Here is a 111766-nt window from a genome sequence, read left to right as displayed (position 1 = left end):
TTCCGCGCGCTGTGGCTCGCCGAAGCCTTGTCGGTCTTCGGCGATCAGGTCGCGCGGGTGGCGCTCGCGCTGCTCGTCTACGCGCGCACGGACTCCGCGGCGCTGACGGCGCTCACCTACGCCCTGACCTTCGTGCCGGCGATCCTGGGCGGCTTCTTGCTCTCCGGCCTGGCGGATCGCTATCCGCGCCGGACGGTGATCGTCGTGACCGACGTCGTGCGTGCCGTGCTGGCGGCGGCGATAGCCGTGCCGGGGATGCCGCTCTGGATCCTTTGGGCGTTGATCGGCTGCCTGACGATGGCTGCGGCGCCGTTCAAGGCCGCGCAGCTCGCGCTCCTGCCGGACGTGCTTCCGAACGGGCTGTATCAGGCCGGTCTCGGCCTCCGGCAGATCAGCACACAAACGGCCCAGGTGGCCGGCTTCGGGCTCGGCGGCCTGCTCGTGACGAGCTTGAGCACCAGCGGCGCGCTGCTGGTGAACGCCGCGACGTTCCTGGTCAGCGCCGTTGTGGTCGCCGCGGTGGTCCGAACTCGTCCCGTCAGCCGAGCCGAGACCAAGACGACGCCGCGGTCAGCTTCGGCGGCCACCGACCCGCGCATGGTCGCCATCTACATGCTGGCCGCGATGATCGGATTTCTTGTCGTACCTGAAGGCTTGGCGGCGCCATACGCGAACGCGGTGGGCCTGACGTCGATCGGGGTCGGCGTCCTGATGGCGGCCGATCCTGTCGGCAGTGTGCTCGGCGGCTGGCTGGCCAGCCGGCTCCGGCCCGATACCGCGCTGACGGCGAAGCTGGTCGTCGTGCCGGCGGCTGCGTCCGGCTTGCCCCTGATCGCTTGCCTCGCGTTACCAGGCGCTTGGTGGGCCGCAGGCCTCTGGGCGGTCTCGGGTGCGCTGTCCACGATCTACTTGATCCGGCTGCAGGCGGTCGTCGTCGATCTGGTGCCGGACGCGCGTCGCGGCACCACGATGGGACGGTTGAGCACCTGCCTCTACAGCTCGCAGGGCATCGCGATCCTAGGCGCCGGCGTGGTCGCCGAGCGGCTCGATCCTGTCTTCGTCGTTGCCGCATCTGGCGCGGTGGCGTCACTCTCCGCGGTCGCGGCTGGGTTCGTCTGGTGGGCGGCTCGACCTCGGCAGGCGAGAACTGTCGAGGACGAGCCCGCACCGGTGGATTCAGCGCGCTCAGAAGTCCTTGTTACGCATAGTGACCCCCTCCCGGAGCGTCCGGCGGCGGGAGGTGCCGAGGTGCGGCGGCCGGAGCTCGAGGACCTCGGGTCCTCCCCTGGGAACGGAAGCGAGATCAGTATGCCGAACGAGGGGGTCGCTGAGCGCTCTGGTTGGTCACGATGGGCTATCTGGTTGCTACCGCGGCCCGCGGCGGTGTTTCTGCTGGTCATCGACGCCATCGCGGTAGCTGCCGTCATCGTCGACGCGGGGGCCCCGATGGCCTGGCGAGATGTCGTGTCCTGCGGGTTGATCGTCGGGCTCGGCATCCTGGCCGCGGAGATGACCCGCCGGGTCGAGCGGCGTCGACGGCGGTTTTCGGACACCCCGCACGTCAACTTCTCGTCCGTGTGGACCCTGGCCGCCGCGCTGACCCTCCCGACTGCTTTGGCCGCCCTCGTCGCCGTGCTGCTGTACGGGCACTTGTGGCTGCGCAGCTGGCGGGGCGTCGCCGGGATCCACGCGCACCGCGTCATCTTCAGCACGGCGAACGTGATCCTGTCCTGCCAGATCGCGGGGTGGGCAGCCCGGCAGCTGCACGTCGTGCCACCCGGTCAAGAACCCGGTGTCTGGACCGCGGTGGGTTTGGCCTCGGTGATCGCGATCTACTTCGCCGCGAACTCGACGATCGTCGGGGTGGCGATCGCCCTCGCCAGGCGGAGCCTTTCGTTCAAGCGGATGCTCGGCGCGCTCAACGAGAACATCCTCGAGCTGGCGACGTTGTGCATGGGCGCGCTGACGGCCGTCCTGCTGACTCTGCGCCCGTGGCTCGTGGTCGTGTTGTTCCTGCCGCTCTACGCGCTGCATCGCAGCGTCCTGATCCGCCAGTTCGAGCACGCCTCGACCACCGATTCGAAGACCGGACTGCTCAACGCCGCGAGCTGGCACGCCATCGCGGCGAAGGAGATCGACCGCGCTCGCCAGCACGGCTTCAGCGTCGGCGTCCTGATGATCGACATCGACCACTTCCGTGATGTGAACAACGTTCACGGACACCTGACCGGCGACAGGGCGCTCGTCCTCGTCGGCAACGCCATCCGGAGCGAAGTCCGGAGCGATGACCTCTGCGGGCGGTTCGGTGGCGAGGAGTTCGTCGTCCTGCTGCCGGGCAGCTCGCCGGACGCGATTCACGCCATCGCGGACCGCATCCGGGAGCACGTCGAACGCACCGTCATCGAGCCGGATGCCGGACCAGGCTTCCACGTCAGCGTGTCGATCGGCGCAGCTGCGTTCCCCGCGGCGGGCAGTTCGCTGGAAGAGGTCCTGATCTCCGCTGACAACGCGCTGTTCGCGGCCAAGGACGCCGGGCGCAATCAGGTCCGAGTCGTCAAGTCGACCGCCTAGCGATGACCGCGGCTGTCGGCTCGTGTCTGGTCGCGACGCTGCTGCGACCACGTGGCCAAGGGACGCAACGCGCGCAGAAGCGCACGGCCGTCGGGTGACAGCTTGTACCAGACATTGGAGAAGGCGCTGCCTTCCGCGCGTCGTTCGACGAGCCCGTCCTGCTCGAGCCGCCGGAGGGTGTCGGTCAGCGTGCGAGCCGTCAGTGGCTTCGAGTGCGCCGTCCAGCCGGAGCGCTCCTCGGCTTCGTTCACCTCGTTCCGCAGCTTGGTGAACTCCAGTTCGCCGAGAGCGAGGGTCGCGAGGACGGCGACGGTCCAGTCGCCCCGCAGCAGGGCAAGCACCTCGTACACGCTCTGCCGGTACGGCACGTCCCAGTCATCCACGCCTGCAGACCTATCACGAAGGGCCGCCCGGCTTGCCCCAGTCGAGCCCCTGACGTCCCGTCGGCAGGACACCTTCGTCCGAACGAGTGAAGATCCGTCGACTGAGTCCAGACTCACCCGTCGACTTACCTTGCACTCAGCCGAGGTCAGGCCGCTAAACCGGGAGTCACCCGGGCCCCGGCGCCTGGGAACGGAAGAGGAATCGAAGTGGACGGTGGCCGGCCGTGCCTAGCGAGAAGGCCGGCCGGTCACCGCGACCTACGGGGGAGGGAAGCTTTGATGACGTCTTGCTCGCTTGAGCCGATCAATCGGCTACCCGTTCGCGAGAAGCATGGCGGCCAGCGTGCCGGCGATCAGGAACGGTCCCATCGGGATCGCGGTCCGACGCCGACCGAGACGCATGATCGCCGCCGTGATCGCGGCGGCCAGCCAGGGCAGCAGACTGCCGAGAACGAGCGTTTGCCAGCCGGACCACGCAAGCGCCGCGCCGAGAGGAACGGCCAGCTTCACGTCCCCGCCACCGAGCTGGCCGGGCGCCATGAAGTACACGGCGAGGAAGAACGCGGCGGTCACGGCCGCGCCGGCGACGGCGCGAGCCAGCGAACCGGCCTCGCGGTTGAAGACGGCGGTCGTGACGACCGCGGCACCGACCGAACCGGCGAGTCCGAGAACAAGCAGGTTCGGCAGGCGACGGTGTCGCGCGTCGGCGAAGGCGAGTGGCACGCCGAACGCCGCCACGCTCGCGGAAATCGCGAACGGCGCCACGTCGTGAACGCGCCAGGCGAGCGCGCCGACGAGTGCGGCCGCGATCACCAGCTGCGCCGCTACCTGCCGGCGGGGAGAACGGACCACGAGCGCACCACCCATCACGACCGCGACGGCGGCCGTGATGCCGGTCAGGATGAACAGGGGTAGCGGAATGATGTCGACTCCGTCAGGTGCGGTTCGTCCATCATGGACGAAGGTGTCAACCCACGCGATCTTGCTGAGCTTCGCCGCGCTCACGCTCAGCGCGTGCTCCAGCGGTGGTTCTTCAGCACCGTCAGCCTCTACGTCGAACCCGCCGGCGACCAGCTCGACCTTGGTTCCACAGCCGACTCCAGCGCCCCAGCTGGCGACCGATGCCTACGTCGGCATGTGGCGAGCGATGGCAAAGGCCGGTGAGACGGCGGACTGGCAATCACCCGAAGTGGCGAAGTACGCGACCGGTGACGCGCTCGGCGTGATCAACCGCAGCCTCTACACCGACCACCTCAACGGCGTGGTGTCGAAGGGAGCGCCGGTGACGAGCCCGAAGGTCACCGAGGAGAAGCCGCCGAGCAAGCCCACGACGATCATGATCTCCGACTGCGGGGACAGCACGAACTGGCTGAAGTACAAGAAGGACGGTTCCCCTTTCACCGACTCGCCGGGCGGGCATCGCGCGATCACCGCGGAGGTCAAGAAGCAGGCGGACGGCTCGTGGAAGGTCACCAGGTTCGCGGTGGAGGGGGTGGGGACATGCTGAATCGAGCAGCGCCCGCGGCCATGCTGGCGGTGGCCATCGTCGTGATCGGGGCCGCGCCCGCGCTCGCGGACGGCTACGGCTACACCGACTGCAGCCAGTACCCGAATCCCGGCTGCGAACTCGGCGCGGGCAAGGGCGGGCAGCAGGGCGGCGACCACGGCAACCAGCCGAACAAGCCCGGAGGCCCAGGGCACCACAACTCCGGCGGCGGACCTTCGGATCCCGGCGGCGACACGATCATCGGCGGCGGCAACCTGGCCCAGTGCGGCTACGAGCGCAGCGGATACCAGGGACCGCCACCTGGAAGCGCTCAGCCGGCAGCGTTCCATGTCCCACCGGGGACTGGACCGGCCACGGCGGTGCCTGCTGTCTATCGGCGACTGGCGGGCGCGCAGCCACCGTCCGGTGCCTGGTACGTCTACAAGTGCACCGGGGCCGGCTTCCGGGACGCGCTGTACCGGCCACCTGTCTGGATCGCGGACGGTGAACCAGGTCCGGCGCCGCTGCCATCGCCCGCTGAGCTCGCCGCGCAGGCGCGGAACCAGCTGCGTCTGCCCGCGCCGAAGATCAAGGCAAATCCGGCCGGCGACCAGCTGGTCACCCTGCCGACCTGGCTGTGGCTGGACCGGAGCAGCTGGGGCGACGTCTCGGCCACCGCGTCGGTGCCGGGTGTCTCGGTGACAGCGGTCGCCAAACCGACCTCGGTGACCTGGTCGATGGGCGAAGGTGGCTCGGTGACCTGCACCGGCCCCGGTTCGCCGTTCCCTGGAGGCGGTGACCCGAAAAGCGCGTCGCCGGACTGCGGCTACACGTACAAGACGTCCTCGGCCGGCCAGCGCTCGGACGCGTTCCCGGTGACCGCCACGGTGAACTGGACCGTGACGTGGTCGGGCGCCGGCACGGGCGGCACGTTCCCGAACATGACGACCTCCGCCTCGGCGGCGTTCCGTGTGGCGGAGAGCCAGGGAATCGCGACCGGCTGAGGTCCGGCACGCACAACACAACCCTCGTTGAGAAAAGGCACGTCGAACACCCGAATCGACGCGTCGCGATGGCGTCATGCCTTGAGGAGGTCGGTGGTGACCACTACCGCAAGTTCATCCAGCCCGGACGCGAAACCCGCGTCGCTGAACTCGTGGGCGAGCCGTGATGGCAAGACGCCCGCACGCCTGAGTGGCGGGGGTCGGCGCCGCAGCGTGCCCCACCTGCTGCTCGGCGTCCTGCTGGTCGCCGTTTGCTCGGCCGGAGGCGTGTTCGCCGGGATGCAGCTCGGCGACCGCGAAAGCGTCGTCGCGCTGGCCCGTGCCGTTGCCGTGGGCCAGCTTCTCGAGGTTCAGGATCTCAAGCAGGTCAGCATGGCGGTGGACTCCGGAATGGACGTTCTGCCCGCGTCGGCAGCGTCCACTGTGGTCGGCCGGCCGGTGGCATTCAGCCTGCCCGTCGGTTCGTTGGTGACGCGCTCGGTCCTCGGCGTTCCTCAGATTCCTGCGCCTGGCAGGGGTGTCGCGGCGGTGGGGCTGAAGCCGGGACAGTTTCCGCCCGACCTGGCGCCCGGAACTACGGTGGCGGTCCTCGCGACGCCGGGGCAAAGCCCAGCTGTCGGAACGCCGGTCGGCCAGACGTCGTCATGGACCGCGGTGGTGTCCGCCGTCGCTGCCCGGGAGACCGAGCAGGTCACCGTGGTCTCCTTGCAGCTGGCCGAATCGGACGCTCGCGCATTGGCTTCGGCCCCTGCGGGCCAGCTCAGCCTCGTGGCGATTGCCGGGGGAGGACACTGATGCTGATCGCCGTCTGCTCACTCAAAGGCTCGCCCGGTGCGACCACCCTGGCGACCGCACTCGGGGCCTGCTGGCCGGCCCAGCGGAGTCCGATCGTCGTCGAAGCCGACCCGGCCGGCGGCGACCTGATGGCCCGGTTCCGGCTGCCCGACACTCCGGGCCTGGTCAGCTTGGCCGCAGCGGCCCGAGGCCGTGGAGGTGCCGACCCGAACCTGCTCGTCCAGCACTCCCAGCCTCTGCCGGGCGGCTTGCGGGTCGTGCCCGGACCGGTCGGCGCTGAACAAGCTCGTGCAGCGCTCGCGGTGCTGGCCTCCGGAGTCTCGTCGCCGCTGCGTCGCGCGGCCGACCAGCCGGACACCGTGGTCGTCGCCGACTGCGGCCGGGTCGATCCCGGTTCCCCCGCGCTGCCCATCTTCCGCGGCGCCGACGCGATGCTGCTGCTCTCCCGCCCGCACGACGACGAGCTCGCCCACGTCGCGCTCAAGCTTCAGGCCGCCCAGCAGTGGTCACGCCGACCGTGCCTCGTCCTGGTGGGCGACGGCTACCCGACTGCGGAGGTCTCGCAGACGCTGCAGATCCCGGTGATGGGCCGGGTGCCCGCCGACACCAAGGGCGCGGCGATGTTCAGCGGCCAGGGCACGAGCCGGCGAGGGGCGGACAAGTCCGCGCTTGGTCGGGCCGCGGCAGCGATCGCGCTGAACCTCCACTCGCACGGACGCCAGCCGATCCTCACCGAGGGAAGCCGGCCACCGCACCTGCGGCTGGCGGTTGTCAGCGAGTCGATCCCAGGCGTACCCCCGCAGCAGGTCGGCCCGCACATCCGGAACGGTGCGACGCCATGACGCGCCCCGACCTGGCCGTGCCGGTCAACGGCCGCCCGCACGTGCCTGGGCCGACAGACCTTCCGCACCGGCCCGCCGGTGAGACCGCGGCGGTGGAACGGCTGCGGCAGCACCTGCGCGACGAGCTGTCCAGCCAGCTCAGCGACCGCGTCCAGGCCGACGAGTCCGCCGGCCGGCCGCCGATGGACGCACCGGCACGCCGTCGCCTGGCCGAGGCCAGCCTGACCGATGCGGCCGAAGCGCACGCGCAGGCCGAGCTGCGCAACTCCGCGGCCGGCGGGATGCTCGTGGCCCCCGAGGTCGAGCAGCGCGTGATCCGCCAGGTCCTCGACGAGGTCTTCGGCCTGGCCGGCCTGGAACCGCTGCTCGCCGACACCGAAATCGAGAACATCAACATCAACGGCGACCGCGTCTTCGTCAAACGGGCCGACGGCGGTCGCAAGCGTTTGCCTCCGGTGGTCGGTTCCGACACCGAGCTGATCGAGCTCATCCGGGACCTGGCGACCCGTTCCGGTGTGGAGGAGCGAAGGTTCGACCGCGGCAGCCCGATCGTGAACTTCCAGCTGCCCGGCGGCGAGCGCGTCTCGGCGGTCATGGCGGTGACCGCGCGGCCGTCGGTGTCGATCCGCCGGCACCGGTTCACGAAGGTCACCCTCGCCGACCTGCGCAAGAACGGGACGATCGACCTCGCCCTCGAGAGCTTCCTGAAAGCCCTCGTGAAGGCGAAGCGCAACATCCTCGTCACCGGCGGCACGGCGATCGGCAAGACGACCATGCTGCGCGGCCTGGCCTCGGCGATCCCGCCGTGGGAGCGCCTAGTGACGATCGAGGACGTCTTCGAGCTCGGCCTCGGCGAGGACGCCGAGGTCCACCCGGATGTGGTGGCCCTGCAGGCCCGCGAACCGAACATCGAGGGCCAGGGCGAGATCTCGCTGTCGGACCTGGTGTGGCAGTCCCTGCGGATGAGCCCGGACCGGGTCATCGTCGGGGAAGTCCGCGGCCCAGAGGTCATCCCGCTGACCAACGCGATGTCCATGGGCAACGACGGCAGCATGGGCACCCTGCACTCCTCCAGTAGCCAGGGCGCGTTCACCAAGCTCGCCGCATACGCGGTGCAAGGCCCGGAGCGGCTGCCGATGGAGGCCACCAACCTCCTGGTCGCCGGCGCGCTGCACTTCGTGGTGCATCTGGAGAAGCCCCGAGACGCCCCCAGCAAGCGTGTCGTCTCCTCGATCCGCGAAGTCGTCGGTGCCGACGGCGCCCAAATCATCAGCAACGAGGTCTGGCGGCCCGGCCCGGACTTGCGCGCGGTGCCTGGCGCGCCGCTGCGCACCGACACCGTCGACCTGCTCGTCGAAGCGGGCTACGACCCGGACCTGTTCGAGCAGCGCGAAGGCTGGTGGACGGCATGACCATCGTCTTGCTGGGCGTGCTCGGAGGCGGTGTCGCCGTCGGGGCCCTGCTGATCGTCGCCGGTCTGCGCGGTCGACCCGCTCGTACGGTGACGTCGTCGCGGCTGAGCACATGGCTGGCCGCACGGCACGACCGCAAGCACGTCGGCCTGCTCGTCGTGGCCGTGCTCGTCGGCCTGGCGGTCGGCGTGGTCACCGGCTGGGTGGTCGGTGGCATCCTGACCGTGATCGCGGTGGTCGGCCTGCCGCGGATCCTCGGCTCGAACGTCGACCACCAGCGCCACCTCGAACGCATCGAGGCGATCGCCGGGTGGACGGAGATGCTGCGCGACACCCTCGTCGCCGCGGCCGGACTGGAACAGGCCATCCTCGCCACCGCCCCGGCTTGCCCGGAGGCGGTCCGCGAGGAGATCACCGAGCTGGCCGTCCGGCTGGAACGCGGCGACCGCCTCGCACCCTCCCTGCGCCACCTCGCCGACCAGCTCCGTGACCCGACCGCCGATCTAGTGATCTCCGCACTCGTGCTGGCGGCCGAGCACCAAGCCCGGCAGCTGGCCGACCTGCTCGGCGAACTCGCCGCCGAGGCCCGTGAACAGGCGTCGATGCGCATGCGGGTTGAGGCCGGCCGTGCTCGCACCCGGACCAGCGTGCGGGTCGTCGTGATCACCACGTTGGTCTTCGCGGTCGGGCTGGTGCTGCTCAACCGCGGTTACCTCGCTCCCTACGACTCCGCGTTCGGGCAGGTCATGCTGCTGCTCGTCGGCCTGCTGTTCACCGTCGCCTTCACCTGGCTCGGCCGGATCGTGCGCCAGCGTGACCCCGAGAGGTTCCTGACCGAACTGAGCGCGATCCGCCAGCACGACGCCGACGTCGATGACCTGCTCACCGGGAAGGGAGCGTCATCATGATCGAGGCGCTGCTGTGGGGAGCCGGGCTCGGCGTCGGCTTGTGGGCGCTCGTGGTTTTCGTGTTCCCGCCGCGGCCGCCGCTGCGGGCCCTGGTCGACCGGCTGCACGCGGCGCCAGCGCCACCGCCGATCCTCACCGCGGAATCCGACGGTTGGGCGCTGCGGGTGGGCCGCCCGTTCGTCAAGCCGTTGGCTGCTCTCAGGTTGCCCAACAGCAAGCTACGCAACGACCTCGCGGTCACCGGCAAGGGCATCGAGCACCACCTGGCCGAGAAGGCGGCGCTGGCGTTGGCCGGGTTGCTGCTGCCGACCGTGATGCAAGTGCTGCTCGTCGTGGCCGACGTCGGCCTCGCCTGGGAAGTTCCCGCGATCGCCGGTCTCCTCTTCGGACTCGGCGGATTCCTGCTCCCGGACATCCGCGTTCGAAAGGAAGCCGAACGCCGCCGCTCCACCTTCCGGCACGCGTTGTCGGCCTACCTGAACCTCATCCGGGTCCTGCTGGCCGGCGGCGCCGGTGTCGACGGCGCGCTGTCAGATGCGGTCGGAATCGGCAAAGGCTGGGCGTTCCAGCAGCTTCGTCGCGCGCTGGTCACCGCCAAGCTGACCCGCACCACGCCATGGGCCACTCTCGGTCAGCTCGGCGGCGAACTCGACGTGCACCAACTCGCCGAGCTCGCCGCGTCGGTCAGCCTCGCGGGCACCGAAGGCGCCCGGGTCCGCGCGAGCCTCGCGGCCAAGGCCGCAGCACTCCGTACTCGCGAACTCACCGATGTCGAAGGCGATGCCCAGGCAGCGACCGAACGGATGAGCCTGCCCGTGGTGATGCTGTTCATCGGCTTCCTCGTCTTCATCGGATATCCCGCCCTTGCCAGCGTGCTGGCCGGCTTATGAGTCCACTTCAGACCGTCGTACCTTCAAGGAGAAGCTGATGTTGAACGAAGTTCAGATCCTGATCGCTCGCGTCCGTGCGGAGCTGGAACAGCTCCGTCATGACGAAGGCGGCTACTCAACCGAAGCCGTCGTGGTGACCGCTGCCTTGGTCCTCCTGGCGATTGCCGTGGTCGCAATCATCGTCGCCAAGGTGACCGAGAAGGCCAATGGCATCACCCTCTAGGCCGGTGACCACGATGCCTCGAAACGTACTGCGCCGACTTCGCACGGACGAGCGCGGCGCCGGCACGGCCGAGCTCGTCATCGCGACCCCGCTGCTGTTGCTGCTGGTTCTGCTCATCGCTCAATTCGCGCTGTACATGCACGCCGTCCACATTGCTCAAGCCGCTGCGTCCCAGGCACTGTCTGCGGCACGAATATCCGGCGGCAGCTCGGCCACGGGTGACACTGAGGGACAACAAGTCCTCACACAACTGGGCAACGGACCGTTGCGGGAGACCTCGGTGAACGTCCAGCGTGGAGCTGCCCAGGTATCCGTGACGGTCACAGGAACCGTGACCAGCTTGATCCCGTTCACAACCCTCGCGGTCCACGCAGAAGCTGTTGGACCAGTGGAGAAATTCACCCCGCCGAGCGGAGCCGGGGCGGTGACACCATGACCGCGGCCCGCAGCCTCCTGGCGTTACGGCAGGACGACCGGGGATCCGCCGCGGCCGAGCTCACCCTCCTGACCCCGGTGCTGATCCTGCTCTTGCTGTTCGTCGTCTTCTGCGGCCGGCTGGCTGATACCAAGCTGCGGGTCAACGACGTCGCTCACCAGGCCGCCCGCGCCGCCACTCTGGCCCGCAGTCCATCGCAAGCCGCCGCCAACGCCCAGGCCACAGCCAGCGCGGCCTTGCGCTCGGCCGGGATCGCATGCCAATCGCTGTCGGTGTCCGCCGAAACCCAGGGGCTCAAACCTGCGGTCACGGTGACCGTCACCGTGACCTGCAGCGTCGGCCTCGGCGACCTGACCTCGCTCGGTGTGCCCGGCAGCCGGACGTTCGAGTCCACCTTCTCCTCGCCAGTCGACGTCTGGCGCGGCACCTCTGGAGGTACGACATGAGGTCGATCGCAGTGCTACGTCGGCTGCACGAGGATGAAGAAGGCCGGGTGACCGCCTTCGTCGTCACCATCGCGCTCTCGGCACTCCTCTTCGCCGGTCTCGTGCTCGATGGCGGGCTGGCGTTGGCCGCCAAGGTCCGCGCGATCGGCGAGGCGCAGGAGGCCGCACGGGCCGGCGCCCAGGAGATCGACCTCGCTGCGTACCGCGCCGACGGCTCGCTGCGCCTGGTCCCGCAGCGGGCGGGCGCCGCGGCCCGGAGTTACCTCGCTGCCGCGGGCCACACCGGCAGCGTGTCGGTCACCGGAAACAAAGTCGCCGTAACCGTCACCATCGACCAGCCCACCCAGCTCCTCGGGCTCGTCAGCATCGCCTCGATCACCGTAACCGGAGCCGGACAAGCTGAACCACAGCGCGGAATCTCCGGCGTACTTCCATGAGAGGACAAGAAAATGGCGACTACCGAAGAGATCGAACGCCGCGTCGAGGAAGCAGACGCAGCCCGCAGCGCGAAGAGGACCGAGGCCGCGCGTCGCGTCGGCGAGCTCGTGCAGCAGCGGACTGAAGTGGCCGACAAGCTCAACGAGATCGACCGGAAGCTCGGGGACGTCCTTGTCGGAGCGAGCGACGTCATCGGCGTTGACGAGCTGGCCAAGTTCACCGATGTCCCGGCTGTCGACCTCGCCCAGTGGCGCGACGGTCGCAAGTCGACCCGGGCCAGGCGCAAGCGGCAGACCGCGAACACGCCTACCCCGAAGATCAGTCCGAGCTCACCGCCGACGCTCGCCGGACCGCGGACGTCGGCCGCCGATGCGTCCACCCGGGCTCCCGTACCGGTGCCGTGACCTCGCAACCGCCCCTCCCGCGCCGGACGCGGGTGTTCGCCGCGGCACTCCGGTGTGTCCGCGGACTGCTAGCGTCCGGCGTCCTAATCGGCCTCGTGGCGGGCCTGCCCTGGGCGCTGGTGCACTTCGTAGGCTGGCCGCTACCGGACCAGCTGCCGACCTGGGACGAGATCCAGGCGACCCTGCTCAACCCGATGAGCATCCGCTTCCTGCTGAACACCTTGGCGGTGGTCTGCTGGATCGTCTGGTTCTTCTTCGCTCTGGACGTCCTTCGCTGCTCCGTCGACGCGGCGCGCGGAATGACGTGGCCGAGTCGCCGTCCCGGCCCACTGCGCGGGGTCGCCGCGGTCCTCGTCGGGACCATCGTGCTCACCCTGCTCGGCAGTCGAAGCTCGTACTCCGCGCCACTTGCGGGCACCTCGGCGCCCACCGTCGACCTCCGGCCGGTCGCCGTCGTCGCATCGCTGCCTCCAGGTCCGGCACCACAGGCGACCAGCGCGGTGATCGATCCCACCGCGCCGGCTCCGGCCGGCACGGTCCAGGTCACCGAGGAAGTCCGGCTCCCACACGACGGGATCTACGACAGCCTGTGGCGCGTCGCCGAGCGCCTCTACGGTCCTGGCGGCGGCAGCCGCTGGCCCGAGCTCTTTCAGCTGAACCGCGGCGTGGAGCAGCGCGACGGACGCGCGCTGACCAACCCCAATCTCGTGCGGCCCGGCTGGAAGATCACCGCGTACATCCCGGCGCCCAACCAGGAGCACCCGCCAGTGCCGCCCCGACAGCCACCACCTCCCACGACCACGGCGCCTACCCAGCCTGCTCCGGAACCAACCGCGGCAGGGGAGCACCGCGAAGGCCGTCCCGAGCCTGCCCTGGACCTGGTGACGGGCGTGTTCGTCAGCCTCGGCCTCGCCGGAGCGATCGCTGCGGCCGTGGTGTCGACCAGGATGTGGCGCCGGCGGCGCTATCGGATCGGAAGCGGCGACCGTGCTGACCTCCAGCGCCCGATCGCCCCCGTGGTCCGCGCCCTCTGCGCCGCGCACGACGACGGTGACCTGCAGCCTGCTGAAGTTGCCGAGCTCGTCGACCTGGCATCACCGGAGGAGTCGGAACTCAGCGGCGAGCTGGCCCAGGTGCCAGCGAAGATCGGCGTTCGAGAACGTCGCGAACTGGCCCTGAACCTCGCCAGCACCCGCGGGCTTGGCCTCGCCGGCGCAGGAGCGACCGCGGCCGCCCGCGCGCTGCTCCTGCACCTGCTTGCCGAGCAGCAGCCTGGCCACGGTGTCGGCGTGATCGTGCCCGTTGACGACTTACGTCTGGTTTTCGACGGCATCGCCGTTGAGGACCTGCCGACCAGCGTTCACGTCGTCGCGACGCTCGATGCCGCGCTCGACGAGATGGAGGCGGCACTGCTGACTCGTACTCGCCACGCGACCGAGGAGGCCGGAGCTCGGCCCGCTGTACCTTCGCTCGTACTGCTCGCCAGCCCGGCATCCCACGCTGATCGTCGGCTGCAAGCCGTCCTCGACAACGGCTCGACGCTCGGCCTGGCCGGCGTGCTCCTCGGCCAGTGGCGTCCCGGGGCGACTCTGCTCGTCCGCCAGGACGGCACCATCAGCGCGACCAGTCCAGGGATCGACGACGTCCTCACCGGCACGCGCCTGTTCAACGTTCCGGCTGCCGACGCCACCTCTCTCCTCGAAGTGCTCCGAGCTGCAGAGAGCGCCGCCGAACAGGCTCGGGAACCGGTTCCCGAGCAGCGATCGACGGAGGTCGAGGCGACAAGTTCGCTCGAGCAGGAGGAGCAGCACGTCGACGACAACCAGCCTGCGGCTCGCGAAAAACCGCCGGCCGGCACCAAGCAGCCCCGGCTGTTCCTGCGTGTGCTGGGCCGATTCCAGCTCGCCGTACGGGATAAAGCAGGCGATCGCGAGCTGAGCGGGGCGTTCACGCCGAAACAGCGCGAAGTCCTCGTCTTCCTCGCGCTGCATCCCCAAGGCGTCCGGCGCGAGGTCCTCAACGAGGCCGTCTGGCCCGACAGCCGTCCGCCGCGGCCGTACAACTCATTCCACAACACCCTCTCGACGTTGCGCCGCGCGCTCGCTGACGCCACCGACGGCCAGACGGGCAACCTCGTCCTCAACGAGGACGGTCGCTACCGGCTCAGCGACGAACTCCTCGACGTCGACTTCTGGCAGCTGCAGCGCTTTCTGCAGGCGCAGCGCCCACCGGACGAGCACGGCAGTGCTGGCCTCCGCGACGCGGTCGAGCTGTACCGCGGCGACCTCGCCGAGGATCTGCTCGCCCAATGGATCGAACCCTTCCGGGAATCCGTCCGCCGAGACGTCTTGGACGCGCTCGGCGCGCTTATCCGCGCCGACGGCGACATTTCCCCGGAGACCGCGCTGATTCTGCTCGAACGAGCTCGCAAGCTCGACCAGTACAACGAAGGCGTCTACCGCGATATCATTCGTATGCAGGCACGGTTGGGCCAGTACGCGGCTATTCCGCGGACCGTCGCGCTTCTGAGCACGACGCTCGACGAGATCGACCAGCAGGTGAGCGCCGAGACTCTCAATCTCGCGGATTTCCTCCAGCGTCGAGGCGGCGCGCGGTGGAAGGATGCCGGCGACAGTGGGGCAGCTAGTTGACCTCGCCGAGAACCCTCACATCCTCGACGTCACCTGGGCCAACTCCCGGCACGTCGCGTTCAGCCACGGCGGGCACCACTGCTTCGGAGCACCGTCGGCCACGATGGAGCAGCGCGCATCGCCTTCCCTGCCCGGCTATGCCGTTTCACCGTACTCACGCTCGCGGACTAGAAGGCCGGCCTTCGGGTGTTCAGCGTGGGTCTTCGGGACCGCACTCGCTGCGCGTGACTTAGTAACGCCTTGTGGCCAACCGGCGACTGCTAAATAGATCAGTCGTGCGACGAGGGTGACTTCACATGACGCCGACCAACTGGGTGTGGACCCTGCCGCTGGTGCTCGTCGCGATCGCGTGCGCGATCCTCCAGTTACCCCTCCGTGCCGCCCAAACCCGGCGGAATCCCGTCGCCCTGATGATCGTCGGGCTAGTGTTGTGGACGTTGATCGGCTGGGTGACGCACCGGCCCCTGGCGTGGGTCGCTGGGACGGGCTGGGGCGGGGTGCTGGCGCTGGTCGTGGTCGGAGTCCTGCTGGGCGGCGTCGGCCTGGCTCAGGCCGGTGCGGGGGCCGCCCTGGTCTACACCTTCTTGCAGCCCGACGAGATGTTGCTGCTGGGGTGGGTCGCCCCGATCGTCGTGGGATCCGCCGCACAGTCGTTGGTGGTGACGCTTCGCCGGCGGTCCGCGCCAGTGGACGTCCGCCGCGTTATCCGTGACACGCTCAGGTACGGCGACGTGATCCAGCCACCTGTTGTGGTGGACCGCGTCCTGCGCGTCCTGCTTCTCGCTATCGGTGCAGTGCCCGTGCTGCTGGCGGCGGTGCTGCCATTCCCGGGCGCCACCACCGTCGGCTGGTGGACGCGAGTCGGTGTGGCCGTGCTGATCGCGGTTCAGGTGTGGTGGTTCGACTCGAAGCTGCGCGGAATCACGCGCTACCTGAGGCGGGCCGCGCGTTCCGGCCTCGTTTGGGTGGTGGTCGCACTCGGTCTGGCCGCCACGCCGTTCGGCACGCTCGTCGTCGACCTGTTGCGGTTGTTGCCCGGTCCCGACGGCGTGGTCAGCGGGCTGGTCCTGGTCGGGCTGGACGTCCTGGTGGGGTTGTCGGCGTCGCTTGTGAACCGCACCCAGCACATCGGTTCGATCCATGCACGCCGCGCCCGGCTGCTGCTGGTCATGTTCGTCCGGGAGATCGCACTGCGGCGCGGTGTGCTGGTGTTCGCTGCCGTCGGGCTGTTCCACCCGGCGGACGACCTGCTCGTCGCCGCCGCGATGCTCGTGGTCTTCGAACTCGTCACGAGCCTGACCGGGTTCCTCAACAACCAGCTGACGGTCATGTCGATCTCCGAGGCGGAGCAGATCATCCACTACCAGCCGGGCTGGCGGCGGCACGTCTTCGGCTGCTGGTTGTACGACTCGTTCCTCGCGCGGCCCCACCGCCCGGACTACGGTTTCGTGGTCCGGCTCTCCTGGTCGGCCATGCAGTCGAGTCATCGACCGCCCGCGGCTGGAGGGACCGCCGCGCTACAGTGGCTCGAGATCGCCGAGGAGGCGATCGACCTCGTCGACGCGGAGGTCGTGCCGCGATTCCCGGACCGCCACGTCGAGAACCTGCGCCGCGAACAGCACCGGGCCCGGTGGATGTGCCATTTCGCCAGGGCGAGGGTCCACCAGTCCCTGAACTGGCGCGACGACGCCGTGGCATCGTGGCGGGCGGCGGCGGATCACGCCAGGTCCGCGCACGCACCGATCACTGCCGCACTCGCGCAGGCGTCCGCCGCCGCGGTGCTCACGGACCGGCTCGCCAGGCCCCGCGACGCGCTTCGAGAACTCGAGGAGCTGTTGCAGGACAACAACCTGGCTGCACCTGCGAAGCATTTCGCGCTGCTCATGGCCACGTCCGCCCATCTGGCGTTGGACGAGCTGGAGACGGCGCGCGGGCTGCTGGAGCATGCGCGCGCAACGACCCCTGACCGGCGCGGCTGGCGAGCGGCGGACGCGGAGGAAGCCGGTTCCGCCGTGCGGAGTTTCGGGCGCAGTGGTCGGAAGGGGCACATCCAGGAGTTCAGGTGGGTGTTGTCGATTCTGGCGTGGAGGCTCGAAGGTGGTGAGCTCACCGAGGCTCCGAAGGCGCTGAGTATTCCGGCAATGTCGCTGGCGTTGCAGGCCTTAGCCGCCGACCACAGGGGAGACCTGGAGCTGGAACGGCGGTTGCTGCTCGAAGCGGTGGAGGTCGGTACCCGCGACGGACACCTGACCTGGGTCCACAATGCGCACCTGCGGCTGGCCTGGATGACCGAGGACGTCTTGGAGAGCTACGGGTACGCGTGCGCGGCCATGGACGTGTTGGAGGAGATGCGTGGCCGCGTACTCGACGCCGACCTCCGCATCGGGGCGGGAGCGGTCTTCCCCGGCAATGCCTACGAGATCGGCGCCGAACTGCTCGTGACCCAGGGCGAGCTGGACGCACCGGGCTGGCCGCGCGACCCGTACGGCAAGGCCTTCGAACTCGTGGAATCGGCGCGGTCTCGCGTGTTCCTCGAGCAGTTGGGTGAGTCAACGGCATCGGCCGATCTCAGCGAAGACGAGAAAGCGGCCGTCGAAGAGCTCCAGCGCGCGATCCGGGAGCAGGCTGAGGCCTCCGACGCCGGGCGTCCCGCGCTGCTCCACCGCGTGCGTACGGCGCAGACACGGCTGGATCAGGTATGGAACGAGATCGCCGAATCCGGAGTGGACGGTGAGGAGCACGTCCGGTCACGACGGGGCGAACCGATGTCGATTGGTGAGGTCCGCGGGTATCTGGCAGACGGCACCGTGCTTGCCGAGTACTTTGTCACCGACGACCGGACCACGCTCTTCCTGGTGCGGGCTGAGCAGGCCGAGCCTGAGGTGGTCGTGATCGAGCTGTCCCGCGACGACCTCCGCGCGGCCGTCGCCGAGTCGCGCGCCGATCCGGTTCACGTTGTCACACAGGCGTTTCGTTCACTGGTCGAGCCGCTGCTGGAGCGGTGCGCCGAGGGCGAGCGGCTCTGCCTGGTACCGCACGACGCCTTGCATCTCGTGCCGTTGCACGCGGTCGAGGTCGCCGGCACGTCACTGGCTGAGCGGCACGCGGTCTCGTACCTGCCCGCGGCCGGGTTGTTGCGCTACACCAACACTGGCGCCGCCCGTACGACCGGAGCGACGATCATGGCCGACTCCCGTGCGGACCGGCCGTTGGCCCACGCACGGGTGCAGGCGGCGGAGGTCGCCCAGCTGTTGGCGGCACCGGTCGAGCTGCTGATAGGCGCCGAGGTCACCACCGACGCCGTGCGGTCCGTGACGGGTCGCGTGTGGCATGTCGCGTGTCATGGCGAGTTCGACGAGGGCGATCCGCAACGTTCCGGCATCCTTCTGGCGGACGGGCGGTGTACGGTGGCGGATCTGATGTCGTTGCGGCTGAACTGCGACCTCGTCACGTTCAGCGCGTGCGAGACCGGGCTCGCCGAGCAGGCGCCTGGTGATGAGCTGCTGGGCCTCACCCGTTCGTTGATCTACGCGGGCGCTCTTGCGGTGCTGGTGAGTCTGTGGCAAGTCGACGAGATCTCTACCAGCATTCTCATGCGCGCCTTCTACGAGGCGCTGGCGACGGGCGCGGCCAAGCCGGTGGCGTTGAGCGAAGCACAGCGACGGCTGCGCTCGATGACCGTCGCCGACGCGATCGCCTACTGCCAGAACGTGGCGCGGCACCTCGACACCCCGCTCGTGATCGAGCGCGACATCGCCGATCTGAGGTTCCGCGCCCGTGACTTCACCGCGGCCGCGGAGGCCTACGCCGACCTCGCGGACCAGGCGCCGGCCGACAGCCCGCTGCGCCGCGAGCTGCTCAGTGCGGCGGCACGATCGCGTCGCGCTGGACGAACTGCGGCCACGCCCAACTACGAACTCCGTCCCTACGAAGAGCCCTACCACTGGGCATCGTTCGTCCTGGTCGGTGATTGGAGATGACCGTGGAACCCGATACGTCGTTCGTCGTGCTGCGCGAGCCCGCTTCCCCGGCCGAAGCGCTCGGCCTGCTCGGCGACCGGACCTACGCGGTGCTCGTCGACGAGTCCGGGCACGTCCTCGCCCTGGGCACCGCCGCCGACCTGGCCGAAGGACGAGCCTTGCCACCGGGCGTGGAGATCCCGATCGGGATACCGCTCGACGACGTGGTCGGTGGTGAAGCGGTTACGTTGCTCGACCTCAACCCGCACGGAGCTGTGGTCGTGCGTGACTCCGAGGTACTCGGCGTGATCTCCACGGCGGCGATCGACGAGGCGGCGTCCGCCGGTCAGATCGCGAGCCGCACGATGGGAGAGGGAACGGACTCCGCGCTCCCTGGAGACATCCGCGTTCCGACGGCGCGGGTGAGCTGCGCCTGGCCGGGGTGCGGCCACGTCAACACGCTGACCTTCTACGATCCCGATCGGCCAGGCGGATGCGCCAACCCGGATCTGCCTGCCCACACCATCACACTGAGCGGGGGCTGACGCGTGCTCGGATCACTGCTGAAAGAGTCGGCCGGAATCGTCGGACGCCGGTTCTTCCTAGACGCGCTGGTGCCGAGCTTCGCGGCTGGTGCACTCGCCGTGGTGATCGTGGGCAGCCACCGGGCAGGCGGGCTCAGCAAGATGGTCACGACGTGGACCGCGCAGAGCGTCGAGCTGAAGACGGTGCAGGTGGTCCTGTTCTTCGCCGTGGTTGCGTTCCTCGCGATCCTCCTGAGCAGCACGTCGATCGCGCTGACACGGTTTTTCGAGGGCTACTGGCGGCGGCCGTTCTCCACGTTCGGGAAGTACTGGCACCGGTTGCGGCTGCGGCGTCTCGACGACGACCAGCAGCTTTACTTCCGTTACCCGCCCAAGTCCCGGCCGGAGGAGGTCATGCCGACCAGGCTTGGCAACATCTTCAAGAGCGCGGAGCTGTACCCCGCGCTGCGGTATGGGATGGACGGTGTGCTGTTCTGGCCGCGGCTGTACGCGGTGCTACCGGACCGCGTCGCGACCGGGCTCGGCGAGACGAGGAGCCTGCTCGAACGGCTGCTCGCGCTCAGCTCGCTCAGCGGCCTGTTCGCCATCGGCACGAGCGCGTATCTCTTGGTGGTGCGGGGGCCGGTGTTGATCTACCTCGGTTGCCTGCTTGGCGGTTCGCTCGTTGCGCACACCTGCTACCTGGTGTCCCTGCAGGCTGCGGAAAGCTATGCGGAACAGGTACGGGCAGCTTTCGACGTGTACCGGCGGGACCTCGCCGTGAAGCTGCACGGCGAGGCCGCGGTGCTCGACCGTCCGCAGTGGCTGGGAATCGGGCAGCTCTGGTTCCACGGCATTCCCGAGGGGACGCAGCTGGTACCCGACGAACCACCGCCGGCCGCCGAAGAGAGCAATGGCGCGCGATGGGCGCCCACGTCGGCCACGTGGTGGGCGGCGCTGACCGTCGTGGCCGCAGGTGCCGGTCTCCTGTGGTTGCGGTGAGACCTCGGGCGGTCACCTCCAGTCGCCGAGGAGCACGAACGGAGCCCAGTGGTAGGGCCGTTCGTACGGACGCAGGCCGTAGTCGGCCTCGCTCCCGGCCCGCTGGGCGCGCCGGGGTGCGGGCGATCGCCGCCACGAGGCTGCGGTACCGCGGGCTGTCCGGCGGTGTCTCTTCGGCGAGCGCGGTGTACTCGGTTTCGGCAGTGGTGAAGTCACGGGCCTGGAACCGTAGGTCGGCGATGTCGTGTTCGAAGACGAAGGGGTCGTCGACGTGCCGCGCCGCGTCCTGGCAGTACGTGATCGCACTGGCGATCGTCATCGTGCGGACCTGGTGCTGCGCCTCGTTCAACGCGGTCACTTTGTCCGCGCCGCGCGCGAGCGCTCGGTAGAACGCACTCATCAGGAGATCGGTAGCGGCCCCGAAGAAGCCCGACCAGGAGATCTGGCCTTTCATCAATATTCCGCTACTGTGATGCCATGGCAATGCATTATTATCGACGGTGCACCGCTGCCTGGCAACCTTTGCGGCGATGACCGAACACTGGATACTGACCGGGATTGTGTCAAGTTCAACGACAAATCGCCTGTGAGATTACGACATCGGACGTGAGAGAAACTACAGCTACTGCAGGGTCCTGGGGTCATACTCGGCGACGGTCTTCTCACGGTGCCTATTAGAGCGGTAGTCCCTGCCAGCATATGAAGAGCCAGGTCGGCGCGCCTATTGCCCCTGCCCATGTGGCGCCCGACTCGGACGCCGGCAGGCGTGTGAACAGTCGGGTGGGGCGGCGTGTCCGCAGGATCGTGCCAGGCAAGCAAATCGTTCGAACAATTCCGTGAGCTCGCCCTTCTGTTCTTATTTCCTAAATGCTATTACTCCATTCTTACCGGTTCCTCTATCTGCTCGATTTGGTGTTTATGTTGCACTGGTCTGCGCGTCCGCTCCCTTCTGTGAGGTTATTTCTCGGTCGTTGCGAGTCTCTGATGGATCCGTGGTGGTGCAAAATATAACTCATTAGAGTCTTGATTTTCTGCTACCGGGCCCTAAAATTGAATGTGGAGAGAGCGGGACGGCAACCCCAAACTCTCCGGTTCGCTAACCAACACCGCTCACCTGACTGAAGGCTCAGTGATGACCATGCTTGAGGCGTGCGTGTCCCAATTTTCTCTTACCGTCGACGCGGCGGATACCATCCAAGCCTTAGTGAGCAGCTCCGACCACCCTTGGGGCCGACGGCTCCACGATGCCCTGAAGTTCGCCACGTACGCGGAGTGCGTCTACGCCGTTGAGCCGTACGTGCGCGTCGAAGTTGCGGACTTCCTGCCGGACGCGCCCAAGTATCCCGACGTCGCCGACCGGTCCGTGTCCGGCGTGCTGGGTGAGCTGCAGGCTGCCGGGTACGTCGAGACGCGCGACGTGCTGCAGGAAGACGCGGGCCAGACCTACCTGTCCGAGGGACGCACGGTGACGTCCGTGCACGTCATCCGACCGTTCGCGCTGGTCGGCGTCGACTACCGTTTTTCGCGGGAAGCCGACAGCCGAGCGATCCGGTACGGACACGCGTACGCCGGCCGGTGGGAGATCACCGAGCGCGCCTACACCGTCCCGGCCGGGTGGTACCTGGTCGGCGAGACGGGCGACTTCACAGCGGCCCTGGTCGGCGTCGCCGGCATCTCAGGGGACAGCGACGACTTGCTGTGCTCCCTGTTCGAAATCGAAGGGTTCGGCGCGTCAACCTGTCTTGCCGGGTGCGGATCGTGCGGGACGCGCTGGTCGGCGGAGTCGGGGTCGTGGCACTTCCGGCCCGACGACTGCGACGCCGACGCCTGGGACTTCGATGACGCCGCCGAGATCGACGACGAATCCGGCACCGTCGCGTGCCCGGCATGCGCTACCGGTCGCGTCGGCTTCTCCATCTTCTGATCTTTCGCCGTTGCGCGGGCGGTCCCGCGTCTTCGTGAGCCGTGCGCTCACCTCTACTTCCTTGTGAGGCTGCCATGTTCGCTGTGCTCTCCGTGGACGGAACCCCGATGGGGCTGTCCGACGACGTCGCCGAATCGATCACCCTGCAGTTCGACACGGACTCGGCTCCGACGCATCGGTGCCGAGCGTGCGGGGAGGAACTGGCCGAGACTCCGGACGGCTACGAATCTACGTCCGGCGACACCGCGTGTGCCGACTTCGAGCCGACGGCCGACACCGACCCGGACTACGGCGAGGGCCCGCACGATCCCGAGCGGATCCCGCTGTCCTGGTGCAACAGCGCGGCCGTGCACACCGACGAATCCGAGGACTCGGTCACGGTGTCCATTTCGGTCGGCGACCCGCGCGGCGCCTTCACCTTCACCATCCGGCGCGTGCCGGACGACGCCGACGGCGATCTCGCCGGACGGCTGATCATGCACACCCCGTACGCCGGAGAACCGATGCCGCACGCCGCCCTGACGGTGCTGCACGAAGGAACTCACGTCGTCGGCACCTACGCGCCGACTCGGCGTCTGCACTCGGTTCCTCCCGCCGCCTGAACGCCTACGGAGGTTCCCGATGAACACCGCACCAGCAGGCGACCGCGCCCAGCCGGGCGAGGTCTACGTGACCGTGGCCGATTCCGGCACCGCCTTCCCGGCCGTGATCGAGGACAAGCGTTGGAACGGGTTCGCTCGGCCGCGCTTCAGCCGCGCGGCGGCTGAAGCCGTGGTGGCCTGGCTGAGCGACTGCCACGGTGCCATCGCCGCCGCATTCGACAGCGAGGCTGTCGCCATCACCGAAACCGCGGCCGATCGCGCGGAACGCATCGAACCGGGCGCCGATGGCCGCTACCCGATCGGCGCCGGTGCGTGGGAATGGGAGCTGACCACACCAGCCGCCGACGTCGTCGCCGAGCAAGCATTGCTCGCCGGTGCTTACCGGCTCGCGCCCGAGGCGGGCGAAGCCCTGGTCAAGATCAACGCCACCGGCAGCGATCCCGGCTTCCCGGCCCAGGTGGACCCCGTGTCCGGCTGGAGCCGGTCCGGGACCCCGCGCTTCCGCCCCGACGTCGCGGTCGTCGTAGTCGCCTGGCTCAACGCCTGCGGGCGGCAGTACCCGGGCGCCACGGTGGCGTACTGGGAGGACAACACGATCATGCTCCTTGACCCGCTCGCCGCGGTCCAGGACGGATACGTGCCGACGCAAGTCCTAGAGGCGGACGGCCGGTACGCGATCGGCGCCGACTTCGAGTGGGAACGTGCCAAAAGCTGACAGCTCGCGAACAACGAGGACCACGCACAACCGTGGTGTTCCGGGACGGCAACCCCGGCACGCCACCGAACCACCAACACCGCACCAAACCCATCCGAAGGGATCCGTCATGACCCGCACACCCCGTCGACCGTCCAGGGCCGCAACGAAGGCCCGGCGCACGGTTTCGCCCGAAGAACGCGCCGAGCGACTCGAAGCTGCCCGCGAGCAGCTGCTGGAGGGCGTGGACAAGCTGATGACCGCCGACGGCTGGCAGCAGCTGATCACCTCCCGCGCCTGGCTGCGCCGCTACAGCCTCAACAACCTGATCATGATCCTGCAGCAGTGCCCCGAAGCCACCGACGTTCGGCCGCTCTCGGAGTGGAAGCGCGAAGGCTACGGCTTCATGCGCAAGGGCACGCACAAGATCAAGATCTGGAAGCCGTGCTTCCGCGGGACGACCGAAGACGAGAACACCAAACCGACCGAAGGCGCCGAGACGGATCCGGACAAGGCGCCCGCGTTGTCGGGATTCATGCTCGTGCCGGTCGTCGACGTCTCCCAGCTGCAGGGGGATCCGCGGGCCGCGCAGCCGTCCCCGCCGGAACCGATCGCGCTGTGCGGCGACGCACCACGCGGCCTGTGGGACGGGGTCGCCGCCCAGATCGGCGCATGCGGCTTCACGGTCGAGCGTGGAGACTGCGGCGGCGCCTTCGGCCGAACCGTCTTCTCCGAGCGGCGCGTGACCGTGCGCGACGACGTCGAACCCGCGCAGGCCGCGAAGACGCTGACGCACGAGCTGGCGCACATCTTGTGCGACCACGAAACCCGTCTGGCCACCACGCCGCGGCATGTGCTGGAGGTCGAGGCCGAGTCGGTGGCGTGCATCGTCGCCGCGGTCTGCGGCATGGACACGCTGGCGTACTCCGTGCCTTACGTCGCCGGTTGGGCGGCCGATCGCGAGACTGCACGCACTTCGGCGGAGTGCGTGCTCCGCGTCGCAGATCGAATCCTGGACCGGCTTGGCCACGCGGCAGCTTCACCCGTGGCGACTCTCGAGGATCTGGCTGCTGCGCACGGCGTTCCCGCGGTCGCGTGAATCGGCCGGGGCGCGCTATGACTCCTTCAATCCTGGGCTGCGCCGAACTCTACGGCCGCCTTCGCTACGTCACCAACCACGCCGGGGCGCAACGGCGAACCCATCCGCCCGCTGGCACGTCAACCGCATCCGCCTTCGACGACCACGACCCGCTCGGCTTGCACGGCCATGTCCTGCAGGGCCTCGGGGCTACCTCTGAATACCTCGACGGCTTCACCGGAGCCTCGGCCGGCTATCCGGCGTTCGGCTTCCGGCTCACCGAGAAGGCAGCTCGCCTGGCGCAGCTCTCGGAGGAGTTCGAAGCGTCCTGGACGTGGGGTGACGCCATCCGAGCCGCGGCCATCCTGGCGCACCAGATCGACAACGCCGAGGAAGACCAGGCGCTCGGCGACGTGGCCTTGCTGGCCGTGGCCCGCCACATCTGGCGTCAGCACCCACCCGAGATGACGCCGTTGCCCGGCTGGTCGCCGCCCGACACACCGCTGTTCCTCGACGGATACCCGGCGACGCTGTTCGGTCACGTGGCCGCAGATCTGCGCGTGGACGCCGTCACCGCGACCTGCACGCGGGAAACCCGGGCGGTCACGCTGTTCCGGTCGCTCGGCTGGCGACTCACTCCGCGGGCCGAAGCCTTGGCCGACGCGGTACAGCATTACGAAGCAAACGGGCTTCGCTGGCCTGACGCTATCGCCGCGGCGTCAAAGACCGACGTGACACATCTCGAGCGGCACAACTGGGACCGCTGAAAACCGATTCCGAATTTGTTAGTAGCGCCCGGCGGGTGAACACCTCCGGAGAGGCGCGGCAACCACCCGCCGGGCTCCAACACCGCACACCCCAGAAGGGTGCGCGAGCCTGCAGTCTAACGCATGGCTCCGACCTGCGGTGTGACGCCGTGCCGTGCCTCTGATAGCTGGAGGGAACTCCCCGTGTCTTCATCCCGTCGCGCAATTTCCACTTCTGTCGATTCTGGGCAATTTGCGCATAAGATCGCCACGGCAGTCGAGTCCGCATGGCACCGAACCTACGGAACCGGTCGACTCGATATCCCGGTTTCAGTTGTTGCCACGCTCGCCGCCTTGCCAGAGAAAGATTCGTGCGGGCACAACGTTAGCGAATCGGTGCTCAGCTGGGACGCCGACACCTTCCACGACTTCGCCCGGCACACGTGGTCGTCGGTCATCCGGCACCGCACCGAAATCACGCACCTCCTCCATCCGATGATCGCGTGGATCTTCGATGATCCTGACCGGGACGTGCGTGGCCACGCACTGGCCGTCGCGCAGGCCGCGCTGCGAGCGGGGCAACCACACCTCACCGGCACGGAACGGCGGTTCGACGTCGACCTGCTCGGCACCGTGCTGACCGTTCTCCGGCCGAAGTCGGCACTGAAGGCTCGTGGTCAGTTCTACACGCCCGGGTCCGTCGCGAAGCTCCTTGCCGGCATGTCCGATATCCAGGAGCACAGCAACGTCACCGACCCGATGATGGGTACGGGCGGCATGTTCCGCGCGGCCGCGGAAGTCATGTGCGAGCAGGGTCGAGACCCGCGCACGATCCGCTGGATCGGGTGCGACGTCGACTCGCTCGCCGTAGCCTGTGCCACCGTGAACAGCATGATCTGGGACCTCGGAACCGACATCGTCTTCCACGCGGGAAATACGCTGGAACCTGGCTGGCGAGAGGTGGCGCTGGCGCAGCGAGAGGAACTCCGTCGACTTTCCGGTGACCTGAAGCGCGATCGGGCGATGCTCGAATTCCTGAAGCTGCTGTGATTCAGTCTGATTGTCAGTCCGGATGTATTTTGATGTCTTCGGATGCCCATGTCCACACGTCCTCAAGCACATCGGTTTCCCACTTCTTGAGGATTCGAGAATGCATTCTTATAAGTGCCAAAGTCAGCCTCTCTTGGGTCATGCATATTTCTGCTGCTTCAACGGTCATCCCTTCGGGATCTCGGGGAAGCTTGAATTCGACCCCCTTGTAGTCGTCCTTCATAAGGATCCTCATCGGGATCGACCAAGCGTTTTCGATCCTGATCCTGTTTTCTTTTCCGTTGAGTCCTGACTCTCGTTGCAGTGTTCGAATTGACATTTTTATTACGTCGTATGCGTCGGACATTGTGCCTGAGGCCATTGCGCCGAGGAGTATCTGAGTATGTGCTAACAGGCTCTTCCAGGGGTTGTTTGCCAGGCTTGCGAGCCACTTCTTGTCAAGCTTTTCCATCTCCTTTTTGTTGCATGTCAGGCGTGCCCATAGGCGACGATGGGCAAGCTGGGCCTGGTCGCTGGGAAGTGCCGTGTCCTCTGGGACAACTGAAAGTGGGGCGAGTAGTTTGCTGCCGACGTCGACACTGCCGAACTCCACTTCCACGAAGTCTCGTCGACCCCAGAGCAGCAGCTGTTGTGTAAGGTCGCTCCTTGACCACACGTGAATGCTTGAAATTTCGCTAGTGCGAGCGAGCTCGTCGGATATTTGCAGCAGTGACGGGTGTACGCCAGGGTAGTTGACAACGAATACCCATGTCTCAACCTGAGTGGGTATTTCCCAACATTCTTGTAGGCGTGCAAAGTCGGCTCGCATCTTCGTGCGTGCATCGCCGAGGCGGAAGTACGGGGCTGGACTGTAGACGGCAAAGGCGATTTTCCGAGATGTGAGGAACCCGTCGCAGCCCAAATCGCCTTCGTTGCCCATTGCTGCACTTTCAGAAAAATCTGACCCATGCATGGCGCGCATGATTCTATTGAAGAGCTGCTGAAACGAGTTTCCGTGGCATTTCCGGTACTCGATCTCAAGTCGAAGGCGATAGGCATTCTTTATCCAGTCTGGCGCATTCGTCATCCACACCTTACTGGTGCGCGGGATCTTACGGGTCAACGCCGCCCCTTCTCACGGTTGTCTCGCTGACAGGCAGTGTATGTGAAAACTGTTGTATGCGCAGGAGGTGTTGGTCAGTTGGTCACAAGCACCTTCATGTGGCCCGTAAAATGTTAATTGGCTGGGCGGGAGGCTTGCAGGTAGTCATCTCCGTTCCAGCGGTACGAGCTGACCTGAACTGGCTCGCCGAAGGTCGGGGCGTGCACCATCTTCCCCGCGCCGATGTACAGGCCGACGTGGTGGACGTTGCCGCGGGTGCCGTAGAAGACCAGGTCGCCGGGAAGCAACGGCTGGCCACCCTTCACCAGCGGGCCGGCGGCGTACTGGGTCCGGGCCGTCCGCGGCAGGGCGATGCCGGCAGCCGCGTAGGCCGCCTTCGTCAGGCCCGAGCAGTCGAAGCCGCTGTCGCCATTCAACGGTCCGTTCCCGCCCCACAGGTACGGCAGCCCGAGCTGGCCGCAGGCGAAGTTGATCGCCGTGGCGGTGGCGGCGTTCGGAGCCTGGATGTCGTCGCAACGGCCGGTGCCGACCGCGGCCTTGCTGTACCTCTCGGCCTGGTCGAGGACTTCGTCGACGTACCAGTCCGCGTGGTTGTAGGCGAACAGCGCCTTGCGCATGTCGCTGGGCGCGCCGGACTCGCACAGGTAATACGCCGCCGCGTAGATCGCGTCATGCTTGTCCCACGGCGACGGCGGGGTCTTGCCGCCCGGCGGTAGGGGGTGCCGGGCGACGACTTCGTCGAACGTGGGCTGGAGGAACTGCATCGGCCCGCGGGCGCCGAACGAGTTCTCGGTTCCCTCCGCGATGCCGATCAGTTTGCTGCGGCCGTGGTCGCTCTCGACCTTGCCGATCGCCGCGAGGATCGACCAGTCCAAGCCGGGACACGCGGAAGCTGCCGCCCGGTAGAGGGCGAGGTAGTCGCCGGGAATGTCGGCAATGGCCTCCTGGCTCGGCTCGGTGCCGCTGCTGTCGAACACGGCCTTCACGACGCCTTGCCCGATGCCGCCGATGAGGATGATGACGACCACGACCGCGATGTAGGCGAACTTCATGGGCGCCTCCGGAAGCGGCTGGCCGGCGAGGCGGGCGGGAACGGATCCGGAGCGGTCAGAGCCGCTGGACTCTGCTGGGCCGGGCCTGGCGGCGGCACGTCGCCGGGCAGATCCGGTTGGGGCCAGAGCTGGGCGAGCTCGACGAGCCGCAACCGGCCGGCGTGACGCGTTGCCGCCTCGGTGATCGGCAGCCACCGAGTGGCGGCGGGGTCGCCAGCTGCGTCCGCGGCGGTGGTGGCCAGCGGCACGAGCCTGGGCCGGTCGAGCTGTGACAGGCAGTCGGCGAGCGCTCGGCGGGCGGACGTCTCACGCCGATGAGTGGGTAGCCAGATGAGGACCGGGGTGGTGATGCCGGTCGCGGCGGCGAGCTTCTCGTAGCCGTAGAGCTTGCGGCTGAGCTTGCCGAGGTCTTCCGTGCCGAAGTCGAACTCGAAAAAGAACTCGAGCTGATGGTCGTCTTCGTGCCACCGGCCGTAGGCGTCGGGACGCACCATGTCGCCGAACAGGCGTCCGCACCGGAGCTCGGACCACCATGCCGTCAGCGACCTTCGAACACCGGGACGTCGGCCCAGCGCGACCAGCGCGGTGAAGAAGCCGTTGACGCCGACCGTGTGGGCCAGGCGCAGGGAGTGCGCGATCCCGATCGCGTCTTCGTGCCGGTAGCCGATCGACTTCGGATCGAGCCCGTCTTCGTAGGCGAGGGCGACCGCGCCGGCGATGTCGAGCACGTAGTGCATCGGGGCGGTGCCGGTCGTGACGAATGGCTGGAACCGGTCGACAACCCGCCACTTGAACAGGTCGAGCATCCGGTGGTTGGCCGCGCGCATGCTCGGGTAGCAGAGCTCGACGATCTGCTGGGTCGTGAAGACCTTGTGCTCGTAGAGCATCCGGGCCAGCCACCGGTCGCGGTGGGTCAGCCGCCCGGCGAGCTGGGCATGGTGCTCACCGGTGGTGGCCGCTCGCGGCGTGGGGCGCTGGGGCATGTGCCCGCGCAACGCCCGCTGAGGAGTGGGGTTCGAAATCATCGGGAGTACCTCCGGTTTCAGGCGGCGCGGCGTGGATCAGCGGTGGGCGCTGCGCCTCCTTGCGTGATGGGCTCGATCTCGGCGACTGGTGGCCGGGTGTTGATCCGGGCTGCTTTGCGGATCGCCCTGGCGCGGCCGGGGACCGCAGGCGGCAGCTTTTCGGTCACCGCGGTGAACGGCGGTGCTTCCTCGCCGCCGAGGACCAGGCGCGCGGCGACGTGGAAGGCGCCGAGGTTGGACAGGTCGTGCTCGTTCAGCCGCGGCATGGTGTGGCGTGCCAGCCGCTTCGCATCCTCAGGGGACGCGTTGAAGAAGATCTTCGACCGGGCGTTCGTGCTGATGCCCTCTTCCAGTTCCTTCGGGAGCTGGCCGAGGTACTGGTGGGCCAAGGTCATCGACAGGCGATATCCGCGAGCCTCGGCGAGCATGTCTTCCAGCGGGTACGCCAGGTTCAGGAAGTTGTGGCACTCGTCGACGTAGAGCCCGCAGTCGCGCCGCTGACGCTGCGGGACGCGGGCCCGGCGGGTGGCCGCTTGCCACGTGCGGGCGACGACGATCGAGCCGACCAGCCGCGCCGTTTCCATTCCCAGCGCGTCGCGGGCGATGCGCACCAGGCAGATGCCGCCGGTATTGAGCACCTCGTCCATGTCCACGGTGGACTTCCCGCCGGCGATCGCGGCGCGGACGAACGGGCGCAGCAGGAAGCCGCGGACCTTGTTCATCAACGGCGCGATGACCTGCGCTCGGCTCGCTTCGGACAGGGCGTCGTACCAGGACCAGAACCCGCGCAGCACGTCATCGTCGATCTGGTCGCAGGCCCGTTGCCGGAACGCCGGGACCGTGAGGAGCTTGGGCAGGTCGACCAGCGTCGGCGTTCCGAGCATCGCGGTCAGGGTGAGCAGGCCGGCGCGCAGGATGTCGTCGGTGCGCGGCCCCCACGAGGAGGCGTAGATCCGGGAGAAGATGCTGACGAGGTTGTCGACCGAGCGGGCCTTGTCCACGCCCTCCAGCGGGTTGAGCACTGGTGGCCGGCTGCGGGAGTCGGCGTCGAAGAGCACGACCTTCTCGCCGAGCTCCTCGGGGATGCGCATCAGCAGGTCCGACACGAGGTCGCCCTTCGGATCGACGACCACCACGCCGCGGCCGGCCTCGGCGTCGTCAAGGATCAGGCGGGCCATCAGCTCCGACTTGCCGGAGCCGGTCGCGCCGAGGATGTGCAGGTGATGGCGCGCGTCGGCGACGTGCAGGCCGACCGGCCGGGAGTGCCCCGAGTCCGACAAGCCGAGCGGCTTGATCAAGTCGCCAACCGTGGCGATGCCGGGCGGCGGCGGTACGGCCTTCGCGCCGGCGCGCTGGAGGCCGGGCGTGGCTTCGTCGATCGGCAGGTGCGCGAGAACGGCCAGCTCCGGGATCGACAGCAGGTCGCCCTTGCCGAACCGGCGTTCGGCCAGCACCTGGACGGGGGCCCGCCGGAGCCGGATCCGGCGGAAGTAGTTGTGCTCGGAGAAGGCGGCGAACGCCGAGGCGATCGCGTGGCCACGTCCCCGCAGCACCTCCCGGACCGCCTGGATCTCGGCGGTCGTCGCGTGCTCGGGGACCGTGGTGGCGACCGCGTATCGGATTCGGGTCTCGAACTGGTTCTGCCGCAGCTTCTCCACGACGGCGCGGTCCTGCGCGGCAAACTCCAGGCTGGTTTGCCGATCGAGCCCTGGTGTCCGCGCACTGGATGACGGCTTCGCGGTCTTGCCTGGCGTGACGATGTCCAGCAGCCGGCCGATCAGGCTGACCGAGCTGCCCGCGTGCACCCGCTTCGCCGCGCGCCGTGCCTTGGTCACGCGGTGCCCGGCGACGGGACGGGCGAGGATCTGCACGCAGGCCCGCTCGTGGGGGCCGAGCCCGACCGGGGCGCCGAGCAGGGCCCTGATCGGGTCGGCGGGGTGCTCGGTGCGGATCGGAAGTGCTTCCGAGCGAGCCAGCCGCAGCTCGCCGCCGACCGCTTCGATTCGCCGGCCGGCTGCGGAGGCGGTGGGGATTGGGGGCTTGGCCGGCGTCGTGCGGGTATGCGCGCCGGGCCAGGCCGCCTCGATGGCGCGCTCGACCATGCCCGGCGGCACCAGGCCAGGCACCCACAAGCGGATCTGCACGCCGTCGTCGGTGAACGTCAACTCGAAAGCCAGGTGAGGTTGCCCGCCGAAGCGCCGTCACCAGCCTGGCCGCAGCAGGCCGACCAGGTTGGACCACACGGTGATCGCGCCGGACGGGTCGACGGTCGGCGGCGCCAGCACGGTGACCAACCGGGCGTCGCTGACCAGGCTCTCGTGGAAGCGGCGGCGCCAGCGGCGTCGAGCGATCACCGCAGCGGTCGTCGCGACCGCCAGCGCCGGCCCGGCGATCGGGCCCCAGGTGAAGACGAAATCACGAAGGTGGGCCAGCACGGTCTGGAACGCACCGAGCGGGTCGCGCAGGTAGTCGCCGGCAGGTGAGGCGAGAGAGGTGGACAGGGCGAACGGCCAGGACATCAAGACCTCCGAACGTAAGTTGGAGCGCTGGATCAGGCAGCTCGCGGCTCGCCGCCTTGCTCAGGCCGGGTCTCCGCGGCGCGAGACTTGGGGCGCCGGAACGGGTGTTGTCGACGGCCAGCCGCAGGCGCGTGCGGCGAGCGGAACGTGTGCCGTCGACTTCGGCCTGCCATTCGGAGAACCGGCGGCCAGCCAGGCGCTTGAGGTAGCTCGTTATTGGAAGTTGCGTAGTGGGTCATGTTCGATGCGACTCTGCAAAGCAGCTAGCCGCGGTCTGCCAGGTCGGGTGAGCGCACCGACGGACTCACGGGCGTGGGCAGGGTCGGAGACGTGCTCAACGGAGTTCTCCTTTGTCGATCGTCTCGTGTGGACCAAGTCGTAACGACTTGTCGGTGTGGCGCGACTGGACACTCGAAGAGTGAACCTAGGAGGATCGGATGCAAGAGGCGCTCGTTCTTGCAGCTGACCAACCTCAGCCGGGATGGTTAACTGCGCTCATTGCTGCGGGTGGCGTTGTGGTGGGGGCGCTGCTGGCTGCGGCGGGTGCAATCTATACGGCAAAGAAAAAGGCGCAGGAGCTAGATATCACCTATTCTCAACGTCTTCGGGACTCGTACTTAGAGAACGCCAGGTCGTATCTTCATTCGGTGTACTTGCCAGTGCATCTTGCGCTCGCCCGATTGATGATGGAGTATCGTAAGTTTCGAGCTCACGTTGACCTTAAGTCGGGCGTAGCTGAAGAAGGTTATAAGGAAGCGTTTGAGGCTGAAATCGTAGTTTACGATGACGTCCTCAGGGGTCTCCTTGAGCGTGCGGCGGGAGCGTTCTTGACAACGGCGCTCGAAGAGCGTTTGGAATCGTTCAATGAGTTTCTCCGGCAATCGGCTCCTGCTGTAGAGCTACGTGTAGCAAATGTGGTAGAAATTAGTGTCGGTTTAGGGGCTTTTCGAGCATCAAGTATGCAATCGGGAACCTCTTCGCGAAGGCTACCGATTAGTTCGATTTCACTAAGCATCCTCGGGGCTCGTCTCACGGTTCGCGAAGTGGCAGTGCAGTATGCGCCATTAGGTACTCGGGAATTTGAGGAACGATTCGTGCAAGACACCGCGATCCTGCGGGCTCTCGTCAAGGAAGTAACCTTGGGTACGCACGTGCAAGGTTAGGCTTTCGTGTTCATCCAAACCCTCTCCATCGGCGCAGAGCCGGCGCAGCACGCTTGCGCACAGACCCCGGCGCTCGGACACGTGTTGTACGTGCGGCCGTCGGCCAGCCGCTCGGCCCAGGCCGGCAATGACCAGTTCCAGACGCCGATCTGGCGCATTTCCCTGTTCTGCGTCAGTAATCGAGCGGGCCGACCAACAGCGCGCGACGAAGACATGGTTATCCCCTGGTGTTTTCGAAGTTGCGGAAGATCAGGCAGCGTCGAGGTCGACGAAGGAGGTCTCAGTCTCCGGTGAGATGTCGGAGTACTCAGCCAGCTCAGCGGGGTTCGACGTGACGAGCTGGTGCTCGACCGGCGACGCGATGGACTGGAACGCCACTCGTTGCGTGCCGGTGCTGAGCAGTCCTTGGCCGCGGTCGGCGGTGAGGAGGAACTGCCGTTCGCCCTGCGAGAGGTCGAAGATCCGGCAGATTTCGTCGATTGCCTGCGGTGCCTGGCGCAGCAGGATTTGTGTCGCCGCGTTCGCGATGATCGCCTTGCCCAGGTCGGTGCTCGTCACGTCGGGGGCGTCCTGGGTCGCCACCGTGACGCCGCCCCACCACTTGCGGGAGCCCTTGGACATCCGGAGGAGGAACTCGCCGCCGGCCGGATCCTTCATCAGCAACCAGGCTTCGTCGACGACGACCTGCCGGGGTTTGCGGATGGCGGGATTGGACACTTGGCGCCACACCGCATCGAGCGCGAGAAGTGTTCCGATTGCCTTGAGCTCGCCAGGAAGATCGCGCAGCGAGAACACGACCAGGTGGCCCTCGGGCCGTGTCGTGGTCGGCCCCGAGAACAGCCCGGAGAACGCGCCCGTGGTGAACGGCTGTAACCGCGCCGCGAGGTCCGCCCCATCTTCCTCAGCCAAGACCTCCGCGAGGTCGGCCAGCAGCGGCGCCGGCCGGGTCCAGGTTCGCGGATCCGACGTGATGCCGGCGCGCTGGTAGGTCGCGGTGATCGCCCGGTCGAGCGCGGCCCGTTCAGTCGCGGCGAGCTCGCTGCCCAGCAGTACCGAGATGACGGTGTGCAGGAACAGGCTGCGCCGGATGAGCGCGTCGCGGGGAGCTGTCCGGCGTCCGTCCGGCCGGGTGTGGATCGGCAAGTCCATCGGGTTCAGCCGGACCTGCTCGGCGCCGAGGTGGACGTAGGTGCCGCCGACCGCGGCGGCCAGCCGGGCGTATTCGTCCTCCGGGTCGATGACGTGGATCTCGATGCCGCGGTACAGGCTGCGCAGGAGCTCGAGCTTCACCAAGTACGACTTGCCGGCGCCGGACCGGCCGAGGATCACGCTGTTGTGGTTGTCGAGGGCGAACCGGTCGTGGTGGACGAGCCCTTGGCTGCCGACGTTGAAGCCGTAAAGCACGCCGCGCGGGGCGCCGACCGAGGTCGGGTCCGGCGGCGGCAGGTCCGGTGACGTGAAGGGGAACGCCGCCGACAGCGCGCTGGTGTCGAAGGTGCGGCGCATCCCGACCAGGTCCACGCCCATCGGGAGGCTGGTGATCCAGCCCTGCAGGCTCCGGTAGGTGGTGGGCTTGCAGTCCAGCAGGAGCGATGCCGCGAGCGACCGGATTGCGGCGACCTCGTCGCCGAGCGCCTCCTCGGTCGCGGCGTGCACGGTGAGGTAGAGGCCGAGCCGGTAGAGCTTGCCCTCGCCGCGGGCGACTCGCGCGGACAGGTCGTAGGCGTCCTCGGTGGCTGCTTCGACCTGGGGGTCGATCAGCCGTCCCTTGTCGCTGGTGTGCCGGCGACCGGACTCCAGCTTCGACAGCTGCTTCTTCAGCCGGTTGGCCGCGGTGACGGGGTCGATCGGCTCGATGTGCAGCGAGACGTCGACTCGTCCGGGATAAGTCAGCAGGGGCTGCAGCCAGCCGGGATGAACCTCGCGCGGGTAGCCGGTGACGGCGAACGACGCGACCCATTCGCCTCCGACTTCGAGCGCTCGGGGACGCACGGAGATGGCGTCCGGGGTGAACGCGCCGGCCTGTCCGACGGGTGCCTGTCTGCTTGCGGCGTCGCGGTGCCTGGTCCTCTTCATCGGCGGTCCCTCCTTGCGACGTCGTCGTAGTCGTCGGGGTCTTCGTCGTCCTCCCACCCGGGCTCGGTAGCGCCGAACGCGTCTTCGGTGGCGAACGCGGTGCGGCCGAACGCGGTGTCGTTCCAGCTCTCGTCCGGTGCGGTGGTGATGACCTCGTCGGAGCCGGCGAGGTCGGAGTTCGGTGGGATCAAGCTGTCGGGGTTGCACGCCGCGGCGAGGACCGCGGTGGCCTGACCGGCATCCAGCGGGGTGACCACGATCCCGGACGGCGAGAGCAGTTCCACTGCCTCGCCCAGCCGGCGCACCAACCGTGCTTCGGCGGCGCGTCGGGCGGCGTCGTCGATCGACGCAGCCTGCCTCGTAGCCCTGCGTCGCGCCGACAACGCGGCCAGCGGCGAGGCACCACCCAGCCCGTCGGTCGGGCCGCTGGTTCGCAGCGGCTCTCGCAGAATCAGCAGAACCTGGCGCCGCAGCAGGTCGGTCGTGCGGCCGAGCTGGTCGAGGTACTCGGCATGCTCGCGTGCCGCCCGTTCCAGCGCGGGGTGCGGCAGCCCGCCGGCCTGTTCGCGAAGTTCTGCGATCTGCCCCGACACGTCCAGCCGTTCCGCCCGGACCAGCACCTGGACCGGCGCGGTCAGCGAGTGCAGATACCGGCCGAAGGAGGTGACGAGCGCCTCCTGCTCGACAGGCGTGCGCAGCCCGAAGTTGATCGTGGAGCAGACCGCGACCACGGCGGCGCCGTCCTTGCCGAGATCGATGACGCCGGCGTCGGTGATCCCTTCCGCGGGCAGCCGCAGCGCGGCCGGTGAGACCGTCGACGCCGAAGAACTGGTTGTGCTCGCCGTCTGCCCGATCCACTCGGGTGTGGGCCGGACGCCTTCCGGCGCGGCAACCTGGTGCTGCGGGCTCATCCGCTGGCGCAGCGCCGCCAGCACGAGCCGGTCGAGGGAGATGCCGTCGCGCTGACCTAGCGCGAGGAACGCGGCGGTCACGCCGATCGGGATGGCGATGACCAGGAACACCGCCAGCGGGACGAACGCGCGGGTGACCGTGTACGTCCCGTACAGCACGATCCCGGTGACGGTCAGGATGAGCAGCTGTCGCGCGGTGAGCGGACCGATCACCCGGTCTTCGCGGTCGACGTCGGCGGGAATCCGGACGGGTTGGCTCATTTCGCTTCACCTCTTGAAGTTGGCTTCGGCGCGCGGAACATCGGCGGCGGAACGGACTGGGTGCGCCGATGGGCATCACCGAGGCGCGCCTCCGGCGTCGCCTGCCGGAACGCCGGCGCGGCAGGTGCGGAGGTCGGTTTGGCTCGGAGCGGTTCTGGTGCAGGCGGCGTCGCCGGGCGGAACTGCAACTGCGGCGGCACCGATGCCGTGCGAATCGGGCGAGCCGATGGCGATGTGGCGCCGCGTCGACGCGGGCCGCCGGCAGCTTGAAAATGCGGGGTTGCCGACCGTGGTCTTCGTTGTGGCGTGGGCGAGACAGGCGTCGGCGCGGAACTGAATTCCGGCTTGGTCTGTCCCCGGTCCGCCGGGATCACGGCGGGGTCGTGGGTGCTGTCTTGGGGCGTGGGCTGCAGGAACTGCGGCGTTTGCGAGGGCAGCGACGGCCGCTGAGCTGCGCGGGCACTCTCGGCGTCGTGGGCCGCCTTGAGCCGCCGGTTGACCGCTTCGGGATTGGGCGCAAAACGCGGCTGTGCCGGCCACGGTGGATCGGCAGCCGCGCCGCCACCGCGACCGGCGTTCTTCGTCGCACCGGCGGCGCCGGCCTTCCCGAACGCACCGGTCTTGCCGGCGACCATGCCGAAGGTTTTCGCCGCGATGTACGCGCGAGCCAACCCGCCGAGGAAGGAGCGGCCGGAGCCGACCTTGACGGCCTTCAGCATCCAGAACGGAATCTTGAACAGGACGAAGAACAAGGCGATGGCGGCGATCAGCGTGCCGAGCGCGGACAGCGTCGAGCCGAACAGATGCACGCCGCCGGACAGGAACGTGCGTACCGCGGTGATCAGCACCAGCGCCTGGGCGAACTGAACACCCGTCGTCACAGTGATCGCCTTCCACCACCAGTGCGCCAGCGGCTCGGTGTGGGGCAGCCCGTGGCACATCAGGAAGAACGGCGCGCTGATGATCAGGACGAGGGTGATGACGATCCGGACCACGTAGACGACCAAGAGACCGAGGCCGAGGACCACCAGCACGAGCGCGACCAGGATGATGAACAGCCCGCCGGTCTGGATGCCTTGGACGGCCTCCTGCAAGGTGTTGCCCAGCGAGGGCGCGTTGACTCCGTCTCCGAGGACCCCCAGGGTCAGGCCGTTGGCCAGCCGGATGAGCTTGTCGGCGAAGAAGAGCGAGAGCGCCGAGGCGATGAACGCGATCGGGATGCGCGGCCCGATCTCCTTGATCGAGTAGCGCGTCTGGACGGTCTCGTGGCCCATCAACAGGATGCCGCCGAGCAGGATGAGCAGCCCGTAGGCGGCGACCACGATCTCCCAGGAGCTGTTCCAGAGCTCGCCGATGCCGGGCAGGTCGCTGATCGTCGGCGTGGACAGCGCGGTGTGGCCGATCAGCTCGAGGATCGGATCCAGCGCGTCGTCGACGACACTGCGGAACGCCGAGTTGATGGCCTCGGTGATGCACGCGCCGACGTCGGTGATGCCGCAGTCCGAGTCGCTGTCGCCGCTGCCGGTGCCCGGCTGTTGCGGATTCGTGCTCGGCGCCGGCGGAGTCGGCTGCGGAATGCAGTCCTCGCCCGTGCACGGCTTGCTCGGAGTCCTGGTCGGCGTGGAGGAGGTGCAACCGAGCTGGCCGGGGAAGCTGCACGTCGTAGGCGTGGGCAGCGCGGTCGGAGGAGGCAGCGGCGGGTCCGCCGCCGGCTGCCGTGGCGCGGTCGGCGAGGCCCACGCGTTGACGGCGAGGATGCCGGCCAGGAGCACTACGGTCAGCACCAGTAGCCAGCCCGCTCGCCGGCGCCGCCGTCGGATGGAGACCTGCTGGCCGGCGTCGCGGACGGGGGCGAGTATCGGTCGATCCGCCGCGGCAGCGGTCTCGGGCGGGTTGCCGGACCGGCGGTACGGGCGAACTGTGGGCGGGGTGCTGACGGCCATCGGTCAGGCCCCCACGATCCCTTTGAGGATCTCCACGACCAGCGGCGCGAGCGCGGCGAGGCCGTAGCCCCATCCCGCGGACTTGAAGGCCGTCTTCGCCTTCTCGATCTCGCCGGGGTCGCCGCTGCCCATCAGGTAGCGGACGCCGCCGATGGTCAGGAACACGGTGGCCAAGCCGGCGAGGATGCCCATGATCCAGTTGCGGACGTTGTTCAGGACGTCGGTCACCGAGCCGGCCAGCGCGACGACCATCGTGTCGGCCTGCGCCACCGGGGCCGATGCGAGCACCAGAAGCGTCAGCAGTTCTACGAGCAGCGCGAGCTGCCCTCGAGGCAAGAGTGTCATCGGAGCTTTCGGGCGCGTGCTGTCGACGTTCTCGCCCAGCGTCGGCGGCGCCGGATTGCTGCCGGCGCGGGCGTGCCTCAACCCGCTCGCGGTGGTCAAGCAGCGATCGATCAAGCGCATCGGTACACCTCCGGAGGAACTGGGCGCGGGTGTGTCCCGCAGCTCTGAACTCCGGTTTTCGGGTGTCCTTTGGACATGCGGCTCGGATTCGTTTCGGTGTCTTGGCCTGACACGGAGGGTGACGACTGCCGTTGGCGGTGGGCAGGTGTGGCGGGGCGTGCTAGTGCCAATGAGGTGGCGACCTGGTCGGTCAGCGGGTCGGTCGTGTCAGACTCGGCAGCCCCGTCGCGCAGGTACGCGGCGAGTCGGAGCTCGGCGCGTTTGCGTGCCTTGTAGACCGCCCATTCGCCGGTCTGGTGTTGCGCAGCCCAGTCCGCGACTGTGAGCTCTTCCAGTCGGGTTGCGCCGATCAATGTGGCTTCGGTCGGGGTCAGGATTCCGTCGGCGACGGCACGGGCGAGGACGAGATCCGGGTGCCCCGACGGCGCGTGCGGGGGTGTGGATCGGAAGCTCGGCGCGACCGGAGTCGGGCTTGCCAGAGCCTCGGTGAGCGTGTCGTAGCCGGACCGGTATGCGGCCCATCGCAGTCGCAGCATGATCCGTGGTGGGCGCAGATCGATCGTCGGCAATGCCGCGAGGAAGCCGCGCAAGACCTCGGCGTGAACGTCGGCCGGATCGCCGGCGAACCGAGCGGACAGAACGGCCGCGACGGAGGTCAGCGCGGGCAGGGCGACGCCGACCGCGGCGACGGTCCAGGTCGCCCCTTCGGTCCGGGAGCGCAGCACCAGGTGCGCCCAGACCGCATCCCGCGTCGTCTGCGGGCACCGGCGCGCCAGCAGCCGGTCGCGGACCTCGTCCAACGGAATCTGCTCGTCCGGGAGACCGGCGAACAAGCGGCAGTTCAGCGAGAGCGGATGCGGGCCTGTCACCAGCAAGGTGAACGTGTCGCGGGCGATATCCAAGGAGTTCGGTGCCGCCTCGCTGCGACGGCGGCGAAAGGCGGTTCGTGTGGCCATGTCGTGACTCCCACGGCGTCGATGTGAACAAGAACGACGTCATGAAGCCAGGCCTCGTACCACGGAAATACCAGTTCGCTGCTAAGGGTCTTTGACAAGTTTTTCGTCAGCTACTAGAGGCCTACTGTCCAGTCCTGACCAGCGCGAACGACGAGATCGACACCTCGCTTGGAGTTGAAGGATTCACGGCGTCGCGTTACGCGTCTGACGTGGCGTTATAGTCGCCCGATAGTACGGCGCTAGTAGCTCGTTGGGCGGCGTCCAGCGGCATCAATCGACATGCGTTCACATGCGAAAAGAAGCGCGCTTGCGCATGTCCAAAACGGGATCGAAATGCGGAGTTGAGGGGTGTCAGAACACTTGGCGGCACCGCTTGGAGGAGAACCCGCGATGACCCCGTCACACGACGATGAATTTAGCTCGAACAAGCACGGCGCGGCCGACCCGCCGACCATTCCGATCCCGCTTCCGCGGCGGCGGACCAAGCGCCGGGCCAACCTGGGCCACCGTCGCCCGCCACGGCCGAGCACCGTCTGGCCGTGCGCTCAAGACGACCTCCTCGCAGGCACCGGACTGCTCGCCGGCTGGCTGCTCACCGCGATCATCAAGCTCGTCACGACCTACACCCGGCCCGGCCAACGGGTGCTCCTCCTTGAACCCGCGCATTACTTGGCACCGTCGACCTCGCGGCCGACTCGAGGCGTCTCCGCCGGGCTTCTGCCCGGACCATATGCCGGGTTGCACGAGGCAGGGTGGACCGTGGTCCGGCTCGGCCGAGGCGTGCAGACGCAGACCGCTGTCGCGGGCCCCGGGCCGGTCGACGGACAGTTCGGCGACGTGTTGAACGAGTCCGAAGCCGACCCCGAAGCGTTCACCCTCAGTGCGGCCACCGACGAGCTCGCGGGGCTGCCGGTGCACCGCGGCGCCCGACCGGAGCCGACTTCGTCGCCCCCCGGTCCGGACCGCTACGACTTGGTCATCGCCGCGGTCGAACCACGCGCTCTGGACTGGTTCCGTCCGGCGGACTGGGCCGATCTGCTCACCTCCACCGGCACCCTCGCAGTGATTACACATGGCCACCGCGAGTCAGGCCGGCTGACGGATCCCGCCGGTGCGCTCTTGCGCGCCGCGCACCGCGTGGGACTGCGTTACCACGATCGCATCGCCTTGCTGCGCATCCCCGTGCGCGATGGCACGCTCGCCGTATCGACCGTGGTCGAACCGACCTCGGCGGCACCTGCTCGCCATCTCGCCGTACACGACGACCTCCTGGTGTTCACCCGCCAGCCCGAGCCGATGTCCGCGATCGCCGAGGGGGGAGACCTCCGATGAATGAGCGCCCCACGCCGCCCGGGGCGAGGCCGCGGATGATGCAGCTGTCGGTCTGGCCGACCGGCCAACGTGACCCGCTTGCGCAGCTTCGCGACGCCGGTTGCGTGCCGGGCACCGAGACCGACGCCGAGCGTATTCCGCCGGCAGTCGCCGCCCACGCGATCGCCGCGTACACAAGTCCCGGCGACCTTGTACTCGACCCCGACTGCGGCGCCGGGACCGTGCTCGCGGAAGCGCTGCGCGCCGGACGGCACGCACTTGGGCTGGCTCCTGCCGGCCGCTGGTGGAAGCTAGCTCGTGCCAACGTCACTGCCGCCAAAGCCGCGGGCGCCTGGCCAGATGGCTCGGTCCTCGATGCTCGCCCGAAGGTACTCGCGACCGTTCGGGCTGCTGGGCTCCTCGGACGTGTCGCACTCGTCTTGACGAGCCTGCGCACGATGCCGGATCTCACGACCACGCAGACCGTCGAAGCTGCCACTTCCGAGCTCGCCGTGACGCTGCTGCACTGTGAACCACTGCTGCGTTCCGGCGGATACGTCGCCGTTGTCGCGCACCCTCGCCGACGCGTCGACGGTTCCCTGCTCGACCTTATTACGCCGCTCATCGCGGCCGGCGCGTCGGCCGGTCTGGTGCCGGTCGAGCGGTGCATCGCTCTGACGGCCGAGTTGCGCGGCAGCCGTCTCGTCACGCGCGCCTCGCTCGCTGAACGCCGCGCCGCGGCCCGAGCCAACGTCACCGGCATCCCGAATGCGGTTGTCGCCCACCTCGAAGTGCTCGTCTTCCAGCTCGCCCACGACGCCGAACTGGCCGCCGCGGAGGCCCTCCGGCCATCCGTCCACGGCCTCGAGAACCTCGGCTGGAGGCGATCAGCATGACCACGCAACTGCGACGCACCAGGTCGTTCGCCGTGCTGGAGCAGCTCGCTGACGTCGTTCGAACACCGCCGAGCAGACGCGGCGTCGAACCCAAGACCGGCGATCCGTCCGAGGCACTGACGGCCGGACCGTCGCCGAGGTTGCCGGTTGCCGCACTCATCGACCGCGCACCCCGGACCACGGCGTACTGCGCCGTGACGACCGTCGACGGCCGCGGGCGTCTGGCCGATCGATCACCGTTGCGCGTTCTCGGGTGGCCGCCGCTGTCGCGAGTCTCCATCGATACGGTCAAAGGTGAGCTGATCATCATCCGGCGCTGCGACGGCGCGGATATCATCACCGGCCAGGGGCATGTTCGGCTCCCCGCACGGGTCCGGCACCTGTGTCGGCTTGAGCCCGGCGGCCGCGTCCTCGTCACCGCCTTTCCCACGCACGATGTGCTGGCGGTGTACACCGATTCTGCCCTCGATGCGATGTTGCACGTGTACCACGAAGTGCTGCGGGACGAGAGCCGGATCTCAGGATGAGCGCCGACGTCGAAGCTGCTCGGCTCGTCCTCGCGAGCCTGGGTGTCACCCCCGAGCAACTGCTTGCGGTCGGCCGCCGCAGCGGTCCTTTGCCGACCGTCCGCGACTACCTTTCGCAGGTTGCCCATGCCGTCCCAGCAGGTACCCGTCGGGCCTACGGCTCGTACTGGGAACGCGTCGTCGAGGTTTGGGGTGATCGGCGGATCGACGAGCCGACACCGCTGGAGATCCGGCAGCTTGCCGAGGAGGTCAAGGCTCGCGTTATCATCCGGAAGAACTCACGCGGCGGGCGAAGCGCGGCTGAGCATTTGATCGCCGCCCTACGGTGCATGTACCGGCATGCTGTCGCCGATCAGCTGATCGGCGAGTCGGACAACCCGGCGACACGCGTTCCCAAGCCTCGACGGCTGGCCAGCACCCGACGGGCATTACCGAACGAGCGACTCGCTGAGATCAACGACGTCGCCGCGGCGACCGGAAACGATCCGGAACTCGACTTGCTCATCCTGCGGCTGCACACCGAGACAGCGTGCCGCCGGGGTGGGGCACTCGCCCTGTGTCCCGACGACCTGGACGCCGAGCAGTGTCTCGTTCGGTTGCACGAGAAGGGTGAGACGGTGCGGTGGCAGCCGGTGACTCCCACCCTGATGCGTCATCTCCTCTTGCACGCTGAAGAGCGTGGCGCGACCTCGAGTGACCAGCTCTTGAGGTATCGCAGTGGCCAGCCGATCACCGCTCGGCGCTACGACTACTTGTGGACCCGCTTGGGCAAGCACCTGCCGTGGGTCGCAAGACAGGGAGTCACCACGCACTGGCTGCGGCACACGACCCTGACCTGGGTCGAGCGGAACTTCGGCTACGGGGTCGCGCGGGAGTACGCGGGACATACCGGCAAGAGCGACGCCGGCACCACGATCACCTACGTCCGGGCCGATCTCCACGAAGTCGCCGCTGCTCTGGCTGCCATGACGGGCGAGCCCCATCCGCTCGCAGAACGCCGCGAACGAGACCTGCCCAGCGGGCGGCATCGTGATCAGGCCGCATAGATCTGGCGAGTCGATCCGCCGCCGCGAGCCGGCGAAGGACCTGGAAGCTCGGATGGCCATTGGCCTCTGGATGCAGTGCGGGCCGGAGGTCACCGCGCACTGTCCGGCCGGCGAGCACACTCGGCGGCGAACGGCGCGAGCATCTCGTGCAGTTCGGCGGCCGACAACGCGCCGTGCGGCCGTCGTCTCGACGGCGCCGGGTCAGCCTGATCCAGGCCGAGCATCGCCTTCAGCTCGGCCTCGTCGCGGCTGCCGTGTGCGTAGCGCTGCACCACTCGGACGGCGCGGATCCGCTCTTCCGGAGTAGGTTCGGCGAGCACGGCACACCCGCTCAGTCGTCCGGTTCGGCGACGTCTAGCCGGTAACCGGGCACGAGTCTCGCGTGGCCGGGCCTGAACTCGACCCAGACCGAGCCGGGACGCAGGTCTGGTGCGCGGTCGACCACGATGCCGGTCCCGCCGGTGAACCGGCCGCCGTGTGCGCGCACCCGCAACCCGCTGGGGAATCCGCCCGATCGGGCGGGTCCGGGGTTCCGATCCTGGTGGGCGGAGCTCATGCCGGCCCCCTCTCCTGGGAGATGCCGGACGATCTGCCGGCACTCACGAGGGTTCCGCCTGGTGGGGGACCAGGGGTAGAGGCGGAAGCCCGGGCCGCGTGTGCCCTTCCTCCCGTCCGGCCGGGCACTTGTGCTCACGAACGTTCCCGGGTGGGACCGGAGCACGGGCCGGGCGGCGCCCCGGCACGCAGCATGTGAGCTAGTGCCCGGCGCCGCGCGGTGCCGGGGTGGCGCCGAACTGGCCTTGCCAGCTGGCCTGTGCGCCGGAGTCGCCGATGCGGTAGATGTCGTAGACGGCTGCGCCCGCGGCCACGATCGCCAGCGCCGAGAGCACGACGGTGACCGCTGTCGAGGCCGGCGCGAGGAACGTCCTGCGGCTCGTCCCGTCTCCTTGGATTCGCGAACCTTCCCGTTGACGCCACCAGACGAGGAGCGCGAGCACGGCCACCGGGAGCGCGACCCAGAGCGCGGTGTCGCCGAGTTCAGTGTGGGTGCGCACCAGCGGGGTCGAGGCGACGCGGCGCTCGAGCCATTCGCCGGCGTCGGTCGTGATCGGGACCAGGACCACGACGAGGACGGACAGGATCGCGTTCGGTCCGGCGAGCTTGCGTCGTGCGGCGGGCCACACCGCGCTGATCACGAGGAGCAGTGCGGCAAGGGGGAGGAGGACGACGATCGCGTGCACGAGCAGCACGTGGGCGGGAAGGCCGTTGAGGGTGGTCATGGTGTCCTTTGTGGAGGATGGATGGGCCGGGGGCGCGGAGTGCTCAAGGAGCGCGCGCGAGGGAGGCGATGCGATAACCCGGCGCGCGTGTCGAGACCCACTCCGCGACGTCTTCGCCGCCGCGGGCGAGGGCGGCCGTGGCGAAGACGTCGGCCCACAGCAGGGTCGGGCCGATGACCGTCACGGCGAGCAGCTCGCTCGGGCGGGCACCGGTGTGCGGGTCGACGATGTGCGCGCCGCGGGCGGCCGAGCCGGACGTCGCTACGCCGCCGGTGCGCAAGTCGAGGATCGCGAGGAACGCGGCCTTGTCGACTGGGTCTTCGACGGCGACCCGCCACGGCGGAGAACTGGTGACGCCGACCCGGCCGGTGATGTCGCCGCCGACGTTGAGGTAGTGGTCGAACCCGGGGATGCGGGCGAGGTGGGCGGCGGCCTTTTCGGCTGCCCAGCCCTTGACCAGACCGGACGGGTCGAAGCCACCGGGGAGCCAGGCGTCGAAGTAGCCGTCCGTACAATCCTTCGCGGCTTCGCACAGCGCCACAACTTCGGTGAGCCACGAATGCCACTGCTCGCGCGGCAGCTCACCACGACGGACCGCACTGACCTGGCTGCCGGGCCGGTAGGTGCTGAACAGCTCGTCGGCGGTCCGCAGGTGCCCGAACACCCTCGCCACTGCGGGTTCGACTGTGGGGTCGGAGTCGATGCGAGGACCGCGCAGGTGGAGGCTGGCCTGGGTCCCCATTACGGGCCGCGTCCAGGAGCGCCGGTGCGCGGTGGTCACCGGTGGGCCTGGTCGATCGCCGACTGCAGGGATTGCTGGTAGCCCTCGGAGGTGTAGGTGGCGCCACTGACGGTGTCGATCTGCGCGGTCTGAGTCTGCAACGTCTCCTGGTTCAGCTCCGGTACGGCCTCGGAGTTGATCCGGACGTCACGGCCGCTTTCCTGCGGGTACTCGATGGCCTGGGCGTCGGTGATCTTGCCGCCCGCGACCGTGATCCGGACTTGGACCGGCCCGTAACGGGTGTCGGCGGCGTCGCCGGTGAAGGTTCCGGCGCCCGCCGTGCCGGAAGCCGGGGGCGCCGCTGTGCCGGAAGCCGGTGGCGGTGCCGCGGGGTGGGACGGCTGGGTGCGTCCAAGCGGGCGGCCGGCGGCGACTGGGGTCGCGTCCGTGCTGGTGCGGTAGCTGAACAGCAGCACGACGACCGAGACCGTCGCCGCGAGGGCGATGGCGATCCTGCGCATCGGAGCTCCTTTCCTACCAGTCGAACCGTTCGGAGTGGACGCGGCCGGCGGGGACGCCGGCGCGGCGGGCGGTCTCGACCACCGCGTGGGACCAGGCGTCGGGGCCGCAGACGTAGACGTCGTGCTCGGCGATGCCGGGCACGAGGTGGCGCAGCACCTGCTCGTCGGGTACCGGCGCGTACCCGGCAGGCAGCCACGACGCGCGGTCGCGCGAGCGCCGGCCGAGCAGGTAGTGGATCCGGATCCCGCGGCGGGCGGCGAGGTCTTCGAGTTCCCGGCGGAACAGCAGGTCCGCCGCCGTGCCGGCGCGCTGGAAGAGCACGGCTTCCCCAGGCCGGTAGGGGAATTCGTCCAGGAGCGCGCGCAAGGGCGTGATCCCGATGCCGGAGGCGAACAGCGCGAGTTTCCGTCCTTTTCGGACAGTCGCGGTCAGGCGGCCGTACGGGCCTTCGAACAGCGCGGGGGTGCCGGGGCGCAGGGTGGCGAGCCGGCGGCTGCCCTCGCCGAGGTCCTTCGCCGTGATCCGCAGCCGGTGCCCGTCCGGGGCGGCCGACAGCGAGAACGGCTTGCCCCGCGTCCAGCCCGGCCCGGAGACGAACCGCCAGACGAAGAACTGGCCCGCCGCCACCGGAAGCCGGTCGAGGTCGCGGCCGCGCAGGTACACCGACACGACGCCGCGGCCTTCGGGCACGACCTGCTCGACGACCAGGCGGTGGCGGACGTTGAGCCACACCGGCAGGCCGACGCGGAACGCGAGCACGGCGCCGGCCGCCGACGCGTAGGCGGTCCACCAGAACGCGGTGGCGACCGGCGAGGCGGTGAAGTCGGCGCCGGTCCACAGCTGGTGCGGCAGGGCGAGCCCGACACCGAGGTAGGCGTAGAGGTGCAGCAGGTGCCAGGACTCGTAGCGCAGCCGCCGCCGGGCGGCCCGTACCGACGTCACGGCGACCATGGCGAGCGTGGCCGTGCCGGCGGTCGCCAGGAGCATGCCCGGGTAGGTCGTCACCAGCGCCCACGCTTCGGCCAGGACGCCGGAGCGGTCGGTCGCCGCGTAGCCGAGGGTGATCAGCACGAGGTGCGCGGTGAGCAGGGTGATCGAGGTGAACCCGACGAGCCGGTGCCGGCGGGCCAGCTCGTCCTGGCCGTAGCTGCGTTCCACCCACGGGATCCGCGCCATCGGCAGCACCTGCAGCAGCAGGAGGTCCGCCGACAGCAGCCCGGTCAGCCGCCCGGTGGAGTTGAAGAAGTCCGTGCTCAGGTCCTGCAGGCCGCGGCCGGAGACCCAGAGCGCGACCACGAACAGGACGCTCAGCCAGGCCGTCAGGCCCGCGGCGTCCCGCCACCACGCGCGCACCGCGGGTCGCGCCACGCGGCGGGCGGCGAGAGTGGTGGACATCGGGCTCCTCGGGTGATCGCTTCTGCGATCCACCCTGCCCGGGGCCGGTTAGCCGTCGACGTGACCGGGGTGAGAGTTCGGTAAGAGAAGATCGGCTCCGACGGTGAACCCGACCACGGCCCCACCGCCGGGGCGGGGTTCGGCGAACACCCGGCCGCCGTGGGCGAGGGCGATGTCCCGCACGATGGCCAGGCCGAGGCCGGAGCCGGGCAGGCCGCGGGCGCCGTCAGCGCGGTGGAAGCGGTCGAACACGCGGGCCGCGTCGTCGTCGGCGATGCCCGGTCCGCGGTCGAGCACCTGGACCCGGCCGTCGCGGACGACGACTTCGACCGGCTCGTCGGGCGCGAACTTGACGGCGTTTTCCAGGAGGTTCGAGACGGCGCGTTCGAGCGCTTTCGTCTGGCCGTTCACCGCTGAGATGTCGGCGGTGACGCTGATGGTGCGGCCCGACCGGCGCCGGACGCGCTCAGCGGCGCGCTGGGCCACGTCGCCCAGCTCGAGCGGCGCAGGCTCTTCGGCTTCGTAACGGCGGGTGGCGAGTTCGACCAGCTCGTCGACGAGGTGGGTCAGCTCGCGGGTTTCCCCGTCGACGTCGTCGAGCAGGCGGGCGCGGGACTCTGGGGTGAGCTCGGCGAACCGGCGCAGGACGCTGGCGTTGGTGCGCAGGCTGGTCAGCGGGGTCCGCAGTTCGTGGGCGACGTCCTGGACGAGGCGTTCCTGGTCGGCGCGGGCGTCGGCGAGGCGGCCGAGCATCCGGTCGAACGAGGTCGCGAGGCGGCCGACCTCGTCGCGGCCGCCGGTGGGCACGGTGACGTCGTCGAGGAGGCCGTCGCTGACCTGCTCGGTGACGTCGGTGAGCCGGACCAGCCGCCGGGTGATCTGGCGGGCCAGCAGCCAGCCGGCCAGGGCGGCCCCGGCGAGCACGAGCGCGCTGACGCCGGTGATGCGCGCGGCCAGTTCCGCCAGCACGTGCCGGGACTCGTCGACGTCGATGCCGAGCTGCACGGCGCCGCGGCCAGGCCCGAGCGCCACGGTGATCACGCGGTAGTCGTCGTGGCCGGCGGTGAAGTTCCAGTAGCGGTGGTCGCCGAGCGCGCCGGTCGCGGCCAGCGCGCGGTCGTCGTCGCCGACGTCGAGGCGGACGGGGCGGCCGCCGATCGCGCGGACGCCGCCGTCCGGGGCGATCGCCTGGGCGACCATGGGCTGGGCCTCGTCGTGGTCGTCGTCATCGGGGCCGCGGGTCACCGGGCTCGGAGCCAGCACCTGCGTCGCGCCGGCCGCGACCTCCGCCGACGTCGTGAGCAGCGACCGGTCAAGCTCGGCGTCGATCCGCTGGGAGGCGGCTTGGTAGCTGAACACGCCGACGAGGATCGCCGCGGCCGCGCCGACGCCGGCGAAGGCGATCGCGAGCTTGCTGCGCAGGTTCATGCCGGCCGCACCGAGTAGCCGACGCCGCGGACGGTGTGGATCAGGTCCGCCGCGCCGGCCTGGTCGAGCTTGCGCCGGAGGTATCCGATGTAGACGGCGAGGTTCTTGGAGTCCGCGCCGAATTCGTAGCCCCAGATGCGCTGGTAGATGGTGGTGCGGTCGAGCACGATCCCGGCGTTGCGCACGAGCAGTTCGAGCAGGTCGAACTCGGTCTTGGAGAGGGTGATCTCGGTGCCCTGCCACCACACCCGCCGGGCGGCCGGGTCGACCGCGAGCTCACCCAGCCGGAGCGTGCGCCGGGCGTCCGGCTCCGCCGAGGTCCGCCGCAACAGGGCGCGCAGCCGGGCGAGGAGCTCGTCGAGCTCGAAGGGCTTGGGCAGGTAGTCGTCGGCCCCGGCGTCCAGCCCGGCCACCCGATCGGGGGTTTCGACCCGCGCGGTCAGCATCAGGATCGGCGTCTGGTCGCCTTCGGCGCGCAACACGCGGCAGACGCCGAGGCCGTCGACGCCGGGCATCATCACGTCGAGCACGATCACGTCGAACTCGTCCCGCCGGGCCGTGGCGAGCGCGCTGACGCCGTCGGTCACCTCGGTGACGTGGTACCCCTCCAGGTCGAGGGCCCGGACGAGGGACTCGCGGATGGCGCGGTCGTCGTCGGCGAGCAGGACGCGGTGCGGCATGGCCGCCATGATGCCCGCGTGCGGGCTTCCCGTCCTGGTGGGGTTTCTGGTGGGCCAGCAGAGGGTTAGCGGTCGGTAAAGCTAGGGTTCGCGTTCAGGTATCCGCCTCCGGCCGGAGCGCGAGGTGGCGGCCTTCGATCCGGTCGACGCCGATCCGCAGCAGCCGGTCGCGCGGTGGGGAGCCCACGAGCGCAGGTCGGCGCCGAGCTGGGCGGCCACGGTTTCGACGTCCGTGATGAGGGCAGCTGTCCGGTGACGATCACGCTCCAGCCGGTGTGGCCGCCGAGGTCGTAGGCGTCGGCCTCGAACGTGACCGGCTGCCCGTCGAGCCGGTCGGCCCAGGAGTTGCAGCCTGACCGCAGCCAGATCGCGTCGCTCGCCACGGTGAAGTTGACCGGCCGGATTGCCGGCCGTCCGCCGTGGACGAAGCCCAGGCGGCCGAGGGGCCGGAGGCGAGCAACGCGCGGCAGCGGGCCGGGCCCAGCGGACGCAGATCAGCGGCGCTCATCGGTCTCGGCGCCGTACTTGAGCTTGGCGAGCCGTGTCGCGGCGAAGATCGCCGCGACGGCGATCGCGCCCAGCGTCGCCACGAGGCGGTTGACGTCGACCGCCGGCTCCCAGCGGAGCTTGCCGTCCTTGATGACGTACGCCCCGACCGGTTTGGCCGACAGGCCGAACCCGGCGCCTTCCCCGGAACGGCCTTTCTCGTCGCGGCTGTCGCCGCCACCTCCGCCGGTGCCGACAGTCGATGCCACGATCACCGTGACCCCGTCGACTTCGTACGGTTCGCCGTAGACCAGCTTGGTCTCCAGCCCGTCCTTCGCCTTCGCGAGCAGTTCGTCGACCTTCATGCGGCGGAGTCTCACTGCTGGCCGCCCGGGAATCGCAGAGCCGATGGTCCCCGGCACGGGTGACCGAGGACCCCGTTGCCAGTGGCGTTCGCCAGCGGTGGTGAAGGGCGCACCGCGTTTGGCTGGGTCCACCACGAATTCAGCGATCCCGGAGGCCGTCATGGCGCACCGTCCCCCGCTGGCCGAGCTCGGGCTGAACACCGGCAAGAAGACCCGGCTGCACCGCATCCTGCACGAGCACGGTCTCCGCAACGGCACCGCGTTCTTCCTGCCCTACGATCAGGGCCTGGAGCACGGCCCGCGCGACTTCTTCGCCAACCCGGCCGCGAGCGACCCCAAGTACATCCTCAAGCTCGCGCTCGAGGGCGGCTTCAACGGCATCGCGATCCAGATCGGTCTGGCGGAGAAGTTCTACTGGGACTACGCGGGCGAACTGCCGCTGGTGCTGAAGCTCAACGGCAAGACCGAGATCCCGTCCGACGCCGATGCGCTGTCCCCGCTGCACGGTAGCGTCGAGGACGCGGTGCGGCTCGGTGCCGATGCGGTCGGCTACACCCTTTACGTCGGGACTCCGGCGCAGGAGCAGGACTTCGCGCAGCTGCGGCAGGTCCGCGCCGAGGCCCACCGGCTCGGTATGCCGCTCATCGTCTGGGCCTACCCGCGCGGCTCGGCCATCGAAGCCAAGGGTGGCCGCGACTCGTTCTACGCCGTCGACTACGCCGCCCGGACCGCGTGCGAACTCGGCGCCGACGTCGTCAAGGTCAACTTCCCGCATCCGGCGAAGATCGACAACGTGCCCGGCGCCTACGCCCGGGAGATCACCAGCCAGGAGGCGATCGACGCGGTCGTCCGGTCGGCCGGTCGGACGCTGCTGCTGGTGTCGGGCGGCAGCAAGGCCGGCGACGACGCCATGCTGGAGAAGGCCCGCGAGTCCATGGAGGCCGGCGCGACCGGGCTGATCTTCGGCCGGAACGTCTGGCAACGCGACCACGACGAGTCCCTGCGGTTCGTCTCGGCGCTGCGGGACATCCTCGCCAAGTACCCGAGCGCATGAGTACCACCGAAGTCCGTATTCACGGCCGCGGTGGTCAGGGCGTGGTGACCGCGGCCGAGCTGCTGTCGGTGGCCGCGTTCACCGAAGGGCGGCACGCGCAGGCGTTCCCCAGCTTCGGCTCCGAACGCACCGGCGCGCCGGTGGTCTCGTTCTGCCGGATCTCCGACGCGGTCATCCGCACGCGGGAACCGATCGTCGCGCCGGACGTGCTGATCGTCCAGGACGCCACGCTGCTGCACCAGGTGAACGTCTTCGAAGGCTTCGGTCCCGACGGCTACCTGCTGATCAACTCCGCCCGCGGCTTCGCCGAGCTGGGGCTGGCGGAGTGCACCGACGGGTTCCGGCCCGAGCGGCTGCTCGTCGTCCCGGCGACCGAGCTCGCCCGCGAGCACCTCGGCCGCCCGGTGCCGAACGCCGCGCTGCTCGGCGGGTTCGCCGCCCTGACCGGGATCGTCGGCCTCAAGAGCGTCCTGTCGGCCATTTCCGGCCGGTTCCACGGCCGGGCGGTCGAAGGCAACCTCGCCGCGGCGACGGTGGCCTACGAGTTCGTGAGGGCCGAACGGGAGGAGCTGGCCGGTGCTCAGGCAGATTGAGGGATCCCGGGCCGTCGCCGAGGCGGTCGCGCTGTGCCGGCCGGAGGTCGTCTGCGCCTATCCGATCTCGCCGCAGACCCACATCGTCGAGGGGCTGGCGGAACTGGTGAAGTCCGGCGCGCTCGCGCCCTGCGAGTTCGTCAACGTCGAATCCGAGTTCGCGGCGATGTCCGTGGCGATCGGCGCGTCGGCGGCCGGGGCGCGGGCCTACACCGCGACGGCCAGCCAGGGTCTGCTCTACATGACCGAGGCGGTGTTCAACGCGTCCGGGCTCGGCCTGCCGGTCGTGATGACGGTGGCCAACCGGGCGATCGGCGCGCCGATCAACATCTGGAACGACCAGAGCGACAGCATGGCCCTGCGCGACGCCGGCTGGATCCAGCTCTACGCCGAAACGAATCAGGAGGCCGCGGATCTGCACGTCCAGGCGTTCCGGATCGCCGAAGAGCTGTCCACGCCGGTGATGGTGTGCATGGACGGCTTCGTGCTGACCCACGCCTGGGAACCGGTCGACACACCCACTCAGGAAGAGATCGACGCCTTCCTGCCGCCGTACGAGCCACGCCAGGTCCTCGATCCCGCGGAGCCGTCGTCGATCGGCGCGATGGTCGGGCCGGAGGCGTTCACCGAGGTGCGCTACCTCGGCCACGCCCGGCTGATGGAAGCCCTCGACGTCGTCCCGGACGTGGCGGATCGCTTCGCCGAGGCGTTCGGCCGCAACTCCGGCGGGCTGACCCGCTCGTACCGCACCGAGGACGCCGAGACGATCGTCGTCGCGCTCGGCTCGGTGCTGGGCACGCTCAAGGACACCGTCGACGAGCTGCGCGATGACGGCCTGCGCGTCGGCGTGCTGGGGCTGACGTGCTTCCGACCGTTCCCGGCCGAGGCCGTCCGCGCGGCCATCAGGCACGCCCGGCGCGTCGTCGTGCTGGAACGGGCCTTCGAGCCCGGTGTGGGCGGCATCGTCACGCAGAACGTCGTGAGCGCGGTCCCAGCGGCCGAGGTGCACGCCGTCATCGCGGGACTGGGCGGCCGCGCGATCACGAAGAAGTCCCTGAGCCGGCTGCTGCGGGAGGCGGATCGGTTGCCGCCGTTGACCTTCCTCGACCTTGACCGCACGCTGATCGACCGCGAGCTGGGCCGCCTCGCCGCGACCCGCCGGTCGGGGCCGACGGCCGAAAACCTCTTGCGCGACCTCGGTGCGGTCGCCTCACGGATCGGGTGATGAACATGGCGGCGACGCCGATCAAGTTCTACCAGACCGGCAGCTTCGCGGTCGGCGGCCGGCTGCTGGGCGAGGACCAGCGCAGCGTGCAGTCCGACCGGCAGCGGATCAACTCCATCGACTGCGGCCACCGGGCCTGCCAGGGGTGCGGCGAGGCACTGGGCGCGCGGTACACCCTCGACGCGGCCATGCGCGCGACCGGCAACCGGATGGTCGCGGTGAACGCCACCGGCTGCCTGGAAGTCTTTTCGACGCCGTACCCCGAGACGTCGTGGCGGATCCCGTGGCTGCACTCGCTGTTCGGCAACGCGCCCGCGGTGGCCACCGGGGTCGCCGCGGCGATGAAGGCCAAGGGCCGCACGGACGTCCGCGTGGTCGGCCAGGGCGGCGACGGCGGGACCGTCGACATCGGCTTCGCGTGCCTGTCCGGGATGTTCGAGCGGAACGACGACGTGCTGTACATCTGCTACGACAACGAGGCGTACATGAACACCGGCGTCCAGCGCTCCGGCGCGACGCCGCCGGCCGCCCGCACGGCCACCACCCCGGCGGTCGGCGCGGAGCCGGGCGCGGTGTTCGGGCAGGGCAAGAACGTCCCGATGATCGCGCTGGCCCACGAGATCCCGTACGTGGCCACCGCGACGGTCGCGGACCTGCGTGATCTGGAAGCCAAGGTGACACGGGCGATGGAGTTCCGCGGCGCGCGGTACCTGCATGTCTTGGTGCCGTGCCCGCTCGGCTGGGGCAGCGCGTCCCACGACACCATCCGGATCGCCCGGCTGGCCAAGGAAAGCGGGATCTTCCCGGTGTTCGAAGCGGAAGCGGGGGAGATCGTCGCGACCTCGAAGATCCGGCACCGGGTGCCGGTCGAGGACTACCTGCGGCGGCAGACCCGGTACGCGCACCTGTTCGGCGACCCGCCGCGCACCGACGTCATCGAGAAGATCCAGGCGCTCGCCGACCGCACCATCCGCCGGTTCGACCTGCTCGAGGAGGCCTGATGGAACACGAGAAGCCGTTCGCGATCACCCTCGACGTCGGCTCGAGCCGGGCCAACAAGACCGGTGCCTGGCGTTCCGAGCGGCCGGTCTACGTCGACCTGCTGCCGCCGTGCAACCAGGCCTGCCCGTCGGGTCAGGACATCCAGAAGTGGCTCTACCACGCCGAATCCGGCGACTACGAGAACGCGTGGCGCGGGATCATGGCCGACAACCCGCTGCCGGCGGTGCTCGGCCGGATCTGCTATCGGCCGTGCGAGAGCGCCTGCAACCGTGGGCAGCTCGACGAAGCCGTCGGGATCAACTCCGTCGAACGCTTTCTCGGCGACGAAGGCATCAAGCAAGGCTGGACGATCCCGGTCGCCGAGCCGAGCGGCAAGCGGGTGCTCATCGTCGGCGCGGGCCCGGCGGGCCTGTCCGCCGCCTACCACCTGGCCCGGCTCGGGCACGCTGTCACCGTCCGCGACGCCGAAGCCGTTCCCGGCGGGATGATGCGCTACGGCATCCCGCGCTACCGGCTCCCGCGCGAGGTCCTCGACGCGGAGATCCACCGGATCGCGGGCATGGGCGTGACCTTCGAGCAGAACAGCCGGGTCACCGATGTCGTGGCGGCGAAGGCCGGGTTCGACGCCGTCTTCCTGGCCGTCGGGGCCCAGGTCGGCAAGCGGGCCTACATCCCCGCGGGCGACACGGCGCACGTCCTCGACGCGATTTCACTGCTCCACGACCTGGAAAGCGGGGAGCAGCCGCTGCTCGGCCGCCGGGTCGCCGTCTACGGCGGCGGCAACACCGCGATGGACGCCGCGCGCACCGCGAAGCGGCTCGGCGCCACCGACGCCGTCGTCGTCTACCGCCGCACGCGGGACCGGATGCCCGCGCACGAGTCCGAAATCGCCGAGGCGGTCGAAGAAGGCGTCGCGATGCGGTGGCTGTCGACGATCAACGAGGTCGACGGCGAAGGCATCACCGTCGAAAAGATGCGGCTCGACGACTCGGGCTTCCCACAGCCGACCGGGGAGTTCGAACGGCTCGCGGCCGACACCGTCGTGCTGGCACTGGGTCAGGACACCGACCTCTCCCTGGTGGACGAGCTCCCGGAAGTCGAGCGCGCGGACGGCGTCGTGCGCGTCGGACCCGGGATGATGACCGGTCACCCGGGAATCTTCGCGGGCGGGGACATGGTGCCGTCGGGCCGGACCGCGACCGTCGCGGTGGGGCACGGCGCGAAGGCCGCCCGGGAGATCGACGCCTGGCTGCGGGGCGCCGTCGCCCCGGAGGCACCGGCCCGGCGCGAAGCGACCTTCGACAACCTCAACACCTGGTACTACAGCGATGCCGACCGGACCGTCCGGCCGCACCTGGACCTGTCCCGGCGCGTGTCGACGTTCGACGAGATCAAGGGCGGACTGGACGAGTCGACGGCGTTGTTCGAAGCGCGCCGCTGCCTGTCCTGTGGCAACTGCTTCGAATGCGACAACTGCTACGGCGTCTGCCCCGACAACGCGGTCGTCAAGTTCGAGCCGGGGGAGCGGTACGCGATCGATCTCGACTACTGCAAGGGATGCGGGATCTGCGTCGCCGAATGTCCGTGTGGCGCCATCGAAATGGTTGCCGAAGAAACCTGAGGAGAAATCATGCAGGAGAAACGCTGGCACGTCGAAGTGCACATCGACGAAGACGCCGACGGCCGCACCCGGGCCACCGCCCGGCTGCACACGGCCGACGACACCCAGGTCTCCGGGACCGGCGTCGCGCGCCTCAACCCCGCCGACACCGACGTGCCCGAGATCGGCGACGAGCTGGCCGCCTCCCGCGCCCTGAGCGACCTGGCCCACAACCTGCTCGAATGCGCGGCCGGCGACATCGAAGCGTTGACGCGCAAGCCGGTCCGGCTCAACCACTGAAAGGAGCGGACATGCGGATCCTCGTCGTTTTCGAGTCGATGTTCGGTGCCACCGAAGAGGTGGCCAAGGCGATCGGCAAGGGGCTGGCCGTGTCCGCCCCGGTCGAAGTGGTCAACGTCGACAAAGCGCCCAGGGACCTCACCGGCGTCGCCCTGCTCGTCGTCGGCGGGCCCACCCACGTGCACGGCATGAGCCGGCGCGCGACCCGGAAGTCCGCCGCGGACCAGGTGGACTACCCGACACACTCGTCGACGGGCATCCGGGAGTGGCTGGACTCGCTCGACGTGGTGCCGGCCGGGCTGGGCGCCGCGGCCTTCGACACCCGCATCGACAAGCCCCGCGTGTTCACCGGGGCCGCGTCGCTCGGGGCGGCCAAGCGGCTGCGCCGCCACGGATGCCGGCTCGTCCTGCCGGCGGAGAGCTTCTTCGTCGGGACGGAATCGATCGACGCCGGCCCGGAGCCGGGCGAACCGGAACGAGCCGAGGCGTGGGGTGCGGCGCTCGGGGCGGCGCTGGTCCGCGCCGCCACCTGAAGCCGTGGCGGACGCCCCGACGGTCGGCGTCGAGGAGGAGTTCGTGCTGCTGGACACGCGGACCGGGGCGGCCGTCCCGGCGGCTCCACGCGTCCTGGCGGCGCTGGACGGCGAGCCCGGCGTGGTCCCGGAGTTCCTCCGCTTCCAGATCGAAACCGTGACGGGCGTGTGCGGCTCGCTCCCCGAGATCCGGGCGGACCTGACGCGGCTGCGCCGCCGGGTGGGCGAGGCGGCGGCGGACGCGGGATGCCTGGCCGTGGCTACCGCCGTCGCGCCGTTCGGCACCGCACCGCTGGTGACCGCCGACGCGCGGTACGAACGGCTGGCCGCCCGCTTTCCCGCCCTGGTCGCGGGGGCGGGCACCTGCGCCTGCCACGTCCACGTCGGCATTCCGTCGCGCGCGACGGGCTTGCGTGCGCTCGCCGGGCTACGGCCGTGGCTGGGCGTTCTGCTGGGCCTCAGCGCGAACTCGCCGTACGTCGACGGCGTCGACTCCGGGTGGGCGAGCACGCGGTACCCGCTCTGGTCCCGATGGCCGACGGCTCGGCCCCCTGCCGCGTGGCGGGACGTCGCCGAGTATGACGCGGCCGTCTCCGAGGCGATCCGCAGCGGGGCCGCACCGGATGCACGGGGGGTGTACTTCTACGCCCGCCTGTCGCCGCGGCACCCGACCGTGGAGGTACGCGTCGCCGATGTCTGCCTCGACGTCGCCGACGCCGTCGTGCTCGCCGGGCTGGTGCGGGCGCTGGTGGCCACGGCGTTGCGGGGCGAGGTGGTGCCGCAGCCGTCCGACACGGCCTTGGCCGGGACGCTGCGGGCCGCCGCCCGGCACGGCGTCGACCGGGCGGGGGCCGCGCGCCTGCTGGCGCACGTCGGGCCCGCTTTGGTGGAGGCCGGCGATTTCGAGGTGGTGCATCGGGGGTGGGCCGCGCTCGCGGACCGGGGCGGTGGCGCGGTCCGGCAGCGTGCGCTGCGGGCGGAGTCGGCCACCCCGGCGGAGTTCGCCGCCCGGCTGGCCGCGGTGACCCGGGGAACCGAAGACGAAAGCCTGGAGGCGGCGCGATGAACGCGGGAGCAGTGACCGGCACGGCGGAGTTCCACGCGCTGCCGTGTATCGCCGTCGCCGAACAGCTCGGCGTCGACCCGGCGCGGGGGTTGAGCAGCGCGGAGGCCGAAGCGCGGCTGGCGCGCTTCGGCGACAATGTCGTCCGCGTGCCCGCCGGGCCGGGACCGATCCGGCGCCTGCTCGCCCAGTTCCACAACCCGCTCATCTACGTCCTGCTGCTGGCAGGGCTGATCACCTGGGTGTTCGGCGGGCACGTCGACGCCGGGGTAATCGCCGGGGTCGTCGTGCTCAACGCCGTCGTCGGGTTCGTGCAGGAATCCCGAGCCCAACGCGCGCTGGAGGCGCTGTCCCGGATGGTCCCGGTGACGGCGACGGTCGTCCGGGACGGGGTCGCGCAGCGGGTCCCCGCGGCGCGGCTGGTGCCGGGCGACGTCGTGGAACTCGCCGCGGGCGACCGGGTGCCCGCCGACGTCCGGCTGGCCGAAGTGCACCTGGCGGAGGTCGACGAGTCCGCGCTGACCGGGGAGTCGGTGCCGGTGGTCAAGGCCACCGGCGCGGTACCACCGTCGGCCGCGGTCGCCGACCGCACCGGCTCGGCGTACTCCGGGACGCTGGTGACCAGAGGACAGGCCCGCGGGCTGGTCATCGCGACCGGCGGCGCGACGCAGCTGGGTGGCATCCAGCACCTCGTCGCCACCGCCCAGGTCGTCGAGACGCCGCTCACCCGCAAGCTCGCGCGCTTCTCGCGGCAGCTGAGCTTGGTGATCGTCGCGGTCTCGGCCGGGGCCTTCGGGCTCGGCGTCGTGCGGGGCACGCCGGCACCGGAGATGTTCACCGCGGTGGTCGCTCTCGCGGTCGGCGCGATCCCCGAAGGGCTGCCGGCCGCGGTCGCGATCGTGCTGGCCATCGGCGTCGTCCGGATGTCCCGGCGCGGCGCGATCGTGCGACACCTGCCGGCGGTGGAAACCCTCGGCGGCACGACGGTGATCTGCACCGACAAGACCGGCACGCTCACCCGCAACCGGATGACGGTGACGACCCTCGCGGCCGCGGGCGAACTCGTCCCCCTCGCCGAGGCGGGGAAGTCGCTGCGGGAGTGCCTGATCGCCGGCGTGCTCTGCAACGACGCGGAACTCGAGGAAGGCGACCCGACGGAGACCGCGCTGCTCGGCTCGGCGATCGCGGCGGGCTTGGACCCGGACGCGATCCGGGCGGCCGCGCCGCGCACGGACACCGTGCCGTTCGAGTCCGAGACCCGGACCATGACCACCATCCATAATGGAATCAGTTATCTCAAGGGTGCCGTCGAAGAGGTCGCGGCCCGCTGCGAGACGGAGCTGCTGCCCGGCGGTGGTGAGCGTCCGCTCGACCGGGACGCCCTCGACCGGATGCAGGAAACGCTGACCGCGCGGGGCTTGCGCGTGCTCGCGTTCGCCCGGCTCACGCCGGTGCCGGTCTTGCTGGGTGTGCAGGCGATGCAGGACCCGCCGCGGCCGGAGGCGGTCACCGCCGTCGCGGCCTGCCGGAGCGCGGGCATCGACGTCAAGATGATCACCGGCGACCACGCCGGGACGGCCCGCGCCGTCGCCGGCGAAGTGGGTCTGGCTCCCGGCCGGGTCCTCACCGGCGCCGAGCTGGCCGCGGTGCCGGACGCGGAGTTCGACGCGACGGTGGCGGGCACAGAGGTGTTCGCGCGCGTGTCGCCGGGGCAGAAGCTCGACCTGGTCCGGGCGTTGCAGCGGCGCGGGCACGTGGTCGCGATGACCGGCGACGGGGTGAACGACGCCCCGGCACTGCGCCGCGCGGACATCGGCGTCGCGATGGGCAAGGGCGGCACCGATGCGGCCCGCCAAGCGGCGGACATGGTGCTGACCGACGACGACTTCGCCTCGATCGAGGCGGCCGTGCGGGTGGGCCGCGGCGTGTTCGACAACCTGCGCAAGTTCATCGCGTGGACGCTGCCGGCCAACATCGGCGAGGGCATGGTGGTCCTGGTGGCGATCCTGCTCGGCGCGACGCTGCCGATCGTCCCGGTGCAGATCCTCTGGATCAACATGACGACGGCGGTGTTCCTGGGGTTGACGATGGCGTTCGAGCCGACGGAGCACGGAATCATGGGCCGCCCACCGCGGCCACCCGAGCGGCCGTTGTTCACCGCGTCCCTGCTGCGGCGGGTGGTGCTCGTGTCGCTTCTGCTCGTCGTCGCGGCCTTCGGCGCGTATCGCCTGCAGCTCGGCCTGTCCGCTTCCCCGGCGGAGGCGCGGACGACGGCGATCAACGTGTTCGTCGGCGTGCAGGCGGCTTACCTGCTGAGTTGCCGGTCGCTCGATCGGCCGGTGCTGCGCGCTTGGCCAGGGCACAGCCGGATGTTCCTGCTGGGCTTGGGGTTGACGGCCGGGTTGCAGGTGCTGCTGACGTACGTGCCGGTGATGAACACCTGGTTCCACACGGCGCCGGTGGGACTCTCGTCTTGGCTGTGGGTGCTCGGTGCCGCGGGGGTGGCGTTCGCGGTGGTGGAGGCGGACAAGCTGCTCTGGCGCCGGTACGCGGGGAAAGCAACCGTCAGAGCCAATCACGGCGCTTGAACAGCGCAAACAGCGCCGCCGAGATGATCAGGATGGCCAGGGTCGAGACCCATACGCCCGAAGCCGTCCCGAAGCCCGGGTACGGGAGGTTCTGGCCGTAGAAGCCGGTGATCGCGGTCGGCACCGCGATGATCGCCGCCCAGCTGGTCACCTTCTTCATGATCGTGTTCAGCCGGTTGCCCTGGATGCTCAGCTGCGTCTCGCGGATCGTGGCGATCAGCTCGCGCAGGGACTCCGTCCACTCCGTCACGCGCAGGACGTGGTCGTAGACGTCTTGAAAATAGGGCACCAGCGGCGGCCTCGGGGGGCACGACGAACGGGAGCAGACGCTCAACCAGCTGCTGGCCGAGATGGACGGGTTCGACCAGAGCGGCGGCGTCGTCGTGCTCGCGGCCACCAACCGGCCGGAGACCCTCGACGCGGCGCTGCTGCGGCCCGGCCGGTTCGACCGGCAGGTGACCGTGCCGCTGCCGAACCAGGCCGAGCGCGCGGCCATCCTGGCCACGCACATCGATGGCAAGCACCTCGCCCCGGACGTCGACCTGAGCATCGTCGCTCGCGGCACGCCGGGCTTCTCCGGCGCCGACCTCGCGAACCTGGTCAACGAGGCGGCGATCAACGCCGTCCGGGACGACCGCACGGTCCTGACCGCGGCCGACCTGTCGGCCGCACGCGACCGGGTGCTGCTGGGCCGGCGCGACAGCTCGAACGCGCTGCTGCCCGAGGAACGGCACTCGGTGGCGGTGCACGAGTCCGGGCACGCGCTGGTGGCGGCGCTGTGCGAGCACGCCGACCCGGTGGCGAAGGTGACGATCCTGCCGGCCGGCATGGCGCTGGGCGCGACCGAGCAGCTGCCGGAGGCCGAACGGCACCTCTACCGCGAAAGCCACCTCACGGACCTGCTCGCGGTCCGCCTCGGCGGCCGCGCGGCCGAGCTGGTGGTGTTCGGGGAAACCTCGACCGGGGCGGCGAACGACCTCGCCGGCGCGACGGCGCTGGCGGCGAAGATGGTGACGGAGTTCGGGATGTCGCCGGAGCTGGGACCGATCGGCTACAGCGCGGCCGAGGGGCAGCCGGAGCTGCTCGGCCGGCCGTACTCGGAAGAAACCCAGCGAGCGGTCGACGAGGAGATCGCCAGGCTGGTGCGCGCGGCGCAGGACCGGGCCGCCGACCTGCTGCACCGGCACCGGACCGCCCTCGACGCGCTCGCCGAGCGGTTGCAGGAGCGCGAGACGGTCGATGGGACCGTCGTACTCGCCGTGCTGCGGGAAGAGGCCGCCGGAAGTCCCCTCGCGGGAGGACTTCCGGCCGCAGCGGACGGGCACGTCGTCGCCCTACGGTCGACGGACGACAGCCGCACCGGGAGCCGCCGATGAACACGACACAACCACCGATCATCACCGGAATCGACGGGTCGGGCGAAGCGCTCGACGCCGTCCGCTGGGCCGGCCGCGCCGCCCGGCTGCGCGATGTCCCCTTGGAGATCGTGCACGCCCTAGACTTCCCGGCGCTGCTCGCCGGCGGGGTCGTCCCACCGCCGGAGGAGATGAAGGACACCCTCCGCGCGCACGGGCAGCGCTACCTGCGGGCGGCGCAGGAGATCGCCGAAGCGCAGGGCGCGCCGGCGGTGACCACCCGCCTGGATCCCGACCGGGCCGCGCCGGCCCTCATCGAGGCGTCGCGGACGGCGGCGCTGGTCGTGGTCGGCTCGGGTGGCCGTGGAAGGCTCACCGGCCTCCTCGCCGGATCGGTCGCCTCGGCCGTCGGCGCGCACGCCGCCTGCGACGTGGTGGTGGTCCGCGGCGACTCCTGGGACGACCCCGACGCGGCGGACCGGCCGATCGTCGCCGGGATCGACGGCAGCGAACCCAGTGCCCGCATCCTCGCGGCGGCCGTGGCCGAGGCGAAGGTGCGCAAGACGCACCTGGTCGTGGTGCACGCGTCGGCGGATGAACCGCGCCCCGAGGCCGAACCGCACCTGGATCGGCAGGCCGCCACCGACGCCGGCGAGCGGCTGTTGGGCGACCTCACCGGCGCACACGACGCCGGCGGCGTCACCCTCGAGCGGGTCGTCGTCCGCGGCCACCCGCGCCGCGAGCTGATCGAGCGCAGCGCCACCGCCCAGCTCGTCGTGCTCGGCGACCGCGGCCGCGGCGGCTTCCCCGGGCTGCTGCTGGGCTCGACCGGCCAGGCACTGCTGCACAACGCCGCGTGCCCGGTGTACCTGGTGCGCACCGTCGCCTGACGGAAGTCCCCGCGCGGACGGGCTTTCGCCCCACCGGAACCGGGGCCTGTGGGCCCCGGGAACGGGGGCGGTCCGGCCCTCCTCCCCCGGCCTCACCGAGCGGACTCTGGACTCCGACGAAAGTGAGGCACACCATGGACACCAACCCCGGATTCGCCCCGGCGGCCACCGCCGAGCCGACGTCCTCCCGCCGCAACCGCCACGACCGGCTCGCCCTGCGGCCCGCCGACTTCATCGATGTCCGCTACGCCGACGTCACCGACCGGCACCTGGCCCGCACGCTGACCGCGGAAGACGCGTCCGAAGAGGACGGTCTGGACCCGCTGGAGCGCGTCACCTGCCGCACCCACCGCCGCTGGCTGCACGACTGCGTCGCCTCCCCGCTGCACGTCGTCGTCATCACCGGTACCCGCTGGTGCCGCGCCTGCGAATGCGCGCTGAACGTCGCGATCGACCAGCTGGCCGGCGACGTCTCGGTCCGCTGCCCGTCCTGCGGCGACACCCCGGCCACGCGGGCCACCCGCCAGCTGGTCCGCGCGTGCCGCGCCAGCCTGGCCGCCGCCCACGACCGCTGAGCCGATGCCGCGCAGCCGGTTGTACCGCAGCGGTGTCCTCGAGCGGGAGAACTTCCCCGCCACCGAAGCCGCCCGCCACCTCGCCGACCCGTCGGTGACGCTGTGGCTGGACTTGGACGCTCCCACCGCACAGGACCTCGCCGCGCTCGCCACCGAGCTCGGGCTGCACCCGCTGGCCGTGGCGTCCGTCCTCGACGAGGACCACCAGCGCCCCAAGTTCGTCCGCTACGACCGCCACTCGTTCCTCGCCGCGTACACGGTGCGCGTGACCGACGGCGTCCTGGCCGCTTCGGAGCTGAACGCGTTCGTCACCGACCGCGTGCTGATCACCGTGCACCGCAACAACACCACCGACGTCGACGCGCTCGTGGCGCGCTGGGACACCACACCCCAGCTGGCCAAGAGCGGCGCGGCGTTCCTGCTGCACGGCCTGCTCGACTACGTCGTCGACGGGCACCTCGACGCCGTCCAGGCCCTGGACGAGCAGGTCGAGGCCCTCGAAGACGTCGTGTTCGCCGACCACGTCGACCCCACGGAGCTGCAGCGCCGGTCCCTGCGGCTGCGCCGGAGCCTCGGCCGCCTACGGCACCTGGCCGTGCCGATGCGCGAGATCGTCGCCGCCCTGATGCGCCGCGACGACACGCTTTTGCCGCGCCGGCCGCCGACGGCGTCGATCTCGTCGATGAAGATGATCGACGGCGCCCGCGTCCGGGCCTCTTCGAACAGGTCCCGCACCCGGGACGCGCCGACCCCGACGAACATTTCGACGAACGCCGAGCCGGTGATCGACAGGAACGGCACGCTCGCCTCCCCGGCGACCGCGCGGGCGAAGAGGGTCTTCCCGGTGCCGGGTGGGCCGACCATGATGACGCCGCGCGGGCCTTTGGCGCCGGCCGCGGCGTAGCGCGCCGGGTCGCGGAGGAAGTCGATGATCTCGCCGATCTCCTGCTTGACCCCTTCGTAGCCGGCGATGTCGGCGAACCGGGTGGTCGGGCGCTGCGCTTCGATGATCTTGGCCTTGACGCGGCCGAACCCGGTCAGGCCGAGGCCGCCACCAGCGGACTTCTGCGCTCGCATCCCGGCCCAGACGAGGAACCCGAGCAGGAGGAAGAACGGGAGGTAGCCGAGCAGGCCCGACAGCAGCGAACCACTGGCCTTGGTGGCGGTGATCGCGACGTTCTTCTCCCGTAGCTTCGACTCCAGCTGTCCCGGGGCGAGCGCCGTGGGGATGCGACTGGTGAACGCCGCGCCGCCGCGCCGAACCCCGTCCACGGCGCCCTGGTCGTCGACCGTGACCGACTCGACGTGCCCGGCGTCCACTTCGGACAGGAACTCGGTGTAGGTCATCGACGGTGCGGCAGGCGTCCAAAAGGCCGGTACGACCAGCGCACCGAGAACGAGCAGAGCGAACGCCGCGAGCAGCCAGCCACCGCCGCGGGAGCGGTGCGGCGGTTCCGGCTCCGGTTTCGGCGTGGGCGGCGGACCGGACCGGGCCGTTCGGGACATGGCTGATGCTCCTGAGGTCGCGGGGTGATCCGTTCCGGTCCACCTTCGCCGCTTCCCATGGCGGGGAAGAAGGGCCTAACGTCCCCGGCTTGGGGGACCACGGCAGGTCGCACCGCGGCGGCCGGCGGCGCATCCTGGCCGTGCCCGATCGAGGAGGACGGATGAACCTGCCGACGACCATGGCCGCTTGGCGTGTGACCAGACCCGGGCCGATGGCTTCCGGTCCGTTCGAATGGTCCCGGGTGCCGGTGCCGCGGCCGGCCGCCGGTGAGCTGCTGGTGCGGGTGCTCGTGTGCGGGGTGTGCCGGACGGACCTGCACGTCGCGGAGGGAGACCTGCCGGTGCACCGGCCGGGGGTGACGCCCGGGCACGAGGTCGTCGGCGAGGTCGTGGCGCTCGGGTCGGACGTCACGGGCTTCGCGGCCGGTGACCGGGTGGGGATCGCGTGGTTGCGCGAGACGTGCGGCACGTGCCGGTACTGCCTGCGCGGCCGGGAGAACCTTTGTCCTGAATCGCGCTACACCGGCTGGGACGCCGACGGCGGCTACGCGGAGTACGCGGTCGTCCCGGCTGCCTACGCGTTGCCGTTGCCCGGCGGCTACACCGATGACGAGCTGGCTCCGTTGCTGTGCGCCGGCCTGATCGGTTACCACGCCCTCGCCCGGGCGGAGGTGCCCGAGAACGGCCGGCTCGGCATCTACGGCTTCGGCGGCAGCGCGCACCTGACCGCTCAGGTGGCGATCGCCCGCGGCGCCACCGTGCACGTCTTGACCCGCAGCGCCGACGCGCGCAAGCTGGCGCTGGAGCTGGGGGCGGCTTCAGCCGGGGAAGCCGCCGACCCACCGCCGGAGCCACTGGACTCGGCGATCCTGTTCGCGCCCGTGGGCGAGCTGGTGCCGCCCGCGCTGGCGGCGTTGGACCGCGGCGGCACACTGGCCATCGCGGGCATCCACCTGTCCGACGTACCCCCGTTGAACTACCAGCAGCACCTGTTCCAGGAGCGGCAGGTGCGCAGTGTCACGGCGAACACGCGGGCCGACGCGCGGGAGTTCCTGGACTTCGCCGGGACGCACCGCCTGAGTGTCAGCACGGTGCCCTACGGGCTGGCCGACGCGGACCGAGCGCTGGCGGACCTGGCCGCCGACCGCGTGAACGGCGCGGCGGTGCTCCGGGCCGGCTGAGCCCGGCAGCAGCCGGACGGTCACGGCCGCCCGGCCGGGGTCCGCAGGTGCCGGACGGTCGACACCACCCACCAGAGGGCGACCAGGACGACCAGCACGGCGAGCGGGCCGCCGTCGCCGGTGACGAGGGCCAGGACCGCGGCGGCCAGTGCTCCCGCGCCGAGCGGCACGCTGAACCACTTCGCCGCGCCGGTCCGCGACCAGGCACCCAGGACGAAGGCGGCCAAGCCCAGCAGCAGGGCGGTGAGCGCCATCGCGCGGACGTCGTGCACCCACATCGCCGTGCCGTCGACCAGGTAGTCGATGTAGAGCGCGATCGTGAACAGCACCGGGACGCCCGCCACGGCGTCTCGCCATTCTTGTGCCATCGGGAGTACCTCCTCCCGCTCACGATCCGCTCCCGACCGGGCGGGCAGGAGCGGCCGAAGGTCACCGGCCGCGGGGACGAACGACCGCAGCGACCGCGTCCGCGCGCGCCCTACCGTCGGGATCACGAACTGCGACCCCGGAAGGAAACGTCATGAGCGCAACCGGAAACGCGCCGATCGTGGTGGCCGTGGACGGCTCGGAATCCGCCGCCGCGGCCGCGCTGTGGGCGGCCGGGGAAGCGGCCCGGCGGCACGCTTCGCTGCTCGTCTTCACCGCCTACGGCTACGAAGACACGGCGTTCGGCGGCAAGGTGTACCCGCCGTCGGACTGGCTGGCGGTCAAGGAAGCCGAAGCCGACCAGTTGCTGCGCCGGACGCGGGCGACCCTCGAAGCCGCCGTCCCGGGGCTCGAGGTCGGCACCGAGGCCAGTGACCGCGGGCCGGTGCCGGCCCTGCTGGCGGTGTCGGAGCGGGCCCGGCTGCTCGTCACCGGTGAGCCCGTCGGCCCGATCGCGGGGCTGTTCAGCGGGTCCCCCGACGTCGACCTCGCCGCCAAGGCCCACTGCCCGGTGGTCGTGGTGCGCGGCAGCGAGAGCGTCGACGGGCCGGTGGTCGTGGGCGCCGACGGCAGCCCGCTGAGCGAAGCGGCGATCGCGTGGGCGTTCGAGGAGGCCTCTCTCCGCAACGCGCCGCTCGTGGCCGTTTACACGTGGCACGACGGCGACACCGCCGGCCTGTTCAGCGACGGCAATGTCGCGTTCCAGGGCGAGTCCCTGCGTGACTCGGGCCAGCGGCTGCTCGCGCAGCGGCTGGCCGGGTGGCAGGAGAAGTACCCGGACGTGACGGTCGAACGCCGCGTCGAGCACGACAAGCCGCGCCACCGCTTGCTCTCCGCGAGCCGCGGCGCGCAGCTGCTGGTCGTCGGCAGCCGTGGCCGTGGCGGCTTCACCGGGCTGGTCCTCGGCTCGACGAGCCAGGCCCTGCTGCACCACGCGGCCTGCCCCGTGATGGTCATCCGCACCGAGAACGCCTGAACGACGAAGGAGTACCTGCCATGACCACGGTTTCCGCGGTGATGACCGCCGATCCGATCACCGTCTCCCCGCAGACACCGTTCAAGGACATCGCCGAACTGCTGACCGGCAACGGCATCAGCGCGGTCGGCGTGGTCGACAAGACGGGCGCGCTCGTCGGGGTCGTCTCGGAAGCGGACCTGCTCCCGCACCTGTTGGACGACCCGAAACCGCGTCGTCGCGACCGCCGGCTCGCCCGCAAGGCGACGGCGTGCACCGCGAAGGACCTGATGACCAGCCCGGTCGTCACGATCGACGCGGCCGACTCGCTGGCCATCGCGGCGGCGAAGTTCGCGCGCACCGGTGTCCGCCGGTTGTTCGTGCTGCGCAACGGAAAACCGGCGGGCGTGCTGTCCCGCCGCGACCTGGTCCGGGTGTTCACCCGCGGGGACGCGGACCTCGAACGCGAGGTGTGCGACCGGATCCGGCAGCTGAGCTGGGGTCCGGGCCGGGTCCGGGTCGAGGTGCGGGCCGGGATCGTGACGGTGGTGGGCCGCGTGGAGCGGCGCAGCGACATCGAACCGGTGACGCGGTCGATCAGCGAGCTGCCCGGCGTGGTGGAGGTCCGGAACCGGCTCGACTACGTCTGGAACGACGTGGCTTGAGCCGCGATGCGAATGGCCCTCCCGAACCGGGAGGGCCATTCGCCATGGGAGGCTGGTCCCAGTACGGCCGCACGGTCAGCGGCCGCGCAGCTGTTCCGGGATCGGCAGGCCCACGCCGTACGGGTGGGGGAGCGGCTGCAGGACTTCGCCGATCGGACGGCGCGGCGTCGCCGGAAGGGCCGCCGAGTCCTTCGGCGCGTAGCCGACGCGCACCACCAGCTGTGGCTCGAGCCGTCCATTGAGGACGCAGTCGCGGACCAGGCCGCGGGTGCTCGTCAACTCGAACGGTTCGGTGTACACACAGGACGCCAGGTTCAGCCGGGTCGCGGTGAGCAGCACCGCGCTGGCGGCTTCACCGGCGCGGAGACGGTCGAGCGGGGTGTCGCCCGTGGTGGCGAGGACGGTGAGGACCGCGCCGTCGGGGCCCGCCGTGTCGGGAATCCGCGCGCCCGCGAACTCGCGGATCCGCAGCTCGCGGCGGGGTGCGATGGCCAGGACCGCGTTCCGGGCGGGCACTCCGTCCGGCGCGTGGCCGCGGCCGCTCCACGCGGCCAGCTCGATTTCGTAGTCCTGGTCGGCCCGGTGCAGCCCGGCGGCTTCCGCGGCCGCGGCGGTCAACACCGTCCGGTGCGGTGCCGCCTTCACCACGTACAGGGCCGCGCCCTGATCGGCGGCGCTCTTTTGCAGCAGCACCTCGTCCCGCACCGAGAACGGCCGCTCGGCGAACCGGCGGCGGTCCGAGCGCCGCTGGGGGATGGCCGCGGCCAAGGCTATGTCGTGGTCGAGCGTCTCGTGGGGCACCAGGTCGATCCGGGCGAGGACGCCGGGCTCGGGCAGCCGGTGGATCTGCGCGGCCCAGCCCATCGCCGCCGCGGCGACGGTGAAGTGGTGCAGCGCGCACCCGCAGCTGATGAGCAGGTCGCGACCGTCGGGATCGGTGTGGCGCAGCCGGCGGCCCGGGTCGGCGCGCAGCTCGACCGCGCGGCCGTCGAACCGCCAGAGCCACGGCTGGGAATTGTGCAACGAAGGGGCACGCACCGCGAGCGCGACGGCCGCTCGCACGGTGTAGGCGTCGGGCATCGTGGGGTCCACCGGTCCTCCTCGGATCTGGTGTCTTCATGCTTGCCGCGGCGGATCGCCGGCCACAGGGTCCAAGGGCTTCGCGGCGGGGACCGGGTCGAGGCCTTTCGGCCCTTTCCGGTGCTGCTCCCGCGACCGAGGCTGGGTGCTCCGGCCGACGGCAGGAGGAAACCGTGGACGAGACTCCGGCCGACCGGACGCGGCTGCGCGAGGGCGGCCTGCTGGCCGTGGTTCTCCTGCTCGCCGCGGCCGGTGGGATCACCCGGTGGACGGGCGCGCCGGTCGCCGCCGACGTTGTCTGGGCCGTGGCCGATCTGATCACCCTCGTCCCGGCCGTCGTGTGGGTCGCCGCCGATCTGCGTGCCCGGCGCTGGGGCGCCGACCTGCTCGCGGTGCTGGCCCTGGTCGCCACGCTCGCGGTGGGCGAGTACCTCGCGGGCGCGATCGTCGCGGCGATGGTCGCCACCGGGCGCGTCCTCGAAGCCGGCGCGCAACGGCGGGCGAGCCGGAACCTGACGGCGTTGCTCGACCGGGCGCCGCGGGTGGCGCACCTGCGTACCGCGACCGGCCACGAGACCGTCCCGGTCGGCACCGTCCGGCCCGGCGACCTCATCGTGGTGCTGCCGGGTGAGGTCGTGCCGGTCGACGGCGTGCTTCCCGACGGCGGCACCTTCGACGAGTCCGCGCTGACCGGCGAGCCGCTCCCGGTGCAGCGGCCCGCGGACGACACCGTCCACAGTGGAGTGGTCAACGCCGGTGCGGCCGTCGACGTCCGGGCGAGCGCGGCCGCGGCCGACAGCGCTTACGCCGGTGTCGTGCGGCTCGCCGAGCAGGCCGCGGCCCGCACCGCGGGCGTCGCCCGGATCGCCGACCGGGTCGCCGTCTGGTTCCTGCCCGCCTCCCTGCTGATCGCCGCGCTGGCCTGGCTGCTGACCGGGGAGGCGGACCGTGCGGTCGCGGTGTTGGTGACCGCGACGCCGTGCCCGCTGCTGCTGGCCGTCCCGATCGCGGTGACCGGGGGCATGTCCCGGTCCTCGAAAGCCGGCGTGGTGGTCAAGGACGGCGCCGCGCTCGAAGCGCTCGGTCGAGCCGCGATCCTGGTGATGGACAAGACCGGGACGGTGACCAAGGGCCGTCCCGAGATCACCGACGTCGTGTGCGCGCCGGGGCACGACGTCACCGAGGTCCTCGCCCGCGCGGCGGGGGTGGAGCAGTACTCACCACACGTGCTCGCGGCAGCGGTGGTGCGCGCGGCGGCCTCGGCCGGCGCCGCCCCGGCGGCCGCCGAGGACGTCACCGAGGAGGTCGGCTCGGGCGTGCGCGGCCGGGTCGGCGGGCACCGGGTGCACGTCGGACGGCGGGCCGGGGCCGAGTTGCCGGCGTGGGCGCGCGGTGCCGCCCGCCGAGGTCGGCTGGATCTCGCGTCGGTGCTGTGGGTGGAGTTCGACGGCGAGCCTGTCGCGGCGTTGCTCGCGAAGGACCCGATCCGGCCGGACGCCGCCCGGACGATGCGCCGGCTGCGGGCGGCGGGGATCGGCGAGGTCCGGCTGCTCACCGGTGACCGCGTGGACAACGCGCGCGAGGTCGCCGCGATGCTGGGCCTGGACGACGTCCACGCCGAAGTGACACCGGCGGAGAAGCTCCGCGAGGTGGAGGCCGCCCGCGCCCGGGGCGTGACAGTGATGACCGGCGACGGCGTCAACGACGCGCCCGCGCTGGCCGCGGCCGACGTGGGCGTCGCACTCGGTTCACGAGGTGCGACGGCGGCCGCGCAGGCCGCCGACGCGGTGATCCTGGACGACCGCCTCGACCGGCTCGCCGACGCGGCGGAGATCGCCCGCCGGTCGCACCGGCTCGCCGTGCAGAGCGCGGTGGCCGGGACGCTGCTGTCGCTGGTCGCGATGCTCGCCGCGGCCGGCGGCGTCCTGGTGCCGGTCGCCGGGGCGCTGGTCCAGGAGGCCATCGACGTGGTGGTGATCCTGAACGCGCTGCGCGCCCTCGGCGACCGCAAGGTCCGCGGACCGGCCCCGGCGGCGATGGTCCGGCGATTCGAGTCCGAGCACGAGAAACTGCTCCCGGCGCGGGCCGCGGTCCGGCAGGCGGCCGACGCCCTCGCCGAGGGAGCGACGCCGGCCGCGGACGCGGCGCTCCGCACGGCGGCGCGGCTGCTCGCCGACCAGCTGCTGCCGCATGAGCGGGCCGAGGAGACCGAGCTGTACCCGGCCCTGTCGGCGGCGCTCGGCGGCCCCGAGGGCACGGTGACGATGAGCCGCGAGCACGCCGAGATCGGCCGGCTGGCCCGCCGACTGGAACGTCACCTGGTGGAGGAGCCGGAGCGCATCCAGTCGGACCAGGTCGACGATCTGCGTGCGACCCTATACGGGCTGGATGCCGTGCTCACGCTGCACTTCGCGCAGGAAGAGGAAGCGTACTTCACACTCCCGTCCTAGTGAGGAAGGTCGGCTCGAAGCACAACAGCACAGGTTGACGTGTGCAGCTGGCGGTGAACTCAGTGGCGACGAACGCCTTTCCTGCGCATCGGGCTTTCCTCTTGGAGCGCCTGCCGGGAGATCTCTGCGAACTCCGTCTCGGCGGCCCGGCAGGCGTGAACGATCTCGGTCGGAATCTGGCCGAATCCGTCCCGGGCTCGTGACCGCAGGAGTTTCAGCAGCTTCCAGTGGGCGTCGCGGGCTGCTTCGACCACTTCCTGTGACGTCATGACGATCGCCAGTTGCGAGATCGCCTCGTCGTACGCCTGGATGTACGGCTCGCTGCCCTCGATCGCCCAGCTTCCCTTCGTGGTCTCGTTCCCGGGTACTTCGCGCACCGGTACGTCGTTGTACATCGCGTATCGGCGGTAGCGGCGGACCGCCTGCAGGAGCGCGATGCAGGCGTCCTGCTTGCGGTGGTACACCGCGATTTCGAATTCGACGTTCTTCTGCCGGGACTGGGAGCGGAAGGTGATATACCCGCCGATGATCACGCCGATCACCGCGCTCAGCGGGCTCAAGACGGCCGACAGGGCGTTCACCGGTGCGGTCCGGGCGGGACTGCGGAGGCTGCTGGCATGGCTTCATTGTGTCGCACCGCCCCGGTATGAGGGACCAAAGACCCCGGCTCTGCCGACGTCCGGCCGCAGCACGGACGACCGCCGGCTTCGTAGCGTCGGGGCATGCCCGGAACCAGGAAGCTCCCGCGCGCGGTCTACGAGCGTGAACTGCTGCGCCTGCAGGCCGAGCTGGTGAAGCTCCAGGAATGGGTCCGGGCCGAGGGGGCGCGCCTGGTGGTGGTGTTCGAAGGCCGGGACGCCGCAGGCAAGGGCAGCACCATCAAGCGCGTCACCGAGCACCTCAACCCCCGCGTGGTGCGGATCGCGGCGCTGCCGAGTCCGACCGAACGCGAACGCACGCAGTGGTACTTCCAGCGCTACATCGAGCACCTGCCCGCCGCGGGCGAGATCGTGCTGTTCGACCGCAGCTGGTACAACCGCGCCGGCGTCGAGCGGGTGATGGGGTTCTGCACCCCCGAGGAGCACCGGCGGTTCCTGCAGCAGTGCCCGATCTTCGAGCGCCTGCTCGTCGACGACGGCATCCTGCTCCGCAAGTACTGGTTCTCGGTCAGCCTCGACGAGCAGGAACGCCGGTTCCGCGCCCGCATCGGCGACCCGATGCGCCGCTGGAAGCTCTCGACCATCGACCTGCAGTCCGTGACGCACTGGGAGGACTACTCGCGAGCGAAGGACGACATGTTCGTGCACACCGACACCACCGAATCGCCCTGGCACGTCGTGGAAAGCGAGGAGAAGCGGCGCGGGCGGCTGAACATGATCGCGCACCTGCTTTCGAGCGTCCCGTACTTCGAGGTGCCCCGCCAGGCGGTGTCGCTGCCGCCGCGGCCGGAGCCGACCGGCTACTTCCGGCCCGACCGGCGGCTGCAGACCTACGTGCCCGACCACGCGGCGACCCTGCCGCCGCACTGAACAGGAGGAGAAACCATGGACGACAAGGAAAAGGCGGCGATCGAAGCCGAGGCACGCCGCGACGTCGCCGAGCGCGGGCGGCACGGCCCGAAGGTCGGCCGGTACCTGCACGTGGTCGAACGCCACGCGGTCAAGGAGAACGAACAGGACCTCCCCCCGGCCACCGCGGACGATCCGCGGCAGCCGGCGGGCGAACGTCAGAGCTGATCGGTGCGCGCGTAGGCCGCGAGGGCCCGTTCCCGGGCTTTCGCGGCCACCGTGCGGACGAGGGCGGTGTGCACGGATCCGATGGCCGGCCGGGTGATCCGCCAGTAGCGGCGGAACTTCAGCCAGCTCTGCGGGTCGTTCATCCGAACCCGGGTGTGCACGGTCAGCACCGTGCGGTGCGCGCCGTAGGGCGCGACCGACACGGCCATCACGAGCTTGCCGAAGCCGGGCTCGTCGAACGTCGTGAAGTCGTCGGCCTCCACCCGGCGCCAGGCGATCACCGGCTTCCAGAACTTGCCCGCGACGCCGAGCGCGAACTCGGCGCCCGGCCGGTCGCCGAGCAGGGTCCACTCGGAGCCGGCGTCGAGGTCGTCGGCCGTCAGGCGCGTGGGGCGGCGGGGTGGGCCGTGGCGCCGGTTGTGCCAGCGTTCGGGCAGCGCGCGCAGCCACCCGGAGATGGATGTGACGACGCCGCCACGGACGTCGGTGAAGTCGAGTTCGCGCGCCGCGGCGTAGGTCTCCTTCACCGGCGCGTCCACGATCGTCGTGCGCACCAGCTCGAAGTGCGGGTGCGGCAGGAAGTGGTCGATGAACAGATCGGGTGCAGTCATCGTTCCAGCGTTGGCGACGACGGCCGCGCGGACAGGCGGATTTGGTCCCCGGTGAAAGGGACTTCGGGCCCTGACCGGCGAGTACCCGCCCCACCCATGCTGAACCTCCCGGACCGCAGGAGGAACTCATGACCGCAAACCGGCCGGTGCTCGCCGGGGTGGACGCCTCGGCACCGTCGTTGGCCGCCGTCCGCTGGGCGGCGCGGGAAGCAGGGCGGCGCGACACCACCCTGCGCCTGCTGCACGCCTGCGTCTTCGAGGACACTGCCGCCCACGAGCACGACGAGCTCCTGCTGGAACACATCTACCGCTGGCTGCACCGCGCCGCCGAGGTCGCCCGCGACTGGGCGCCCGGCGTGCGGATCGAGACGGCCGTCCGGCTCGGGCTCGCCGCCGATCTGCTGCTCGAGGAGGCCGCGGACGCGGCACTGCTCGTCCTCGGTTCCCACGGCCTCGGCGGCCTGCGCGGCGCGCTGATCGGCTCGGTCGCCCTGCGCGTGGCCGCCGAAGCGCCGTGCCCTGTCGTCGTGGTGCCCGGGCACCAGCCGGCCCGCACCGGACCCGTCGTCGCCGGGATCGACGGGACCGCGTCGAGCGAGCATGCGCTGCGGTTCGCCTTCGAGGAGGCGGCCGCGACGCGGGCACCGGTGCTGGTCGTGCACGCCGGGGGCGACGACGTCGAACTGGCGGCCCGGGTCGCCTGCTGGCGGGGCAAGTACCCCGACCTCGAGGTTCGCACGCAGGTCGTGCCAGAGCGGGTCCCGGCCCGCGCGCTGCGGCACGCCGCCCCGGACGCCCGGTTGATCGTCATCGGCACCCGGGGCCGCGGTCCGGTCGCCGGCGGGATCCTCGGCTCGACCGGCAACACCCTGCTCGCGCACGCGGCCTGCCCGGTCGCCGTCGTGCACTGAAAGGAGCCGAAGTGAAGGCACGCGACATCATGACGAGGCCGGTGGTGCGGGTCGGCCCCGCGACACCGGTCCGCGAAGCCATCGTGCTGCTCACCGAGCACTGTGTCGCGGCGTTGCCGGTCGTCGGCGAGGACGACGCGGTCCTCGGCGTGTTCACCGAAGCCGACGCTCTCCGCAGCGGCATCACCGGTGCGGCACCGGACGTGCTGGTGGCCGCGATGATGACGACCCCCGCCGAGACCGTGGGCCTGGACACCGACATCACCGAGATCGCCCGGCGCATGCTGGGCGATCGGCGCCGCAGCATCCCGGTGGTCGACGACGACGGCGTCCTCGCCGGCATCGTCAGCCGCCGCGACATGCTCAGCCCGCTGGTGCGCCAGGACGACTCGGTCGCCTCGCACCTCAACGCGCTGCTCACCGACTACTGCGGGCACCGCGACCGGTGGGCGGTCTCCGTCACCGGCGGCATGGTGACCATCCGCGGCACCTTCACCGACGAGGCCGAGCGCCGGGTCGTGACGGCGCTGGCGAAGACCGTCTACGGCGTCGTCGGCGTGGAGCTGTGGGAAGAAGCGTCGGTGCGGACATGAAGGTCCTCGTCGCGGTGGCCACCCGGCACGGGGCCACCAGGGAAATCGCCGAAAGCGTGGCCACCGCGCTCGGCTCCGCGCTGACCGACGCCGGGGTGTGGTCGCTGGTGGAGGTCCGCGACGCGGGCCTGGTGCACTCGGTCGAGGGCTTCGATGCCGTCGTCGTCGGCAGTGCTGTCTACATGGGACACTGGCTCGAGCCGGCGAGAAAGCTGGCGGAGTCCTTTTCGGACGAGCTTCGCCGGGTGCCGGTCTGGCTTTTCTCCAGCGGACCGGTCGGCGAGCAGAAGCGCCCCGCCGAAGAGCCGGTCGCCGTCGAAGACCTGGTGCGGCGGCTGAACGCCCGCGGGCACCGCCTGTTCGGCGGCCGGATCGACCGGCACACCCTGAACTTCCCCGAACGTGCCGTGGTGGCGGCGTTGCGGGTCGCCGACGCCGACAACCGGGACTGGCCCACGATCCGCGCCTGGGGCCGCGAGATCGGGACCAGCCTCGCCCACGTGGAAAGGAGCGTGTCATGACCGACTACCCGGTCCGCGTCGAGGCGACGCTGGACGAACCGCTGTCCCGCGGGCTCTGGCTGGTGAAGTGGCTCCTGGCCGTCCCGCACTACATCGTGCTGGCGTTCCTGTGGTTCGCCTACCCGTTCGTCACGATCGCGGCGTTCTTCGCGATCCTGGTGACCGGCCGCTACCCGCGGCCCCTGTTCGAGTTCACCTCCGGCGTGCTGCGCTGGAGCTGGCGGGTGCAGTACTACTCCTACGCCGCGCTCGGGACCGACCGGTACCCGCCGTTCACCCTGGCCGACGTCCCGGACTACCCGGCCCGGCTCGAAATCGCCTACCCCGAGCGGCTTTCCCGCGGCCTGGTGCTGGTGAAGTGGTGGTTGCTGGCGATCCCGCACTTCATCGTCGTCGGCCTGTTCGTCGGCGGCGGCACCTGGCTGGTGTCCCGCACGAGCGACGGCACTTTCAACTGGGCTGCCGGCGGGCTCGTCGGCGTGCTTGTCGTCGTCGCGGGCGTGGTGCTGCTGTTCACCGGCCGCTACCCGAGGCCGATCTTCGACTTCGTCCTCGGCATGGACCGCTGGGTGCTGCGCGTGGCGGCCTACGTGTCGCTGATGACCGACGAGTACCCGCCGTTCCGGCTCGACATGGGCGGCGCCGAGGCCGGCCACGAACCCCCGCACCCGCAACCGCCGCACCCGCACGCGGCAGGCTGGACCGCCGGGCGGATCGCCGCCGCGGTCACCGGCGCCGTGCTGGTGCTCGGTTCGATGGGCTTCATCACCGGCGGCACGGCCGTGCTGTGGGCCGACCGCACCCAGCGTGACGCGGACGGCTACCTCACCGCGTCCACCACGTTCGTCTCGGGCGGGTACGCGTTCGCCACCGATCCGGTACGGCTGGAAGGTGTGGCCGTGCCGAAGCTCGAAAGCTTCATCGGCGATGTCCGGATCCGGGTGACGGACACCGGCGGCCGCCCGGTCTTCGTGGGCATCGGCCGCACGGACGCCGTCGAGCGCTACCTGGCCGCGACCGAGTACACGACCGCGGGCAACCGTACGCACCTCGGCGGCGCCCCGGCCGTCCCACCCGGCGACGCTCGCGTGTGGGCCGCGAGCGCGTCCGGGGCGGGCACGCAGGCGGTCGCCTGGCCCGTGCTGAACGGGCAATGGACCGCCGTAGTGATGAACGCTGACGCCTCGCGCGGGATCTCCGTGCGCGCCGAAGCGGGCGCGACGGCACCCGCACTCGGCTGGATCGCCCTGGCCCTGCTGGTGTCCGGTCTCGTGGTGCTGGCCGGCGGCGTCGTCCTGATCGGCGTGGCCGCGCACCGCGCCTCGCAACGCCCGCCGAGCCCCACCGCGCCCGAGCCGTCCACTGTGGACATCTGAGAGAGGAACGACCATGCACGCACAGCCGGGCGACTGGCTCGTCGTCAAGGGACCGTGGGTCGACGCGCCCGAACAGCGCGGCCGGATCCTCGAGGTCCGCTCGGCCGACGGGTCGCCGCCGTACGTCGTCCGCTGGACGGCCGACGACCACGTGTCGACGGTCTTCCCCGGCCCCGACGCGGTCGTGGTGACCGCCGAGGAGGAGCAGGCCGCCGAAAATCACGCCCGCCACCGGTTCGACCGGGTCCAGCGGTTCATCCACGAGGGAGGCGGCGATGTCCGGGTTCGTTGACGGCGCCGTCGTCGCCGGGATCGACGGTTCGGGTTCGGCGGTGCGGGCCGCCGTGTGGGCGGCCGCGGAAGCCGTCCGCCGGGGGCGGCCACTCCGCCTGGTCCAGGTCTACGCGCTGCCGCAAGTCAAGGCGCCCGTCGCGTTCGGCACCCACGAGCAGGTCCGGGCCGGGTTGGCCGAGCGGGCCGAGGGCTGGCTGGCCGGCGCGAAGGCCGCGGTGCTCGCCGAGCACCCCGGTCTGGAAGTCGGCACCGCGGCCCGGGAGTGGAGTCCGGTCACCGCGCTGGTCCAGGAGTCGCAGCACGCCGAGCTGATCGTGCTCGGCTCACGCGGACTGGGCGGGTTCACCGGGCTGCTCGTCGGCTCGACCGCCGTCGCGGTGGCGGCGCACACGCACTGCCCGATCGTCGTCGTCCGGGGCCGGACCCCGCACGATCCGCCCCCGAGCGCCGGCCCAGTGGTCGTCGGGTCCGACGGTTCGCCCGACAGCGAGGCCGCCATCGCCTTCGCTTGCGAAGAAGCGAAGTTGCGCGGCACCGCGCTGGTGGCGGTGCACACGTGGAGCGACGTCCTCGCCGACGGCATGCTGCGCCCGCACCCGCTGCAGGAAGACCCGGCCGAGATCGCCGCCGCCGAACGCGGCAAGCTGGCCGAGCAGGTCTCGGGCTGGCAGCGCAAGTACCCGGAGCTGGCGATCGAACTCGAGGTCGTCCGCGGCCGGCCGGTGCGCACGCTGCTGGAACGCGGCGAGGACGCGCAGCTGATCGTGGTCGGCTGCCGCGGCCGCGGCGGGTTCACCGGCATGCTGCTCGGCTCGACGAGCCAGGCGCTGATCGCGCACTCCCCGTGCCCGGTGGCAGTCGTGCGGCCCCAGCCGACCGGGAGCAGGACATGACCACCGCCCGGATCCGTGCCACGATGCGCCTGCTGGCGACGTTCGAGAGCCTGCTCGCGGTGAGCGCGGTGTACGGCGGGATTTCGCTGATGGACGGGGCGTCGGGGTTCGAGATGCCGGTCGAATGGCTGGCGCCGCTGGGGCTGACCAGCTGGGTGTTGCCCGGCCTCGCGCTCGTGCTCGTGGTCGGCGGGTCGTTGGCTGTGGCGTCGGTGTTCGCCTGGCGGATCGACTTCCGGGCGCCGATAGCGGCCCTGGCCGCCTGCGCCGTGCTCACCGGCTGGCTGGCGATCCAGTTCGGCGTGATCGGGGTGCGTGCCCCGGTCCAGTGGTGACCGTGGCACTCCTCGTGGTGCTGCTCGGGCTGGCGCTGCTGGCTCGCCACCGGTTGGGGTCGTCATGAGCACCACCGTGACGAGCCTGCACGAGACGGAGTTCTTCGACACCGACTCGCTGCGCCTCCTCCGGAACCACCTCACGCTGGGCATCCAGAACGGTCGGTGGTGCCTCGACACCCCGGACGGGCCGATCAGGCTGGCCGGTTCGGACCGCGGGGTGCCGCCGACGCTGGCCCGGCTCGTGCGCGCCTACACCCGCGACGACCAGCTGGTTCCCGTCGCGCGGCTCCGGGGCGGCCCGGCCGAGCTGCGGGCACGCCTCGGTGACCGGCTCGCGGCGCCGTCCCGGCCGCCCGACCACTCGGCTCGGGGCGTTGTCCTGCAGTACGTGCGGGCGCAGATCGCCGCGCTGGCCGCCGCGGACCTGGCCGTCCGGCGGGAAATGCCCGATTCGGTGCACCGGCTGCGCGTCGCCGCGCGCCGTCTGCGCGGGGCATTCACCGCCTACGCGCCGGTGCTCGGCGGGCGGAAGCTCCTGAAGGGGCTCGGAGGAGCCCTGCGTTGGCTGGGCGGGGAGCTCGCGGCCGCCCGGGACACCGAAGTCCAGTGGACGCGGTCCCGGGCCTGGGCCTGGGCCCGGGAGCAGACGGACGCGTACTTCGCGCAGCTCACCGGAGAAGCCAACGCCCGCGCACGGCGTGTGCTGGACAGCTCCCGGTACCTGCAGCTGCTGAACGCCCTTGAGGTGCTCGAGGTGGTGCTCAGCGAACAGCCGCGCCGGGAGTGGCCCAAAGCGGCCCGCCGCCCCGCCGGGAAGGTACTGCCCCGGCTGGCTCGCGCGGTCGCCGAAGACGTGGACGGCCGGGTCGCCGTCCTGCTCGAGGCGCCCGACCGGAAGCGCGCGGTCCACGACATCCGCAAGGCCGCCAAGCGGCTGCGGTACGCCCTCGAAGCGGGAGCGGCCGTCATCTCAGTGGACGGGAAGGCGCTGCGGGCCTTCCAGGACCTGCTCGGCGAGTTCCAGGACTCCGTCGTCGCCCGCGAGCACCTGCGCGTCCTCCAGGCCCGCTACGGCGGATTCGACGCGGTCCTGGCCGCCGAGGCGGACACGGCCGAGCGGTGCGCGGAGGAGCTGCCCGCGGCGTGGCGCCGTATCGACCTCGGTCCTTTGTGGACGTGATCGGCAAAGGGACGTAAGTCCCTGCGACCGGTGACCGATGACGGCGGTGTTCGGGGAACGGCCTTCCTAGGTTGGGAGGTGACACGAAAGGAACCCCGATGCGAGCACGCGACCTGATGACCGCGCCGGTGATCACCGTGCACCCGTGGACGTCCGCCAAGGAGGCGGCCGAGCTGCTGGCGGCGCACGGCTTCACCGCCCTGCCCGTGGTCGACGACGACGACCGGCTGGTCGGCATCGTCACCGAGGCCGACCTGATCCGCGGCCGCATCCCGGCCGATCCCCGTTACGTCCACGAACCTGCCGGATCCACCGCCGGCAAGACGGTCGGCGACCTGATGACCAGTCCCGTCACCGCCATGAGCACCGGCACCGACGTCGCCGACCTGTGCCAGGCACTGGTGGACGCCCGGATCCGGGCGATGCCGATCGTCGACGGCTCGGCCGTCGTCGGCATCGTGACCCGCGGCGATGTCGTCCGGGTGCTCGCCCGGGACGACGTCGAAATCGCCCGAGACGTCAAGCACCGCCTGGAGATCTACGGCGGCAGCGGCCGCTGGCACGTCGACGTCCACGACGGGTTCGTGCACATCATCGACCAGTTCGACGACGACACCGACCGGCACGTCGCCCAGCTGCTGGCGCTCGCCGTGCCCGGCGTCGTCGCCGCGGAAACCGCCTACGCGGGTGAGGAGCAGAAACGATGACCGCCAACGATCCGAGGATCACCGTCGGCGTCGACGGGTCGGCGGGGTCGACCGCCGCCGTCACGTGGGCGGCGGAACTCGCCTCCCGGCGCCACCTCCAGCTGAAGATCGTGCACGGCCTCCAGGTCGCCGGCCTGTACTACGGCGGCGGCATGACCGGCATCGGCGCGGCGACGCTGTTCGAGGCGGTCCAGAAGGACGGCGAGCGGGCCATCGCCGACGCCCGCGCCCTGGCCGCGTCGATCGACAAGGACCTGGTCATCGTCACGGACCTGCCCAACGATCCGCCGGTCCCGATGCTGATCGACGAGTCGCGGCACGCCCGGATGCTCGTCGTCGGCCGGACCGGCGCCGGCGGGTTCACCGGAATGCTGGTCGGCGGCACCGCGGCGACGGTCGCCGCCCACGCGCACTGCCCGGTCGCCGTCGTCCGCGGGCGCCAGGACTGGACGGACGTCCCGGAGGCCGGGCCGGTCGCGGTCGGCGTCGACGGCAGCCCGAACAGCGAGCAGGCCATCGGCGTCGCGTTCGAGGAAGCTTCGATGCGCGGCGTTCCGCTGGTCGCGGTGCACGCGTGGAACGACGTCGTCTACGAGGACACGCGGGGCACCGCCCGGATCCTGACCCAGCCGGAAAGCCTCGAAGAGGGCGAAGACCGGTTGCTGACCGAGCGGCTCGCGGGCTGGCCGGAGAAGTACCCGGACGTCGAGATCCGGCGCGTGCTCGTGCGTGACCGGCCGCGGCACGCGCTGCTCGGGATCTCGGCGGAAGCGCAGCTGGTCGTCGTCGGCAGCCGCGGCCGTGGCGGCTTCACCGGCATGCTGCTGGGCTCGACGAGCCAGGCCCTGGTCCAGCACGCCCAGTGCCCGGTGCTCGTGGTCCGCCCGGAGCGGAAGGCATGACCGCCGTCGAAGCCCGGCCGGCGGTGCTCGGCAGCACCGAACTCGCCCAGGTGGACGCCCTCTGGCGGGCCGCGAACTACCTCTCGGCCGGCCAGATCTACCTGATGGCGAACCCGCTCCTGCGCGAGCCGCTGCGGCCGGACCACGTCAAGCCCCGGTTACTGGGGCACTGGGGGACTTCGCCCGGCCTGAACTTCGTCTACGCCCACCTGAACCGGGCGATCCTCACCCACGACCTGAACGCGATGCTGGTCACCGGCCCGGGCCACGGCGGTCCGGCGCTGCTGGCCAACACGTGGCTCGAAGGCAGCTACACCGAGGCGTGGCCCGAGGTCACGCGGGACGCCGCCGGGATGGCCGAGCTGTTCAAGCAGTTCTCCTTCCCCGGCGGCGTTCCCAGCCACGTGGCCCCACAGGTGCCCGGTTCGATCCACGAAGGCGGCGAGCTGGGCTACTCGCTCGCGCACGCGTTCGGGGCCGCGTTCGACAACCCCGGCCTGCTCGTCGCCTGCGTCGTCGGTGACGGCGAGGCCGAGACCGGGCCGCTGGCGACGTCCTGGCACGCCAACAAGTTCCTCGACCCCGCCCGCGACGGCGCGGTGCTGCCGATCCTGCACCTGAACGGCTACAAGATCGCCAACCCGACGGTGCTCTCGCGCATCGCCCCGGCCGAGCTGGACGCCCTGCTGCGCGGGTACGGCTACGCCCCGATCTACGTCGAAGGCAGCGACCCGGAAACGATGCACCAGGCCATGGCCGCCGCGCTCGACTCGGCGATCGCCGACCTCGCCGTCATCCACCGGCACACCGGCCGCCCGGCCTGGCCGATGATCGTGCTGCGCAGCCCCAAGGGCTGGACCGGTCCGTCCGTTGTGGACGGTCAGCCGGTGGAGGGTACGTGGCGCGCGCACCAGGTGCCGCTGGCCGAGGTCCGGCACAACGCGGACCATCTGCAGCAGCTGGAGGAATGGCTGCTGTCGTACCGCCCCGCGGAGCTGTTCGACGAGTCCGGCCGCCCGGTCGCCGACGTCACGGCGATGATCCCGGCGGGGGAGCGGCGGATGGGGGCGAACCCGAACGCCAACGGCGGGGTCCTGCTGCGGCCGTTGACCTTGCCGGACACCGCGGCCCACGCCGTCGCCGTGCCGGCCCCGGGCGCGACGGCCGCCGAGCCGACCCGGGTGCTCGGCCGGTTCCTACGGGACGTCTTCGCGCTCAACGCCGACCGGGCGAACTTCCGCCTCTTCGGCCCGGACGAGACGGCGTCCAACCGGCTCGACGCGGTCTACGACGTCACCGGGAAGGAGTGGCAGGCCGCCGTCGAGCCGGTCGACGAGCACCTGGCCCGCGACGGCCGGGTGCTGGAGGTGCTGTCGGAGCACCTGTGCCAGGGCTGGCTCGAGGGGTACCTGCTGTCGGGGCGGCACGGGCTGTTCTCGTGCTACGAGGCGTTCGTGCACATCGTCGACTCGATGGTCAACCAGCACATCAAGTGGCTGCGGGTGCACCGGCAGATCCCGTGGCGGCGCCCGATCGCGTCGCTGAACTACCTGCTCACCTCGCACGTCTGGCGGCAGGACCACAACGGCTTCTCCCACCAGGACCCCGGGTTCGTTGACCACGTGGCGAACAAGAGCTCCGAGGTCGTGCGGGTGTACTTCCCGCCGGACACCAACACGCTGCTGGAGGTCGCGGCGCACTGCCTGCTTTCGCGCGATTACGTGAACGTCGTGGTCGCCGGGAAGAACGACACGCCGAACTGGCTGGACGCCGAGCAGGCGGCGCTGCACTGCGCGCGGGGCGTGAGCATCTGGGAGTGGGCGAGCACCCACCCCGACCGGGAGCCCGACGTCGTCCTCGCCTGCGCGGGAGACGCGCCCACGCTGGAGGTCATGGCCGCCGCGAAGATCCTTCGGCAGGAGCTGCCGGAGCTGGCGGTGCGGGTGGTGAACGTCGTGGATCTGATGCGCCTGCAGCCGGAGTCCGAGCACCCGCACGGTCTTTCGGACCGGGAGTTCGACGCGCTGTTCACCCCGGACCGCCCGGTGATCTTCGCCTACCACGGCTACCCGTGGCTGATCCACCGGCTGGCCTACCGCCGCACCGGGCACCACGACCTGCACGTCCGCGGCTACACCGAGCACGGCACGACGACCACGCCGTTCGACATGCTGGTGCTCAACCACCTGGACCGGTTCCAGCTGGTGATCGACGTGATCGACCGCGTCCCGGGCCTCTCGGCGACCGCCGGGGTGCTGCGGCAGCGGATGACCGAAGCCCAGGGCCGGCACCGCCGGTGGATCCGTACCCACGGCGAGGATATGCCCGAGATCCGTGACTGGACTTGGGAGGGCTGAGACGTGACCGCCGCGGCCCTCCTGGCCGTGGCGATCGCGATCACCCTGGTCTTCGACTTCACCAACGGTTTCTACGACTCGGCCAACTCGGTGGCCGAGCTGGTCGCGACCCGCGCGGCCACGCCGGCCGCCTGCCACGTCGCGGGGCCGCTGCTAGCGGGGACGACGGTCGTCGACACGGTCGGCGGGGTAGTCCGACTGCCGGCCGCGGACGTCCTGCCCGCGGTCGGCATCGGCCTGTCGCTGCATACGACGGCAGGCGCGGCCCGCTCGGAGGTAGTCGCGCGCCGCTTCCGCACGGCGATCACCGACATCGACGGGCTGATCGCTCAGATCCGCGAGACGGTGTTCGAGCTGGACGACGTCCTGCCCCGCGGCGCGGCGAGCATCCACGCTCGGGTCTTGGAGGCACTGGCGGAATCCGGGCTCATCACATCGACGGAGTTCTCCGGCAAGCTCGAGGGCCTCCTCCCAGCTTCCCAGCGGAACTGGCCGACGAGCTGCTTACGGCGGTCCGGGCCGGGCTGACCCTTATCGCCTGCCACACCGGCGCCGGTTCGGACCGCGTGTCGGTGCACTCGGGTCCGGAGTGACTGACCCTCGCCCTGGCCCACGACGGCAGCCCCCTCGGCTCCGGCGAGTCCGGGTGGGCCGAGTTCGCCGGGTCGGTGGTCCGGCGAGGCGGTGTTTCGGAGTCACGGGCGGCGAACTCGTCTGATGTGTGCCCCGGTAGGCCGATTCTGAGAATTGTCGGTGGTCCGATGTACCGTCCCACCCGTGAACGACTTGCTTGCGCTCGAGTGCCTCAACGACGTTCTTGTGCTCGTCGACCGGTGGGGTGACCTCTACGACCGCCGTTGGGGTAACCGCCACCCCTATCATGAGCAGCCGGCAATTGCCCCACAGGTCGACGAACTGATCGACGAGGTTCGCCGCCGAACGAGGCTGGCTCACGACGTGATCGACGCTATGGGCGAGGCGGCGCTCGCCGCCAAAGTGGTCGAGAAGGAAGAAGGGATGTACGGCGGACATCCGTTCAACCAAGCGCGCGTCGCAATCGTCGAAGCAATCGCGATCCTCTCGCAGCGAACTGAGCTGGCCGACATCGTCGGACCGGTCGGGCCGCGTCTTGCGGCGGCTGAGCTCCATCCGATCATCTGGGGTGCCGCCGCCCAGCTGTGGGATGATGGTCACCATCGCGCTGCTGTCCAGACCGCCGCCACTGCGTTCGAGGGGCGGTTACAGGGGATCGCGGGCCCAAGCGTGTCCGGGGAAAACCTCGCCTCTCTTTTCTCGCTCAAGGATGCTGCCCCGGGTTCCCCGCGCCTTCGCATCGGGAAGCTTGATCCCGCATCGAAGACTTGGACGTCGGCTCATGAAGGTGCAGCTGCGCTCATCCGAGGCGCCTTCATGGCAGTGCGAAACCTCGTCTCCCACCCGGGCTCGCCCGATCCGAGCCCGCGCGAGGCACTGGAGATGCTGGCCCTGTTGAGCTACATCGCCCGCATGGTGGATGAGTCGGAGGAGGTCGTGGCTCAATGAATGCTTCGCTGCTCGAACAGGTCGCCGCAATGCGGCTCGACAGGGACGGAACGATTACGGTCCTCTTCAGGGACGGGCGAGCCGTTATGGAGAGCGGCAGCCGGGAAGCCTTCGAACCTACGAGTGCCATTGCCTCGTCCACGCACCACCCTCAGTCACGCGAGTTGCACATCCAGACCACGCGTGGACACAACGTAATCGTCGACCTGCCTCGACCAGGGGATCTCTCGCCGCTCAACGGTCGGCCGACGGTCTACCTCGATCAAAACCATTGGAGCACGCTCACCGACGTCATTCACTCACCAGAGCGCGTACGCAACCGAGCTGAGCGCGCTGCAGCGGGGAGACTGATCGCCCTCGCGGTGGATCGGCGCGTCGTGTTGCCAATGTCGTCCGCGCACATGGCCGAGACGTGCAAACAGGTCGACTACGAAGAACGTTACCGGCGGGCCTTGACGATGGTGCGGCTGTCCGCCGGCTGGCAGTTACGCGACCCGGTGAGTCTTCGCCGCTTCGAACTGCGACAAGCCTTGACTACCCGGTTTAGTGCTCGATGTCTCCTCCGGCCGGCGGCAGTAACACTCGAGCCCAATGCCGTGCACTCATCCCATGAGAAGACTCTGCCGGCGGGAGGTTCGGATCTGCCGCCGGAGATCCGATGGTTCGCCTACGTGGTGGGGTGTATCGGCGGCATCGTCGACACCATGCTGGATGCCGACCACGTCCCGATGAATCCGGTCCTGAGCTGGGCCGCCGACCTTCAACGGTTAGGTGACTTCTTGCGCGACAACCCCACCGGCAAGGAGTTGAAGCGCCGTCGGACGCACGCCAAGTTCATGGCGGACGCAGGGCCGGAACTTGCGGTAGCGGCCGCACAATCAGGCCTGACAACTGAGGAAATGTCTTCCTGGTACCTGGATCACAGCGAGGAGGATGTGAGTCTCATGCCTGCTCTGGGACTGTTTCGCGAAGTGCTTCACGAGAAGCTCTCCACCGGTGGGCTTAGGTGGGAGGCGAACGACCTCACCGACATGATGTACCTGACAGCCGGTGCCGGCTATTGCGACCACCTCGTCGGCGAGCGGTCACATGTTTCCCACCTCGCGAATGCTTCGCGTCGGCTGGGACGTCCTGCTCGCGTTCATCGAACGTTGGACTCGTTGATGAAAGTCCTTTGAGTAGCGGAGATGTCGAACACCGGGAGCTCGGCGAACTCCGCCGGCCGGTGGGTTACTACCAGGGCCGACTGGCCCTCAGTCGCATTCAGCACATCGGCCGCCAGGGCGGCGGCCGTCGGGGCATCCAAGTGGGACGTCGGTTCGTCCAGCAGCAGGATCGGGCGGTCGGACAGCAACGCGCGAGCTACCCCCAGACGCTGACGTTCACCTCCGGACACCGGCGTTCCGTGTATGCCCAACGCCGTGTCGAGACCGTCCGGCAGGTGCGAGAGCCATCCCGAAAGCTGAGCCCGGTCGAGCGCCGTCCGCAGCTCGGCGTCGGTGGCCGACGGCCGGGCCAGGCGGAGGTTCTCGCGCAGCGTGCTGTCGAACAAGTGCGTGTCCGGGCCGCACCAGGCGATGCGCGACCGGACCGAGTCGCCGTCGTAGGCCAGCGTGTTCGTGTCGTCGAGCAGGATGCGGCCCGCCGAGGGGTCGAGGTAGCGCATCAGCGCCGCGATCACCGTGCTCTTGCCCGCGCCCGAACGGCCGGTCAAGGCCAGCCGGCGGCCGTCGCCGAGGCGGAGGCCGACGTCCTGGACCGCGTCGGCCGGCGCACCCGGCCAGCGGACCGACAGGTGCTCGGCCACCAGGCGCGTGGCCGCCGGAGCGAGCGCGGTGGCCGGAGCGGAAGGCGCGGGAAGGACGTCCAGCTCGGCGAGCCGACGCGCGGAACCCGACGCGCCGAGCAGCCGTTGGGCCGCCTCCGGCAGGCCGGCCACCAGCTCGGCCGTCGCCAGCGGCGTCAGCGCCAGCACCGCCAGCGCCGGGCCCGGCACCCCCGCCAGGATGCCCAGTGCCAGGCACGTGACCGACGTCAGCCCGACGCCCAGCGCGGCGATCCCGCCGCCCAGGCCGCGCCACACCGCCGAGCGGCGTTGGACAGTGGTCAGGACGGCATCGAGGTCACGCAGCCGCGAGTGCCGGCGGGGCGCCGCGTCGTGGGTGATCAGGTCAGCCGACGCCTGCAGCAGCTCCACCGTCCCCGCGGTCAGGTCCGCGCGCAGCCGCGCGGTCGAACGCAGCGCCCGGCGGCCCGCCAGGGCCGCGGCGAAAGGAGCCAGTACGCCGGCGACGGCCAAGCCCAGAGCCGCCGCGACGCCTGCGCCGGGCAGGACGACGCCGAGGGTGACCGCGGTCGCCGACAGCACCAGGAACGTCGACACGCCCGGGACCAGCCCTCGGACCAGGACGTCCTGCTGGCTGTCCACATCGGACACCAGCCGGTGCAGCAGGTCGCCGCGCCGGAGCCGGGCGGTGCCGGCCGGCCCGATCCGGACCAGCTGCGCCCACACCCGCACCCGCAGTTCGGCCAGGGCGCGCAGGGCGACGTCGTGGGACAGCAGCCGCTCGATGTAGCGAAAGATTCCCTTGGCCAGGCCGAACGTCCGGACGGCGACGATCGCCACCATCAGGCTCAGCACCGGCGGGTGCAGGGCCGCGCTCGCGATCAGCCACGACGACGTCGCCGTGAGGGCGACCCCACAGCCCAGCGCGGCGGTCGCGGCCAGGCAGGCCAGGGCCAGCCGCAGCCGGTGGGGCCGGATCGCCTCGCGCAACGGCCGCCACTTCGCCACGTCCACAGTGGACGGCGAAACGACCGGAGCGGCAGCCGGACGCGCGATCGGCCGTGGCGAAACGGCGGCCGGGACCGGGGGAAGGACGACCGGATCGCCGAGGGAGAGCACCCGGTCGCAGCGGGCCAGCACCGCGGGGTGGTGGCTGACGAGCACCGCCGTCCGCCCGGCGAGCACCTTCGGCAGCCGCTCCAGGATGGCGGCCTCGGTCTCCGCGTCGACGCCCTCGGTGGGCTCGTCCAGCAGGATCAGCGGCCGGTCGAGCAGCACCGCGCGGGCGAGCGCGACGCGGCGGCGCTGGCCGGTCGAGAGCCCGGCGCCCAGCTCTCCGACCACCGTGGACAGCGGGACGTCGAGCGCCGCGGTGTCGGCGGCGGCGAGCACGGCGTCGTCGGGCGCGTCGGGAGCGCCCAGGCGGATGTTCTCCGCCACCGTCCCGGCGACCAGGTGCGGCTGCTGCGGTACCCAGGCAAGGTGCCGGTGCCAGGTCGCGCGGCCGATGTCGGCGAGGTCGTTGCCGCCGATGAGGACCCGGCCGCCGTCGGGTCGCCGCCAGCCCAGGAGCAGGTCGAGCAGCGTCGACTTGCCCGCGCCGCTCGGCCCGGTCACGCCGACGACCTCGCCGGGCGGCAGGCGCAGGGTGAAGCCGTCGAGGATCGGTCCGGACCGGCCCTCGACCGTGACGTCTTCACAGCGCAACGCCACGCGGGTCAGGTCGGGAACCGGGCGGGTACCGGTGTCGCCGCTGGGCGTGTCGGCGAGTGCGATGATCTCCTCGGCCGCGGCGAGTCCTTCGGCGCTGTCGTGGAACCGGGCGCCGACCGCCCGCAGCGGCAGGTAGACCTCGGGGGCGAGGATCAGCACGACGAGGGCGGTCCGCAGGTCGAGTTCGTCGGCCAGCAGGCGCAGGCCGATCGACACGGCGACGACCGCTACCGACAGCGTCGCCAGCAGCTCCAGGGCCAACGCGGACAGGAACGCGACGCGCAGGGTGCCCATGGTGTGCGTGCGGTACTTCCCGGTGATCTCCCGCAACGACCGGATCTGCGCCCGCGCCCGGCCGAACGCCGTGAGCTCGGCCAGCCCGGCGACCAGGTCGAGAAAGTGGTTGCCCAGTACGGACAGGGTCTGCCACTGGCGCCGGACGTCCCGCTGGGTGTAGAGCCCGATGAGGATCATGAACACCGGGACGAGCGGCACGGTGAGGCCGATGATCACGGCGGCGACCCAGTCGGCGGCCAGGATCCGCACCCCGACGACCAGCGGGACGACCGCCGCGATCAGCAGCTGCGGCAGGTAGCGCGAGAAATAGCCGTCGAGCCGGTCGACGCCGTGCGTGGCCAGGGCGGCGACCTCGGCGGGGGACCGGTCCGTCCGCCGGGGCCCGATCCGCAGTGCGGTCGCGATCACCGTCTCTCGCAGCTGCGAGAGGGCCCGGGCGGCGGCGCGGTGCGCGGTCGTCTCGGCCAGCCACGTGATCCCGGCCCGGGCCACGACGACCGCGGCCAGCAGCCCGAGCGGCAGCAGCAGGCTCCGGAGCGGGAAGCCGTCGAGGAACGCCCAGGTGATCGTCTTCGCCAGCAGCTCCGCCTGGGCGAGGACCAGCATCGCGGTGAGCGCGCCCAGCGCGGCGCAGGCCAGGACGAACGGCCGGACCGCGCTCGCGTGGCGCAGCAGCCGCGGGTCGAGGGGCTTCACCGGCGGCTCGCGGGCAGGCCGCCGCCGGCGGGGATCGAGGTCCGGCTGATCCGCTTGCGGAACACCCAGTACGTCCAGGCCTGGTAGGCCAGCACGATCGGGGTGAACACGACCGCCACCCAGGTCATGATCTGCAGCGTGTACGGCGTCGACGACGCGTTGGTCGTGGTCAGGCTGAACGCGGGATCGGTCGTCGAGGGCAGCACGTCGGGGTAGAGCGACCAGAAGAGCGTGAAGGTGACGGCGATGATCGCGGCGGCGGTGCTCGCGAAGGCGAGGCCGTCCCGCTCGCCCGCGGCGAACAGCACGCCCGCGGCCAGCAGCAGCGCCGCGACGGCCGATGCGAGCCAGGACCAGCCGCCGTGCTCGATCGCGGTGTAGCTGAGGAACACGCCGCCGAACACGATGGCGGCGCCGCCGAGCGCGCGGCTCAGTGTCCGGGCGCGGTCGCGTAGCGCGTCGGTCGTCTTGAGGGTGAGGAACACGGCGCCGTGGAAGGTGAATAGGCTGAGCGTGGCCAGTCCGCCGAGCAGCGCGTACGGGTTGAGCAGCGTGAAGAACGAGCCGGTGAAGTGGTGCTGGGCGTCGAGCGGGACGCCGTGGACGATGTTGCCGAAGGCGACGCCCCACAGCAGCGCGGGCGCGGCGGAGCCGAAGACGATGATCCAGTCCCAGGTGTTCCGCCAGCGTGGGCTGTCGAGCTTGCCGCGGAACTCGAAGGCCACGCCGCGCAGGATGAGCGCGACGAGCACGAGCAGCAGCGCGAGGTAGAAGCCGGAGAACAGGCTGGAGTACCAGAGCGGGAACGCGGCGAAGGTGGCGCCGCCGGCGACGAGCAGCCACACCTCGTTGCCGTCCCACACCGGGCCGATCGTGTTGATCAGCACGCGGCGGTCGGTGTCGTCGTGGCCGAGGACGCGCAGCAGGGTGCCGACGCCGAAGTCGAAGCCTTCGAGGACGAAGTAGCCGGTCCAGAGGAGGGCGATGAGCAGGAACCAGATGTCGGTGAGGGCCATGGCGGTGCTTTCGTCAGTAGGCGAAGGCCGCGGGACGCGGCTCGTCGGTCTCGGTCTCGGGCGCTTCCGGTGGCGGGGGACCGGCCTTCGCGTAGCGGACCATCAGGACGCCGTCGACGACGGCGAGCACGCCGTAGAGCAGGGTGAACACGATCAGCGAAGTCAGCACGCTGCCCGCGGAGACCGTCGGCGAGACCGAGTCGGCGGTCTTGAGGACCCCGAACACCGACCAGGGCTGGCGGCCCATCTCGGTGAAGATCCAGCCGACGCTGTTGGCGAGGAACGGCAGGGCGATCCCGAGCGTCGCGGCGGGGAAGAACCAGCGGGCGCGCGGGGTGTGGCCGCGGCGGAACAGCCAGAGCCCGACCAGGGAAATCAGCAGGCACAGGAAGCCGAAGCCGATCATCAGCCGGAACGTCCAGTAGGCGACCGGGATGTCCGGGCGGTACTCGCCGGGCCCGTACTGCTGTTGTTCGGCGGCCTGGAGGTCGTTGATGCCCTCGACCTGCCCGTCGAAGCGGCCGGTGGCCATGAAGGAGAGGACGCCGGGCACGCGGATGCTGAACTTCTCCTGCGAGCCGTCGAGCGAGCCGATGGTGAACAGTGAGAACGACGCGGGTGCGACGGTGTCGTAGAGCGCTTCGGCGGCGGCCATCTTCATCGGTTGCTGCTGGGTCATCAGGCGCGCCTGCAGGTCACCGGTGACGATGACGCCGAGGCTCGCGACCAGCACGGTGACCAGGGCGAGCTTCATCGACGGCCGGAACACGTCGGCGTTGCGGCCCTTCCGCAGCTGCCAGGCGCTGATGCCGACCACGAACATGCCGGCGGTGAGGAAGCAGGCGGTGATGGTGTGCGCGAAGGCGCCGACGGCGGTCGAGTTGGTGAGCACGGCGCCGAAGTCCTTCAGCTCCGCGCGGCCGGTCGCGGGGTTGACCGCGTAGCCGACGGGGTGCTGCATCCACGAGTTGGCGGCGAGGATGAAGTACGCCGAGAGCAGGGTGCCGATCGAGGCGAGCCAGATGGTGGCCAGGTGCAGCTTCTTCGGCAGCTTGTCCCACCCGAAGATCCACAGGCCGAGGAACGTCGATTCGAGGAAGAACGCGAGCAGGCCCTCGATGGCCAGCGGCGCGCCGAAGATGTCGCCGACGAAGGTGCTGTAGTCCGACCAGTTCATCCCGAACTGGAACTCCTGCACGATGCCGGTCGCCACGCCCAGGGCGAAGTTGATGAGGAAGAGCTTCCCCCAGAACTTCGTCATCCGGCGGTAGCGGTCGTTCCCCGTGCGCACCCAGGCGGTCTGCATCCCGGCGACCAGGAAGGACAGCCCGATGGTCAGCGGGACGAAGAGGAAGTGGTAGACGGTGGTGATCCCGAACTGCCATCGGGCGAGGTCCAGGGCGCTCATCCGGTTTCTCCTGCTCGGTCGCGGGTTACCCGGTGAGCATCCGGTGCGGAGGGCGGCCGGCCTTAGGGTCCTTGGTCACTTCCGGGACGGCCACGGGTCCCTGCCGCCGGGGGTCTTGCGGTCGTACGCTGAGCCTGTCGAGCCCGTCCTTGGGAGGTCAGCCATGCTTCGCGTGTTTCTCGTCGACGACCACGAGGTCGTTCGCCGTGGTGTCGCAGACCTGCTGGACGAGGACGAAAACCTCACCGTGGTCGGTCAGGCCGGCAGCGTTTCGCAGGCGCTGGCCCGCATTCCCGCCCTGAACCCGGACGTCGCGGTGCTGGACGTCCGCCTGCCGGACGGCAACGGCATCGAGCTGGCGCGCGAGCTGCGGTCGAAGCTGCCGGAGCTGAAGTGCCTGATGCTGACCTCCTACACCGATGAGCAGGCGATGCTCGACGCGGTGATGGCCGGCGCGAGCGGGTTCGTGATCAAGGACATCAAGGGCATGGACCTGGTTTCGGCGGTGCAGGACGTAGGCGCGGGCAAGTCCCTGCTCGACGCGCACGCCGCGGCGGCGTTGATGGCGAAGCTGCGCGACAGCCAGGCGAAGAAGGGCCCGCTGGCCGACCTCTCCGATCAGGAGCGGAAGCTCCTCGAGCTGATCGGGGAGGGCCTGACCAATCGGCAGATCTCGGAGCGGATGTTCCTGGCCGAGAAGACGGTCAAGAACTACGTGTCGCGGTTGCTGACCAAGCTGGGGATGGAGCGGCGCACGCAGGCGGCGGTGCTGGCCACCGAACTGCGAAACCAGGGCGGCTGAAGTGCTCGGGTGAGCCGGGCGTAACAGGCGGCGTCCGATTTCCGACCTTGATCACATGCCGCCGCGACCACGATTCATGCATATGGTCGACGCCTCGCGTGACGAGGCGCAGCTGGCTGTGCGGTTGTACAACGATCCATCGGAAATTCGCTCTTTCGAAGGCTTCGTCGTCCACATGCACCTCGCCTGGCTCTACCTCTTGCACGCCGAGCTGACACGCGATCAGGTCGACTTCCGGTACTGGCGGACGCACGGGCGGACCCGGCGAATCGAGCGTATCGATGGTGAACCAAAGCGGTGGGACCTCGCGACCTGCGTCCGGCACCACTGGCCTGACGGTGACAGCCCGGTGCGCGCCAACCTCGAGTTCTTCATCGCGTTGCGCAACAAGATCGAGCACCGGTATGCCCGCGAGCAGCAAGCTCTCAGCGCGGCAGTCGGAGGCCAGAGCCAAGCCCTCCTTCTGAACTACGAGGAGGAGCTCACAAACAGCTTCGGTGTCTCCTCGTCCCTGGCCACCCGTCTGCGGTTCCCCGTCTTCATCGGCAGCTTCACGGACGAGGGTGAGCGAACACTGCGGCGGTTGCGCGCCCAGCTCCCGGTCCAGTTGCGGACCTTCCTCGCCGCGTACGACGCGGGACTCGACGAGTCCGTCGCGCGCGACCCGCGGTACGACTTCCGGCTGCGGGTCCTGCAGGAGCTGGCTCCCAAAGACCCGGACGCACTCGCGGTTCAATTTACCCGCTACGACGACCTGACGGAAGAACAACGTGCGAGCGTCGAAGCGATCGGCAGAAAAGGGTACGTAGTGGTTCGCGAACAGAAACGGTCTGTCGTGGGACACGGGCTGCTGAAACCGACGGAGGCGGCGAAGGCCGTCCAGGACGGGATTCCGTTCTTCTTCAGCACCGCACTCTTTACCAAAGCGTGGAAGAAGCTTCGGGTCCGGCCGCCGGTGGGAGACCCGCACCCCGAGCGAACGGATGACAAGTACTGCTTGTACGACGAACGTCACGCCGACTACGGCTACACCCAGGCCTACATCGCCAAGCTCGTCAGGGAGTGCCGGAGCGAGGCCGGCTTTCGAGCGCTGGTCGAGACGGCACCCAAGGACAAGGTGTCCGGTGAGTGGGTGGGGCCACCACCACTGAGCGCAACACCACCTTGGCGCCGGACCAGGCCGCCAGAGGCGGGGGCCGACGTGAGGCACTCGGCCTGATCGGCTCGCTCAGGTGCTCAGGGCGGTGGGCGCCATCAGGACGTCCGCCAGTGAGCGCCGCGGCGTCCACGGCACCGGTGCGCCCCGGCCCAGGCGCAGCACGATCTGCGGCCACAGCCCGCCCCCGAGCAGCTGCCGCAGCTCGGCCCGGACCGCCGGGACCTCGACCGGCTGGGAGATGAACGACGCGTCCAGCCCGGCCACCGTCGCGGTCAGCAGAACCCGCTGCATCGCCTGACCCGCCCGGAGCCGGTCGACGCGGGTGTCGTCAAAGGAACCGATGACCACGACCAGGGGCTCGGAGTCGTCGCGCCGGCCGCGGTCCCGGGTGCCGAAGTCGCGGAGCATCCAGCCGCCGTTGTTCGAGGGCATCGACCCGGCCGCGTACTCGGGGACCCCGTCGCGGCTGTCCCGGTCACGCCCGGTCCACTGCCGCCACTCGGCCAGGAACGCCGGGTCCGTGACCTGGACGTGGTGGCCCTTGTGGACCAGCTCGCGCAGGCCCTCCAGCTGCTTCCCGCTCAGCCGCGGCAGCCATGCCTGTTCGACCTCGGCGGCGTGGCGCAGCTCGGCGACCATGGACGCGGGGATTGCACCTGCCTCGAACGGTGTCCGGTTCGTGTGACGGCGGGGGATCGCGTCCGCCAGCTCGACCAGCCGGGGGTCGGGACGGCGGGCCGCGAACGGCCGGACCACCGCCAGCAGGGTCGGGTCGTCGCGCCGGGGGAACAGCGTCGTCGCCGGGTGGGCTCCCAGCGCGTGGATGGCGGCGCGCACGTTGAACAGCGCGGCCCCGCACGAGAGCAGCAGCTCGCGGCGGTCGGCGTCGGCCACCGGCAGAGCGCGGTCCGGGTCGGCGTGCAGCTCCAGACCCGCGCGGGTGCAGCGGAAGCGCCAGGGCTGCGTATTGTGCGTCGACGGCGCCAGCACCGCAGCGCCGATGACGGACTTCACCTGATCGGAGTCCAGCAAGCCGATCGAAGTGATGGGTAGTGTCATGGTTTCCCCTCGTGCCGCGGGCGGCACACTGATGATCCGAAAGCTTGGTCCGACGGTCTCTCGCACCGCGGTGCCGCGGAAAGGGGACAAAGTCACCGATGATGCGGAGGCCGTGATGAGCGAAGCCGGGCAGGAGCCACGGCGGATGGCGGGCACGCTGTCCGGCCTGCGGCTGCGCGAGCTGCTGCGTGACCTGCAGGACCGGATCGAGCTGCTGATCGGCACCCGGGACAAGATGGACGGTCTCCTTGACGCCGTGCTGGCCGTCGCGTCCGGACTCGAGCTGGACACGACGTTGACGCGGATCGTGCAGGCCGCCATCGAGCTGGGCGAGGCGAAGTACGGCGCGCTGGGCGTGCTCGCCGAGGACGGCTCCCTGTCGGAGTTCCTCTACATCGGCATCGACGACGAGACCCGCCGGCTCATCGGCGACCTGCCCGAGGGGCACGGCGTGCTGGGCGTGGTCATCGAAGAGGCGAAGCCGCTGCGGCTGGAGGAGATCTCCGCCCACCCTGCCTCCGTCGGCTTCCCCGCGCACCATCCCCCCATGCACACGTTCCTCGGGGTGCCGGTGCGCGTCCGTGACGAGGTGTTCGGCCGGCTCTACCTGACCGAGAAGAAAAACGGCGAACCGTTCACCGATGACGACGAGGTCGTCGTCCAGGCGCTGGCCGCGGCGGCCGGCATCGCGATCGAAAACGCCCACCTCTACGAGCAGGCGCGGGTCCGGCAGCAGTGGCTCGCCGCGACCAGCGAGGTGACCACCGAGCTGCTCGGCGGCACCGACCCGGCGGAGGCGCTCAACCTGATCGCCAGCCGCGCGCTGGAGCTGACCGGCTCCGACGTCACGATGCTGGCGTTGCCGAACGCCGGGCGCCTCGACGTCGACGAGGACTGGGGCGAGGACGCCGACGACCTGACGGTCACCGTCTGCGCGGGTACGCGCGCTTCGGAGCTGTCGGGGACGCGCATCGAGATCGAGGAGAGCGTCCCCGGCTCGGTGTACCGGGACCGGACGCCGCGCAGCGTGCCCGACCTGAGCCTGCGCGACCACCGGTTCGGGCCGGCGATGGTGGTGCCGCTGCGGGCGGGCGACCGGACGACCGGAGTGCTGATCGCCGCCCGGGAAGCCGGTTCCGCCGGGTTCGAGGCGGCCCAGCTGTCGGTGGTGGCGTCCTTCGCCGACCAGGCGGCCCTGGCGTTGCAACTGGCCGCGCAGCAGCGGGCGGCGCGTGAGCTGGACGTGCTCGGCGATCGCGATCGGATTGCCCGCGACCTGCACGACCACGTGATCCAGCGGCTGTTCGCGGTGGGCCTGTCGATGCAGAGCACGCAGCGGCGGACGAAGTCCCCGGAGCTGCAGAAGCGGCTGGGCGACAGCATCGAGCAGATGCACGAGATCGTCCAGGAGATCCGCACGGCGATCTTCGACCTCCACGGCGGCGCGGCGGGCGAGACGGGCATGCGGCTGCGCCACCGCCTGCACGACGCGATCGCCGAGCTGACCGACGACGCCCCGCTGCAGCCGACGGTCAGCATGTCCGGTCCGATCGACACGGTGCCGACGCAGCTGGCCGAGCACGTCGAGGCGGTGGTGCGGGAGGCGGTGAGCAACGCCGTGCGGCACGCGAACGCTTCGGCGGTGTCGGTGTCGATCGCGGTGAAGGACGAAAGGATCTGCATCGTCGTGGCCGACAACGGCAAGGGGCTCGCGGAGGGGATCTCGCCGAGCGGGCTGGGCAACCTGCGCGACCGCGCGGAGGCGTCCGGCGGGACGTTCTCGCTGGACAGCGGTCCCGAGGGCGGGGTCAGGATCGAGTGGTCGGCTCCGGTTGCCTGACTAGCAATCGCGTTGCTTTCCGGTCAGGCATCCGGAGTGGGTACCTACTGCCGCCGACGAAGAAGAAGAGCGAGAACTTCGCGAGCCGACTTCCGGCGGGCCGCCTTACGTGCCAGAAGTGCTGTCATCGCGGCGGCTGCAACCGACGCCGCGTAGGTCAGTGGCACAGCAGCGGCTACGAGGGCGCCGTCGTGGAGGAACTGCAGCAAGTTCGTCATGTTGGACTCCAAGCCTGAGAGCGGATCTGTCGCCCTCAGTTGTGCCGCTTCGGCGACGTGTCCGGCGAGGTCTTCCCGCGCTACGGTGTACAGATGTGCAGGTCACGAGGGGTGCCCGGAATTCCGGACCGGATCCGGACCAGGTGTTGTCACCGTCCGCAGCAGGTCGGACTCACTTCGTGACTGAGGGGGAGTCGACGCAGCAGTTCAAGGAGGCGCTCGCGGAGTTGCGGATCCGTGCTGGCAACCCGACCGCTCAGGTGATCGTCGACCGCGCCGCAGATGCCAAGCCGCAGCGGGCAAAGATGAATCGGTCCTCACTTAGTGACTGGTTTCGAGGCAAGAGTATCCCGGCTGATCAGCGCGTTGTGGAAGTGCTCGTGCGTGTGCTATCCGATCTTGCGAGGGGGCGTGGTGCTCCGTTGTCACCGGATGAACATGCTCAAATTCTGAGTCTTTATCGAGTTGCTCATGCTGAGAACCAGGCTAGGCGCGGTGCTCGCAAAGCCCAGGCTGGAGGAAATCTCGAGGGCGAACCGCTGGCTGCTGAGGAGTCGGTGGGTCTCCTCAGCGCGCGTTTCGGCAATGTCTGCGCCTTCGCTGGATGTCGCAATCCGCTGATGAGCAATGGGATGGGTGGTGAACGCTTTCTGGGGTCGGTCATCCACACTGACCGTGATCCCCTGGGGCAACCTATAGTTCCTGCGATTGAGGAAAACGTCAATGTGGAGAGTGATGTCGTCTTGTTGTGTGGGCGGCATGGTCGAGAGTTGAGGGAGGGGGTGATTGTGAAGACTGTGCAACAACTTCAGGCGATGCGTGAGGAGGCGTTGCGGACGCATGCTGTCGGACTGCGTCAACATCTGCCGAAGTTGATGGCGCTCAACTATGCGAATCCGGTCAGACTTGCCCATCTGGCCATGTTTCAGGAGCAGAATGTCTCCTTGCCGAGCGGGCCTCCGCCGGCGGGGATCGTCGGGATGAATCAGTGGCTTGCTTCGGTGCTAGAAGCGATGAATCAGGTTCAACTCGAGACTCGGCGTCTTACTCTGGATTTCGACCTTCGTACTCTCAATCCGGGTGATCTGCTGGTTTTTGATCGGCAGGTCCGTACGTTGCACAGTGCAATGCCGAATGAGAATCGAGCGCTGACGGGCAACCTGGATATTGATCCGATTGCATATTTTGAACGTAGTGGAGTGCGGGTGATTATGCAATTGGACCCGAGTTTGATAACGACAAATTCCGCTTTTACTGACTTTGGCGCAGGTGCGGTGCGGCTTGCTGGGCTTTGTTTGATAAAGAGGCGGATGGCGCCCTCTGAACCGCCGGCGGCCAAGGGAAAACCAAAGTTGCGATTCTTGGCATCGCCGCTCCTGCTGGGTATTGCGCAGTATGACGAGCGTGATGCGGACATCAGTGACCGTCGTGTGTTTCAGGGGTATGACCCCGACACTTATGAAACTGTATGGCTGGGCCCGTGGAACATGCCGCGTGATCAAACGACTGGTTAGGTGCAAAGTTCATGGATGAACGGCTGGCGGCCCGGCTGTTGCGTACAGAGCTCTGTAACTAGCCAGCCTGTGTAGCTCTCGGTAAGAGTTCCGGCTTGGTGACGAAGGTCCTCGCGGTTCGGGCAATCCGGCCGCGTCGCGCGCCCACCGAATCGAGGTCTCCTTGTCTTGCGACACCGGATGTCGCACGGAAGGAGGAACGGATGACTGCCTTGGTGCCGGGCTCACGCCTGGCGTTGCCGAGCATCGCGGCGTGGCTGGAGAACCCCTGGCCGTTCGCCGAGCACAACCCGGTCCGGATCGAGGAGTCCACAGAGGACGGGAAGTACCTCGTGCGGGCCGAACTGCCCGGCTTCGACCCGGAGAAGCACATCTCCGTCACCACGCACAACGGGCTGCTGACCATCTCCGCCGAGCGTGAGGCGAAGGAAGTCGCGGAAGGCGGCCGTAGCGAGTTCTACTACGGCACCTTCAGCCGCACGGTCAGCCTGCCGGCCGGGGCGGACCCGGCGAAGGTCAAGGCGACGTACGCCGACGGCATCCTCGAGATCTCGATGCCGGTTTCGGAGCACCCGCGCGACAAGCACGTCAAGATCCAGGTCACCAAGGACTAGGTGGCCTTCCGCGGTGGGCGCGGCCCTCGGTCGGCCGCGCCCACCCTCATGCCCCGAGGAGATGCGATGACCCGGGCCCTGCTCGCCCACGGTGACGTGGTGCTCGTGCGCCCGTTGCACCCCGGCGACACCGCCGAGGTGCTCGCCCTGCACACCCGGCTCACCCAGCAGGACACCTACTTCCGGTTCTTCGGCACTCCGTCCGGTTTGGACAAGCTGGCGGCGGAGATCGCCGCCGAGCCCGGTTCCGGCCACTACGCCGTGGGTTGCTACCGGCGGGGCGCACTGGTCGGCGTCGCGAACTACGAGGCGCTGAAGGACTCCACCGACGCCGAGGTCGCGCTCGTCGTGGACGCGTCGGTACGCACCCAGGGCGTCGCGACCCTGCTGATGGAACACCTCGTCTCCCACGCCCGCAAGACCGGCCTGAAGCGGTTCCTCGCCGAAGTCCTCGCCGAGAACGCCAACGTCATTCACGTCTTCCGGGACCTCGGCCTGCGTTTCGAGGCCAGCATCGGCGGCCCCGAGCGTGACGTCATCATGATCCTCGAGCAGGATCCCGCCTACGTCGAGGCAGTGCTCAAGCGCGACTCGGTGGCCGACGCCGCCAGCTTGGCCCACCTGTTCAAGCCGTCCTCGATCGCCGTGATCGGCGCGGGACGACGACCGGGCTCGGTGGGGCACGCGGTCCTCGGCAACCTGGTCGCGTCCGGCTTTCCCGGCCCGGTCGAGGTGGTGAACCCGCACGCGGACGAGATCCTCGGCGTGCCGAGCGTGCCGTCCGTCGGGGCGCTGAGCCGCACTCCCGAACTCGCGGTGATCTGCCTTCCCGCGCCGGCCGCCGCGCAGGCGGTCGAAGAGTGCGGGAAACGCGGGGTCCGGGCCGTCGTCATCATCTCCTCCGGGCTGACCGGCACCGGCGCGGGCGAGCGCGTCCACGCGGCCGTGCGAGTACGGCCTGCGGCTGGTCGGGCCGAACTGCCTCGGCGTCGTCTCCACCGACCCCGCGTGCCCCTACGATCTGACGTTCCTCGCCACGCCGGTCAAGCCGGGCAACATCGGCGTCGTCACGCAGTCCGGCGGCGTCGGTATCGCGCTTGCGGAGTCCCTCGGCGACCTCGGCCTCGGCATGTCGAACCTGGTCTCGACCGGCGACAAGTACGACGTCAGCGGCAACGACCTGCTGATGTGGTGGGCCGCCGACCGCCGCACGGAGCTGGCCGTGCTCTACCTCGAGTCGTTCGGCAACCCGCGCAAGTTCGGCCGGCTGGCCCGCCGGCTCGCCCGGACCCGCCCGGTGCTCGCCGTCCGCTCCGGCAGCGGCGACACCGCCCAGCGAGCCGCCGCGTCGCACACCGCCGCGGCCGCCACCCCCGCCATCACCCGGGACGCGCTCTTCGAGCAGGCCGGCGTCATCGCCGTCGACACCGTCGCCGAGCTGGTGGACGTCATCGCCGGGCTGTCGTGGCAGCTCCTGCCCGGCGGCCCGCGGGTGGCCGTGGTGAGCAACGCCGGGGGTGCCGGGGTCCTCGCCGCCGACGCCTGCGAGCGCGAAGGCCTGGTCATGGCCGAGCTGTCCCAAGACACCCGGGACCGCCTCGCGAAGCTGCTGCCAGCCGAAGCGGCGGTGCGCAACCCGGTCGACACGACGGCGGCCGTTCCGCCGGAGGTGTTCGCCGACACGCTGCGCGCGGTCCTCGACGACGACGGCGTCGACGCGGCCATCGCCGCGACCGTACCCACCGCGGTCGGCGACCCCGGCACGTCGCTGGCCGCGGTGCTCCCGCCCGAGTACAAGACCGTTTTCGCCGTCCGGCCCGGCCAGCGTGCCCGGGTGGCGCCGCTGGCGCCCGGCCCCGGCGTCACGGCCTGCTACGACGATCCCGCCGGGGCCGCCGCGGTGCTGGCCCGGCTCGTCCGCTACGAGCAGTGGCTGAACCGGCCCGAAGCCGACGAGCACCTCGAGCCGCTCGAAGATCCGGACGCGGTGCGGGCGTTCGCCCGCGAACGCGAAGGCTGGCTCTCGCCGTCGGACGCCGTCGAGCTGCTCCGGCTCGCCGACATCCCGCTGGTGGAAACCCACTACGTCGAAGCCGGTGACTCGATGGACGCCGCAGCCGCCGACCTTGGCTCGCCGGTCGTGCTCAAGGCCGACGCCGAGGGCCTGCTGCACAAGACCGCCGGTGGCGGTGTCCTGCTCAACGTGCGCGGGGCCGACCGGATCGTGGAAGCGTTCCGGGTCCTGCGGTCGCGCTTCGGATCCGCCCTGCGTGGCGTGACCGTCCAGCCGATGGCCGAACCCGGCCGCGAGCTGCTGGTGGGCGTGCGGTCGGACCCCGTGTTCGGGCCGCTGGTTGTGTTCGGCCTCGGCGGCGTCGACACCGACCTGATCGCCGACCACGCGGCCCGGCTGGCACCGCTCACGGGCGCCGACGCGGACCTGCTCCTGGACGGGTTGCGCTCGTCGAAGGCGCTCTGGACCTCCGGGCTGGACCGGGCGTCGGTGCGTGACCTGCTCCTGAAGGTCAGCCGCCTGGCCGAACTGGTGCCGGAGCTGGCCGAACTGGACCTCAACCCGGTGCGCGTACGCCCGGCTGGCTGCGTGGCGCTCGACGTCCGCGCCCGGTTGGAGCCGGTCGCGGCCGAAGACCCGTTCCTGCGCCGGCTGCGGGACTGAAGGAGCGACCATGCGCGTGCTGACCCTGAACCCGGGCTCGTCGAGCGTGAAGGTGTCGCTGGTCGTCGACGGCGCCGCCGTCGGCTGGACCGCCTGGGACCTGACCGCCCCGGCGGTCGTCGGCCCGGCCGTTCGCCGCTGGTCCGAAGTGGACGCCGTCGCCGTCCGGTTCGTCCACGGCGGTTCCCAGAAGGCGCCGGCGCTCGTCGACGACACCTTGCTCGCCAACCTCGAACGGCTCACTTCCCTGGCGCCCAACCACCAGCCGCTGTCGCTGGAGGTCACCCGGGAAGTCCGCCGCCTGCTGCCCGGGGTGCCGGTGGTGGCCTGCTTTGACACGGCGTTCCACGCGCGGATGCCCGAAGCGGCGGCGCGGTACCCGTTGCCCCGGGCGTGGACGGCGCAGAACCGCTTGCGCCGCTACGGTTTCCACGGCCTGTCGTGCCAGTACTCCCTGCGCCGCACCGGCGAACTGCTGGGCCGCGCGCCCGGGGAACTGCAGCTCGTCTGCGCCCACGTCGGCGCCGGCGTGTCGGTGACCGCGATCCGCGATGGCCACGGCGTCGACACCAGCATGGGCTTCACCCCGCTCGAAGGCGCCGTGATGGCCACGCGGTCGGGGTCGGTCGACCCGGGGTTGCTGCTGCACGTCATGCAGACAGCGCCGATGAGCCCGGCCGAGATGTCCGACGCGCTCTTCCACCGCTCCGGGCTGGCCGGAATGACCGGCACCAACGGCGACCTCCGGCGCGTGCTCGCCGCGGCGGCTCGCGGCGACGACGACGCCGCGGTGGCGCTCGACGTCTACCGGCACCGGCTGGGCCGGGAGATCGGCGCGATCGCGACGAACCTGTCCCGGCTGGACGCCGTGGTGTTCACCGGCGGCGTGGCCGAGCACCAGCCCGAGCTGATCACCTCGGTCATCGACGGCCTGGGGGTGCTCGGCCTGCGTGCCGGCGCCGTTCCGCACACCGACGTCGACCGGATCGTCACGGCGGCGGATTCCGTGGTGCCCGCCCTGATCGTGCTGCCCCGGGAAGACCTGGAGCTGGCCCGCGGCGCCGAAGAGGCGCTCGCCCGAGTGTCCGTGAGGTGACCCCATGCACGTCCTGCTGACCGAAGCGTCCTTCGGTGACGCCGACTTCCTCGTCCAGCCCCTGCGCGACGCCGGCTGCCTGGTCAGCCGCTGCCACAGCCGCGCCGGGCTGTGCCGCGCGCTAGCGGTGGGCGGGCGCTGCCCGCTCGACGAGCCGTTCGCCCAGCCCGACCTGGTCGTCGACGTCCGCGGCCAGGAGCCCGAGCTGACCACGCGGGAGTTCGGCGTCGTCTGCGCCGTCCGCGACCACGTCCCGGTCGCGCTGGTCTCCCCGGATCCGGACGTCCGCGCGGAAGTGCCGCCGGGCCTGGAGAACCGCGTCACCGTGATCGACGTCGACGGGCTCCTGGCCACCTGCCGGGCCGCCACCAGGCACCTCCCGGTGCAACCGGGCAGATGACCGGGTTCCGCTGGGACACCTCGTCCCGGGCCGTGCTCGCCGACGCGCTGGTGCGGCTGGGCCCGAACCGGTGCGTCGCCGAGGTGCGGCCGGAGGAAGTCGTCTTGACCGAGCCGCCCACCCGGCGGGACCGGGCGGGCAACGCGGCCTCGCTCGAGTGCGGCGCGGCACTGTCGACCGTCTGGACGGTCCTGCGGGTCCTGGGCCGCGAGCCCGTCGTGGTGTTCTCGCACGACGCCGACCGGCCCGATGTCGTGGCGGTCGTCCGGGCCGGAGGACCACGGTCGCCGTCCAGCAGCGAGTGGGCGCGGTACGTGGCGCTGCGCAAACTGGCGGAGCCGCAGCTGCGGCCGGTCAGTCTCGCGGTGCTCGGTGCGCTGGCCGATGACGATTTCTGGCCGGAGACCGACGTGTGGATCGTCCGGCCCGGCTGGGTCCCGGCCCTGCGGCAGCTCGGCGCCGACGTCACCGGCCAGTCCGCCCTGCTCGTCACCACCCCCGGCGACAGCCGGCGGCACCAGGTCCTCGCCGGTGCCGCCCTGCACGGCACCCGGCTGGCCGCCGAAGTTCGCGGGTTCTCGTCACGGGCCGTCTCGCCGGCCCGCCTGACGGCGGCAGAGCGGGCTCGGCAGACCGAGGTGATGCCCGGCGTCCCGCAGGGGCTGCTGTTGATCGGCCTCGTCACCCCGAAGCGAAGGAAGACACGATGACCACGCACCTGAAGACCAAACCGGCCGATGCGCCGCCGGTCGACGCCCGGGAGCCGGTTTCCCGGCTGCTGCGGGACCTGCGGACCACGCCGACCGGCCTGACGGCCCGGGAAGCCGCGCGCCGGCTCCAGGTGAGCGGCCCGAACGCGCTGCCGTCGCACGGCGGCCACCGCTGGCCACTGGCCCTGCTGCGGCAGCTGATCCACCCTCTCGCGTTGCTGTTGTGGGTGGCCGGTGGGCTGGCGTGGATCGCCGGGACGACGAACCTGGCGATCGCGATCGCCGGCGTCATCCTGCTCAACGGCCTGCTGGCATTCGTCCAGGAACAGCAGGCCGAGAAGGCGGTCGAGGCACTGGGCAAGTACCTGCCCGACCGGGCGGCGGTGCTGCGCGACGGCCAGGTGTGGCACGTCCCGGCGACCGAGCTGGTCCCCGGCGACGTCCTCGTCCTGGCGGAGGGCAACCGGATCCCGGCCGACGCCCGGCTGGTCGACGGCACGGTGGACGTCGACGCGTCCATGCTGACCGGGGAGTCGGTCCCGGTGACCCGGATGGCCGACGCCCCCGACGACGCCACGCGCCCGCTCGACTCGCCCGTTCTCGTCTTCAGCGGCACGGTGTGCGTCGCCGGAGCCGCGCACGCGGTCGTCCACGCGACCGGGCGGCACACCGAGATCGGCCGGATCGCGTCGCTGTCGTCGCGGGTCGGGCGTGAGGAGAGCCCGCTCGAACGGCAGGTCCGGCGAGTGGCGTGGCTGATCGCGCTGGTCGCGGTCGTCGTCGGCGTCGGGTTCCTGCCGCTGGGCTGGCTGGCCGGGCTGTCGTGGGCGGCGGCGTTCGTGTTCGCGATCGGGCTGCTGGTGGCCAACGTCCCCGAGGGCCTGCTGCCGACGATCACCCTGGCCCTGGCCGCCGGTGTCCGGTCGATGGCCAAGGCCGGGGCGCTGGTGAAGCGGCTTTCCGCGGTGGAGACGCTGGGGTCGACGACGGTGATCTGCACGGATAAGACCGGGACGTTGACGCGGAACGAGATGAGCGTCGAGGAGGTGCACCCGGTCGGGGAGGGGTTGGTCGAAGCGCTGGCCCGATGCAGCACCGCCGACGTCACCGCGTCGAGCGGCGACCCGACCGAGCTGGCGTTGCTGCGGTACGCGAGTGCGAACGGCGCCGATCCGTCCCTTCGTGACGCGGGCCGGAAGGCACTGTACCCGTTCGACCCGCGGCTCAAGCGGATGTCCACTGTGGACGCGGTCGGGGATTCCCTGTGGGTATCGACCAAAGGGGCGCCGGAGCAGGTGCTGCCCCGCTGCGCGATGCCGCCCGAAGAGCGGGCACGGCTCCTTGCGCTGGTCGACGAGATGGCGGGGCGGGCCCTGCGAGTGCTGGCGGTGGCCGGCCGTCCGGTGACCGCATTGCCGGGCAGCCGTGACGAGGCCGAGACGGACTTGCGCCTGCTCGGCTTGGTGGGCCTGGTCGACCCGCCCCGGCCCGAGGTCGCCGCGGCGGTCGCGGACTGCCACTCGGCGGGCATCCGGGTGCACGTGGTGACCGGCGACAACGGCCGCACGGCGGCGGAGATCGCCCGCCGCGTCGGGATCGGAGCGGACCGCGTGATCAGCGGCGATGACCTGGCCGGACTCCCGGAGCCGGCCCTCGACGAAGCGCTGACGGCCAACGGCGAGATCGTGTTCTCCCGCGCGGCGCCGGAGGACAAGCTGCGCATCGCCGACGCGTTGCGCGACTGCGGCGAAGTGGTGGCGATGACCGGCGACGGCGTCAACGACGCCCCGGCGCTGCGCCGCGCGGACATCGGCGTGGCGATGGGCATCGGCGGCACGGACGTGGCCAAGGAAGCGGCGACGGTGGTGCTGACGGACGACAACTTCGCCACGATCGTCGCCGGCGTGCGGGAGGGACGCCGGGTCTTCGACAACGTCCGGAAGTTCGTGCTCTACATCTTCGCGCACGCGGTACCGGAGGTCCTGCCGTTCCTGCTGTTCGCGGTGTCGGGCGGGATGATCCCGTTGCCGTTGACGGTGCTGCAGATCCTGGCGATCGACCTGGGCACGGAGACCTTGCCCGCACTCGCGTTGGGCCGCGAACCGGCGGAGCCCGGCCTGATGTCCCGCCGGCCGCGGCGGCGGTCGGAAGGGGTGGTCACGGGCCGGATGTTGCTGCGGGCGTGGGGGATCATGGGCCTGATGTCGGGCGTGCTGGTGCTGGGAGCGTTCTTCGCGGTGCTGTACGCGGCGGGCTGGCACCCGGGCGCGGACGTCTCATCGGGAGTTCTGCACGACGCTTACCTGCAGGCCACGACGGCCAGTTTCGCGGCGATCGTGTTCTGCCAGGTGGGCACGGCGTTCGCGGCCCGGACCGAGCGGGTGTCGCTGCGCTCGGTGGGCCTGACGACGAACCGGTTGCTGCTGGGCGGGATCGTGTTCGAGCTGGTGTTCGCCGCGGCGTTGATCTACCTGCCGCCGCTGCAGACGTTGTTCGGGACCGCAGCGCTGCCGGCGTGGGTGGTCGCGATGCTGCTCCCGATGCCGGTGCTCGTGTGGGGCGCCGATGAGGTGTTCCGGTGGGCCACCCGGCGGCGGTGAACGGCTTCGGCGTCATCAGCTGTGGGAATGCCTTCGTGCCTCGGCCTCCGTTCCGGCGGAGGCGGGAGGCAGGGGAACGCGAGCCGGCCGGGGAGTGGTCAAGCTCCACTCCAGCAGGCGCCTGGTCGCGCTTCGGAGCCGCCACAGCGTCTGCCCGCGGAAGTCGTCGACCGAGTTCCGGCTCCAGACAGCGCGATAGGGGACGCCGGGAGCGGTTTCGCCGCCGTGGAGCCGTCCGTCGTGGACCGTTCTCGAGCGCGAATTGTAGATGGAGTCGAGTGCTTCGGCGTCGTCGTCGCTCGAGACCATCCTGAGCGCGGCCTTGAACGCGAGTCCCAGTCCCTTCCGATCCTTGCAGGCTTCGCACCGCTCGAACTTGAAGAGCCTGCCCGCGATGGTCTCGACCGAGGCGACGAAGCCCACCGCGGCGAGCGAGGGATGGCGTGACATCAGTTGAAGCGCTTCGAGGTACGCGTCCATCGCGGCGACCAGATACGCCTGTTTCCGAGTGCGGTTCCACGCCGCCTCGATCCAACCGGGCGGATCGAACGTCGTCGCGTCGGCAAGACCGAACTCATCGGTTACGCCTTCTGGATGCTGATACCACACCGGGCTCGCGGGGAGTTCTCGATTTCCCCACTCGACTGGTGCCGGAGTCGCTCGCACGATGATGGTGTCGTCCATCGCCACGGAGAGAATCCCGCACAGCGTGTGCAAGTCCCGAGCGGCATCGACGCTGGCGGGGGTCCAGTCATAGCCGCGCGAGGATCCGCTGACGAGGATCGGGACGGAATGCGTGATGGCCCAGCCGGACAGCGGGTGCTGCGTCGAGAAGTCCGGTTCGAGGAGCAGCTGCTCGGTCGAAGCCATCCGCATTGGGCCGATCGACACCTCGGTGCCGAGCCTGCTTGCCCGGTGGCCGGGCCGGTGGGGACTGGGACCGATGATCGCCGTCCAGGGGATCGGGTCGCCGTCCTCGCCCAGAGTTCTCGTCGCGTGCTGCAGAGCTGAGCCGACCTCGGCGGCCAGCGATTCGTCCGCAACCGAAGGGCCGGCCAGCAGGACGACGACCGAGTCGACGGTGTCGGCGAGGAGGACGACAGTCTCTGCCCGCCGTCCGTCCTGGAGGAGCGTGATGCGGATGAAAGGTGCCGTTGTGGCGTCACCCCGCTGCTCCTCAACCGATACTGGCGAATTCGCCATCGCGTTGGTGAAGCGGTGGAGCCACTCGTCACCTTGTTCCGTCAGCGCGACCGGGAAGGCGCCGACGACGGTGTGCCACGGATAGCCGATCATCGACCCATGGTGGCACGGTGCCGGAGCCGCTACCACGACGCCAGAAGCGCGTCCTCAAGCCGGGGTCAGGCGGTGCGCCGCCTCCGGGGTGATGACCACGACCGGGCACCTCGAGTACCGCACGCACTCGCGTCCCACGCTGCCCAGCACCAAGTCCGTCACGGCTCCCCCGCGGTGGGCGCCGAGCACCAGCAGGTCCGCATCCGCCGATGCCGTCACCAGTTCCGTCGCCGGGTCGCCGTGGACAGTCAGGGTCTCCACCTCGGCCGGCGTCTCGATCCCGAGACCGGCGACGTGCGCGGCGAGGGAATAGCCCGCTTCGGGGACCCGGCCGTGCGGCTGGACGGCGAACGACGTACCGGGCAGCAGCGTGTCCCGCGGCCGGACGAGGATCGCGCGGACCGTGTCGCCCGTGTGGGCGCCGATCTCGAGGGCCCACCGCAGTGCCGCGTCGCCGCGGGGTGAGCCGTCCATGCCGACGATGATGACGCGACCAATGCTCATGATCTCCTTCTTTCTTGCGGTGTCGTCCCGATCGTGCGGCCGGCCGGCTGTGGGCGGGTAGGGGACGAATTCCGCCGGAGCGGAGGACTTTGTGCTCCGGTGCCGGTCCCGCCGGCCTCGCGACCATGACTTCGGCGGGGCAACCGGCTCCGCGCCGAGGAGTGACCGCGATGACCGTCCTGACCACCGAGCAGCTGGGCGTCCTCGCGCGCGCCGTCAGCCGCGCGCCTTCGGTGCACAACAGCCAGCCGTGGCAGCTGCTCGTCCGCGGTACCGAGGTCGACCTGCTCGAACGCCGGGACGTCGCGCTGCGCCGGCACGATCCGTCCGGCCGCGACCGGCTGCTCTCCTGCGGTGCCGCCGCGACCAACCTCGAACTCGCCGTCCGCGCTCTGGGGCGCGACTGCCACCTCGAATGGAAAAGCGATGCCGCCGCCACGGTGACCGTCGGCCGTCCGCACCCCGCTTCGGCTCACGACTTCGCCCTGTACCGCGCCATCGCCCGGCGGCGCAGCCATCGACGCCCGTTCTCGCCGGAGCCCGTGACCGAAACCGCACGGGCCGCGGTGGCCGCCGCGGGGGAGACGGCCGGCCTGCACGTCGTCGTGCCCGGACGGCTCGACAAGCTGGCCGAGCTGCTCGGCTTCGCCACCCGCGTGCTCCGCGACGACCGTGCCTACCAACGCGAACTGGAAATCTGGACCGCGCACACCCGCGGCTGGGGCGCCATCGGGGACGGCGTACCCGAAGCCGCCCTGAGCCCCGAAGCGCTGCCGGTGGCCGGGCTAGTCCGCTGGGACACCCCAGTGCCGGACGACGTGGTGCTCACGCGGCGGCTCGCGGCGGAGAATCTCCTCGTCCTCTGCACCGAGACCGACACCCGGGCGGACCGGCTGACCGCCGGCGCGGCGTTGCAGCGCGGCTGGCTCACCGCGGCGTCCAAGGCCCTGGTGGGCTCGGTCATCACGCAGCCGCTGCACCTCACCGGCTTCCGCGCGCGGCTCGTCTCCGAGCTGGCCCTGCCCGGCGTCCCACAGGCGATCTTCCGCTTCGGCCACCCGGCCGTCCCCGCTGCCCCTTCACCCCGGCTCCCGCTCGGCGAGCTGTTCCCACCTCCAGGAGGAACCCGATGACGTACGTGCGCGACCTGTCCGAAATCCGGCTCACCGACGACGAGACCGTCGGGGGCAAGGGTGCCAACCTCGGCGAGCTGATCTCCGCCGGGTTCCCCGTTCCCGGCGGCTTCGTCATCTCTCGTGACGGCTACTGGGCCGCGCTGGAGAAGGCCGGCGTCCGCGCCGAAGTCGCCGCTCTGCACGCCAAGGCACTGGCCAATGTGGACGATGCCGAGCTGCTGGCCGAGCACTGCGACCGCATCCGCGAGCTGGTCCGGGAAGCCGGCCTCACCGGCGACCTGCGGGAGGAGATCGCGCAGGCCTACCGCGGGCTGGGCTCGGCGACGCCGGTCGCCATCCGGTCCTCGGCCACGGGCGAGGACGGCGCCGAAGCGTCCTTCGCCGGGATGAACGCGACCTACACCAATATCTGGGGCGACCACGCCGTCGCCGAGCACGTCGTGGACTGCTGGACGTCGCTGTTCAGCCCGCGTGTCGTCAGCTACCGCGCCAGCCGCGGGTTCACCGGCGAGCCGGCGATCGCCGTGGTGGTGCAGCGGATGATCCGCTCCGAGCGCTCGGGCGTCATCTTCACCGCCGACCCGCGCACCGGCGACCGCGACCGCGTGGTCATCGAAGCCGTGTTCGGCCAGGGCGAGGCGATCGTCAGCGGTGCTGTCGAGCCCGACACCTATGTCGTCGGAAAGCAGGATCTGCTGATCCTGTCGGTGCGGATCGGCAAGCAGACCCACAAGATCATCGCCGACGAAAGCGGCGGCGACGTCACCATCCAGCTGCCGGAGCCCGCGGGCGGCCGCCGGGTGCTGAGCGAGACCGTCGTGCTGGAGCTGGCCCGGATGGCCACCCGCGTCGAGGAGCACTACGGCGTCCCGCAGGACATCGAGTTCGCGATCGCCGACGGCGAGATCCACCTGGTGCAGTCCCGGCCGATCACCACGCTGCCGCCGGTCACGCCGGCGAGCACCGTCGCGCTCGTCACCGGGCTCGGCGCGTCGCCGGGCGAGGGCAGCGGCGCGGTCCGCGTCCTGCACGACCCCGTCGAAGCCAAGCACCTGCGCGACGGCGAGATCCTGGTCGCACCGATGACCAACCCGGACTGGGTGCCCGCCATCCGCCGCGCTTCCGCGGTGGTCACCGACGGCGGCGGGATGACCTGCCACGCCGCCGTGGTCGCCCGCGAGCTGGGCGTGCCGGCCGTGGTCGGCACCGGCGACGCCACCCGCGTGCTGGTCGACCGCAGCCTGGTGACCGTCGACGGCACCCAGGGCGAGGTCCGGCCCGGCGCGACCACGAAGGCACCCGCGCACACCGCGCCCGTCGTCGCCCCGGTGGCCCCGGAAGCCATCGGTACCAAGCTCTACGTCAACCTCGCCATGCCCGAACATGCCGAAGAGGTCGCCGCGCAGGCGGTGGACGGCGTCGGCCTGCTGCGCGCCGAGTTCCTGCTCACCGAGGCCCTCGGCGGCCGCCACCCGCGGGACCTGCTCGCCAAGGGCGAGGAGCGGTCCTTTGTGGACAAGATGGCGGAGTCGCTGTTGAAGATCACCAAGCCCTTCGGCACCCGCCCGGTCGTCTACCGGGCGACCGACTTGAGGACGAATGAGTTCCGTGGGCTGGGCGGTGGT

At 70.4% G+C, this 111766-nt stretch carries 102 protein-coding genes and 9 pseudogenes (2 of these 111 only partly in view); 76 read left to right on the top strand and 35 right to left on the bottom strand.

Features of this window, described 5'->3' with window-relative positions; genetic code table 11:
- Positions 1-2571 carry the 3' portion of an MFS transporter gene (locus ABFJ78_RS37625; RefSeq protein ID WP_436392200.1) on the top strand. Its footprint begins 51 nt before the window's first position, so the window shows 2571 of its 2622 coding nt (coding positions 52-2622); the start codon falls outside the window, past its left edge; it ends in the stop codon at positions 2569-2571.
- Here the strand turns inward: ABFJ78_RS37625 and ABFJ78_RS37620 are convergent.
- Complete coding sequence (locus tag ABFJ78_RS37620) at positions 2568-2954, bottom strand: winged helix-turn-helix transcriptional regulator (protein WP_158641374.1); 387 nt, start codon at positions 2952-2954, stop codon at positions 2568-2570. The two genes, ABFJ78_RS37625 and ABFJ78_RS37620, sit on opposite strands and share 4 nt — an antisense overlap.
- A 312-nt stretch (positions 2955-3266) precedes the next feature.
- On the bottom strand, positions 3267-3959 hold the full coding sequence (locus ABFJ78_RS37615) for a prepilin peptidase (protein ID WP_436392199.1): 693 nt from the start codon (positions 3957-3959) through the stop codon (positions 3267-3269).
- Positions 3960-4101: 142 nt separating this feature from the next.
- On the opposite strand from ABFJ78_RS37615, the gene ABFJ78_RS37610 reads away from it, so the two are divergent.
- From ABFJ78_RS37610 to ABFJ78_RS37500, 23 genes are all read left to right on the top strand, one after another.
- Complete coding sequence (locus ABFJ78_RS37610) at positions 4102-4461, top strand: hypothetical protein (RefSeq protein WP_395937537.1); 360 nt, start codon at positions 4102-4104, stop codon at positions 4459-4461.
- A complete protein-coding gene (locus tag ABFJ78_RS37605) occupies positions 4455-5444 on the top strand; it encodes a hypothetical protein (RefSeq protein ID WP_436392198.1) in 990 nt (329 codons plus the stop codon). Before ABFJ78_RS37610 ends, ABFJ78_RS37605 begins: the two co-directional genes overlap by 7 nt.
- 96 nt (positions 5445-5540) lie before the next feature.
- The gene (locus ABFJ78_RS37600) at positions 5541-6239 is read left to right on the top strand and encodes an SAF domain-containing protein (protein WP_436392197.1); all 699 of its coding nucleotides are present in this window, start codon (positions 5541-5543) and stop codon (positions 6237-6239) included.
- Positions 6239-7081 carry a chromosome partitioning protein gene (locus ABFJ78_RS37595; RefSeq protein ID WP_436392196.1) on the top strand — a complete coding sequence of 281 codons (843 nt, stop codon included), beginning with the start codon at positions 6239-6241 and terminating at the stop codon, positions 7079-7081. The genes ABFJ78_RS37600 and ABFJ78_RS37595 overlap by 1 nt, the downstream gene beginning before the upstream one ends.
- Complete coding sequence (locus ABFJ78_RS37590; protein WP_436392195.1) at positions 7078-8493, top strand: CpaF family protein; 1416 nt, start codon at positions 7078-7080, stop codon at positions 8491-8493. Before ABFJ78_RS37595 ends, ABFJ78_RS37590 begins: the two co-directional genes overlap by 4 nt.
- Entirely contained in the window at positions 8490-9401 is a 912-nt protein-coding gene (locus tag ABFJ78_RS37585; protein ID WP_436392194.1) for a type II secretion system F family protein, read from the top strand. Before ABFJ78_RS37590 ends, ABFJ78_RS37585 begins: the two co-directional genes overlap by 4 nt.
- Positions 9398-10291 (top strand): type II secretion system F family protein, encoded by an 894-nt coding sequence (locus tag ABFJ78_RS37580; RefSeq protein ID WP_436392193.1) that lies wholly within the window; start codon positions 9398-9400, stop codon positions 10289-10291. The genes ABFJ78_RS37585 and ABFJ78_RS37580 overlap by 4 nt, the downstream gene beginning before the upstream one ends.
- Positions 10292-10328: 37 nt before the next feature.
- A complete protein-coding gene (locus ABFJ78_RS37575; protein ID WP_103355629.1) occupies positions 10329-10514 on the top strand; it encodes a hypothetical protein in 186 nt (61 codons plus the stop codon).
- A gap of 13 nt (positions 10515-10527) precedes the next feature.
- Entirely contained in the window at positions 10528-10950 is a 423-nt protein-coding gene (locus tag ABFJ78_RS37570; RefSeq protein WP_436392329.1) for a TadE/TadG family type IV pilus assembly protein, read from the top strand.
- A complete protein-coding gene (locus ABFJ78_RS37565; protein ID WP_436392192.1) occupies positions 10947-11396 on the top strand; it encodes a TadE/TadG family type IV pilus assembly protein in 450 nt (149 codons plus the stop codon). The genes ABFJ78_RS37570 and ABFJ78_RS37565 overlap by 4 nt, the downstream gene beginning before the upstream one ends.
- 47 nt (positions 11397-11443) lie before the next feature.
- Positions 11444-11833, top strand: a complete 390-nt coding sequence (locus ABFJ78_RS37560) for a hypothetical protein (protein WP_436392191.1) — start codon at positions 11444-11446, stop codon at positions 11831-11833.
- A gap of 12 nt (positions 11834-11845) precedes the next feature.
- Entirely contained in the window at positions 11846-12238 is a 393-nt protein-coding gene (locus ABFJ78_RS37555; RefSeq protein WP_436392190.1) for a hypothetical protein, read from the top strand.
- A gap of 95 nt (positions 12239-12333) precedes the next feature.
- Positions 12334-14889 (top strand): hypothetical protein, encoded by a 2556-nt coding sequence (locus ABFJ78_RS37550; protein ID WP_436392189.1) that lies wholly within the window; start codon positions 12334-12336, stop codon positions 14887-14889.
- A 296-nt stretch (positions 14890-15185) separates the two neighbouring features.
- Entirely contained in the window at positions 15186-18869 is a 3684-nt protein-coding gene (locus tag ABFJ78_RS37545) for a CHAT domain-containing protein (protein ID WP_436392188.1), read from the top strand.
- Entirely contained in the window at positions 18866-19393 is a 528-nt protein-coding gene (locus ABFJ78_RS37540) for a hypothetical protein (protein WP_436392187.1), read from the top strand. Before ABFJ78_RS37545 ends, ABFJ78_RS37540 begins: the two co-directional genes overlap by 4 nt.
- Before the next feature lie 3 nt (positions 19394-19396).
- Positions 19397-20374: a hypothetical protein gene (locus tag ABFJ78_RS37535; protein ID WP_436392186.1), complete on the top strand. Its 978-nt coding sequence runs from the start codon at positions 19397-19399 to the stop codon at positions 20372-20374.
- Positions 20375-20618: 244 nt separating this feature from the next.
- Positions 20619-20984, top strand: coding sequence for a hypothetical protein (locus ABFJ78_RS37530; protein ID WP_436392185.1), 366 nt, complete (start codon positions 20619-20621; stop codon positions 20982-20984).
- 594 nt (positions 20985-21578) lie between these two features.
- The gene (locus tag ABFJ78_RS37525; RefSeq protein WP_436392184.1) at positions 21579-22298 is read left to right on the top strand and encodes a hypothetical protein; all 720 of its coding nucleotides are present in this window, start codon (positions 21579-21581) and stop codon (positions 22296-22298) included.
- Between the two features lie 74 nt (positions 22299-22372).
- Positions 22373-22900, top strand: coding sequence for a hypothetical protein (locus ABFJ78_RS37520; RefSeq protein WP_436392183.1), 528 nt, complete (start codon positions 22373-22375; stop codon positions 22898-22900).
- A gap of 19 nt (positions 22901-22919) precedes the next feature.
- Positions 22920-23615 carry a hypothetical protein gene (locus ABFJ78_RS37515; RefSeq protein ID WP_436392182.1) on the top strand — a complete coding sequence of 232 codons (696 nt, stop codon included), beginning with the start codon at positions 22920-22922 and terminating at the stop codon, positions 23613-23615.
- A gap of 109 nt (positions 23616-23724) precedes the next feature.
- The gene (locus tag ABFJ78_RS37510; protein ID WP_436392181.1) at positions 23725-24693 is read left to right on the top strand and encodes a hypothetical protein; all 969 of its coding nucleotides are present in this window, start codon (positions 23725-23727) and stop codon (positions 24691-24693) included.
- A gap of 17 nt (positions 24694-24710) precedes the next feature.
- On the top strand, positions 24711-25439 hold the full coding sequence (locus tag ABFJ78_RS37505; RefSeq protein ID WP_436392180.1) for a hypothetical protein: 729 nt from the start codon (positions 24711-24713) through the stop codon (positions 25437-25439).
- Positions 25440-25622: 183 nt separating this feature from the next.
- Positions 25623-26468 carry an N-6 DNA methylase gene (locus tag ABFJ78_RS37500; protein WP_436392179.1) on the top strand — a complete coding sequence of 282 codons (846 nt, stop codon included), beginning with the start codon at positions 25623-25625 and terminating at the stop codon, positions 26466-26468.
- A 13-nt stretch (positions 26469-26481) separates the two neighbouring features.
- Here ABFJ78_RS37500 and ABFJ78_RS37495 read toward each other — a convergent pair whose 3' ends face one another.
- The 5 genes and pseudogenes from ABFJ78_RS37495 to ABFJ78_RS37475 form a co-directional block, all read right to left on the bottom strand.
- The gene (locus tag ABFJ78_RS37495; RefSeq protein WP_436392178.1) at positions 26482-27570 is read right to left on the bottom strand and encodes a hypothetical protein; all 1089 of its coding nucleotides are present in this window, start codon (positions 27568-27570) and stop codon (positions 26482-26484) included.
- Positions 27571-27683: 113 nt separating this feature from the next.
- Positions 27684-28622, bottom strand: coding sequence for an NlpC/P60 family protein (locus tag ABFJ78_RS37490; RefSeq protein WP_436392177.1), 939 nt, complete (start codon positions 28620-28622; stop codon positions 27684-27686).
- A complete protein-coding gene (locus ABFJ78_RS37485) occupies positions 28619-29647 on the bottom strand; it encodes a replication-relaxation family protein (RefSeq protein ID WP_436392176.1) in 1029 nt (342 codons plus the stop codon). The genes ABFJ78_RS37490 and ABFJ78_RS37485 overlap by 4 nt, the downstream gene beginning before the upstream one ends.
- A gap of 17 nt (positions 29648-29664) precedes the next feature.
- Positions 29665-32166: pseudogene (locus ABFJ78_RS37480) on the bottom strand (type IV secretory system conjugative DNA transfer family protein).
- An 85-nt stretch (positions 32167-32251) separates the two neighbouring features.
- Positions 32252-32383 (bottom strand): annotated as a pseudogene (locus ABFJ78_RS37475) (GP88 family protein); the annotation flags it as partial.
- Positions 32384-32603: 220 nt separating this feature from the next.
- On the opposite strand from ABFJ78_RS37475, the gene ABFJ78_RS37470 reads away from it, so the two are divergent.
- The gene (locus ABFJ78_RS37470; RefSeq protein WP_436392175.1) at positions 32604-33329 is read left to right on the top strand and encodes a hypothetical protein; all 726 of its coding nucleotides are present in this window, start codon (positions 32604-32606) and stop codon (positions 33327-33329) included.
- Between the two features lie 41 nt (positions 33330-33370).
- Here the strand turns inward: ABFJ78_RS37470 and ABFJ78_RS37465 are convergent.
- The 6 genes and pseudogenes from ABFJ78_RS37465 to ABFJ78_RS37440 form a co-directional block, all read right to left on the bottom strand.
- A pseudogene (locus tag ABFJ78_RS37465) lies at positions 33371-33544 on the bottom strand (GP88 family protein); the annotation flags it as partial.
- 34 nt (positions 33545-33578) lie between these two features.
- The gene (locus ABFJ78_RS37460; protein WP_436392174.1) at positions 33579-35405 is read right to left on the bottom strand and encodes a VirB4 family type IV secretion system protein; all 1827 of its coding nucleotides are present in this window, start codon (positions 35403-35405) and stop codon (positions 33579-33581) included.
- On the bottom strand, positions 35402-36577 hold the full coding sequence (locus tag ABFJ78_RS37455) for a PrgI family protein (RefSeq protein ID WP_436392173.1): 1176 nt from the start codon (positions 36575-36577) through the stop codon (positions 35402-35404). Before ABFJ78_RS37455 ends, ABFJ78_RS37460 begins: the two co-directional genes overlap by 4 nt.
- The gene (locus ABFJ78_RS37450; protein WP_436392172.1) at positions 36574-38361 is read right to left on the bottom strand and encodes a hypothetical protein; all 1788 of its coding nucleotides are present in this window, start codon (positions 38359-38361) and stop codon (positions 36574-36576) included. The genes ABFJ78_RS37455 and ABFJ78_RS37450 overlap by 4 nt, the downstream gene beginning before the upstream one ends.
- A gap of 162 nt (positions 38362-38523) precedes the next feature.
- Positions 38524-38772: a pilin gene (locus ABFJ78_RS37445; RefSeq protein ID WP_436392328.1), complete on the bottom strand. Its 249-nt coding sequence runs from the start codon at positions 38770-38772 to the stop codon at positions 38524-38526.
- Positions 38773-38975: 203 nt separating this feature from the next.
- Positions 38976-39941, bottom strand: coding sequence for a hypothetical protein (locus ABFJ78_RS37440; RefSeq protein WP_436392171.1), 966 nt, complete (start codon positions 39939-39941; stop codon positions 38976-38978).
- 390 nt (positions 39942-40331) lie between these two features.
- Between ABFJ78_RS37440 and ABFJ78_RS37435 the strand changes: the two genes are divergently transcribed.
- The 4 genes from ABFJ78_RS37435 to ABFJ78_RS37420 are packed head-to-tail and all read left to right on the top strand — an operon-like array spanning position 40332 to position 43721.
- Entirely contained in the window at positions 40332-41273 is a 942-nt protein-coding gene (locus ABFJ78_RS37435) for a hypothetical protein (protein ID WP_436392170.1), read from the top strand.
- A gap of 35 nt (positions 41274-41308) precedes the next feature.
- Positions 41309-42148 carry a DNA methyltransferase gene (locus ABFJ78_RS37430; RefSeq protein ID WP_436392169.1) on the top strand — a complete coding sequence of 280 codons (840 nt, stop codon included), beginning with the start codon at positions 41309-41311 and terminating at the stop codon, positions 42146-42148.
- Entirely contained in the window at positions 42145-42675 is a 531-nt protein-coding gene (locus ABFJ78_RS37425) for a hypothetical protein (protein WP_436392168.1), read from the top strand. Before ABFJ78_RS37430 ends, ABFJ78_RS37425 begins: the two co-directional genes overlap by 4 nt.
- Positions 42672-43721, top strand: a complete 1050-nt coding sequence (locus ABFJ78_RS37420) for a tyrosine-type recombinase/integrase (RefSeq protein WP_436392167.1) — start codon at positions 42672-42674, stop codon at positions 43719-43721. Before ABFJ78_RS37425 ends, ABFJ78_RS37420 begins: the two co-directional genes overlap by 4 nt.
- An 89-nt stretch (positions 43722-43810) precedes the next feature.
- Here ABFJ78_RS37420 and ABFJ78_RS37415 read toward each other — a convergent pair whose 3' ends face one another.
- The 10 genes and pseudogenes from ABFJ78_RS37415 to ABFJ78_RS37370 form a co-directional block, all read right to left on the bottom strand.
- On the bottom strand, positions 43811-44041 hold the full coding sequence (locus ABFJ78_RS37415; protein WP_436392166.1) for a hypothetical protein: 231 nt from the start codon (positions 44039-44041) through the stop codon (positions 43811-43813).
- 11 nt (positions 44042-44052) lie between these two features.
- Positions 44053-44277 carry a hypothetical protein gene (locus tag ABFJ78_RS37410; protein WP_436392165.1) on the bottom strand — a complete coding sequence of 75 codons (225 nt, stop codon included), beginning with the start codon at positions 44275-44277 and terminating at the stop codon, positions 44053-44055.
- Between the two features lie 199 nt (positions 44278-44476).
- Positions 44477-45001: a DUF2231 domain-containing protein gene (locus ABFJ78_RS37405; RefSeq protein WP_436392164.1), complete on the bottom strand. Its 525-nt coding sequence runs from the start codon at positions 44999-45001 to the stop codon at positions 44477-44479.
- 43 nt (positions 45002-45044) lie between these two features.
- Positions 45045-45674 carry an FAD:protein FMN transferase gene (locus ABFJ78_RS37400; protein WP_436392163.1) on the bottom strand — a complete coding sequence of 210 codons (630 nt, stop codon included), beginning with the start codon at positions 45672-45674 and terminating at the stop codon, positions 45045-45047.
- Positions 45675-45778: 104 nt separating this feature from the next.
- Positions 45779-46243, bottom strand: coding sequence for an FMN-binding protein (locus tag ABFJ78_RS37395; RefSeq protein WP_436392162.1), 465 nt, complete (start codon positions 46241-46243; stop codon positions 45779-45781).
- Between the two features lie 13 nt (positions 46244-46256).
- The gene (locus tag ABFJ78_RS37390) at positions 46257-47639 is read right to left on the bottom strand and encodes a ferredoxin reductase family protein (protein ID WP_436392161.1); all 1383 of its coding nucleotides are present in this window, start codon (positions 47637-47639) and stop codon (positions 46257-46259) included.
- Positions 47640-47687: 48 nt separating this feature from the next.
- Positions 47688-49067, bottom strand: coding sequence for a HAMP domain-containing sensor histidine kinase (locus ABFJ78_RS37385; protein ID WP_436392160.1), 1380 nt, complete (start codon positions 49065-49067; stop codon positions 47688-47690).
- A complete protein-coding gene (locus ABFJ78_RS37380) occupies positions 49064-49756 on the bottom strand; it encodes a response regulator transcription factor (RefSeq protein WP_436392159.1) in 693 nt (230 codons plus the stop codon). Before ABFJ78_RS37380 ends, ABFJ78_RS37385 begins: the two co-directional genes overlap by 4 nt.
- Positions 49757-50049: 293 nt before the next feature.
- A pseudogene (locus ABFJ78_RS37375) lies at positions 50050-50151 on the bottom strand (pyridoxamine 5'-phosphate oxidase family protein); the annotation flags it as partial.
- A 90-nt stretch (positions 50152-50241) separates the two neighbouring features.
- Positions 50242-50598, bottom strand: coding sequence for a spore germination protein GerW family protein (locus ABFJ78_RS37370; protein ID WP_436392158.1), 357 nt, complete (start codon positions 50596-50598; stop codon positions 50242-50244).
- Between the two features lie 160 nt (positions 50599-50758).
- On the opposite strand from ABFJ78_RS37370, the gene ABFJ78_RS37365 reads away from it, so the two are divergent.
- Genes ABFJ78_RS37365 through ABFJ78_RS37325 form a run of 9 tightly spaced genes read left to right on the top strand, consistent with a single transcriptional unit; the run spans position 50759 to position 60556 of the window.
- A complete protein-coding gene (locus tag ABFJ78_RS37365; protein ID WP_436392157.1) occupies positions 50759-51652 on the top strand; it encodes a class I fructose-bisphosphate aldolase in 894 nt (297 codons plus the stop codon).
- Complete coding sequence (locus ABFJ78_RS37360) at positions 51649-52245, top strand: 2-oxoacid:acceptor oxidoreductase family protein (protein ID WP_436392156.1); 597 nt, start codon at positions 51649-51651, stop codon at positions 52243-52245. The genes ABFJ78_RS37365 and ABFJ78_RS37360 overlap by 4 nt, the downstream gene beginning before the upstream one ends.
- The gene (locus tag ABFJ78_RS37355; RefSeq protein WP_436392155.1) at positions 52229-53470 is read left to right on the top strand and encodes a transketolase C-terminal domain-containing protein; all 1242 of its coding nucleotides are present in this window, start codon (positions 52229-52231) and stop codon (positions 53468-53470) included. The genes ABFJ78_RS37360 and ABFJ78_RS37355 overlap by 17 nt, the downstream gene beginning before the upstream one ends.
- A gap of 5 nt (positions 53471-53475) precedes the next feature.
- Complete coding sequence (locus ABFJ78_RS37350; RefSeq protein ID WP_436392154.1) at positions 53476-54471, top strand: thiamine pyrophosphate-dependent enzyme; 996 nt, start codon at positions 53476-53478, stop codon at positions 54469-54471.
- Positions 54471-56093: an NAD(P)-binding protein gene (locus ABFJ78_RS37345; RefSeq protein WP_436392153.1), complete on the top strand. Its 1623-nt coding sequence runs from the start codon at positions 54471-54473 to the stop codon at positions 56091-56093. The genes ABFJ78_RS37350 and ABFJ78_RS37345 overlap by 1 nt, the downstream gene beginning before the upstream one ends.
- Positions 56094-56102: 9 nt before the next feature.
- Positions 56103-56372 carry a DUF1876 domain-containing protein gene (locus ABFJ78_RS37340; RefSeq protein ID WP_436392152.1) on the top strand — a complete coding sequence of 90 codons (270 nt, stop codon included), beginning with the start codon at positions 56103-56105 and terminating at the stop codon, positions 56370-56372.
- Positions 56373-56383: 11 nt separating this feature from the next.
- Positions 56384-56905, top strand: coding sequence for a flavodoxin family protein (locus ABFJ78_RS37335; RefSeq protein ID WP_436392151.1), 522 nt, complete (start codon positions 56384-56386; stop codon positions 56903-56905).
- 4 nt (positions 56906-56909) lie between these two features.
- Complete coding sequence (locus tag ABFJ78_RS37330) at positions 56910-57971, top strand: carboxylate-amine ligase (protein WP_436392150.1); 1062 nt, start codon at positions 56910-56912, stop codon at positions 57969-57971.
- On the top strand, positions 57968-60556 hold the full coding sequence (locus ABFJ78_RS37325) for a cation-translocating P-type ATPase (RefSeq protein WP_436392149.1): 2589 nt from the start codon (positions 57968-57970) through the stop codon (positions 60554-60556). The genes ABFJ78_RS37330 and ABFJ78_RS37325 overlap by 4 nt, the downstream gene beginning before the upstream one ends.
- Here ABFJ78_RS37325 and ABFJ78_RS37320 read toward each other — a convergent pair.
- A pseudogene (locus tag ABFJ78_RS37320) lies at positions 60534-60848 on the bottom strand (CorA family divalent cation transporter); the annotation flags it as partial. The gene ABFJ78_RS37325 and the pseudogene ABFJ78_RS37320 sit on opposite strands and share 23 nt — an antisense overlap.
- 25 nt (positions 60849-60873) lie before the next feature.
- Here ABFJ78_RS37320 and ABFJ78_RS37315 point away from each other — a divergent pair.
- The 5 genes and pseudogenes from ABFJ78_RS37315 to ABFJ78_RS37295 all read left to right on the top strand — a co-directional run.
- A pseudogene (locus tag ABFJ78_RS37315) lies at positions 60874-61014 on the top strand (AAA family ATPase); the annotation flags it as partial.
- Entirely contained in the window at positions 61012-61932 is a 921-nt protein-coding gene (locus ABFJ78_RS37310; RefSeq protein WP_436392327.1) for a peptidase M41, read from the top strand. The pseudogene ABFJ78_RS37315 and the gene ABFJ78_RS37310, both read left to right, overlap by 3 nt.
- Complete coding sequence (locus ABFJ78_RS37305) at positions 61929-62801, top strand: universal stress protein (protein WP_436392148.1); 873 nt, start codon at positions 61929-61931, stop codon at positions 62799-62801. Before ABFJ78_RS37310 ends, ABFJ78_RS37305 begins: the two co-directional genes overlap by 4 nt.
- Before the next feature lie 134 nt (positions 62802-62935).
- A complete protein-coding gene (locus ABFJ78_RS37300; RefSeq protein ID WP_436392147.1) occupies positions 62936-63376 on the top strand; it encodes a hypothetical protein in 441 nt (146 codons plus the stop codon).
- A 4-nt stretch (positions 63377-63380) separates the two neighbouring features.
- Positions 63381-63956: pseudogene (locus ABFJ78_RS37295) on the top strand (CorA family divalent cation transporter); the annotation flags it as partial.
- A 101-nt stretch (positions 63957-64057) separates the two neighbouring features.
- On the opposite strand, the pseudogene ABFJ78_RS37290 reads toward ABFJ78_RS37295, so the two are convergent.
- Positions 64058-64882: pseudogene (locus tag ABFJ78_RS37290) on the bottom strand (ATP-dependent metallopeptidase FtsH/Yme1/Tma family protein); the annotation flags it as partial.
- A 179-nt stretch (positions 64883-65061) separates the two neighbouring features.
- Between ABFJ78_RS37290 and ABFJ78_RS37285 the strand changes: the two are divergent.
- Positions 65062-66063: a zinc-binding alcohol dehydrogenase family protein gene (locus tag ABFJ78_RS37285; protein WP_436392326.1), complete on the top strand. Its 1002-nt coding sequence runs from the start codon at positions 65062-65064 to the stop codon at positions 66061-66063.
- A 20-nt stretch (positions 66064-66083) separates the two neighbouring features.
- Here ABFJ78_RS37285 and ABFJ78_RS37280 read toward each other — a convergent pair whose 3' ends face one another.
- The gene (locus ABFJ78_RS37280; RefSeq protein ID WP_436392146.1) at positions 66084-66431 is read right to left on the bottom strand and encodes a hypothetical protein; all 348 of its coding nucleotides are present in this window, start codon (positions 66429-66431) and stop codon (positions 66084-66086) included.
- A gap of 152 nt (positions 66432-66583) precedes the next feature.
- On the opposite strand from ABFJ78_RS37280, the gene ABFJ78_RS37275 reads away from it, so the two are divergent.
- Together ABFJ78_RS37275 and ABFJ78_RS37270 are read left to right on the top strand one after the other, a co-directional pair.
- On the top strand, positions 66584-67465 hold the full coding sequence (locus tag ABFJ78_RS37275; RefSeq protein WP_436392145.1) for a universal stress protein: 882 nt from the start codon (positions 66584-66586) through the stop codon (positions 67463-67465).
- Between the two features lie 20 nt (positions 67466-67485).
- Positions 67486-68109, top strand: coding sequence for a CBS domain-containing protein (locus ABFJ78_RS37270; RefSeq protein WP_436392144.1), 624 nt, complete (start codon positions 67486-67488; stop codon positions 68107-68109).
- Positions 68110-68184: 75 nt separating this feature from the next.
- Here ABFJ78_RS37270 and ABFJ78_RS37265 read toward each other — a convergent pair whose 3' ends face one another.
- Positions 68185-69201 (bottom strand): Acg family FMN-binding oxidoreductase, encoded by a 1017-nt coding sequence (locus ABFJ78_RS37265; RefSeq protein ID WP_436392143.1) that lies wholly within the window; start codon positions 69199-69201, stop codon positions 68185-68187.
- A gap of 161 nt (positions 69202-69362) precedes the next feature.
- Between ABFJ78_RS37265 and ABFJ78_RS37260 the strand changes: the two genes are divergently transcribed.
- Positions 69363-71639, top strand: a complete 2277-nt coding sequence (locus ABFJ78_RS37260; RefSeq protein WP_436392142.1) for a heavy metal translocating P-type ATPase — start codon at positions 69363-69365, stop codon at positions 71637-71639.
- Between the two features lie 59 nt (positions 71640-71698).
- Here the strand turns inward: ABFJ78_RS37260 and ABFJ78_RS37255 are convergent, their stop codons facing one another.
- Entirely contained in the window at positions 71699-72220 is a 522-nt protein-coding gene (locus ABFJ78_RS37255) for a hypothetical protein (protein WP_436392141.1), read from the bottom strand.
- Positions 72221-72361: 141 nt separating this feature from the next.
- Here ABFJ78_RS37255 and ppk2 point away from each other — a divergent pair, with 141 nt between their 5' ends.
- Together ppk2 and ABFJ78_RS37245 are read left to right on the top strand one after the other, a co-directional pair.
- Positions 72362-73168: a polyphosphate kinase 2 gene (gene ppk2, locus ABFJ78_RS37250; RefSeq protein ID WP_436392140.1), complete on the top strand. Its 807-nt coding sequence runs from the start codon at positions 72362-72364 to the stop codon at positions 73166-73168.
- 15 nt (positions 73169-73183) lie between these two features.
- A complete protein-coding gene (locus tag ABFJ78_RS37245; protein WP_436392139.1) occupies positions 73184-73375 on the top strand; it encodes a hypothetical protein in 192 nt (63 codons plus the stop codon).
- Here the strand turns inward: ABFJ78_RS37245 and ABFJ78_RS37240 are convergent.
- Complete coding sequence (locus ABFJ78_RS37240; RefSeq protein WP_436392138.1) at positions 73366-73986, bottom strand: hypothetical protein; 621 nt, start codon at positions 73984-73986, stop codon at positions 73366-73368. The two genes, ABFJ78_RS37245 and ABFJ78_RS37240, sit on opposite strands and share 10 nt — an antisense overlap.
- Before the next feature lie 128 nt (positions 73987-74114).
- Between ABFJ78_RS37240 and ABFJ78_RS37235 the strand changes: the two genes are divergently transcribed.
- The 14 genes from ABFJ78_RS37235 (at position 74115) to ABFJ78_RS37170 (ending at position 86778) form a co-directional block, all read left to right on the top strand.
- Positions 74115-74897 (top strand): universal stress protein, encoded by a 783-nt coding sequence (locus ABFJ78_RS37235; protein ID WP_436392137.1) that lies wholly within the window; start codon positions 74115-74117, stop codon positions 74895-74897.
- 11 nt (positions 74898-74908) lie between these two features.
- The gene (locus ABFJ78_RS37230) at positions 74909-75490 is read left to right on the top strand and encodes a CBS domain-containing protein (RefSeq protein WP_436392136.1); all 582 of its coding nucleotides are present in this window, start codon (positions 74909-74911) and stop codon (positions 75488-75490) included.
- Positions 75487-76011: a flavodoxin domain-containing protein gene (locus ABFJ78_RS37225; RefSeq protein ID WP_436392135.1), complete on the top strand. Its 525-nt coding sequence runs from the start codon at positions 75487-75489 to the stop codon at positions 76009-76011. Before ABFJ78_RS37230 ends, ABFJ78_RS37225 begins: the two co-directional genes overlap by 4 nt.
- Entirely contained in the window at positions 76008-77387 is a 1380-nt protein-coding gene (locus ABFJ78_RS37220; protein WP_436392134.1) for a DUF4389 domain-containing protein, read from the top strand. The genes ABFJ78_RS37225 and ABFJ78_RS37220 overlap by 4 nt, the downstream gene beginning before the upstream one ends.
- A gap of 13 nt (positions 77388-77400) precedes the next feature.
- Positions 77401-77679 carry a DUF1918 domain-containing protein gene (locus tag ABFJ78_RS37215; RefSeq protein ID WP_436392133.1) on the top strand — a complete coding sequence of 93 codons (279 nt, stop codon included), beginning with the start codon at positions 77401-77403 and terminating at the stop codon, positions 77677-77679.
- On the top strand, positions 77663-78574 hold the full coding sequence (locus tag ABFJ78_RS37210; RefSeq protein ID WP_436392132.1) for a universal stress protein: 912 nt from the start codon (positions 77663-77665) through the stop codon (positions 78572-78574). Before ABFJ78_RS37215 ends, ABFJ78_RS37210 begins: the two co-directional genes overlap by 17 nt.
- A complete protein-coding gene (locus ABFJ78_RS37205) occupies positions 78571-78909 on the top strand; it encodes a hypothetical protein (RefSeq protein WP_436392131.1) in 339 nt (112 codons plus the stop codon). The genes ABFJ78_RS37210 and ABFJ78_RS37205 overlap by 4 nt, the downstream gene beginning before the upstream one ends.
- Positions 78910-78973: 64 nt before the next feature.
- The gene (locus tag ABFJ78_RS37200; RefSeq protein WP_436392130.1) at positions 78974-80092 is read left to right on the top strand and encodes a CHAD domain-containing protein; all 1119 of its coding nucleotides are present in this window, start codon (positions 78974-78976) and stop codon (positions 80090-80092) included.
- A 98-nt stretch (positions 80093-80190) separates the two neighbouring features.
- Positions 80191-80799 carry a CBS domain-containing protein gene (locus ABFJ78_RS37195; RefSeq protein WP_436392129.1) on the top strand — a complete coding sequence of 203 codons (609 nt, stop codon included), beginning with the start codon at positions 80191-80193 and terminating at the stop codon, positions 80797-80799.
- Entirely contained in the window at positions 80796-81701 is a 906-nt protein-coding gene (locus tag ABFJ78_RS37190; protein ID WP_436392128.1) for a universal stress protein, read from the top strand. The genes ABFJ78_RS37195 and ABFJ78_RS37190 overlap by 4 nt, the downstream gene beginning before the upstream one ends.
- On the top strand, positions 81698-84058 hold the full coding sequence (locus ABFJ78_RS37185; protein ID WP_436392127.1) for a phosphoketolase family protein: 2361 nt from the start codon (positions 81698-81700) through the stop codon (positions 84056-84058). The genes ABFJ78_RS37190 and ABFJ78_RS37185 overlap by 4 nt, the downstream gene beginning before the upstream one ends.
- 3 nt (positions 84059-84061) lie before the next feature.
- Positions 84062-84586: a hypothetical protein gene (locus tag ABFJ78_RS37180; RefSeq protein WP_436392126.1), complete on the top strand. Its 525-nt coding sequence runs from the start codon at positions 84062-84064 to the stop codon at positions 84584-84586.
- Positions 84587-84835: 249 nt separating this feature from the next.
- Positions 84836-85600 carry a TIGR02391 family protein gene (locus ABFJ78_RS37175; protein WP_436392125.1) on the top strand — a complete coding sequence of 255 codons (765 nt, stop codon included), beginning with the start codon at positions 84836-84838 and terminating at the stop codon, positions 85598-85600.
- On the top strand, positions 85597-86778 hold the full coding sequence (locus ABFJ78_RS37170; RefSeq protein WP_436392124.1) for a hypothetical protein: 1182 nt from the start codon (positions 85597-85599) through the stop codon (positions 86776-86778). The genes ABFJ78_RS37175 and ABFJ78_RS37170 overlap by 4 nt, the downstream gene beginning before the upstream one ends.
- Here the strand turns inward: ABFJ78_RS37170 and cydD are convergent.
- The 3 genes from cydD to ABFJ78_RS37155 are packed head-to-tail and all read right to left on the bottom strand — an operon-like array spanning position 86742 to position 92516.
- On the bottom strand, positions 86742-90092 hold the full coding sequence (cydD, locus tag ABFJ78_RS37165) for a thiol reductant ABC exporter subunit CydD (protein ID WP_436392123.1): 3351 nt from the start codon (positions 90090-90092) through the stop codon (positions 86742-86744). The two genes, ABFJ78_RS37170 and cydD, sit on opposite strands and share 37 nt — an antisense overlap.
- The gene (gene cydB / locus ABFJ78_RS37160) at positions 90089-91108 is read right to left on the bottom strand and encodes a cytochrome d ubiquinol oxidase subunit II (RefSeq protein ID WP_436392122.1); all 1020 of its coding nucleotides are present in this window, start codon (positions 91106-91108) and stop codon (positions 90089-90091) included. The genes cydD and cydB overlap by 4 nt, the downstream gene beginning before the upstream one ends.
- A 13-nt stretch (positions 91109-91121) precedes the next feature.
- Entirely contained in the window at positions 91122-92516 is a 1395-nt protein-coding gene (locus ABFJ78_RS37155; protein ID WP_436392121.1) for a cytochrome ubiquinol oxidase subunit I, read from the bottom strand.
- Between the two features lie 163 nt (positions 92517-92679).
- Here ABFJ78_RS37155 and ABFJ78_RS37150 point away from each other — a divergent pair, with 163 nt between their 5' ends.
- Both ABFJ78_RS37150 and ABFJ78_RS37145 read left to right on the top strand, forming a co-directional pair.
- Complete coding sequence (locus ABFJ78_RS37150) at positions 92680-93318, top strand: response regulator transcription factor (protein WP_310970325.1); 639 nt, start codon at positions 92680-92682, stop codon at positions 93316-93318.
- A gap of 82 nt (positions 93319-93400) precedes the next feature.
- Complete coding sequence (locus ABFJ78_RS37145; protein ID WP_436392120.1) at positions 93401-94537, top strand: DUF3644 domain-containing protein; 1137 nt, start codon at positions 93401-93403, stop codon at positions 94535-94537.
- A gap of 9 nt (positions 94538-94546) precedes the next feature.
- Here the strand turns inward: ABFJ78_RS37145 and ABFJ78_RS37140 are convergent, their stop codons facing one another.
- Entirely contained in the window at positions 94547-95536 is a 990-nt protein-coding gene (locus ABFJ78_RS37140) for an Acg family FMN-binding oxidoreductase (protein WP_436392119.1), read from the bottom strand.
- A gap of 115 nt (positions 95537-95651) precedes the next feature.
- On the opposite strand from ABFJ78_RS37140, the gene ABFJ78_RS37135 reads away from it, so the two are divergent.
- The 9 genes and pseudogenes from ABFJ78_RS37135 (at position 95652) to ABFJ78_RS37095 (ending at position 107205) form a co-directional block, all read left to right on the top strand.
- Entirely contained in the window at positions 95652-97376 is a 1725-nt protein-coding gene (locus tag ABFJ78_RS37135; RefSeq protein ID WP_436392118.1) for a GAF domain-containing protein, read from the top strand.
- Positions 97377-97773: 397 nt separating this feature from the next.
- Positions 97774-99108: a hypothetical protein gene (locus ABFJ78_RS37130; protein WP_436392117.1), complete on the top strand. Its 1335-nt coding sequence runs from the start codon at positions 97774-97776 to the stop codon at positions 99106-99108.
- Positions 99109-99311: 203 nt separating this feature from the next.
- The gene (locus ABFJ78_RS37125) at positions 99312-99722 is read left to right on the top strand and encodes an Hsp20/alpha crystallin family protein (protein WP_436392116.1); all 411 of its coding nucleotides are present in this window, start codon (positions 99312-99314) and stop codon (positions 99720-99722) included.
- 48 nt (positions 99723-99770) lie between these two features.
- Positions 99771-100568 (top strand): annotated as a pseudogene (locus ABFJ78_RS37120) (GNAT family N-acetyltransferase); the annotation flags it as partial.
- A 112-nt stretch (positions 100569-100680) separates the two neighbouring features.
- A complete protein-coding gene (locus tag ABFJ78_RS37115) occupies positions 100681-102399 on the top strand; it encodes an acetate--CoA ligase family protein (protein WP_436392325.1) in 1719 nt (572 codons plus the stop codon).
- 10 nt (positions 102400-102409) lie between these two features.
- Positions 102410-103495, top strand: a complete 1086-nt coding sequence (locus ABFJ78_RS37110) for an acetate/propionate family kinase (RefSeq protein WP_436392115.1) — start codon at positions 102410-102412, stop codon at positions 103493-103495.
- Between the two features lie 4 nt (positions 103496-103499).
- A complete protein-coding gene (locus ABFJ78_RS37105) occupies positions 103500-103895 on the top strand; it encodes a hypothetical protein (RefSeq protein WP_436392114.1) in 396 nt (131 codons plus the stop codon).
- Positions 103892-104605 carry a hypothetical protein gene (locus ABFJ78_RS37100; protein ID WP_436392113.1) on the top strand — a complete coding sequence of 238 codons (714 nt, stop codon included), beginning with the start codon at positions 103892-103894 and terminating at the stop codon, positions 104603-104605. Before ABFJ78_RS37105 ends, ABFJ78_RS37100 begins: the two co-directional genes overlap by 4 nt.
- Positions 104602-107205: a cation-translocating P-type ATPase gene (locus tag ABFJ78_RS37095; protein ID WP_436392112.1), complete on the top strand. Its 2604-nt coding sequence runs from the start codon at positions 104602-104604 to the stop codon at positions 107203-107205. Before ABFJ78_RS37100 ends, ABFJ78_RS37095 begins: the two co-directional genes overlap by 4 nt.
- 15 nt (positions 107206-107220) lie before the next feature.
- Here ABFJ78_RS37095 and ABFJ78_RS37090 read toward each other — a convergent pair whose 3' ends face one another.
- On the bottom strand, positions 107221-108501 hold the full coding sequence (locus ABFJ78_RS37090) for a hypothetical protein (RefSeq protein WP_436392111.1): 1281 nt from the start codon (positions 108499-108501) through the stop codon (positions 107221-107223).
- Between the two features lie 54 nt (positions 108502-108555).
- Positions 108556-109005: a universal stress protein gene (locus ABFJ78_RS37085; protein WP_436392110.1), complete on the bottom strand. Its 450-nt coding sequence runs from the start codon at positions 109003-109005 to the stop codon at positions 108556-108558.
- A gap of 170 nt (positions 109006-109175) precedes the next feature.
- On the opposite strand from ABFJ78_RS37085, the gene ABFJ78_RS37080 reads away from it, so the two are divergent.
- Both ABFJ78_RS37080 and ppsA read left to right on the top strand, forming a co-directional pair.
- The gene (locus ABFJ78_RS37080; RefSeq protein WP_436392109.1) at positions 109176-110138 is read left to right on the top strand and encodes an Acg family FMN-binding oxidoreductase; all 963 of its coding nucleotides are present in this window, start codon (positions 109176-109178) and stop codon (positions 110136-110138) included.
- Positions 110135-111766: the 5' portion of a phosphoenolpyruvate synthase gene (ppsA, locus tag ABFJ78_RS37075; protein WP_436392108.1), read on the top strand. The gene runs 612 nt beyond the window's last position; 1632 of the gene's 2244 nt are visible here — the first part of the coding sequence; the start codon lies at positions 110135-110137; its stop codon lies beyond the right edge, outside the window. Before ABFJ78_RS37080 ends, ppsA begins: the two co-directional genes overlap by 4 nt.

The sequence above is a fragment of the Amycolatopsis sp. MEPSY49 genome, from assembly GCF_051337345.1.
Taxonomy (GTDB): Bacteria; Actinomycetota; Actinomycetes; order Mycobacteriales; family Pseudonocardiaceae; genus Amycolatopsis.
Note: the sequence above shows the minus strand (reverse complement) of the source record. Positions and strands in the feature narration are given on the sequence as shown.

What these genes read in the sequence shown, in the direction of transcription:
- ABFJ78_RS37610 (WP_395937537.1), top strand. Translation starts at nt 4,102, where the DNA reads ATGGCAAAGGCCGGTGAGACGGCGGACTGGCAATCACCCGAAGTGGCG.
- ABFJ78_RS37605 (WP_436392198.1), top strand. Translation starts at nt 4,455, where the DNA reads ATGCTGAATCGAGCAGCGCCCGCGGCCATGCTGGCGGTGGCCATCGTC.
- ABFJ78_RS37595 (WP_436392196.1), top strand. Translation starts at nt 6,239, where the DNA reads ATGCTGATCGCCGTCTGCTCACTCAAAGGCTCGCCCGGTGCGACCACC.
- ABFJ78_RS37590 (WP_436392195.1), top strand. Translation starts at nt 7,078, where the DNA reads ATGACGCGCCCCGACCTGGCCGTGCCGGTCAACGGCCGCCCGCACGTG.
- ABFJ78_RS37585 (WP_436392194.1), top strand. Translation starts at nt 8,490, where the DNA reads ATGACCATCGTCTTGCTGGGCGTGCTCGGAGGCGGTGTCGCCGTCGGG.
- ABFJ78_RS37580 (WP_436392193.1), top strand. Translation starts at nt 9,398, where the DNA reads ATGATCGAGGCGCTGCTGTGGGGAGCCGGGCTCGGCGTCGGCTTGTGG.
- ABFJ78_RS37575 (WP_103355629.1), top strand. Translation starts at nt 10,329, where the DNA reads ATGTTGAACGAAGTTCAGATCCTGATCGCTCGCGTCCGTGCGGAGCTG.
- ABFJ78_RS37570 (WP_436392329.1), top strand. Translation starts at nt 10,528, where the DNA reads ATGCCTCGAAACGTACTGCGCCGACTTCGCACGGACGAGCGCGGCGCC.
- ABFJ78_RS37565 (WP_436392192.1), top strand. Translation starts at nt 10,947, where the DNA reads ATGACCGCGGCCCGCAGCCTCCTGGCGTTACGGCAGGACGACCGGGGA.
- ABFJ78_RS37555 (WP_436392190.1), top strand. Translation starts at nt 11,846, where the DNA reads ATGGCGACTACCGAAGAGATCGAACGCCGCGTCGAGGAAGCAGACGCA.
- ABFJ78_RS37545 (WP_436392188.1), top strand. Translation starts at nt 15,186, where the DNA reads ATGACGCCGACCAACTGGGTGTGGACCCTGCCGCTGGTGCTCGTCGCG.
- ABFJ78_RS37540 (WP_436392187.1), top strand. Translation starts at nt 18,866, where the DNA reads ATGACCGTGGAACCCGATACGTCGTTCGTCGTGCTGCGCGAGCCCGCT.
- ABFJ78_RS37520 (WP_436392183.1), top strand. Translation starts at nt 22,373, where the DNA reads ATGTTCGCTGTGCTCTCCGTGGACGGAACCCCGATGGGGCTGTCCGAC.
- ABFJ78_RS37515 (WP_436392182.1), top strand. Translation starts at nt 22,920, where the DNA reads ATGAACACCGCACCAGCAGGCGACCGCGCCCAGCCGGGCGAGGTCTAC.
- ABFJ78_RS37510 (WP_436392181.1), top strand. Translation starts at nt 23,725, where the DNA reads ATGACCCGCACACCCCGTCGACCGTCCAGGGCCGCAACGAAGGCCCGG.
- ABFJ78_RS37505 (WP_436392180.1), top strand. Translation starts at nt 24,711, where the DNA reads ATGACTCCTTCAATCCTGGGCTGCGCCGAACTCTACGGCCGCCTTCGC.
- ABFJ78_RS37490 (WP_436392177.1), bottom strand. Translation starts at nt 28,622, where the DNA reads ATGAAGTTCGCCTACATCGCGGTCGTGGTCGTCATCATCCTCATCGGC.
- ABFJ78_RS37485 (WP_436392176.1), bottom strand. Translation starts at nt 29,647, where the DNA reads ATGATTTCGAACCCCACTCCTCAGCGGGCGTTGCGCGGGCACATGCCC.
- ABFJ78_RS37470 (WP_436392175.1), top strand. Translation starts at nt 32,604, where the DNA reads ATGCAAGAGGCGCTCGTTCTTGCAGCTGACCAACCTCAGCCGGGATGG.
- ABFJ78_RS37460 (WP_436392174.1), bottom strand. Translation starts at nt 35,405, where the DNA reads ATGAAGAGGACCAGGCACCGCGACGCCGCAAGCAGACAGGCACCCGTC.
- ABFJ78_RS37455 (WP_436392173.1), bottom strand. Translation starts at nt 36,577, where the DNA reads ATGAGCCAACCCGTCCGGATTCCCGCCGACGTCGACCGCGAAGACCGG.
- ABFJ78_RS37445 (WP_436392328.1), bottom strand. Translation starts at nt 38,772, where the DNA reads ATGGTCGTCGCGCTGGCCGGCTCGGTGACCGACGTCCTGAACAACGTC.
- ABFJ78_RS37440 (WP_436392171.1), bottom strand. Translation starts at nt 39,941, where the DNA reads ATGGCCACACGAACCGCCTTTCGCCGCCGTCGCAGCGAGGCGGCACCG.
- ABFJ78_RS37435 (WP_436392170.1), top strand. Translation starts at nt 40,332, where the DNA reads ATGACCCCGTCACACGACGATGAATTTAGCTCGAACAAGCACGGCGCG.
- ABFJ78_RS37430 (WP_436392169.1), top strand. Translation starts at nt 41,309, where the DNA reads ATGATGCAGCTGTCGGTCTGGCCGACCGGCCAACGTGACCCGCTTGCG.
- ABFJ78_RS37425 (WP_436392168.1), top strand. Translation starts at nt 42,145, where the DNA reads ATGACCACGCAACTGCGACGCACCAGGTCGTTCGCCGTGCTGGAGCAG.
- ABFJ78_RS37420 (WP_436392167.1), top strand. Translation starts at nt 42,672, where the DNA reads ATGAGCGCCGACGTCGAAGCTGCTCGGCTCGTCCTCGCGAGCCTGGGT.
- ABFJ78_RS37410 (WP_436392165.1), bottom strand. Translation starts at nt 44,277, where the DNA reads ATGAGCTCCGCCCACCAGGATCGGAACCCCGGACCCGCCCGATCGGGC.
- ABFJ78_RS37405 (WP_436392164.1), bottom strand. Translation starts at nt 45,001, where the DNA reads ATGACCACCCTCAACGGCCTTCCCGCCCACGTGCTGCTCGTGCACGCG.
- ABFJ78_RS37395 (WP_436392162.1), bottom strand. Translation starts at nt 46,243, where the DNA reads ATGCGCAGGATCGCCATCGCCCTCGCGGCGACGGTCTCGGTCGTCGTG.
- ABFJ78_RS37390 (WP_436392161.1), bottom strand. Translation starts at nt 47,639, where the DNA reads ATGTCCACCACTCTCGCCGCCCGCCGCGTGGCGCGACCCGCGGTGCGC.
- ABFJ78_RS37385 (WP_436392160.1), bottom strand. Translation starts at nt 49,067, where the DNA reads ATGAACCTGCGCAGCAAGCTCGCGATCGCCTTCGCCGGCGTCGGCGCG.
- ABFJ78_RS37380 (WP_436392159.1), bottom strand. Translation starts at nt 49,756, where the DNA reads ATGGCGGCCATGCCGCACCGCGTCCTGCTCGCCGACGACGACCGCGCC.
- ABFJ78_RS37370 (WP_436392158.1), bottom strand. Translation starts at nt 50,598, where the DNA reads ATGAAGGTCGACGAACTGCTCGCGAAGGCGAAGGACGGGCTGGAGACC.
- ABFJ78_RS37365 (WP_436392157.1), top strand. Translation starts at nt 50,759, where the DNA reads ATGGCGCACCGTCCCCCGCTGGCCGAGCTCGGGCTGAACACCGGCAAG.
- ABFJ78_RS37360 (WP_436392156.1), top strand. Translation starts at nt 51,649, where the DNA reads ATGAGTACCACCGAAGTCCGTATTCACGGCCGCGGTGGTCAGGGCGTG.
- ABFJ78_RS37350 (WP_436392154.1), top strand. Translation starts at nt 53,476, where the DNA reads ATGGCGGCGACGCCGATCAAGTTCTACCAGACCGGCAGCTTCGCGGTC.
- ABFJ78_RS37345 (WP_436392153.1), top strand. Translation starts at nt 54,471, where the DNA reads ATGGAACACGAGAAGCCGTTCGCGATCACCCTCGACGTCGGCTCGAGC.
- ABFJ78_RS37340 (WP_436392152.1), top strand. Translation starts at nt 56,103, where the DNA reads ATGCAGGAGAAACGCTGGCACGTCGAAGTGCACATCGACGAAGACGCC.
- ABFJ78_RS37335 (WP_436392151.1), top strand. Translation starts at nt 56,384, where the DNA reads ATGCGGATCCTCGTCGTTTTCGAGTCGATGTTCGGTGCCACCGAAGAG.
- ABFJ78_RS37325 (WP_436392149.1), top strand. Translation starts at nt 57,968, where the DNA reads ATGAACGCGGGAGCAGTGACCGGCACGGCGGAGTTCCACGCGCTGCCG.
- ABFJ78_RS37305 (WP_436392148.1), top strand. Translation starts at nt 61,929, where the DNA reads ATGAACACGACACAACCACCGATCATCACCGGAATCGACGGGTCGGGC.
- ABFJ78_RS37300 (WP_436392147.1), top strand. Translation starts at nt 62,936, where the DNA reads ATGGACACCAACCCCGGATTCGCCCCGGCGGCCACCGCCGAGCCGACG.
- ABFJ78_RS37285 (WP_436392326.1), top strand. Translation starts at nt 65,062, where the DNA reads ATGGCCGCTTGGCGTGTGACCAGACCCGGGCCGATGGCTTCCGGTCCG.
- ABFJ78_RS37280 (WP_436392146.1), bottom strand. Translation starts at nt 66,431, where the DNA reads ATGGCACAAGAATGGCGAGACGCCGTGGCGGGCGTCCCGGTGCTGTTC.
- ABFJ78_RS37275 (WP_436392145.1), top strand. Translation starts at nt 66,584, where the DNA reads ATGAGCGCAACCGGAAACGCGCCGATCGTGGTGGCCGTGGACGGCTCG.
- ABFJ78_RS37270 (WP_436392144.1), top strand. Translation starts at nt 67,486, where the DNA reads ATGACCACGGTTTCCGCGGTGATGACCGCCGATCCGATCACCGTCTCC.
- ppk2 (WP_436392140.1), top strand. Translation starts at nt 72,362, where the DNA reads ATGCCCGGAACCAGGAAGCTCCCGCGCGCGGTCTACGAGCGTGAACTG.
- ABFJ78_RS37245 (WP_436392139.1), top strand. Translation starts at nt 73,184, where the DNA reads ATGGACGACAAGGAAAAGGCGGCGATCGAAGCCGAGGCACGCCGCGAC.
- ABFJ78_RS37240 (WP_436392138.1), bottom strand. Translation starts at nt 73,986, where the DNA reads ATGACTGCACCCGATCTGTTCATCGACCACTTCCTGCCGCACCCGCAC.
- ABFJ78_RS37235 (WP_436392137.1), top strand. Translation starts at nt 74,115, where the DNA reads ATGACCGCAAACCGGCCGGTGCTCGCCGGGGTGGACGCCTCGGCACCG.
- ABFJ78_RS37225 (WP_436392135.1), top strand. Translation starts at nt 75,487, where the DNA reads ATGAAGGTCCTCGTCGCGGTGGCCACCCGGCACGGGGCCACCAGGGAA.
- ABFJ78_RS37220 (WP_436392134.1), top strand. Translation starts at nt 76,008, where the DNA reads ATGACCGACTACCCGGTCCGCGTCGAGGCGACGCTGGACGAACCGCTG.
- ABFJ78_RS37215 (WP_436392133.1), top strand. Translation starts at nt 77,401, where the DNA reads ATGCACGCACAGCCGGGCGACTGGCTCGTCGTCAAGGGACCGTGGGTC.
- ABFJ78_RS37210 (WP_436392132.1), top strand. Translation starts at nt 77,663, where the DNA reads ATGTCCGGGTTCGTTGACGGCGCCGTCGTCGCCGGGATCGACGGTTCG.
- ABFJ78_RS37205 (WP_436392131.1), top strand. Translation starts at nt 78,571, where the DNA reads ATGACCACCGCCCGGATCCGTGCCACGATGCGCCTGCTGGCGACGTTC.
- ABFJ78_RS37200 (WP_436392130.1), top strand. Translation starts at nt 78,974, where the DNA reads ATGAGCACCACCGTGACGAGCCTGCACGAGACGGAGTTCTTCGACACC.
- ABFJ78_RS37195 (WP_436392129.1), top strand. Translation starts at nt 80,191, where the DNA reads ATGCGAGCACGCGACCTGATGACCGCGCCGGTGATCACCGTGCACCCG.
- ABFJ78_RS37190 (WP_436392128.1), top strand. Translation starts at nt 80,796, where the DNA reads ATGACCGCCAACGATCCGAGGATCACCGTCGGCGTCGACGGGTCGGCG.
- ABFJ78_RS37185 (WP_436392127.1), top strand. Translation starts at nt 81,698, where the DNA reads ATGACCGCCGTCGAAGCCCGGCCGGCGGTGCTCGGCAGCACCGAACTC.
- ABFJ78_RS37170 (WP_436392124.1), top strand. Translation starts at nt 85,597, where the DNA reads ATGAATGCTTCGCTGCTCGAACAGGTCGCCGCAATGCGGCTCGACAGG.
- cydB (WP_436392122.1), bottom strand. Translation starts at nt 91,108, where the DNA reads ATGGCCCTCACCGACATCTGGTTCCTGCTCATCGCCCTCCTCTGGACC.
- ABFJ78_RS37155 (WP_436392121.1), bottom strand. Translation starts at nt 92,516, where the DNA reads ATGAGCGCCCTGGACCTCGCCCGATGGCAGTTCGGGATCACCACCGTC.
- ABFJ78_RS37150 (WP_310970325.1), top strand. Translation starts at nt 92,680, where the DNA reads ATGCTTCGCGTGTTTCTCGTCGACGACCACGAGGTCGTTCGCCGTGGT.
- ABFJ78_RS37145 (WP_436392120.1), top strand. Translation starts at nt 93,401, where the DNA reads ATGGTCGACGCCTCGCGTGACGAGGCGCAGCTGGCTGTGCGGTTGTAC.
- ABFJ78_RS37140 (WP_436392119.1), bottom strand. Translation starts at nt 95,536, where the DNA reads ATGACACTACCCATCACTTCGATCGGCTTGCTGGACTCCGATCAGGTG.
- ABFJ78_RS37135 (WP_436392118.1), top strand. Translation starts at nt 95,652, where the DNA reads ATGAGCGAAGCCGGGCAGGAGCCACGGCGGATGGCGGGCACGCTGTCC.
- ABFJ78_RS37125 (WP_436392116.1), top strand. Translation starts at nt 99,312, where the DNA reads ATGACTGCCTTGGTGCCGGGCTCACGCCTGGCGTTGCCGAGCATCGCG.
- ABFJ78_RS37110 (WP_436392115.1), top strand. Translation starts at nt 102,410, where the DNA reads ATGCGCGTGCTGACCCTGAACCCGGGCTCGTCGAGCGTGAAGGTGTCG.
- ABFJ78_RS37105 (WP_436392114.1), top strand. Translation starts at nt 103,500, where the DNA reads ATGCACGTCCTGCTGACCGAAGCGTCCTTCGGTGACGCCGACTTCCTC.
- ABFJ78_RS37100 (WP_436392113.1), top strand. Translation starts at nt 103,892, where the DNA reads ATGACCGGGTTCCGCTGGGACACCTCGTCCCGGGCCGTGCTCGCCGAC.
- ABFJ78_RS37095 (WP_436392112.1), top strand. Translation starts at nt 104,602, where the DNA reads ATGACCACGCACCTGAAGACCAAACCGGCCGATGCGCCGCCGGTCGAC.
- ABFJ78_RS37090 (WP_436392111.1), bottom strand. Translation starts at nt 108,501, where the DNA reads ATGATCGGCTATCCGTGGCACACCGTCGTCGGCGCCTTCCCGGTCGCG.
- ABFJ78_RS37085 (WP_436392110.1), bottom strand. Translation starts at nt 109,005, where the DNA reads ATGAGCATTGGTCGCGTCATCATCGTCGGCATGGACGGCTCACCCCGC.
- ABFJ78_RS37080 (WP_436392109.1), top strand. Translation starts at nt 109,176, where the DNA reads ATGACCGTCCTGACCACCGAGCAGCTGGGCGTCCTCGCGCGCGCCGTC.